The 112,582-nt window shown below is 61.8% G+C and carries 108 protein-coding genes, 2 tRNA genes, 1 other RNA gene, 1 pseudogene and 1 riboswitch (2 of these 113 only partly in view); of the genes and pseudogenes, 74 read left to right on the forward strand and 38 right to left on the reverse strand.

All coding sequences use genetic code 11. The features are described from left to right. The 7 genes from HF682_RS08375 to HF682_RS08405 form a co-directional block, all read left to right on the forward strand. Window positions 1–102, forward strand: the final stretch of a protein-coding gene (locus tag HF682_RS08375; protein ID WP_168876721.1) for a phosphoribosyltransferase. Its footprint begins 408 nt before the window's first position; only the last 102 of its 510 coding nucleotides appear in the window; its start codon lies beyond the left edge, outside the window; it ends in the stop codon at window positions 100–102. A gap of 12 nt (window positions 103–114) precedes the next feature. Then, complete coding sequence (rlmH, locus tag HF682_RS08380) at window positions 115–585, forward strand: 23S rRNA (pseudouridine(1915)-N(3))-methyltransferase RlmH (protein ID WP_168876722.1); 471 nt, start codon at window positions 115–117, stop codon at window positions 583–585. 49 nt (window positions 586–634) lie between these two features. Further along, window positions 635–1,240, forward strand: a complete 606-nt coding sequence (locus HF682_RS08385; protein ID WP_168876723.1) for a Maf family protein — start codon at window positions 635–637, stop codon at window positions 1,238–1,240. Window positions 1,241–1,252: 12 nt separating this feature from the next. Next, window positions 1,253–2,707: a ribonuclease G gene (gene rng, locus HF682_RS08390; RefSeq protein ID WP_168876724.1), complete on the forward strand. Its 1,455-nt coding sequence runs from the start codon at window positions 1,253–1,255 to the stop codon at window positions 2,705–2,707. Next, on the forward strand, window positions 2,704–3,078 hold the full coding sequence (locus HF682_RS08395) for a diacylglycerol kinase (protein WP_168876725.1): 375 nt from the start codon (window positions 2,704–2,706) through the stop codon (window positions 3,076–3,078). The genes rng and HF682_RS08395 overlap by 4 nt, the downstream gene beginning before the upstream one ends. Window positions 3,079–3,179: 101 nt before the next feature. Continuing rightward, complete coding sequence (locus HF682_RS08400) at window positions 3,180–3,644, forward strand: outer membrane lipoprotein (protein ID WP_168876726.1); 465 nt, start codon at window positions 3,180–3,182, stop codon at window positions 3,642–3,644. A 142-nt stretch (window positions 3,645–3,786) separates the two neighbouring features. Further along, window positions 3,787–4,077, forward strand: coding sequence for a YciI family protein (locus HF682_RS08405; protein WP_168876727.1), 291 nt, complete (start codon window positions 3,787–3,789; stop codon window positions 4,075–4,077). A gap of 67 nt (window positions 4,078–4,144) precedes the next feature. On the opposite strand, the gene HF682_RS08410 is transcribed toward HF682_RS08405, so the two are convergent. The 3 genes from HF682_RS08410 to arsC all read right to left on the reverse strand — a co-directional run bounded on the left by HF682_RS08410 (window position 4,145) and on the right by arsC (window position 5,553). Next, entirely contained in the window at window positions 4,145–4,372 is a 228-nt protein-coding gene (locus HF682_RS08410; protein ID WP_168876728.1) for a hypothetical protein, read from the reverse strand. Window positions 4,373–4,474: 102 nt separating this feature from the next. Further along, entirely contained in the window at window positions 4,475–5,179 is a 705-nt protein-coding gene (locus HF682_RS08415) for a 16S rRNA pseudouridine(516) synthase (protein ID WP_168876729.1), read from the reverse strand. Beyond that, on the reverse strand, window positions 5,176–5,553 hold the full coding sequence (gene arsC / locus HF682_RS08420; protein ID WP_168876730.1) for an arsenate reductase (glutaredoxin): 378 nt from the start codon (window positions 5,551–5,553) through the stop codon (window positions 5,176–5,178). The genes HF682_RS08415 and arsC overlap by 4 nt, the downstream gene beginning before the upstream one ends. Window positions 5,554–5,627: 74 nt before the next feature. On the opposite strand from arsC, the gene HF682_RS08425 reads away from it, so the two are divergent. Beyond that, entirely contained in the window at window positions 5,628–5,828 is a 201-nt protein-coding gene (locus tag HF682_RS08425) for a SlyX family protein (protein ID WP_168876731.1), read from the forward strand. Between the two features lie 6 nt (window positions 5,829–5,834). Here the strand turns inward: HF682_RS08425 and HF682_RS08430 are convergent, their stop codons facing one another. The 4 genes from HF682_RS08430 to tfpB form a co-directional block, all read right to left on the reverse strand. Beyond that, window positions 5,835–7,130, reverse strand: coding sequence for an ABC transporter substrate-binding protein (locus HF682_RS08430; RefSeq protein WP_168876732.1), 1,296 nt, complete (start codon window positions 7,128–7,130; stop codon window positions 5,835–5,837). 51 nt (window positions 7,131–7,181) lie between these two features. Next, the gene (locus HF682_RS08435; protein ID WP_168876733.1) at window positions 7,182–8,009 is read right to left on the reverse strand and encodes a carbohydrate ABC transporter permease; all 828 of its coding nucleotides are present in this window, start codon (window positions 8,007–8,009) and stop codon (window positions 7,182–7,184) included. A gap of 3 nt (window positions 8,010–8,012) precedes the next feature. Beyond that, the gene (locus HF682_RS08440) at window positions 8,013–8,930 is read right to left on the reverse strand and encodes a carbohydrate ABC transporter permease (protein WP_205881944.1); all 918 of its coding nucleotides are present in this window, start codon (window positions 8,928–8,930) and stop codon (window positions 8,013–8,015) included. Between the two features lie 183 nt (window positions 8,931–9,113). Beyond that, on the reverse strand, window positions 9,114–10,916 hold the full coding sequence (tfpB, locus tag HF682_RS08445; RefSeq protein ID WP_168876734.1) for a type IV pilus assembly ATPase TfpB: 1,803 nt from the start codon (window positions 10,914–10,916) through the stop codon (window positions 9,114–9,116). A 210-nt stretch (window positions 10,917–11,126) separates the two neighbouring features. Here tfpB and HF682_RS08450 point away from each other — a divergent pair, with 210 nt between their 5' ends. The 9 genes from HF682_RS08450 (at window position 11,127) to HF682_RS08490 (ending at window position 20,076) form a co-directional block, all read left to right on the forward strand. Continuing rightward, window positions 11,127–11,564 carry a hemerythrin domain-containing protein gene (locus tag HF682_RS08450; protein WP_168876735.1) on the forward strand — a complete coding sequence of 146 codons (438 nt, stop codon included), beginning with the start codon at window positions 11,127–11,129 and terminating at the stop codon, window positions 11,562–11,564. Then, the gene (locus HF682_RS08455) at window positions 11,551–11,766 is read left to right on the forward strand and encodes a DUF2249 domain-containing protein (protein WP_168876736.1); all 216 of its coding nucleotides are present in this window, start codon (window positions 11,551–11,553) and stop codon (window positions 11,764–11,766) included. The genes HF682_RS08450 and HF682_RS08455 overlap by 14 nt, the downstream gene beginning before the upstream one ends. After that, the gene (locus HF682_RS08460; protein WP_168876737.1) at window positions 11,763–13,031 is read left to right on the forward strand and encodes a hypothetical protein; all 1,269 of its coding nucleotides are present in this window, start codon (window positions 11,763–11,765) and stop codon (window positions 13,029–13,031) included. The genes HF682_RS08455 and HF682_RS08460 overlap by 4 nt, the downstream gene beginning before the upstream one ends. Before the next feature lie 129 nt (window positions 13,032–13,160). Beyond that, complete coding sequence (locus tag HF682_RS08465; protein WP_168876738.1) at window positions 13,161–13,586, forward strand: c-type cytochrome; 426 nt, start codon at window positions 13,161–13,163, stop codon at window positions 13,584–13,586. Between the two features lie 46 nt (window positions 13,587–13,632). After that, window positions 13,633–15,072 (forward strand): cbb3-type cytochrome c oxidase subunit I, encoded by a 1,440-nt coding sequence (locus HF682_RS08470; protein WP_168876739.1) that lies wholly within the window; start codon window positions 13,633–13,635, stop codon window positions 15,070–15,072. 145 nt (window positions 15,073–15,217) lie between these two features. Then, entirely contained in the window at window positions 15,218–16,021 is an 804-nt protein-coding gene (locus tag HF682_RS08475) for a CbbQ/NirQ/NorQ/GpvN family protein (protein ID WP_168876740.1), read from the forward strand. A 1-nt stretch (window position 16,022) separates the two neighbouring features. Beyond that, window positions 16,023–17,852, forward strand: coding sequence for a nitric oxide reductase activation protein NorD (locus tag HF682_RS08480; protein ID WP_168876741.1), 1,830 nt, complete (start codon window positions 16,023–16,025; stop codon window positions 17,850–17,852). A 142-nt stretch (window positions 17,853–17,994) separates the two neighbouring features. Then, window positions 17,995–19,725 (forward strand): nitrite reductase, encoded by a 1,731-nt coding sequence (locus tag HF682_RS08485; protein ID WP_168876742.1) that lies wholly within the window; start codon window positions 17,995–17,997, stop codon window positions 19,723–19,725. A gap of 48 nt (window positions 19,726–19,773) precedes the next feature. Continuing rightward, on the forward strand, window positions 19,774–20,076 hold the full coding sequence (locus tag HF682_RS08490; protein ID WP_168876743.1) for a c-type cytochrome: 303 nt from the start codon (window positions 19,774–19,776) through the stop codon (window positions 20,074–20,076). A gap of 83 nt (window positions 20,077–20,159) precedes the next feature. Here HF682_RS08490 and HF682_RS17960 read toward each other — a convergent pair whose 3' ends face one another. Continuing rightward, window positions 20,160–20,291 (reverse strand): hypothetical protein, encoded by a 132-nt coding sequence (locus tag HF682_RS17960; protein ID WP_277346158.1) that lies wholly within the window; start codon window positions 20,289–20,291, stop codon window positions 20,160–20,162. Between HF682_RS17960 and HF682_RS08495 the strand changes: the two genes are divergently transcribed. The 7 genes from HF682_RS08495 (at window position 20,290) to HF682_RS08525 (ending at window position 27,376) form a co-directional block, all read left to right on the forward strand. Further along, on the forward strand, window positions 20,290–20,601 hold the full coding sequence (locus HF682_RS08495; RefSeq protein ID WP_168876744.1) for a c-type cytochrome: 312 nt from the start codon (window positions 20,290–20,292) through the stop codon (window positions 20,599–20,601). The two genes, HF682_RS17960 and HF682_RS08495, sit on opposite strands and share 2 nt — an antisense overlap. Beyond that, on the forward strand, window positions 20,598–21,782 hold the full coding sequence (locus tag HF682_RS08500; RefSeq protein WP_277346159.1) for a cytochrome D1 domain-containing protein: 1,185 nt from the start codon (window positions 20,598–20,600) through the stop codon (window positions 21,780–21,782). Before HF682_RS08495 ends, HF682_RS08500 begins: the two co-directional genes overlap by 4 nt. Next, the gene (gene ahbB, locus HF682_RS08505) at window positions 21,782–22,753 is read left to right on the forward strand and encodes a siroheme decarboxylase subunit beta (protein ID WP_168876745.1); all 972 of its coding nucleotides are present in this window, start codon (window positions 21,782–21,784) and stop codon (window positions 22,751–22,753) included. The genes HF682_RS08500 and ahbB (HF682_RS08505) overlap by 1 nt, the downstream gene beginning before the upstream one ends. Then, window positions 22,750–23,745 (forward strand): siroheme decarboxylase subunit beta, encoded by a 996-nt coding sequence (ahbB, locus tag HF682_RS08510; RefSeq protein ID WP_168876746.1) that lies wholly within the window; start codon window positions 22,750–22,752, stop codon window positions 23,743–23,745. Before ahbB (HF682_RS08505) ends, ahbB (HF682_RS08510) begins: the two co-directional genes overlap by 4 nt. A gap of 112 nt (window positions 23,746–23,857) precedes the next feature. Then, a complete protein-coding gene (nirJ, locus tag HF682_RS08515; protein ID WP_168876747.1) occupies window positions 23,858–25,072 on the forward strand; it encodes a heme d1 biosynthesis radical SAM protein NirJ in 1,215 nt (404 codons plus the stop codon). Further along, the gene (locus tag HF682_RS08520) at window positions 25,069–26,610 is read left to right on the forward strand and encodes a nitrite reductase (RefSeq protein ID WP_205881945.1); all 1,542 of its coding nucleotides are present in this window, start codon (window positions 25,069–25,071) and stop codon (window positions 26,608–26,610) included. Before nirJ ends, HF682_RS08520 begins: the two co-directional genes overlap by 4 nt. 85 nt (window positions 26,611–26,695) lie before the next feature. Then, entirely contained in the window at window positions 26,696–27,376 is a 681-nt protein-coding gene (locus HF682_RS08525) for a Crp/Fnr family transcriptional regulator (RefSeq protein WP_168876748.1), read from the forward strand. Here the strand turns inward: HF682_RS08525 and msrB are convergent. After that, the gene (msrB, locus tag HF682_RS08530; protein WP_168876749.1) at window positions 27,364–27,771 is read right to left on the reverse strand and encodes a peptide-methionine (R)-S-oxide reductase MsrB; all 408 of its coding nucleotides are present in this window, start codon (window positions 27,769–27,771) and stop codon (window positions 27,364–27,366) included. The two genes, HF682_RS08525 and msrB, sit on opposite strands and share 13 nt — an antisense overlap. Window positions 27,772–27,915: 144 nt before the next feature. Between msrB and HF682_RS08535 the strand changes: the two genes are divergently transcribed. Then, entirely contained in the window at window positions 27,916–28,245 is a 330-nt protein-coding gene (locus HF682_RS08535; protein ID WP_168876750.1) for a hypothetical protein, read from the forward strand. A 10-nt stretch (window positions 28,246–28,255) separates the two neighbouring features. On the opposite strand, the gene HF682_RS08540 is transcribed toward HF682_RS08535, so the two are convergent. Next, entirely contained in the window at window positions 28,256–29,602 is a 1,347-nt protein-coding gene (locus HF682_RS08540; RefSeq protein WP_168876980.1) for a deoxyguanosinetriphosphate triphosphohydrolase, read from the reverse strand. 81 nt (window positions 29,603–29,683) lie between these two features. Continuing rightward, complete coding sequence (locus HF682_RS08545; protein WP_168876751.1) at window positions 29,684–30,337, reverse strand: histidine phosphatase family protein; 654 nt, start codon at window positions 30,335–30,337, stop codon at window positions 29,684–29,686. Window positions 30,338–30,457: 120 nt separating this feature from the next. On the opposite strand from HF682_RS08545, the gene HF682_RS08550 reads away from it, so the two are divergent. Continuing rightward, entirely contained in the window at window positions 30,458–31,669 is a 1,212-nt protein-coding gene (locus HF682_RS08550) for an MFS transporter (RefSeq protein ID WP_168876752.1), read from the forward strand. A gap of 3 nt (window positions 31,670–31,672) precedes the next feature. Then, window positions 31,673–32,302, forward strand: a complete 630-nt coding sequence (locus tag HF682_RS08555; RefSeq protein WP_168876753.1) for a helix-turn-helix transcriptional regulator — start codon at window positions 31,673–31,675, stop codon at window positions 32,300–32,302. Between the two features lie 15 nt (window positions 32,303–32,317). Here the strand turns inward: HF682_RS08555 and HF682_RS08560 are convergent, their stop codons facing one another. After that, window positions 32,318–33,436 carry a type III PLP-dependent enzyme gene (locus HF682_RS08560; RefSeq protein WP_168876754.1) on the reverse strand — a complete coding sequence of 373 codons (1,119 nt, stop codon included), beginning with the start codon at window positions 33,434–33,436 and terminating at the stop codon, window positions 32,318–32,320. A 10-nt stretch (window positions 33,437–33,446) separates the two neighbouring features. After that, on the reverse strand, window positions 33,447–34,736 hold the full coding sequence (locus HF682_RS08565) for an NAD(P)/FAD-dependent oxidoreductase (protein WP_168876755.1): 1,290 nt from the start codon (window positions 34,734–34,736) through the stop codon (window positions 33,447–33,449). A 452-nt stretch (window positions 34,737–35,188) separates the two neighbouring features. Here HF682_RS08565 and HF682_RS08570 point away from each other — a divergent pair, with 452 nt between their 5' ends. Both HF682_RS08570 and HF682_RS08575 read left to right on the forward strand, forming a co-directional pair. After that, window positions 35,189–35,680, forward strand: coding sequence for an SRPBCC family protein (locus HF682_RS08570; protein WP_168876756.1), 492 nt, complete (start codon window positions 35,189–35,191; stop codon window positions 35,678–35,680). A 75-nt stretch (window positions 35,681–35,755) separates the two neighbouring features. Next, entirely contained in the window at window positions 35,756–36,982 is a 1,227-nt protein-coding gene (locus HF682_RS08575; protein ID WP_168876757.1) for a winged helix-turn-helix domain-containing protein, read from the forward strand. On the opposite strand, the gene HF682_RS08580 is transcribed toward HF682_RS08575, so the two are convergent. The 3 genes from HF682_RS08580 to HF682_RS08590 are packed head-to-tail and all read right to left on the reverse strand — an operon-like array spanning window position 36,979 to window position 38,549. Then, on the reverse strand, window positions 36,979–37,320 hold the full coding sequence (locus HF682_RS08580) for an FKBP-type peptidyl-prolyl cis-trans isomerase (RefSeq protein ID WP_168876758.1): 342 nt from the start codon (window positions 37,318–37,320) through the stop codon (window positions 36,979–36,981). The genes HF682_RS08575 and HF682_RS08580 overlap by 4 nt on opposite strands. Next, on the reverse strand, window positions 37,313–37,726 hold the full coding sequence (locus tag HF682_RS08585) for a GFA family protein (RefSeq protein ID WP_205881946.1): 414 nt from the start codon (window positions 37,724–37,726) through the stop codon (window positions 37,313–37,315). Before HF682_RS08585 ends, HF682_RS08580 begins: the two co-directional genes overlap by 8 nt. Window positions 37,727–37,778: 52 nt before the next feature. Further along, complete coding sequence (locus HF682_RS08590; RefSeq protein WP_168876760.1) at window positions 37,779–38,549, reverse strand: enoyl-CoA hydratase; 771 nt, start codon at window positions 38,547–38,549, stop codon at window positions 37,779–37,781. A gap of 157 nt (window positions 38,550–38,706) precedes the next feature. On the opposite strand from HF682_RS08590, the gene HF682_RS08595 reads away from it, so the two are divergent. The 13 genes from HF682_RS08595 (at window position 38,707) to HF682_RS08655 (ending at window position 57,954) form a co-directional block, all read left to right on the forward strand. Beyond that, window positions 38,707–39,249: a hydrolase gene (locus HF682_RS08595; RefSeq protein WP_168876761.1), complete on the forward strand. Its 543-nt coding sequence runs from the start codon at window positions 38,707–38,709 to the stop codon at window positions 39,247–39,249. A gap of 174 nt (window positions 39,250–39,423) precedes the next feature. After that, window positions 39,424–40,095, forward strand: coding sequence for a TetR/AcrR family transcriptional regulator (locus HF682_RS08600; protein ID WP_168876762.1), 672 nt, complete (start codon window positions 39,424–39,426; stop codon window positions 40,093–40,095). Next, window positions 40,088–41,182 carry an efflux RND transporter periplasmic adaptor subunit gene (locus HF682_RS08605; RefSeq protein WP_168876763.1) on the forward strand — a complete coding sequence of 365 codons (1,095 nt, stop codon included), beginning with the start codon at window positions 40,088–40,090 and terminating at the stop codon, window positions 41,180–41,182. The genes HF682_RS08600 and HF682_RS08605 overlap by 8 nt, the downstream gene beginning before the upstream one ends. A 3-nt stretch (window positions 41,183–41,185) precedes the next feature. After that, the gene (locus HF682_RS08610) at window positions 41,186–44,245 is read left to right on the forward strand and encodes an efflux RND transporter permease subunit (RefSeq protein ID WP_168876764.1); all 3,060 of its coding nucleotides are present in this window, start codon (window positions 41,186–41,188) and stop codon (window positions 44,243–44,245) included. Between the two features lie 45 nt (window positions 44,246–44,290). Beyond that, a complete protein-coding gene (locus tag HF682_RS08615) occupies window positions 44,291–45,598 on the forward strand; it encodes a TolC family outer membrane protein (protein ID WP_168876765.1) in 1,308 nt (435 codons plus the stop codon). A 195-nt stretch (window positions 45,599–45,793) separates the two neighbouring features. Next, window positions 45,794–48,373, forward strand: coding sequence for a CHASE2 domain-containing serine/threonine-protein kinase (locus HF682_RS08620; RefSeq protein WP_168876766.1), 2,580 nt, complete (start codon window positions 45,794–45,796; stop codon window positions 48,371–48,373). Beyond that, on the forward strand, window positions 48,366–49,196 hold the full coding sequence (locus HF682_RS08625; protein WP_240947088.1) for a Stp1/IreP family PP2C-type Ser/Thr phosphatase: 831 nt from the start codon (window positions 48,366–48,368) through the stop codon (window positions 49,194–49,196). The genes HF682_RS08620 and HF682_RS08625 overlap by 8 nt, the downstream gene beginning before the upstream one ends. 51 nt (window positions 49,197–49,247) lie before the next feature. Continuing rightward, window positions 49,248–49,919 (forward strand): FHA domain-containing protein, encoded by a 672-nt coding sequence (locus HF682_RS08630; RefSeq protein ID WP_168876767.1) that lies wholly within the window; start codon window positions 49,248–49,250, stop codon window positions 49,917–49,919. An 8-nt stretch (window positions 49,920–49,927) separates the two neighbouring features. Further along, complete coding sequence (locus HF682_RS08635; RefSeq protein WP_168876768.1) at window positions 49,928–52,159, forward strand: CHASE2 domain-containing protein; 2,232 nt, start codon at window positions 49,928–49,930, stop codon at window positions 52,157–52,159. Next, window positions 52,156–52,926, forward strand: coding sequence for an MBL fold metallo-hydrolase (locus HF682_RS08640; protein ID WP_168876769.1), 771 nt, complete (start codon window positions 52,156–52,158; stop codon window positions 52,924–52,926). The genes HF682_RS08635 and HF682_RS08640 overlap by 4 nt, the downstream gene beginning before the upstream one ends. Before the next feature lie 12 nt (window positions 52,927–52,938). Next, entirely contained in the window at window positions 52,939–53,976 is a 1,038-nt protein-coding gene (locus HF682_RS08645) for a cyclic nucleotide-binding domain-containing protein (protein ID WP_168876770.1), read from the forward strand. After that, complete coding sequence (locus tag HF682_RS08650) at window positions 53,973–56,339, forward strand: GspE/PulE family protein (RefSeq protein ID WP_168876771.1); 2,367 nt, start codon at window positions 53,973–53,975, stop codon at window positions 56,337–56,339. Before HF682_RS08645 ends, HF682_RS08650 begins: the two co-directional genes overlap by 4 nt. 25 nt (window positions 56,340–56,364) lie before the next feature. Continuing rightward, complete coding sequence (locus HF682_RS08655; RefSeq protein ID WP_168876772.1) at window positions 56,365–57,954, forward strand: HD domain-containing phosphohydrolase; 1,590 nt, start codon at window positions 56,365–56,367, stop codon at window positions 57,952–57,954. 20 nt (window positions 57,955–57,974) lie between these two features. Here the strand turns inward: HF682_RS08655 and pth are convergent, their stop codons facing one another. From pth to HF682_RS08690, 7 genes are all read right to left on the reverse strand, one after another. Beyond that, window positions 57,975–58,550, reverse strand: a complete 576-nt coding sequence (pth, locus tag HF682_RS08660; protein ID WP_168876773.1) for an aminoacyl-tRNA hydrolase — start codon at window positions 58,548–58,550, stop codon at window positions 57,975–57,977. A gap of 81 nt (window positions 58,551–58,631) precedes the next feature. Beyond that, a complete protein-coding gene (locus HF682_RS08665; protein ID WP_168876774.1) occupies window positions 58,632–59,219 on the reverse strand; it encodes a 50S ribosomal protein L25/general stress protein Ctc in 588 nt (195 codons plus the stop codon). 97 nt (window positions 59,220–59,316) lie between these two features. Next, window positions 59,317–60,267: a ribose-phosphate pyrophosphokinase gene (locus HF682_RS08670; protein WP_168876775.1), complete on the reverse strand. Its 951-nt coding sequence runs from the start codon at window positions 60,265–60,267 to the stop codon at window positions 59,317–59,319. A 96-nt stretch (window positions 60,268–60,363) separates the two neighbouring features. After that, window positions 60,364–60,440: transfer RNA gene (locus tag HF682_RS08675), tRNA-Gln, on the reverse strand. 20 nt (window positions 60,441–60,460) lie between these two features. Then, window positions 60,461–61,345, reverse strand: coding sequence for a 4-(cytidine 5'-diphospho)-2-C-methyl-D-erythritol kinase (gene ispE / locus HF682_RS08680; protein WP_168876776.1), 885 nt, complete (start codon window positions 61,343–61,345; stop codon window positions 60,461–60,463). After that, a complete protein-coding gene (gene lolB / locus HF682_RS08685; protein ID WP_168876777.1) occupies window positions 61,309–61,896 on the reverse strand; it encodes a lipoprotein insertase outer membrane protein LolB in 588 nt (195 codons plus the stop codon). Before lolB ends, ispE begins: the two co-directional genes overlap by 37 nt. A 4-nt stretch (window positions 61,897–61,900) precedes the next feature. Further along, a complete protein-coding gene (locus HF682_RS08690; RefSeq protein WP_168876778.1) occupies window positions 61,901–63,568 on the reverse strand; it encodes a tetratricopeptide repeat protein in 1,668 nt (555 codons plus the stop codon). A 183-nt stretch (window positions 63,569–63,751) separates the two neighbouring features. On the opposite strand from HF682_RS08690, the gene mutM reads away from it, so the two are divergent. From mutM to HF682_RS08710, 4 genes are all read left to right on the forward strand, one after another. Next, entirely contained in the window at window positions 63,752–64,609 is an 858-nt protein-coding gene (gene mutM, locus HF682_RS08695) for a bifunctional DNA-formamidopyrimidine glycosylase/DNA-(apurinic or apyrimidinic site) lyase (RefSeq protein WP_168876779.1), read from the forward strand. 76 nt (window positions 64,610–64,685) lie between these two features. Then, window positions 64,686–66,644 (forward strand): dynamin family protein, encoded by a 1,959-nt coding sequence (locus HF682_RS08700; RefSeq protein ID WP_168876780.1) that lies wholly within the window; start codon window positions 64,686–64,688, stop codon window positions 66,642–66,644. A 199-nt stretch (window positions 66,645–66,843) separates the two neighbouring features. Further along, window positions 66,844–67,608: a GNAT family N-acetyltransferase gene (locus tag HF682_RS08705; protein ID WP_168876781.1), complete on the forward strand. Its 765-nt coding sequence runs from the start codon at window positions 66,844–66,846 to the stop codon at window positions 67,606–67,608. A gap of 16 nt (window positions 67,609–67,624) precedes the next feature. Next, on the forward strand, window positions 67,625–68,464 hold the full coding sequence (locus HF682_RS08710) for a lysophospholipid acyltransferase family protein (RefSeq protein WP_168876782.1): 840 nt from the start codon (window positions 67,625–67,627) through the stop codon (window positions 68,462–68,464). Window positions 68,465–68,489: 25 nt separating this feature from the next. On the opposite strand, the gene HF682_RS08715 is transcribed toward HF682_RS08710, so the two are convergent. Continuing rightward, window positions 68,490–69,323 (reverse strand): symmetrical bis(5'-nucleosyl)-tetraphosphatase, encoded by an 834-nt coding sequence (locus HF682_RS08715; protein ID WP_168876783.1) that lies wholly within the window; start codon window positions 69,321–69,323, stop codon window positions 68,490–68,492. 91 nt (window positions 69,324–69,414) lie between these two features. Between HF682_RS08715 and HF682_RS08720 the strand changes: the two genes are divergently transcribed. Further along, on the forward strand, window positions 69,415–71,421 hold the full coding sequence (locus HF682_RS08720) for a UvrD-helicase domain-containing protein (RefSeq protein WP_168876784.1): 2,007 nt from the start codon (window positions 69,415–69,417) through the stop codon (window positions 71,419–71,421). A 56-nt stretch (window positions 71,422–71,477) separates the two neighbouring features. On the opposite strand, the gene HF682_RS08725 is transcribed toward HF682_RS08720, so the two are convergent. Beyond that, complete coding sequence (locus HF682_RS08725; RefSeq protein WP_240947090.1) at window positions 71,478–72,269, reverse strand: c-type cytochrome; 792 nt, start codon at window positions 72,267–72,269, stop codon at window positions 71,478–71,480. Window positions 72,270–72,413: 144 nt separating this feature from the next. Between HF682_RS08725 and HF682_RS08730 the strand changes: the two genes are divergently transcribed. The 3 genes from HF682_RS08730 (at window position 72,414) to HF682_RS08740 (ending at window position 75,045) form a co-directional block, all read left to right on the forward strand. Continuing rightward, window positions 72,414–72,490, forward strand: a tRNA-Arg gene (locus tag HF682_RS08730). Window positions 72,491–72,647: 157 nt separating this feature from the next. Beyond that, window positions 72,648–74,267 (forward strand): methyl-accepting chemotaxis protein, encoded by a 1,620-nt coding sequence (locus HF682_RS08735; RefSeq protein ID WP_168876786.1) that lies wholly within the window; start codon window positions 72,648–72,650, stop codon window positions 74,265–74,267. Between the two features lies 1 nt (window position 74,268). Then, window positions 74,269–75,045 (forward strand): substrate-binding periplasmic protein, encoded by a 777-nt coding sequence (locus HF682_RS08740; protein WP_168876787.1) that lies wholly within the window; start codon window positions 74,269–74,271, stop codon window positions 75,043–75,045. 209 nt (window positions 75,046–75,254) lie between these two features. Here the strand turns inward: HF682_RS08740 and HF682_RS08745 are convergent, their stop codons facing one another. The 3 genes from HF682_RS08745 to wrbA form a co-directional block, all read right to left on the reverse strand. Beyond that, window positions 75,255–76,319, reverse strand: a complete 1,065-nt coding sequence (locus HF682_RS08745; protein ID WP_168876788.1) for a serine hydrolase domain-containing protein — start codon at window positions 76,317–76,319, stop codon at window positions 75,255–75,257. Window positions 76,320–76,428: 109 nt separating this feature from the next. Next, complete coding sequence (locus tag HF682_RS08750) at window positions 76,429–76,782, reverse strand: DUF2069 domain-containing protein (protein WP_168876789.1); 354 nt, start codon at window positions 76,780–76,782, stop codon at window positions 76,429–76,431. Window position 76,783: 1 nt separating this feature from the next. Beyond that, window positions 76,784–77,377: an NAD(P)H:quinone oxidoreductase gene (gene wrbA / locus HF682_RS08755; protein ID WP_168876790.1), complete on the reverse strand. Its 594-nt coding sequence runs from the start codon at window positions 77,375–77,377 to the stop codon at window positions 76,784–76,786. A gap of 67 nt (window positions 77,378–77,444) precedes the next feature. Here wrbA and HF682_RS08760 point away from each other — a divergent pair, with 67 nt between their 5' ends. Further along, window positions 77,445–78,722 carry a YihY family inner membrane protein gene (locus tag HF682_RS08760; RefSeq protein ID WP_168876791.1) on the forward strand — a complete coding sequence of 426 codons (1,278 nt, stop codon included), beginning with the start codon at window positions 77,445–77,447 and terminating at the stop codon, window positions 78,720–78,722. An 87-nt stretch (window positions 78,723–78,809) separates the two neighbouring features. Here HF682_RS08760 and HF682_RS08765 read toward each other — a convergent pair whose 3' ends face one another. From HF682_RS08765 to HF682_RS08785, 5 genes are all read right to left on the reverse strand, one after another. Continuing rightward, entirely contained in the window at window positions 78,810–81,620 is a 2,811-nt protein-coding gene (locus HF682_RS08765) for a valine--tRNA ligase (protein WP_168876792.1), read from the reverse strand. Window positions 81,621–81,709: 89 nt separating this feature from the next. After that, window positions 81,710–82,855, reverse strand: coding sequence for a hypothetical protein (locus HF682_RS08770; RefSeq protein WP_168876793.1), 1,146 nt, complete (start codon window positions 82,853–82,855; stop codon window positions 81,710–81,712). Next, a complete protein-coding gene (locus tag HF682_RS08775) occupies window positions 82,852–83,289 on the reverse strand; it encodes a DNA polymerase III subunit chi (protein WP_168876794.1) in 438 nt (145 codons plus the stop codon). The genes HF682_RS08770 and HF682_RS08775 overlap by 4 nt, the downstream gene beginning before the upstream one ends. Then, window positions 83,286–83,549: a hypothetical protein gene (locus HF682_RS08780; protein WP_168876795.1), complete on the reverse strand. Its 264-nt coding sequence runs from the start codon at window positions 83,547–83,549 to the stop codon at window positions 83,286–83,288. The genes HF682_RS08775 and HF682_RS08780 overlap by 4 nt, the downstream gene beginning before the upstream one ends. After that, window positions 83,550–85,046, reverse strand: a complete 1,497-nt coding sequence (locus tag HF682_RS08785; protein ID WP_168876796.1) for a leucyl aminopeptidase — start codon at window positions 85,044–85,046, stop codon at window positions 83,550–83,552. A gap of 184 nt (window positions 85,047–85,230) precedes the next feature. Between HF682_RS08785 and lptF the strand changes: the two genes are divergently transcribed. Both lptF and lptG read left to right on the forward strand, forming a co-directional pair. Next, window positions 85,231–86,325 (forward strand): LPS export ABC transporter permease LptF, encoded by a 1,095-nt coding sequence (lptF, locus tag HF682_RS08790; protein ID WP_168876797.1) that lies wholly within the window; start codon window positions 85,231–85,233, stop codon window positions 86,323–86,325. After that, window positions 86,322–87,413: an LPS export ABC transporter permease LptG gene (lptG, locus tag HF682_RS08795; protein ID WP_168876798.1), complete on the forward strand. Its 1,092-nt coding sequence runs from the start codon at window positions 86,322–86,324 to the stop codon at window positions 87,411–87,413. The genes lptF and lptG overlap by 4 nt, the downstream gene beginning before the upstream one ends. 22 nt (window positions 87,414–87,435) lie before the next feature. On the opposite strand, the gene HF682_RS08800 is transcribed toward lptG, so the two are convergent. Next, entirely contained in the window at window positions 87,436–87,888 is a 453-nt protein-coding gene (locus HF682_RS08800) for an RDD family protein (RefSeq protein WP_168876799.1), read from the reverse strand. A 406-nt stretch (window positions 87,889–88,294) separates the two neighbouring features. Between HF682_RS08800 and HF682_RS08805 the strand changes: the two genes are divergently transcribed. From HF682_RS08805 to HF682_RS08840, 8 genes and pseudogenes are all read left to right on the forward strand, one after another. Continuing rightward, window positions 88,295–90,049 carry an acetolactate synthase 3 catalytic subunit gene (locus HF682_RS08805; RefSeq protein ID WP_168876800.1) on the forward strand — a complete coding sequence of 585 codons (1,755 nt, stop codon included), beginning with the start codon at window positions 88,295–88,297 and terminating at the stop codon, window positions 90,047–90,049. A 15-nt stretch (window positions 90,050–90,064) separates the two neighbouring features. Beyond that, window positions 90,065–90,556: an acetolactate synthase small subunit gene (gene ilvN / locus HF682_RS08810; protein WP_168876801.1), complete on the forward strand. Its 492-nt coding sequence runs from the start codon at window positions 90,065–90,067 to the stop codon at window positions 90,554–90,556. Window positions 90,557–90,642: 86 nt separating this feature from the next. Further along, complete coding sequence (ilvC, locus tag HF682_RS08815) at window positions 90,643–91,659, forward strand: ketol-acid reductoisomerase (protein WP_168876802.1); 1,017 nt, start codon at window positions 90,643–90,645, stop codon at window positions 91,657–91,659. Window positions 91,660–91,773: 114 nt separating this feature from the next. Further along, window positions 91,774–92,412: pseudogene (locus HF682_RS08820) on the forward strand (phosphatidylserine decarboxylase); the annotation flags it as partial. Between the two features lie 30 nt (window positions 92,413–92,442). After that, complete coding sequence (gene pssA / locus HF682_RS08825) at window positions 92,443–93,213, forward strand: CDP-diacylglycerol--serine O-phosphatidyltransferase (RefSeq protein ID WP_168876804.1); 771 nt, start codon at window positions 92,443–92,445, stop codon at window positions 93,211–93,213. After that, on the forward strand, window positions 93,200–94,333 hold the full coding sequence (locus HF682_RS08830; RefSeq protein WP_168876805.1) for a cation diffusion facilitator family transporter: 1,134 nt from the start codon (window positions 93,200–93,202) through the stop codon (window positions 94,331–94,333). Before pssA ends, HF682_RS08830 begins: the two co-directional genes overlap by 14 nt. 12 nt (window positions 94,334–94,345) lie before the next feature. Then, on the forward strand, window positions 94,346–94,960 hold the full coding sequence (locus tag HF682_RS08835; protein ID WP_168876806.1) for a LysE family translocator: 615 nt from the start codon (window positions 94,346–94,348) through the stop codon (window positions 94,958–94,960). Window positions 94,961–95,060: 100 nt separating this feature from the next. Next, a complete protein-coding gene (locus HF682_RS08840) occupies window positions 95,061–95,837 on the forward strand; it encodes a substrate-binding periplasmic protein (RefSeq protein WP_168876807.1) in 777 nt (258 codons plus the stop codon). Here HF682_RS08840 and HF682_RS08845 read toward each other — a convergent pair. Genes HF682_RS08845 through HF682_RS08855 form a run of 3 tightly spaced genes read right to left on the reverse strand, consistent with a single transcriptional unit; the run spans window position 95,834 to window position 99,132 of the window. Continuing rightward, complete coding sequence (locus HF682_RS08845) at window positions 95,834–96,700, reverse strand: cobalamin-binding protein (protein WP_168876808.1); 867 nt, start codon at window positions 96,698–96,700, stop codon at window positions 95,834–95,836. The genes HF682_RS08840 and HF682_RS08845 overlap by 4 nt on opposite strands. After that, window positions 96,697–97,215 carry a bifunctional adenosylcobinamide kinase/adenosylcobinamide-phosphate guanylyltransferase gene (gene cobU / locus HF682_RS08850; protein ID WP_168876809.1) on the reverse strand — a complete coding sequence of 173 codons (519 nt, stop codon included), beginning with the start codon at window positions 97,213–97,215 and terminating at the stop codon, window positions 96,697–96,699. The genes HF682_RS08845 and cobU overlap by 4 nt, the downstream gene beginning before the upstream one ends. A 3-nt stretch (window positions 97,216–97,218) precedes the next feature. Beyond that, window positions 97,219–99,132 carry a TonB-dependent receptor gene (locus tag HF682_RS08855; protein WP_168876810.1) on the reverse strand — a complete coding sequence of 638 codons (1,914 nt, stop codon included), beginning with the start codon at window positions 99,130–99,132 and terminating at the stop codon, window positions 97,219–97,221. A 117-nt stretch (window positions 99,133–99,249) separates the two neighbouring features. Next, a riboswitch (cobalamin riboswitch) is annotated at window positions 99,250–99,476 on the reverse strand. Between the two features lie 51 nt (window positions 99,477–99,527). Between HF682_RS08855 and cobT the strand changes: the two genes are divergently transcribed. From cobT to HF682_RS08905, 10 genes are all read left to right on the forward strand, one after another. Next, window positions 99,528–100,568 carry a nicotinate-nucleotide--dimethylbenzimidazole phosphoribosyltransferase gene (gene cobT / locus HF682_RS08860; protein WP_168876811.1) on the forward strand — a complete coding sequence of 347 codons (1,041 nt, stop codon included), beginning with the start codon at window positions 99,528–99,530 and terminating at the stop codon, window positions 100,566–100,568. Beyond that, window positions 100,565–101,167, forward strand: coding sequence for a histidine phosphatase family protein (locus HF682_RS08865; protein WP_168876812.1), 603 nt, complete (start codon window positions 100,565–100,567; stop codon window positions 101,165–101,167). The genes cobT and HF682_RS08865 overlap by 4 nt, the downstream gene beginning before the upstream one ends. Continuing rightward, window positions 101,164–101,916 (forward strand): adenosylcobinamide-GDP ribazoletransferase, encoded by a 753-nt coding sequence (gene cobS, locus HF682_RS08870; RefSeq protein WP_205881949.1) that lies wholly within the window; start codon window positions 101,164–101,166, stop codon window positions 101,914–101,916. Before HF682_RS08865 ends, cobS begins: the two co-directional genes overlap by 4 nt. 105 nt (window positions 101,917–102,021) lie before the next feature. Then, window positions 102,022–102,831 (forward strand): BPSS1780 family membrane protein, encoded by an 810-nt coding sequence (locus HF682_RS08875; protein ID WP_168876813.1) that lies wholly within the window; start codon window positions 102,022–102,024, stop codon window positions 102,829–102,831. 219 nt (window positions 102,832–103,050) lie between these two features. Continuing rightward, a complete protein-coding gene (locus tag HF682_RS08880) occupies window positions 103,051–103,752 on the forward strand; it encodes an RDD family protein (RefSeq protein ID WP_205881950.1) in 702 nt (233 codons plus the stop codon). Continuing rightward, window positions 103,749–104,732, forward strand: coding sequence for a stage II sporulation protein M (locus HF682_RS08885; RefSeq protein WP_168876814.1), 984 nt, complete (start codon window positions 103,749–103,751; stop codon window positions 104,730–104,732). The genes HF682_RS08880 and HF682_RS08885 overlap by 4 nt, the downstream gene beginning before the upstream one ends. Further along, on the forward strand, window positions 104,722–106,209 hold the full coding sequence (locus HF682_RS17995) for a DUF4129 domain-containing protein (RefSeq protein WP_168876815.1): 1,488 nt from the start codon (window positions 104,722–104,724) through the stop codon (window positions 106,207–106,209). The genes HF682_RS08885 and HF682_RS17995 overlap by 11 nt, the downstream gene beginning before the upstream one ends. A gap of 5 nt (window positions 106,210–106,214) precedes the next feature. Beyond that, window positions 106,215–107,390: a DUF4350 domain-containing protein gene (locus HF682_RS08895; RefSeq protein WP_168876816.1), complete on the forward strand. Its 1,176-nt coding sequence runs from the start codon at window positions 106,215–106,217 to the stop codon at window positions 107,388–107,390. Between the two features lie 21 nt (window positions 107,391–107,411). Further along, window positions 107,412–108,404, forward strand: a complete 993-nt coding sequence (locus tag HF682_RS08900; RefSeq protein WP_168876817.1) for an AAA family ATPase — start codon at window positions 107,412–107,414, stop codon at window positions 108,402–108,404. A 31-nt stretch (window positions 108,405–108,435) separates the two neighbouring features. Further along, window positions 108,436–109,749, forward strand: a complete 1,314-nt coding sequence (locus HF682_RS08905) for a DUF58 domain-containing protein (protein WP_168876818.1) — start codon at window positions 108,436–108,438, stop codon at window positions 109,747–109,749. Window positions 109,750–109,752: 3 nt separating this feature from the next. Here HF682_RS08905 and HF682_RS08910 read toward each other — a convergent pair whose 3' ends face one another. Beyond that, window positions 109,753–110,349, reverse strand: coding sequence for a TMEM175 family protein (locus tag HF682_RS08910; RefSeq protein ID WP_168876819.1), 597 nt, complete (start codon window positions 110,347–110,349; stop codon window positions 109,753–109,755). A gap of 93 nt (window positions 110,350–110,442) precedes the next feature. On the opposite strand from HF682_RS08910, the gene rnpB reads away from it, so the two are divergent. The 3 genes from rnpB to HF682_RS08925 all read left to right on the forward strand — a co-directional run. Continuing rightward, window positions 110,443–110,823: RNase P RNA component class A (gene rnpB, locus HF682_RS08915), an RNA gene on the forward strand. A gap of 82 nt (window positions 110,824–110,905) precedes the next feature. Continuing rightward, window positions 110,906–111,832, forward strand: coding sequence for a phosphogluconate dehydrogenase (NAD(+)-dependent, decarboxylating) (gnd, locus tag HF682_RS08920; protein ID WP_168876820.1), 927 nt, complete (start codon window positions 110,906–110,908; stop codon window positions 111,830–111,832). 83 nt (window positions 111,833–111,915) lie between these two features. Then, window positions 111,916–112,582 carry the 5' portion of a Gfo/Idh/MocA family protein gene (locus HF682_RS08925; protein ID WP_168876821.1) on the forward strand. It continues 392 nt past the right edge of the window, so 667 of the gene's 1,059 nt are visible here — the first part of the coding sequence; it begins with the start codon at window positions 111,916–111,918; the stop codon falls past the right edge of the window.

A 112,582-nucleotide genomic window follows, 5' to 3' on the forward strand; every position in this document is an offset into this window, starting at 1 on the left:
TACACCGCCCGCTACCTGGCCGACAATCCGTGGATCCATCAGCCGATGGAGAAATACGACGACATGAAGCCGGCCGATCTGGCCCGCCCGGTGCGGCTGTAAGCCTGCTCTGCCATGAAGCTGTGGCTGATCATTGTCGGGCAGAAACAGCCCGACTGGATCGAGGCGGGCTACGCCGAGTACGCCCGCCGCATGCCGCGCGAGCTGACCATTCAGCTGGTCGAGCTCAAACCGGAAAAACGCGGCGGTGGTAAAACTGCCGAGCAGATCATGGCCGCCGAGAAGGGGCGCATTCTGGACGCCTTGCCGCGTGACTGCCACCTGATCGCGCTGGACGAACGGGGTGCGCGCTGGAGCACCATGGAGCTCAGCCAGCAACTCAGGCAGTGGCAGCAGGATGGCCGCGATGTGGCGCTGGTGATCGGTGGCGCGGACGGGCTGGACCCGGAAATCAAGCAGCGTGCACGTCAGCTGCTGTCACTGTCACCAATGACCTTGCCGCATGGTCTGGCCCGCGTGCTGCTGGCCGAACAGCTCTACCGCGCCCACACCATCCTGCAAAACCACCCTTATCACCGCGAATAGGCATTCTACCGGTACAATGCGGATTGCATCCCAACCACAGCGCAACCGCATGCAGACCCTGCCCATCTTTCTGGCTTCAAACAGTCCGCGTCGCCGCGAACTGCTGACACAAATTGGTGTCAGCTTTGATGTGGTGATCCCCGATATCGACGAAACCCCGTTCCCGTCCGAACACGCTGCCGACTATGTCTGCCGCATGGCCAAGGAAAAGGCCAGTGCGGCCTGGCAACGGTTGCCGGACATTGAAAAGCAAGGCCGTCTGCTGCTCGCTGCCGACACCTGTGTGGTACTCGATGATCAGGTACTGGGCAAACCGCAGGATGGGGCCGATGCCGCCCAGATGTTGTCCCGCTATTCAGGCCGCTGCCACGAGGTGATGACCGCCGTCGCCGTGACTGATGGCCGCACGCTGCGGGTGGACAATGTGGTCACCACCGTGCAGTTCCGTCCGCTCAGTCACGCCGAGATCGCCGCCTATGTCGAAACCGGGGAGCCGATGGACAAGGCTGGGGCCTATGGCATCCAGGGACTGGCGGCCTTGTTTGTAACCCATCTGGAAGGCAGCTATACCGGCGTAATGGGCCTGCCCCTGTATGAAACCGGGCAGCTGTTAAGCCAGTTTGGCTATGATGTACTGCCGCGAACCTTGGACTGAGCCGGATACCCCATGAATCAGGACATCCTCATCAATGTCACCCCGCAGGAAACCCGTGTGGCGGTGATGGAAGACGGTGTGGTGCAGGAGCTGCACATCGAACGTGAAGCGCAGCGCGGGCTGGTCGGCAACATTTACCTCGGCCAGGTGCGGCGGGTACTGCCTGGCATGCAGTCTGCCTTCATTGAGATCGGGCTGGAACGCGCCGCCTTCCTGCACATTGCCGATCTGTTCGAGCAGCGCCACCACCCGAACCCGGACCTGCGCATCGAGAAGCTGCTGCACGAGGGGCAGACCGTGGTGGTGCAGGTGATCAAGGACCCGATCGGCACCAAAGGTGCGCGCCTCTCCACCCAGATTTCGCTGGCGGGCCGTTTTCTGGTGCTGCTGCCACAGGAACACCATATAGGCATCTCGCAGCGCATTGGTAACGACAGCGAGCGCGAGGCACTGAAAGAGCGCCTCACCCGCCTGCTGCCAGCGGATAACCAGCACGGTTACATCCTGCGCACCAGTGCGGAAACCGCTCAAGACGACGAACTGCGTGCCGATATCGACTATCTGCAAAAAATCTGGCGCAGCATTCAAGATGCCGCCAAGCGGGAACCGGCACAGAGTCTGCTGTTTCAGGACCTGTCCATGCCCTTGCGCGTGCTGCGCGATTTCGTCAACCCGGAAACCAAGCGCATTCTGGTCGACTCGCGCGAGACCTTCCAGAAGATGCAGCATTTTGCTGAGCAGTATGTCGCCGGGGTGCTGGAGCGAGTGGTGTACTACACCGGTGAGCGGCCGCTGTTTGAAACCCATGCGGTGGAAGGCGAGATCGAAAAGGCGCTGTCGCGACGGGTTAACCTCAAATTTGGTGGTTACCTGATCATCGACCAGACCGAGGCGATGACCACCATCGACGTCAATACCGGCGGCTTTGTTGGTACCCGCAACTTTGACGACACCATCTTCAAGACCAATCTGGAAGCCACCCAAGCCATTGCCCGCCAGCTGCGCCTGCGCAACCTCGGCGGCATGATCCTGATCGACTTCATCGACATGGACAACCCGGAGCACCGGCAGACGGTACTGCAGGAGCTCAGCAAGGCGATGGCACGCGACCGCACCCGGGTGACGGTGAACGGCTTCACCAATCTCGGGCTGGTGGAGCTGACCCGCAAGCGCACCCGCGAGAGCCTGGCGCACATCCTGTGTGAACCCTGCCCGACCTGTCAGGGGCGGGGCGAGATCAAGACGGCACAGACCATGTGCTACGAGATCCTGCGCGAGATCCTGCGCGAGGCACGCCAGTTCAATGCGCGAGAATACCGCATCCTTGCCTCGCAAGGCGTGATCGACCTGTTTCTGGATGAGGAATCACAAAGCCTTGCCCAGCTGGCCGATTTCATCGGCAAGCCGATCCGCCTGCAGGTCGAGAGTCAATACAATCAGGAACAATACGACGTGGTGCTGGCATGAAACCCGGAAAAACCGGACTGACCCGACTGATACATGCTTTTGGTTACTCTATCGACGGCTTCAAGGCGGGTTGGCGGCGCGAGTCGGCCATCCGTCAGGAGATGGTGGCGATTGTGCTGCTGCTGCCCCTCGGCCTGTGGCTGCCAGTCAGCATCCCGCTGAAGCTGGGCCTGCTGGCCACCACCCTCTCGGTACTGGTCATCGAGCTGCTCAACTCCGCCATTGAGGCGGTGGTTGACCTCGCTTCGCCCGAGCGGCACGACCTTGCCAAGCTGGCCAAAGACCTTGGCAGTGCCGCCGTACTGGTGGCGCTGGTGATCTGCCTTGCCTGCTGGAGCTACGCGCTGTGGCTTGTGTTTGGCCATCGCTAAGCCTATAGTGGGACCATGATCGTGGTCACAATGCCACGGCCTGCCGGGCACTTTCTGCCCGCTGAGCGGTCCCAGCCTTTGACCCTCATCCGGAGTTCGCCATGAACCTTCCCGCCCCCCGTTTGCTCCTGGCACTGCTGCTCAGCAGTGGCCTGCTGTTTGGCTGTGCCTCCAGCAAGTCCGGCAATGTCTACAGTGCAGGCAGTGCGCGTACCGCACAGACTGTGGAATTCGGCGTGGTGCAGAATGTGCGCCAGGTGATCATTGAGGGCAGCAATAGCGGCGTGGGTGCCGCTGGGGGCGCCGTGATTGGCGGCATCGCCGGTAGCCATGTTGGCAAGGGCAGCGGCCAGACCGTGGGTGCCGTGGTCGGTGGCATTCTGGGTGGCCTGGCCGGTAGCGCAGCGGAGCGGGCTGCGACCAAGCGGGATGGCCTCGAGATCACGGTAAAACTCGACAGCGGCCGCATGATTGCCATTGTGCAGGAAGCCGATCAGGCCTTCCGGATTGGCGACAAGGTGCAAGTCCTCAGCGGAGGCGGCGAAGCCCGCGTGACACCGCGCTGAGCGGCAACGACAGGCTGCTTTTCTGGTAGCACACACCCGGCATTCTGTCCGTCACAATGCCTTTTTCTTTCCATGCCACCATTAATATTGCTTGCTATATTATATAACGCTATATTAGCGTTTTTATTGTAATGAGCTTCCCATGTACTTCATCTCTCTGCATTACATTGCGACGCTGGAACAGGTGGATGCCTTGATTCCTGCGCATGTGGAATGGCTGAACGCGGCTTATGCCGAGGGCTGCTTTCTGGCGTCCGGGCGCAAAGTGCCACGCACGGGTGGGGCGATTCTGGCGGTGAACATGCCCCGTGAGCGGCTGGATGCCCTACTGGCCACCGACCCGTTTTACACCGGTGGGGTCGCTGAGTATCAGGTAACCGAATTCAGTCCCGGCATGGCCCACCCGGACTTGCAACACTGGATCGGTCAGTAAGGCGCATGGTACATATCAATGACAACGGGCCCCGCAGGGCCCGTGTTCGTCAGCCAGGTCATGCCGCTCAGGCGGCGACCTGATAGGCCGATTTGATACTGGCCAGCCGTCGCTGGGCGGCCAGCAGGTGATGGGTGGTCATAGTGGCTTCGTGCCCGCAGTCGCAGCGTAGCACGGTATCCGGCGCCGTACTTTTCAGATGTCTTCGCATTTCATGCCCGCAGGCCGTGCATGCCACCACCAGCGTGGCATTCAGGTGTTTGTCGAGGTCAAGATCAAAGGACAACGGCTTCATTGTGGCTACCTCACGGTTACGAAGACAACCCGTCTTTGCCAACGGGAATTTTCATTTTAGACAGCGTAGCTGCCCGTGAGGGGTGCCGTTCGTCGGCGTGTTTCAGGGTGTTTGTGTGGCCATCAAGACTTCTTCTGCGCTGAGATAGCGCCAGGCCCCCAAGGGTAGCTCACCCAGAGCCAGACACCCAATCTGCGCCCGGTGCAGTCCTTCCACCCGATTGCCCGCCGCAGCCACCATGCGTTTCACTTGATGGTATTTGCCCTGCTCGATGGTCAGCGACAGGCTCCGCTCCGACACCCGCTGCGTATCATGCGCGGCCAATGGTACGGTCTCGCCATGCAGCAGCACACCACTCTGCAAGCTATGCAGCTGTTCATCATTGAGCAGGTGTTTGAGCTGGGCCAGATAGCGTTTGGGGACATGGCGCCGCGGATGCATCAGCGCATGCAGCCACGGTCCATCGTCGGACAGCAATAACAAGCCTGTGGTGTCCTGATCCAGCCGCCCGGCAGGCTGCACCCCGCGCAGGCGCAGGGGCTCCGGCAACAGGGCGAACACGCTGGCGTGATGCTGTGGCTGCTGCGAACACTCGTAACCTGCCGGCTTGTGCAACATCAGGTACACCTGCGCCCGGTACCGCCATTCAGTCTCATCAACATGGAAGCAAGTGTCTTGCCAGTCCTGCTCGTAACGCCAGTCCAGACAGGGTTCACCACCCAGTGCCACCCGCCCCGCTTCGATCAGCGCCCGGCACTGCTTGCGGCTGCCAAAACCCTGGCTATGCAGCATGCGCTCCAGATTCACGCGGCAGACGCTCCGAACAGCGCATCCAGCCACGGCGCCAGCCGCTCGCTGGGTCGCGCCACCAGCGCCTGCTCACCGCACACCACAATGGGACGTTCAATCAGCCGAGGATGGGCCACCATGGCCGCCAGCAAATGCGCCCGACTCAGCGAAGCCTCCGCCAGACCCAGTTCCTTGAACTCGGCTTCCTGCTGCCGCATCAACTGGCGCGGATCATCCATGCCCAGCCGCTGCAACAGGCGATCCAGTTCCTCGACTGACGGCGGCTGTTGCAAGTAGGAGACCAGCTCCACCTCAATACCGCGAGCCTGCAGGGTGGCGAGCCCTTGTCGTGATTTGGAGCAAGCCGGATTATGATAATACTGCACCCGCACGGTGCCCTCCCGGTGACAATCGTCATGCAAAGGCGCTATTGTAGCGCCCCGGCACCCACTTCAGGAAAGCACACATGGAAGAGCGCATTACCAATCTGGAAATCAAATTCAGCCTGCAGGATGACCTGCTGGACAGCCTGAACCAGCTGGTAGCCAAGCAGCAACAGCAGATCGACCGCCTGCAGTATGAACTGGTACAAATGGCACAGCAGCTGCGGGCGCTGGAGCACAGTCGCCCGCTGAATGCGGCGGATGACATCCCGCCGCATTACTGAGCAGCCTCAGGAGCCGATCTTCAGCCCGGTAGACTGGGCAATCTGCTTGGCGGCTTCATCCAGCGCCTGCTGGGCATCCGGGTATTTGCCTTGCAGGAAATCGTTCTGCACCTTGACCACCACTTGTGAAGCGGCCGACATGAACGGTGTGCTGCGCACACTGACAATGTGTTGCTGGGTTGCCAGTATGGTCGGCCAGATCTTTTGCCCGCCCCAGTAGGGCTGCGCGGCTTCCACATCCGGACTGTGCAGCGCAGGCAGGTAAGACGGCACCAGTCCATTCTTCAGGAAGATGCCCTGGCTGTCCTTGGTGGCCAGTGCAAACTTGACGAAGGCCCAGGCTGCGTCCTGCGATTTGCTGGTACCCGAAATCGCCAGCGCCGAGCCGCCATTATTGGCGGCACGCAGCCCGCCCTTGTTGAACGCCGGCATCAGATAGACGCCCCATTTGCCGCTCTGCTCCGGCATGGTGTCGCGGATGGAGCCTTCATACCAGGCACCGTCCACCGCCGAGGCAGCCTTGTTGGCCTTGAGCGCCTGCAGGCGTCCATCCCAGTCGCCGGTGCCAATGATGCCGGACGAGACCAGATCCTTCAGCTTGGACATCGCCTTCACGCAGGTAGGCTGGTTGATGGTAATGCGGATGTCGTTGCCACTCTGGGTAAAGTAGGAGCAGCGGTTCTGATTGGCCAGCATTGAGAACCAGCTGTCACCGGTCAGGTGGTTGGACATCGCCATCTTCACCTGCCCGTTGGTGGCTTTGGACAGCTTGAGGCCTGCTGCCTTGAAATCATCCCAGGTTTCAATCTTGCTGGCGTCTATACCCGCCTGCTGGTAAAGGTCGCGCCGGTAGAACACCGCCACCGGGCCGGAATCCCATGGCAGCGCATAGGTGTGCCCTCCCGCCTGCAGCTCAGCCCATTTGAAGGCCGGGAAATCCTTGTTCAGCTGCTGCACACCGAAACGCTCCAGCGTGGCAAAGCACTGCGGGAACTGTTTCCAGTATTTCTCGGCGGCGCTGTTCTCCAGCATCACCACATCGGCCAGCCCCTGCCCTTTGGCTGCACAGGCGGCCAGCGCCTGTTCATAAACCTGATCGGTCGACAGCTCCTTGACCACCACCTTGACGCCGGGATACTGCTTGTTGAACGCTGGCGTCACCTTGCGCAGGGCATCGGCGGCAATATCCCAAGCCCAGACGGTAATCTCGCCACTGGGGGCAGCGTGCAGCGTTGGCGCCGCAATCAAAAGCGTATAGAGAACAGCTTTGGCAATACGGGACGGCTGACGGACAAACGGCATTTCATGTCTCCCACTCTGTTGGTCTGGTGTCTCGGGGGCAGTTGCACCCTGTTATTTGACGGCGCCCGCCGTCATGCCTGCCACAATCTGCCGCTGCAAGAACAGGAACAGCAGCACAAATGGCAGCGTCATTACCAGCACACCGGCCATCACGCCCCCCCAGTGCACCCGGAATCCATTCACCAGTCGCCCGATAGCGACCGGTGCAGTCATCATGTTGTCGTCACTCAATACCAGCATCGGCCACAGGTAGTCGGTCCAGGCCGACAGAAACAGCAAAATGCCCAAGGCCGCCAGCCCCGGTTTGACCATCGGCAGCGCCACCCGCCAGAACGCCTGCCACTCACCCGCGCCATCCATCCGGGCAGCATCCAACACCTCCTGCGGCAGGCTGAGGAAAATCTGCCGCATGAAGAACACCCCGAGCGCATTGGCCATATAGGGCAGCAGCACGCCGAAGCGGTTGTTGGCCAGCCCCAGGTCGCGGGCAATCAGCAGATACTGCGGAATCAGCACCGCACTGAGCGGGATGGTGAGGGTGAACATCACCAGCGAAAAGGTCAGCTTCTGTCCGGTAAAGCGGAAGCGGGCAAAGGCATAGCCCGCCATGGCAGATACCAGCAGTCCGACCACGGTGTAAGTACTGGACAGCAGCGCACTGTTCGCCAGCGCGGTGAAGAACGGCGCACGCTCCTGCAGTACCGCCAGATTGGCCAACAGTTCCTTGCCCGGCAGCCACGGCAAGGGGGTTTGATACAGGGCGGCATCATCATGGCTGGCAAACACCAGCATCAGCCACAGTGGCAATAACCACAGCAGAGACAGCAGCAACATGCCGCCGTTGAACAGCAGTGCGGTGAAGGGGCGCAGTTTCTGCATGGCTTAGTCCTCCCGCCCGACCAGCTTGAACTGGATCAGCGCACCCAGCACCGCCAGCAGTACGATCAGCCAGGCCACCATGGCGGAATAGCCAAAATCGAACATGCGGAAGCCTTGCCGGTACATGTAGAGCGACAAGGTCAAGGTAGCATCTCCGGGGCCACCGGAGGTGATCAGCGCAGGCTCGGCATACAACTGCAGCGTGCCAATCAGCGACAGCACCATGCAGAACAACAGCACATTCTTCAACCGTGGCAGGGTGATGAACCAGAACTGCTGCCAGCGCGATGCCCCATCCAGTCGCGCGGCCTCGTACAGGTCCGCCGGAATCTGCTGCACCCCGGCCAGCAACAGGATGGCGTTGTAGCCGGTCCAGCGCCAGGTTAGCGCGATGGCGATCACTGCCGTAGCGCCGTGGGGTGAGTTCAGCCATTCCACTGGCCCGACGCCCAGGCTGGTCAACCACTGGTTGACCGCACCGAACTGGTCATTGAACAGCAAACGAAACAGCGCCGCGTAAGCCACTTCACCCACCACCACCGGCACAAACAGGGCAAAGCGATGCAGGGCGCGCCAGCGCAGGTTGGGTGAAGCCAGCGCCACCGCCAGTGCGGTGGCCAGCAGCAGCATGAATGGCACTTGCAGCAGGATGATCAGCAGGGTGTTGCGCAATGCGGTCCACAGCATCGGGTCGGACCACAGGCGGCTCAGGTTGCTGAGCGGTGCCCACAGCGCGGGTTGCTGCCGGGTGTCGTGCAGCATCAGCCAGAGGGCATCAGTAATCGGGTACAGCCAGAACAGCCCAAACAGCAGCAGGTAGGGGGCCAGAAAGCCCCAGGCCACACCATTCTGCGCCCAACGGATGCGGGCCCGTACCGGGTGGCCGACGCCCGGCGCGGTCAAGCTCATACTGTCAGTCATGTCATCCCCCGAGACAGGACCTGACCCTGAACAGGGCCTGAGGTCGCGGCTGGCTTGGTACCAGCTCTGTGTGTCGAGGGTCATTCTGTTGCACCGGTCAAGCCCGGCACAACCGATCAATTCTCATGGAATGAATAAAGAGAGCTAATGCATTAGCCGTGTAAACGTCCTGCAGATGCGACATCAGCCCCGCTCGCTGGGCACCACTTTCATGACTTCTTCTACGGTGGTGAGCCCGGCGGCCACTTTCTGCGCCCCGGCCAGACGCAGGGTGCGCATGCCCTCCTGCACCGCCTCGGCGCGCAAGGCATCCAGCTCCACCCCGGTGGCAATCTTGTGGCGCAAGCCGGTGCTGATGCTCATCATCTCATACAGACCGATGCGGCCCCGAAAGCCGGTCATCCGGCATTCCAGACAACCCTTGGCCCGGTAGGCCCCAGTGGGCAGGGGGCCACGGCGCGGGGCCAGCAGCTCGTTCCACAACGCCTCATCCGGTGCGCCCGGCTCCTTGCAGTGCGGGCACAGGGTACGCACCAGCCGCTGCGCCATCACCCCGACCACGGTCGAGCTGATCAGATACGGCGGTACCCCCAGCTCACGCAGGCGGATGATGGCCGAAGGGGCATCATTGGTATGCAGGGTGGATAGCACCAGATGCCCGGTCAGCGCCGCTTGTACCGCCATGTCCGCCGTGTCGCGGTCGCGGATTTCGCCCACCATGATGATGTCCGGGTCCTGCCGCAGCAGCGCCCGCACACTGGCGGCAAAGTCGAGGTCGATCTGCGGCTGCACCTGCATCTGGTTGAATGCGGGCTCGACCATTTCAATCGGGTCTTCCACCGTGCAGACATTCACCTCATCGTTCGCCAGTTGCTTGAGGGTGGTGTACAAGGTGGTGGTCTTGCCGGAGCCGGTCGGCCCGGTAACCAGCACGATGCCGTGCGGCTGGTTCACATAGCCCTGCCAGCGCTGGCTGTCGTCCCGACTGAAACCCAGCTCGGCGAAGTTGCGAATCAGCACCTGCGGGTCGAAGATGCGCATCACCAGCTTCTCACCAAAGGCGGTAGGCAAGGTGGACAGGCGCAGCTCGATTTCACGGCCATCCGGCGACTTGGTCTTGATGCGGCCATCCTGTGGTCGCCGCTTCTCGGCCAGATCCATCCGCCCCAGCACCTTGATGCGGGCGACAATGGCATTCATCACCGTGGCGGGCACCTGATACACCGGGTGCAGCACGCCGTCGATCCGAAAGCGCACGTTGCCACTCTCGCGGCGCGGCTCGACATGAATGTCCGACGCACGCTGCTCATAGGCATACTGGAACAGCCAGTCGACCAGTGCCACCACATGGTGGTCGTTGGCATCGACATCACCGCGTCGCCCCAGTTGCACCAGCTGCTCAAAATTGGCCAGCTGCGGCTGCTGCCCACCCTGTGCCACGGTCTGCTTGACGAAGCGGGACAGATTATTGAATTCCGGCAAGTAACGGGCAATGTCTTGCGGATTGGCCAGCACCCGCTTGATCTTCAAGCCGAGAATCTGCGTCAGCTCCTCCTCCCAGGCACGGGCAAAGGGCTCGGCAGTCGCCACCGTCACGCTGTTACGATCCACCGCCACCGGCAAGATGCCATGGCGGCTGGCATAGGCCTGGGTCAACACCCCACCCACACTGGCCACGTCGATTTTCAGCGGATCAATCACCAGATAGGGCAAACCCACCCGCCCGGCCAGCCAGTGTCCCAGCCAGTCCATGTCCACCAGCGCGTGCGGTGGCTTGGCGCTGTGCCAGTTCTGCGCTGCAATCAGGGTAAACGGGTGTACATCACCATGCACCGAGGTTCGCGCCGGAATCAGGAAGTCCGCAATCTCCGCCTCCCTCAGCACGCCTTCCAGCAACAGGCAATTCAACACCTCCCGTGTCGACAGGCGCGGGTCTGCCTTGCTGCGGATCGGGGAGAAGGTAGAAGCAGGCGCTGCAACCGTCATGATGGCCTTTGATGGAGGATATCCGGAGACGGGCCCATTATAGCCCGGTCAACTCTGGCCGTATCTGCCTTTCAGGTCAGATGGGTCAAGCCGCCTGCACCAGCGGCCCCCACGCGCAGCAAGCATGCAGGATCAAACATTTCTTGATGCGCATCATTCAGAACCGTCCGGACAAGGGGGACACTGGACCCCTGTTCCGGAAGGATGCGCATGATGTCGCTCACCACTACCCTCACCCTTGAACACCGCCAGTGTGACGAGTTGTACACCACCCTGGAAAACACCTTGCGCAACAGTGACTGGCTGCAGGCCGAGCGCCTGTTTGCCCGCTTCAGCGGCAGCCTGCTGCAGCATTTTGTCGATGAAGAGCAACTACTGTTCCCTGCCTTTGAGGCGGTCACCGGCAATCGCAGCGGGCCGACCCAGGTCATGCGCTTTGAGCACCAGCAGATACGGGATGAACTGGATGCGCTGCAGCATGGCATACAGCAGCGCGACCGCTCGGCGGCCATTGGTCATGCCGACACCCTGCTGATCCTGATCCAGCAACATAATGTGAAAGAAGAAAACATTCTCTACCCGATGTGCGAGCAGCGCATTCCGGATATCGCGCAACGCTGGCAGGAGCGGCATCATGTCGCCGCGTGACCTGCGCGGCATGGTGCCACCCGAACCGATGGAAATCATCCTGGATGCGGTAGACACGGCAGCGGCGGGCAGCCAGCTGCAATACCTGTTACCGCATTTTCCGCAACCGCTGCTGCCCTACCTGCAGCAGCGCGGGGTGTTTTACGACAGCGAGATGTTGCCGGACTATAGCGGCGTGGTGCTGACCCTGACCTTGCCGTGACCGCAGTGCTGCCCCAGCTGGATCAGGCTCCGCCACTGACGCTACCGCTACGCTTCTTCGTCGCCGGGCTGCTCTGGCTGCTGCCCGCCTTGCTGGCGCTGGGCTGGAGCGAGGGGGCCTACCCCTCACTCTCACTGCTGATTCCGCTGCACCTGTTTACGCTGGGCGTGCTCGGTAACATCATGCTCGGTGCGCTGCTGCAGTTGCTGGCGGTGCTCTCCGGCTGGCGCTGCAGTCAGCCCGGCTGGTGGACGATCGGCCTGTGGGGCGGCTGGCAACTGGGCACCCTCAGCCTGATCACGGCATTTCTGCAGGAATTTTCCCCATTCTGGTTACAGCTGACCAGTGTGCTGTTCACTGTGGTAGCCCTGCATTTGGCCACCTTGCTGTGGCAGGTGTGGCGTTTGCCGACACGGGATGGCAGCAGCCGCAGTCTGCGCATGGCGCTGCTGTGCCTGCTGCTGACCCTGTTGCTGGGCGGCGCCATGCTGCAGGTGCTGACCGGTCAGCTGCCGCTGCCACTGGCCCGCCTGCTGGTGTGGCACCGCCTGTTGGCGCAAGGCTGGGTGCTGCTGCTGATCATGGCCGTGGCACAAAGCGTGGCGCCCTTGTTTCTGATGACGCCCCCTTACCCGCCCGTCTGGCAGCGGCATGCCTGGTGGGGCTGGCCCACTTGCCTGTTACTGGCCGCGCTGTGCATGGCCCGCTGGCCCGATCAGGGCGGCAGCTTGTGGGCCTGGCTCCCGGCGCTGTGCTTTTGCGGGCTGACCTGGCGTCGGCTGCAACAGACCCGACGCCATAGCGAATGGCTGCTGCCCTACTGGCGGCTGGCGCTGGCATGGCTATCCGTACTGTTGTTGCTGTGGCCGCTGTTCAGCTGGCAAACGCTGCCCGGTTGGCTGGGGCGCTTGCTGGGCTGGGGCTGGCTGTGCGGGCTGGCACTCACATTGGTCCTGGGCATGCTGCACCGTATCGTACCTTTCCTGTTGTGGCTGGACCTGAAGAACCTGGCCCCGCCGCGTTACAAACTGCCCAGCCTGCAGGATTTCATCAGTGAGCAGCATGCCCGGCGCAACTTGCAATTATGGCTGGGTGTCCAGGCCTGCGCCTTGTGCTGGATTGCCTACCCGCTGTGGGGGCGTTGGCTGCTGGCGACCAGCCTGTTGCTGCTGTGGGGTACCCTGCTGCAGCTGGGGTGCCAGGCCTGGCAACGCCACCACCGGCTGCGTCGCCAGTTACCCGCACACGGCGATGCACACGCTTGACCACGCTCCGACCCAAGGCGGATGCGCCCGGGATTGATTGATACGCATCAATGCCTCGGCTAGCCCGCAAAACGTACAGTCCTCCCTGACCAGCCGGCATTCCGGCCAAATCTAGAAAGGGAGGTCGCAATGAGCGCCAGCTTTACCAAATCGGCCGCGCGCAACATGTTCTATGGTGGGGGGGTGTTTTTCTTCCTGTTGTTTGTCGGTCTGACCGTGGATACCGTCCGGACATCCCCCAAACGGGACAACAGTGCCAACCTGACCGAGCAAGTGGTGCGCGGCAAGCGACTGTGGGAAGTCAATAACTGCATTGGCTGTCACACCCTGCTGGGTGAAGGCGCTTACTTTGCACCGGAGCTGGGTAATGTCTATACCCGTCGTGGCCCCGAGTTCATCAAGGCCTGGATCAAGGCACAACCCACCGGCGCACCGGGTCGTCGTCAGATGCCGAACTTCCATCTGACCGACAGCGAGCTGGACGATCTGGTGGCCTTCCTCAAATACACGGGTGAGATTGATACCAGCAAGTGGCCCCCCAACAAGGAAGGCTGATCCGAATGCCCTCCTCTGACTTTTCCAGCATTGCAAGGAGCTTTGCATGACCACCTCCGCGACGGCCACCCTGCCGCCCGCAAGCGCAGGGAACAAAGCACCCGCGAGCGCCCAGCTGAAATACGCTTCGCAAGCGGTTGCCAAACCTTACTTTATTGCCGCCATTGGCCTGTTTGTCGGGCAGATCATCTTTGGTCTGCTGATGGGCCTGCAGTACGTGATCGGGGACTTCCTGTTCCCGGCCATTCCCTTCAACGTGGCACGGATGGTGCATACCAATCTGCTGATCGTCTGGCTGCTGTTCGGCTTCATGGGGGCAGGCTACTACCTGATCCCGGAAGAGTCCGAGCGGGAGCTGCACAGCCCGAAACTGGCCATCCTCACCTTCTGGGTATTCCTGGTGGCCGGGGCGCTGACCATTGTCGGCTATCTCTCGGTTCCCTATGCCACGCTGGCCAAGATGACCGGTAACGACATCCTGCCAACCATGGGCCGGGAATTCCTGGAGCAACCCACGCTGACCAAAATCGGCATCGTACTGGTGGCCTTGTCCTTCCTGTTCAACCTGAGCATGACGGTACTCAAGGGCCGCAAGACCAGCATCACCCTGGTGATGATGCTCGGCCTGTGGGGGCTGGCGGTATTCTTCCTGTTCTCCTTCTACAATCCGCACAACCTGGTACTGGACAAGTACTTCTGGTGGTGGGTGGTTCACCTGTGGGTGGAAGGCGTGTGGGAACTGATCATGGGTGCCATGCTGGCCTTCGTGCTGATTAAGGTCACCGGCATTGACCGCGAAGTGGTGGAGAAGTGGCTGTATGTGATCATCGCCATGACCCTGATCTCCGGCATTATCGGCACCGGCCACCATTACTTCTGGATCGGTACACCGACCTACTGGCAGCCGCTGGGTTCCATCTTCTCCGCGATTGAACCCATCCCCTTCTTCATGATGACGCTGTTTGCCTTCAACGCGGTGAACAAGCGCCGTCGTGAGCACCCGAACAAGGCCGCCGTGCTGTGGGCGCTGGGTACCGGGGTGATGTCCTTCCTTGGCGCCGGGGTGTGGGGTTTCCTGCATACGCTGGCCCCGATCAACTACCTGACCCACGGTACGCAGATCACCGCCAGCCACGGTCACATGGCCTTCTATGGTGCTTACGCCATGGTGGTGATGACCATGATCTCCTACAGCATGCCGCTGATGCGGGGTCGTGAAGCCAACAGCAATGCCTCGCAAGTAGTGGAAATGTGGTCGTTCTGGCTGATGACAGTGGCGATGGTGTTCATCACCCTGTTCCTCACTGCGGCGGGCATCCTGCAGGTGTGGATGCAACGCATGGGCGACCAGCCGCTGCCCTTCATGGCTGCCCAAGAGAAGATCGCCTTCTTCTACTGGCTGCGTGAAGGGGCCGGGGTGGTCTTCATGATTGGTCTGGTGGTCTATATCGCCAGCTTCTTCATCAAGGGTCGCGAAGACGCCTGAGCCTCACCCGGACTGAAGGCGCCCTGCGGGGCGCCTTTTTTATGACCCGCCACAGCTTCAACCCGGTCTGCCTTCCCTTGTTATCCATCAAGGCAGCCTGATCATCCTCGGCGCATGCTGGCAGCAACCTGCTTTGGAGCCCGAGATGAACGCCCCTGCCCTGCCCAGCACCCACATCCCTTTCTATCAACCGGTGGCCGACGAATGTGCCGTATTCGAGCAGGCCTGGCGCCAGCAGCTGCCCATCCTGATCAAGGGACCGACCGGTTGTGGCAAGACCCGCTTTGTCAGCCATATGGCTGCCGTGCTGGGGCTGCCGCTGTTTACCGTATCCTGCCATGATGATCTGAGCGCGGCGGATCTGGTGGGCCGCCATCTGATTGCCGATGGTGACACCCGCTGGTGCGACGGCCCCTTGACCCGTGCGGTACGCAGTGGGGGCATCTGCTATCTGGACGAGGTGGTGGAAGCGCGCAAGGACACCACGGTGGTACTGCACCCCTTGACCGATGACCGCCGCATCCTGCCGATTGAGCGCACCGGTGAAGAATTACAGGCGCCACCGGGCTTCATGCTGGTGGTGTCGTACAACCCCGGCTACCAGCATGTGCTGAAGACCCTGAAACCGTCGACCCGGCAACGCTTTGTCGCGCTCAGCTTTGATTTTCCGGCACCGGCCGTCGAGCTGGCCGTCATCCAGCAGGAAAGCGGGCTGGATGCCCCCCGTGCCCAGCAGCTGGTCACGCTGGCCGGTCAATTGCGTCGACTGGGAGGCTACGACCTCGACGAAGCAGTCAGCACCCGCTTGCTGGTCTACTGCGGCAAGTTGATGATGAGCGGCATGTCCCCGCTGACCGCCTGCCGGGTGGCCCTGGTCGAGCCGCTGAGTGACGACCCGGACACCCTGGCCGCCTTGCAGCAGGTGGTGCTCACCCAGTTCGGAGCCTGAAATGGAAGACTGGGTAGGTGGCTTATGGGACAAGCTGATCCGGCGCAGTGCCTACCGGGGCTACCCGCAGGCCGCCGTCAGCCTGTCCAGTCTGGAACGAACCGCGCCGCTGTTCTTTCATGCCATGGGCGGCGACCCCGGCTTGACGCTGCGTACAGCCGTGGGTACCGCGCATGGCGCACGACGCCGCTGGCTGGAACGGGTAGCGGGCATTGGCCAGCAGGTGGAGCTGGCCTGGCGCGATGGCCAGTCGCTCTACTTGCCGGAGCAGATCGACCTGTACCCTGACCCGCAACTCAACCGCGACCTGTATTTCTGGCTGATGGCGCTGGCCGCACAGGCCGACACCGCATCCGGCCTGGGCTGGCTGGAGCGCAATCGGCAGGCCACGCTGCATTGCCTGCAGCAGATGCCAGGGCTGGCAGCCCTCTACCGGCGGCTGGTCGAAGCCCTGCTGCCGCTGCGGGACACCCCGGCGGACGCCACGGCCCGCGCACAGGAAATGGTGATCCAGGCCACCTTGCTCAACCCGGAACAGGCCTTGCCGCTACCCGCCAGCACTCGCCCACCGCAACCCGTGCTGTTGTGGCTACACCCCTCGCCCCCCGTTCAACACGCAGCGGCCAAACGGCCGGGTGATGCCCCCGCCGAGGGGGAGGGCGAATCCCGTGACAGCAAGAAACGGCGGCGCTACCGGGCGCGCCGCGACACCCCGGATGAGCGCAAGAACGGCATGCTGCTGGTGTTTCGTGCCGAGAGCCTGTTCACCTGGGACGAGTACGTGCGGGTGAACCGCAATACCGATGATGATGACGAGGATAATGCCGCTGCAGCGGAGGACATGGACACCCTCACCGTCAGCCACGATACCCAGCGCCGCGCCAGCCGCCTGAAATTTGACCTTGACCTGCCCGCGGCCGCTTACGATGACACCCCGCTGGGCGAGGGTATCCTGCAACCAGAATGGGACTATCGCCGCCAACAGTTGATCCCGGCGCATTGCCGGGTGCAGCCGATGCTGCCGCGCGACGCGCTACCCGCCACGCTGCCGGAGCGCCTGCATGCTGAGGCCCGCCGCCTGCGGCGGCAATTCCAGGCGCTGGCACCCGAGCGCAGTCGCCGCTATGGGGAAAACAGCGGCCCGGACATTGACATCGACCGCCTGATCCGCTTTCTGGCCGAGAAGCGCAGCGGCCACGCCATCAGCGAGCCACCGCTCTATCAAGCCTGGCCACCGGGCGAGCGCAGCATGGCCTGCCTGCTGCTGGCCGACCTGTCCCTCTCGACCGAGAGCTGGCTGGGTGAAGCCGGGCAAGTGATTCAGGTGATCCGCGACAGCCTGCTGCTGTTTGCCGAAGCCCTGGCAGCGACAGGTGATCCTTTCGGGCTGTACGGTTTTTCCTCCTTGCGGCGCGAGGAAGTGCGCTTCCTGATGCTGAAGGACTTTGGTGAACGACATAGTGACCTGATTCGGGGCCGCATCCAGGCCATCCGCCCCGGTTACTACACCCGTATTGGCGCGGCCTTGCGCCAGTCCACCCAGATCCTGCTGCAGCAACCGGTGCGACAACGGCTGCTGCTGCTGCTATCTGACGGCAAACCAAATGACCTCGATCACTACGAAGGTCGCTACGGGGTGGAGGACACCCGCCAGGCGGTGCTGGAAGCACGTCGGGCCGGGCTGATTCCCTTCTGCGTCACTGTCGACCATGAAGCCGGGGAATATCTGCCCCATCTGTTTGGACGCCACGGCTACGTGGTGGTGCAGGATGCCCGCCGCCTGCCGCAGGTGCTGACCCGCTTGTACGCTACCCTCTCTCGCCCAGGTTAAGCCCGGAATCACCCACCCTTTGCGCAAACGCAAAGGGCGCAAGGCCGCAGCCCCGATCGGGTTGATTCGCATCAAGGAGCCCAAGCCAAGCCGAGGAGGATCATGAGCGCATGATTTCCTTGATAGTGAGTTGGTGATAACCATGAAAACAATGAGCATGCGTACCCTCTCCCACGCCGTGGCGCTGGCCACGCTGTCACTGGCCGCACCGTTTGCGCTGGCCGATGGCCCGACCAAGCAGGTCACCCAGCCTGAGGTCAGCTACCAGGCCGGTGGCTCGCCGCTGGCGAAGGAGGAGATGCACCAGAACATCAACCCCAAAGCACCGCCGATGACCAAGGCGGAGTTTGATCGCGCCAAGCAGATCTACTTTGAACGTTGTGCCGGCTGTCATGGCGTGCTGCGCAAAGGCGCAACCGGCAAGCCACTGACCCCGGACATTACGCTGGGCAAAGGTACCGACTACCTGAAGGTCTTCATCGCCTACGGCAGCCCGGGCGGCATGCCGAACTGGCAGACCTCCGGCGAAATGAGCGAGCAGGATGTCGACCTGATGGCCCGTTACATCCAGCAAGAGCCGCCAACCCCGCCGGAATACTCGCTGGCGGACATCGAGAAGTCGCGCAAGGTGCTGATCCCGGTGGAGCAGCGCCCGAAGCAGAAGATGAACAAGTACAACCTCGACAATGTGTTCTCGGTCACCCTGCGTGATTCGGGCGAGGTGGCGCTGATCGACGGGGACACCAAGCAGATCATCAACATCGTCAAGACCGGCTACGCCGTGCACATCTCACGGCTGTCCAGTTCGGGGCGTTATCTGTACGTGATCGGGCGGGACGCCAAGATCAACCTGATCGACCTGTGGATGGACAAACCGGACACCGTGGCCGAAATCAAGGTTGGTCTGGAAGCCCGCTCGGTGGAAACCTCCAAGTTCAAGGGCTGGGAAGACAAGGTAGCGGTTGCCGGTACCTACTGGCCGCCACAGTACGTAATCATGGATGGCGACACCCTGAAGCCGCGCAAGGTGGTGTCCACCCGTGGCATGACGGTGGACAACGAGTACCACCCGGAGCCGCGTGTGGCCTCCATCGTGGCCAGCCACTTCAAACCGGAGTTTGTGATCAATGCCAAGGAAACCGGCAAGATCATGATGGTGGATTACTCCGACCTGACCAACCTGAAGACCACCACCATTGACTCGGCCAAGTTCCTGCACGATGGCGGCTTTGACAGCACCGGTCGTTACTTCCTGGTGGCGGCCAACGCTTCCAACAAGATTGCGGTGGTGGATACCAAGGAAGACAAACTGGCGGCGCTGGTGGATGTCGGCAAGATCCCGCACCCGGGCCGTGGCGCCAACTTTGTGCACCCGAAATTCGGCCCGGTATGGAGTACCTCGCATCTGGGTACGGAAGACGTCACCCTGATCGGTACCGACCCGGTAAAACATCCGCAGTATGCCTGGAAGGTGGTCGGCGTGTTCAAGGGGCAAGGTGGCGGCTCGCTGTTCATCAAGACCCATCCGAAGTCGAAGAACCTGTGGGTGGATACCCCGCTGAACCCGGATGCCAAGGTCAGCCAGAGTGTGGCGGTATACGACATCAATAATCTGGACAAGGGCCCGGAGATCGTCGACATCGCTGGCTGCGCCAAGTTGAGTGATGACGGTGCCAAGCGCGTGGTACAGCCGGAGTTCAACAAGAACGGCGACGAGGTCTGGTTCTCGGTGTGGAGCGCCAAAAACAAGGAATCGGCCATCGTGGTGGTGGATGACAAGACCCGAAAATGCAAAACCGTGATCAAGGACAAACGTTTGATTACGCCAACGGGTAAATTCAACGTCCACAATACCCAGCACGACGTGTATTGATTTTTTGACAACCGACGCGGGCCTCGCGGCCCGCACAAGGAGAACATCATGAAACCTTTGCTGACTTCCCTGTTACTGGCTGCGGCCATGCTGGCAGGCCAGGCCCACGCTTCGGCTGAACTGGCGCAGAAAAACAACTGCCTCGCCTGTCACAGCGTGGACAAAAAAGTCGTCGGCCCGGCTTTCAAGGACATTGCCGCCAAGTACAAAGGCCAGAACGTGCAGGCCAAGCTGGAAGAGAAAGTAAAAAAGGGCGGCTCCGGCAGCTTTGGCCCGGTACCGATGCCACCGAACCCGCAAGTATCGGATGCCGATCTGAAAACGCTGGTAAAGTGGATCCTGAGCCAATGATGCCGCTCTGAGAACCTGTTCAACGTCATGCGCGCGAGGGCGCGGCATGGTGAGAACAGTTGAGGAGCGGCGTTGACTCGGTGTCAATGCGCATCCAAAGCTGTTTTCAACGCTGCACCGATGCCGCGCAGCAGACTATTGAACAGGTTCTGACCTGGCAGCCGGTCAGGCGAATACCTGCTGACCGGCTGCCATTTTTTGCGGATACCGTCCATGCGAAACCTGATCCTCTTGCTTGCCAGCCTGCCCCTGATCGCCACCGCTGCAACACCGACGCCGGAGCGGCAAGCCGCCTTGCTGCACCTGCTGAAGCAAGACTGTGGCTCCTGTCACGGCATGACCCTGCAAGGCGGGCTGGGCAGCCCCTTGACCTCGCAGGCGCTGGAGGACCGCCCACCGGAGTCGCTGGTGCAAACCATCCTGCAAGGACGCCCCGGTACCGCCATGCCACCGTGGAACACCTTCATCAGTGAAGATGAAGCACGCTGGCTGGTAGAAATGCTGCAACAAGGAAAAATCCCATGATGACACGCTGGACCCGCCCGCTGACGACTCTGCTGCTCACCCTGACGCTCGCCGCATGCGGCAGCGTTCCTGCCCTGCGCGGCAGTGGCGATCTGGGCGTGGTGATCGAGCGTGCCAGTGGCAGCGTACAGGTGGTGGACAACAGCCACCGGCAGGCGCTGTACCGTATCCGGGGGCTGGGCGACCTGTCACATGCCTCACTGGTCTACAGCCGGGATGCCCGTTACGTCTATGTGTTTGGCCGGGACGGCGGCCTCAGCAAGGTGGATATCCTGCAAGGCCAGCTGGTCGCTCGGGTGATGCAGGCCGGTAACAGCATCGGTGGCGCCATTTCCAGTGACGGCCGCATCATCGCGGCGCAGAATTACACCCCTGGCGGCGTCAAACTGTTTGACGCCGAAACCCTCGACCTGCTGGCCGACATTCCCGCCGTGGATGCCCACGGTCAAGTCTCGAAAGTGGTCGGGCTGGCCGATCTGCCGGGCAACCGCTTTGCGTTCAGCCTGTTTGAGGCCGGTGAAATCTGGGTGGTGGACGCCAGCCAGCCGCGCCAGCCAACGATTCGCAAGTACCCGGCCATCGGCAAGAATCCCTACGATGGCCTGGCCAGCAGCGATGGCCGCTATTACATCGCCGGTCTGTTCGGGGAGGACGGGCTGGCCTTGCTGGACACCTGGCAACCCGACGCCGGTGTGCGCCGCATCCTGCCCGGCTACCGCAAGGATGACCCGGCGCTGCCGGTCTACAAGATGCCGCACCTGCGCGGCTGGTCACTGGCCGGGGATTACGCCTTCCTGCCCGCCATAGGCCAGCACAGTGTACTGATGGCCGACAGCCGCAGCTGGCAAGAAGTGGCACAGATCCCGGTTTACGGCCAGCCGGTCTTCGTGATGGCCGACCCCAGCGGCCGCCGGGTGTGGGTCAATTTTGCCTTCCCGCACAATGACACCGTGCAGGTGATCGACGTGCCCAGTCGCAAGGTGATCCAGACCCTCAAGCCCGGCAAGGCCATCCTGCATATGGAATTTACTGGCCGGGGCGATCAGGTCTGGCTATCCAGCCGCGACGACAACAAGCTGGTGGTGATCGACCCGCACACCTTTGCCACGCTGACGGAGCTACCCGCAGACAGCCCCTCCGGCATTTTCTTCAGCTGGCGCGCGCACCGCTCGGGGATGTGATGAACGCCCCGGCACTGCTCCCGCTGCTGGACCGCTATCAACGCGGCTTTCCACTGCAGCCCCGTCCTTTCGCAGCGCTGGCGCAAGACGCAGGGCTGGATGAGGCCGCCTTGCTGCAGCAGCTGGCCCAGCACCAGCAGGCCGGGCTGCTCAGCCGGGTGGGGGCGGTGTTTGCGCCCAATACGGTCGGATGCAGCACGCTGGCGGCGCTGGCGCTTCCCCCAGCGCAACGTGATACTGTCGCGCAGTGGATCAGCCAGCTGCCCGAGGTCAACCACAACTATGCCCGCGAGCACCGCTACAATCTGTGGTTCGTACTGACCGCCCGCGACCGGGCGGCGCTGGACCGCACCCTGCGGGCCATCACGCAGCATTGCGGACAAGCCCCGCTGGACCTGCCGCTGGAGCGTGAATACCACATTGACCTTGGCTTTGCGCTGGGAGCACATGGTCCGGCCCGCCGCCGCACCGTCACGCCAGCCTCACCGCAGCTCGACGCGGCAGACCACCGCCTGCTGACGGCCTTGCAAGACGGCCTGCCACTGGAAACCCAACCCTTTCTGAGCCTGGCCCAGCGCTGTGGCTGGGAGGAATCCGCCCTGCTGCAGCGCCTGCAAGCATGGCAGGACAGCGGCGTGATCCGGCGCTTCGGCTTTATCCTGCGCCACCATGAGCTGGGCTACCGCGCCAATGCCATGTGTGTGTGGCAGGTGCCGGATGCACAGCGGGATAGCATCGGGCAGCAGCTGGCCGACGATGCTGCTGTCAACCTGTGTTATGGCCGCCCCGCCCGTTTGCCGCACTGGCCCTACAACCTGTTTTGCATGCTGCACGCGGCAGACCCAGCAGCCGCCCATGCGACGGCCCTCGCGCTGTCACAACGGCACGGCCTGGAAGCTGTGCCGCAAGCGGTGCTGGTTTCCACCCGCCGCTATACTCAGCGCGGCGCCCGTTACGGACACACCTCATGAATGCCCCGCTGCAGCACGCTGTATCCCTGACCGACTTGCAGCAACGCATCATCAACCAGCTGCAAGGCGAGTTTCCGCTGCATCCGCGCCCCTATGCCGAGGCTGCGCAGCGGGTAGGCTGTGATGAGGCCACCTTGCTGCAACAGCTGCGGCAATTGCTGCGCGACGGCGTGCTGACCCGCTTTGGCCCCCTGTTTCAGGTGGAGCGCATGGGGGGCGCTTTCGTCCTGGCGGCGTTGAAAGTGCCGGAAGCGGATTACGCCCGCGTCAGCGCCCTGGTGAATGCCCTGCCTGCGGTGGCTCACAATTACCGGCGCGAGCATGCCCTCAATATGTGGTTTGTACTCGCTACCGCCCAGCCACAGGGAATTGCCACCGCCATTGCGCAGATCGAGCAGGATACCGGCCTGGCCGTGCATGCCTTTCCCAAGCTACGCGAATACTATGTCGGCATGCAGTTTGCCGTAGGCGGTCAGGCACCGGTTGGCCAGCGACCCGGCAACACCCCGCTGCGCGATGTGATACTGGACGCGCAGGACCATCAACTGGTCAAACGCAGCCAGGGCGGGCTGGCGCTGCAACCCCACCCCTATGCCGAGCTGGCGGCCGCACTGGGCTGCAGCGAAGATGCCGTGCTGCAACGCTTGCAGCGCATGCTGGAGAGTGGCGTGGTACGTCGTATCGGTGCCGTACCCAACCACTACGCCATCGGCTACCGCGCCAATGGCATGGTGGTGTTCGATGTGGCGGACGTGCAGGTGGACACGCTGGGCGAGCAGGTGGGGCAACAGGCCTTTGTCAGCCACTGCTACCGCCGCCCGCGTCACCTACCAGACTGGCCTTACAACCTGTTCGCCATGTGCCACGGTGCCGATCACGCTGCGGTCGAGCAGCAGGCCAGGCAGCTGCGCAGCCTGCTGGGCGCGGCCTGCACGCAACACGCGGTACTGTTTTCCAGCCGTATCCTGAAGAAGAGCGGCTTGCGCCTGTAGGACCACACGGACTGTTTTGCCCGGCAGACGCACTCGGCTTGATACCTGTCAATGAGCGGAACGCCACTTCGCAGGACCATGTCGGCATGGACATTCTTGCTGGGCGATTCCCATGCTGCGCCTGACCCCGTATCTGCAATCCCTGCTACACCCGTCACCGCTGCCCCCTGCGCGCAAACCGGCCGGGCCGGTGGTGATCTGGAACCTGATCCGCCGCTGCAACCTGACCTGTCAGCACTGCTACTCCATCTCGGCCGACAAGGACTTTGCCGGTGAGTTGAGTACCGATGAGGTGTTTGCCGTGATGGACGACCTGCGCGCCTTTGGCGTGCCGGTGCTGATCCTGTCCGGCGGCGAGCCACTGCTGCGGCCCGATATATTACAGATTGGCAAGCGTGCCAAGGACCTGGGCTTTTATGTCGGGCTGTCCAGCAATGGCACCCTGATCACGCCGGACCGGGTGGCCGGCATTGCCGATGTCGGCTTTGATTATGTCGGCATCAGTCTGGACGGTATCGGTGCCACCCACGACCGCTTCCGGCGTCTGCAAGGCGGTTTTGACCTCGCCTTGCAGGGTATCCGCCTGTGTCGCGATGCGGGCATGAAGGTGGGCGTGCGTTACACCATGACCGAGGACAACGCCGACGACCTGCCCGCCCTGCTGCAGCTGGTCGACGATGAAGGCATCGACAAGTTTTATTTCTCGCACCTCAACTATGCCGGGCGCGGCAACAAGCACCGTGATACCGACGCGCGTCACCAGCGCACCCGCTGGGCGATGGACCTGCTGATTGCCGAATGCCTGCGCTATCTGCAGGCGGGCCGCCCCAAGGATTTCGTCACCGGCAACAACGATGCCGATGGCGTCTACCTGCTGCACTGGGCCGAACAGCATTATCCACAACACGCCACGCAGCTCCGTCAGCGCTTGCAGCAATGGGGGGGCAATGCCAGCGGGGTGAATGTGGCCAATATCGACAATCTGGGCAACGTACACCCGGACACCATGTGGTGGAAGGTGACACTGGGCAATGTGCGCGAGCGACCGTTCTCGGCCATCTGGCCGGACACCGGCCACCCGCTGATGGCCGGGCTCAAGCAGCAGCCCCGCCCGGTACAGGGACGCTGCGGTGCCTGTCAGCATCTGGCGATTTGCAACGGCAACACCCGCGTGCGCGCCTGGGAGCTGACCGGTGACTACTGGGCGGCCGACCCGGCCTGTTATCTGAGTGATCAGGAAGTCGGCGTGGCGGATGGGGCGTTCCCGCTGGCCCCGCTGACCCGCTGGCAGCGTATCCCGCTGGTCAGCATGGAGACCCAGCCATGATGCTGCCCAAACTGTCTGCCGCTATCCTGTTGTTGCTCAGCCTGCAGAGCTTGGCCGCCGACCCCGCCACCCTGTATCAGCAGCATTGCCTGACTTGTCATGGTAACCAGCGCATGGGCAGCATGGCCCCCGCCCTGTTGCCACAGAGCCTGGAACGCCTGAAACCGGGCGAGATTCTCAGTGTGATCCGCCAAGGTCGCCCCGCCACCCAGATGCAGGGCTTTGCCGACCGGCTGAGTGCGGAAGACATCCAGTTGCTGGCCAACTGGCTGCGTCAGGCCCCCAGTGAAGTACCACAGTGGCGCGAGCAGGACATGAACGCCTCGCGCGTGCAGTACCTCGACCCGGCCACGCTGCCCACCCGCCCGGGCTACCGCGCCGACCCGCACAACCTGTTTGTGGTGGTGGAAGCGGGGGATCACCATGTGAGCGTACTCGATGGTGATCGTTTTGAGCCGATCGCCCGCTTCCAGAGCCGCTTTGCGCTGCATGGCGGCCCCAAGTTCTCGCCGGATGGCCGTTTTGTCTACTTTGCCAGCCGTGATGGCTGGGTCAGCCAGTACGATCTCTACACCCTGCAGATGGTGGCCGAGATTCGTGTTGGCCTGAATACCCGCAATCTGGCGGTGTCATCGGATGGTCGCTGGGTGCTGGCGGGCAATACCTTGCCGGAAACCCTGGTGCTGCTCGACACCAATGGCCTCAAGCCGGTCAAGACCATCCCGGTCAAGGACCGTAGTGGCAAATTGTCCCGCGTGTCGGCCGTCTACGATGCCGCACCGCGTCGCAGCTTTGTGGTGGCGCTCAAGGACGCCAGCGAGCTGTGGGAGATTTCCTACCGCGAAGATGCCGAGCCGATCTACCCCGGCTATGTGCACGACTACAAGATGGGTGAAGGTCTGGCCATTCCCGGCTACCTCAACCCGCGCGTCACGCCACTGGACATGGTGCTGGATGACTTTTTCTTTGACACCCGCTACCAGCACGTGATGGCGGCCTCGCGCGATGGCAGTGCGCAGGTGATCAATCTGGACAGCCGCAGCAAGGTGGCCACCCTGCCGCTGGATGGCATGCCGCACCTGGGCTCCGGCATCACCTTCGAGCAGGATGGCCACCACCTGATGGCGAGTCCTAACCTGAACAGCGGTCGCGTCACGGTCATCGACATGGACCGCTGGCAAGTGGTCAAGCAGATCACGACCCCCGGCCCCGGTTTTTTCCTGCGCAGCCATGAGCAAACACCCTACGCCTGGGTGGATGCCATGATGTCGCCGCGCAAGGACACCCTGTTCATCATCGACAAGCGCACCCTGCAAGTGGTGCGTGAGCTGACGTTGCGCCCCGGCAAGACCAATGCCCACGTTGAATTCACCCGGGATGGCCGTTATGCACTGGTCAGCATCATGGAAAGCCCGGGTGAGCTGATCGTAGTCGATGCGCGCACCTTGCAAGAGGTCAAGTCGCTGCCAATGATGAAGCCGATCGGAAAATACAACGTCTACAACAAGGTGAACCGCTCGGAGGGCACCAGCCATTGACGAGGAGAACTAGTTCTTGTGATGGATGGTTTCTACTGGTCAAACCCCTTATCCTTCGTCAACCTGACCGAAGGAAGGCCTACCCATGCTGTCGATCAATATCCGCGAATTTCTGAAGCATCAGCCGCTGTTCCAGCAGTTATCGGATGAACAGCGCGAGCTGCTGGTGCCGGGCACCCGCGAGGTGCGTGGTGAAAAAGGCCAGGTCATCTTTCAGAAAGGCGATCCCTGCGATGGCATGTATCTGGTGGTGTACGGCAAGGTCAAACTGTCCTTGATTGCGCCCAGCGGTAGCGAAAAGGTGATGGAAATCTTCCATCCCGGCCAGAGCTTTGCCGAAGCGGTGATGTTCCTGCAGCGCCCCTACCCCTTGCTCGGCCAGTTTGTGGAGGATGGCATGCTGCTGCATGTGAGTTCTGAAGTCATCCACCAGGCCGTTCGCAATGACCCCGGCTTTGCCTTGCACATGCTGGCCGGGCTCTCCCTGCGTTTGCACGCACTGGTACGCGATGTCGAGCGTTACTCGGTGGAAAATGCCACGCAGCGGGTGGTGAACTACCTGCTGCAGGTGTGCAAGCCGCATCAGCAGGGGGCCAATGTTCACCTGCCGGTCAATAAAAACCTGATTGCCTCGCGGCTCAACCTGACGCCAGAGACTTTTTCCCGCGTGCTGCACCAGCTGAGCGAGGAAGGGCTGATCGAGGTCAATGGCCGCGACATCCTCATCCGGCAATTGCCGGAACTGGAGCAATATCAGCCCGGTTGATCTTTGCCTGCAAAGGTCAAGGCCACCGAGTTGATGCAGTAGCGCTCGCCAGTGGGCTCCGGCCCATCGGGGAAGACATGGCCCAGGTGGGCATCACAACGGCTACAACGCACCTCCACCCGGATCATGCCGTGGCTGGCATCGCGCAGACGGGTGATGCTGCCGGGCACCGCCTCCTCCCAGAAGCTGGGCCAGCCACAGCCGGCATCAAACTTGGTATCGGCGTGAAACAGTAGCGCACCACAGCAGACACAGTGGTAATCTCCCGCGGCATCGTGCCGGTAAAACACGCCGCTATACGGGCGCTCGGTACCGGCTTGCCGGGTGACCCGGTATTGCTCGGCGGTCAGTTGTTCGCGCCATTCGGCGTCAGACTTGATCAGCTTGTCCGTCATGTCAGCACTCCGGTTCAGGTCAGGGCATGTTGTTTGGTCGGCGCCCAGCCACGATTCTGTCAGTTGTACTTCAGTACACTGGCGCCTCACGTCCGGCTGGCGCAAGATGAATCATACTGCAGTGTATCGCCCAGGGAGGGAACGATGCCGTATATCAAACGTGACAACCATGGCCAGATCGTCGCCCTGCTGAAAGAGGCCTCCGACGCAGCCGACAGCTTTCTGCCTGCCGATCATCCGGAAGTGATCGCCTTTCTGGGCGAAGGTGAAGGTACCGGTGGCAGCTTCGATGTGCTGGACCGTGAACTGGTGCGGGTACTGGAAGATCTGGTGGATACCCTGATCCAGAAAAACATCCTGCGCATTACCGACTTGCCACCGGAAGCCCAGCACAAACTGCTCAGCCGCAAGCGGCTGCGCTCCCAGCTCAATCCCTCGCTGGGCTTTCTGGGCCGGGCCGACGATCTGATCTGAGGGTACGCCGCTACAGAATGCCCACCCCGGAAATCTCGCGCGCCAGATTGGCCGCCGCGTTATCCGTCATATTGCCCACAAAGTCGAGCACGCTCATATAGCAGGCGTACAGTCCATCCCGCACCGGCAGCGGGCGCTCCAGCAGGGAGAGCTGGATGCGCTCACGGGTGGAGAGTGCTGCTTCGCCCTGGGTCACCAGCGTATGCACCCCCGGGATCAACACCGCCAGGATGGTGGCCATGCAGGGGTAGGCCGCCACCTCGGTCACCACTTTGCTGCGGTGACGGTAGACTTTGCGGCTGGCCAGCTCCTTGGCGCCTTGCAAGGCATCGCCGATATCTTGCGGGCAGACGGCCAGCAAGTCCTTGCCAGTGAACTGGCCCGCCATCAGGTCGTGATAATGTGCCATGAAGCGATCCGCCAGTGCCGCCACACATTTGCCCACCACCGTACCGCGCACCAGCGCACATTTCTGCCGTGGGTCCTGGCTGGTCAGCGCACGCTCATCCAGCCCCGCCAGCGGCAGCAGCAAATGCTCAAACTCCTGCACATCCAGAATACCGATCTCGACCGCATCTTCCAGGTCAAGAATGGCATAGCACACGTCGTCCGCCGCCTCCATCAGGTAGGACAACGGATGGCGCGCCCAGCGATTGGCGCTGACTTCCGGCAAGCCCAAAGCCGCCGCCACGGCACGAAAATACGGCAGCTCGGACTGGTACAGGTTGAACTTGCCCGGTTTGGGCGACACATCCACCGCCCACGGGTATTTCATCAGGCTGCCCAGCGCCGCTGCCGTCAGCCGCATGCCGCCTTCGCCCGCATACATCTCCAGATTGGAGACCATGCGAAAACCATGGGCATTGCCTTCGTAGGTTTGGACATCCTGCGCTTCTGCCGTGCTCAGCCCGGTCAGCAGATGCTGCCGCGCCGGGTCACGAAACCAGACACGCAAGGCATCCTCGCCAGTGTGGCCAAATGGCGGGTTGCCGATGTCGTGGGCGAGGCAGGCCACCTGTACGATGGCACCGATGTCAAACGGGGTATAGCCCGCCGGCAGCTCGCCATGCTCGGCCAGGGCAGCGCCAACCCGGTTGCCCAGCGAACGGCCCACCGAGGACACCTCCACACTGTGTGTCAGCCGGTTGTGGGTGTGGTCATGGCTGGCCAGCGGGTGCACCTGGGTCTTGCGGCCCAGACGGCGAAAGGCGCTGGAGAACACCACCCGGTCATGGTCGATGTGAAAGTCGGTACGCAACCCGATGGCGCTGTCGGCAGCGGCCCCGGCCACGGTAGTCTGCACCTGCCCATCCACCACCTTGAAGCGGGTGGTCGACAACAACTGGTTCCAGTTCATGCGGGAAGAAGAGCGCACGGCAGGGCCTTCGGGGTGGAAAGCCGCATGATAAAGCAGGCAGCGAGGCTTGTCGCCCCGCGTTCAGGTCAGCTCGTCGAGGGCCGCTGCCAGATGATCCTGCACCGCCCAATGCTCTACCTGCCAGCGCCCCTGATGCCAGCTCACCCAGTTGAACGCAGCATTGGGGATCTCCACCTGCCGCAGCGCTGAGAGCGGGTATGCGTGGGCATGTCGCCACAGCATGTCCAGCACACCGCCGTGGGTCACCACCACCAGAGTTTGCCCACGGTGCTGCATGGCCATGGCGTCGAACGCCTGTGTCACCCGGTCGTAAAAACGCTGGATGGACTCCCCTTGCGGAATCTCCCATTGCGGGTCTCGCGCCCGGTAGCGGGCATATAGCTCCGGCTGCTGCTCTGCCATCTCGGCGTAGGTATGCCCCTGGAAGATCCCAAAGTGCTGCTCGCGCAGTGCTGGGCTGAGCCTCTGCGCGCACGCCAGCCGGGCCAGCAAGGGCGCCGCCGTTTGCCGGGCACGCTGCAGGTCGCTGCAATACAGTGCATCCACCGCAACCGCCGGAAAGCCACGCGCCAGCGCCTCAGCCTGTTCCAAACCGGTGGCATTCAGCGGGATGTCGGTCTGTCCTTGCAGGCGGCGCGCCAGGTTCCAGTCGGTTTCACCATGGCGAATCAGGCACAGACGGGTGGCGTCCGCGGGAAGTGTCGATAAGTTCATGCTTACGATCATAGCGGCAAGCCCAGTCGCTGGGGAAGCCTCACGTCATTTGTAAACAAATAAGTTTACAAATAAAGACTGGGGGCGCTAAACTGTTCTGTCTTCGCCGGAGCCTTAACCATGTCCAATCGCCACCCCATGCTTGCCTTATTGATCCTGTGCGCCATTGCACTGATCAGTACGGTCGGCGCTTCCTTGCCCTACCCGATCCTGGCGCCGCTGTTTGTGGATACCGCACCAGACCGTTTCAATCATTTCCTCGGTCTGCCGCCCAAGTTGTTGCTGGGCATCACTCTGGCGCTGAACCCGCTCGGCTGCCTGCTCGGCAGTATGGTACTGGGGCCGCTGGCCGACCGTTTTGGTCAGCGAAAGGTGCTGGCCTGGAGCCTGGGTCTGGCCGTGCTGCTGCACGCACTCACCGCGCTGGCCCTGCAGGCCCGCTTGTTGCCGCTGTTCATGCTGGGGCGCTTTGCAGTGGGTCTGGTGGAAGGCAATACGGCAATTGCCCGCGCCATCTCGGTGAGCATTCCCGGGCTGGACCGTAATCGTGGTTTGTCTCTGATCAACTCGGCGCTGTACGCGGGCTGGCTGGTAGGCCCCATGCTGGGCGGGGCCACCGTGGGCTGGGGCTACAGTGTGCCGTTCTGGATCGCCAGCGCCGCCGTGCTATGCTGCCTGATCGGCTGTTGGCTGGCACTGCCCGGCGACACCCCCTCCCATGCCAACGACCACACGCTGTGGCAGACCATTCGCCACCGCAATGTGCTGTCCTTGCTGCGGGACCCGGCCATCCGCCAGCTGGCGTTGCTGCAGATGGGTGTCGCCATCGGCATCTCGGGTTTCTATGAGTTTTACCCACTGTGGCTGGTGGAGTATCACCGTTTTGACAGCCAGCAGATCTCCTGGGTTACTGCCGTGCTGTGCATTGTGATGACCGGCATCAGCAGCATTCCCCTGTACAAAGGCACAGAAGGTGCCTTGCCACAAGCCGGGCGCTATGCCCTGCTGCTGGCCGCAGCGATCGCCCTGCAGGCACTGTGGACATCGTGGGCAGGGATTGTCGTGATCGTATTGGTAGGCCTGCCCATCTCGCTCTACAACACCCGGATGCCCATTTACTGGTCAGAGCGTTTTGCCAGTCAGGGGCAAGGCAGCGTGATGGGCTTGCTGGCCAGCATTTTCTTCCTGTCGAACATGCTGATCGCCGTGATCGGCGGGGGGCTGACGCTGCTGGACACCCGCCTGGTGCTGCTGCTGGGTGCAGGATGCTGCGCATGGGGTGCCTGGGGCATCTTGCGTCTTGCCCGGCGAACCCATTTGCAGGAGGCCTGAGCCATGAGCAGTGCGGAACAGATACTCTATCTGCTGAAAACCCGAGGCGCACAAACGGCACAGACACTGGCCGATGCGCTGGACCTGACCCCCATGGGCGCGCGCAAGCACCTGCTGGCGCTGGAAGCCAAAGGATTGCTGCAGTCCGAAGAGCGCGCTGAAGGCGTAGGTCGCCCAGGCCGCTACTGGATGCTGACCGACGCCGGGCACGCCCGCTTCCCCGACCGGCACAGCGACCTTACCCTGCAGCTGATTGATCAGGTGCGCAGCCTGTTCGGCGAGGCCGGGCTGGACCAGCTGATTGCCGCCCGCGAGCAGCAAGCCCGGCAGCACTATCAAGCGGCACTGGCCAGCCAGGCCGACCTGGCCAGCAAGGTCACCACGCTGGCGCGCCTGCGCAGTGAAGAGGGCTATATGGCGGAAGCACAGCGCGACGAGGACGGCCACTGGCTGCTGCTGGAAAACCATTGCCCGATCTGTGCTGCAGCACGTCAGTGCCAAGGTTTTTGCCGCGCGGAGCTGACCCTGTTCCAGCACAGCCTGGGACCGGCTTTCAAGGTCGAACGCAGCGAACACCTGCTGGCGGGCGCCCGCCGTTGCACTTATCGCATTCAGTGGCTGAAACCCACCTGAGCCCAGACGCGCCCATCAGCCGATCAGGCGTACCGGCAGCAGCGGAAAACCATTGAAACGGCTGGCGCAGGCATTGCTGTAGGCGCCCGCGGTATGTACCCACAGACGGTCCCCTTCCTGCAGCGTCACAGGCAATGGCTGAGCCTCAGCGCAGATGTCCATCGAGTCACAGGTGGGGCCCGCCATGGTCCATGCTGCGCGCGGCCCTTCCCGTGAGGCGTCGATGGCGTAGCTAAAGCCGGTGATCGACTCCAGCAGGCCATTGAACACCCCGACATCCAGATACACCCAACGCTGCCCGCCGCGCCGGGTGGTGCCGATCACCTGACACAGCAATCCCCCGGCTTCCGCCACCAGATAGCGTCCAGGTTCAGCCATGATGCGTACCGAGGCAGGCATGCCCTGCAAGGCGTCATGAATCGCCTGCCCCAAGGTCTCGATGCTGGGGACCACACTGTCGTATTCTGCCGGGAAACCGCCACCGAGGTTAAGCAGCCGCGGCGTCAGGCCTCGCTCCAGCATACGCTGGAACCACTGCTTGGCGGCAGCAATACCGGACAGCCAGTTCTCCACTCGGCAACATTGTGACCCGGCATGAAAAGTAATGCCCGCCAGATCGGCGCCACAGGCCAGCGCCGCCTGCAACACCGCCTCGGCCTCCACCTCACCTGCGCCAAACTTGCCGGACAGCGCCACTTGCGAGCCCTGATTGTCGGTATGCAACCGCAAATAGAACGAGGCTTGCGGGTAGAGGGCATGCACCTTGTGCAATTCCTCGACACAGTCCACCACATACCATTGCACCCCGGCGACCACCGCCTGGGCGATGGCCTCGCGGGACTTGACCGGGTTGCTGTAATACAGCTCGGCGGCAGGCACCCCCAGCTCCAGCATCAATTTCAATTCATCCGGCGAAGCAATCTCAAAACCGGCTCCCGCCTCATGCAGGCACTGCAGCACCTGCGGGTCTGGATTGCATTTCACCGCAAAGTGCGGGTACACCGCAGGCAGGGCGCGACGAAAGCGCAGCACCCGGTCGCGCAATACCGCGCGATCCATCCACAGTTGTGGACCGGTATAGGGTGCGGCCAGCAACTGGGCGCGCAAGTCCGCGTTGAATAAGGGGCGGCTCATGCTGTATTCCTCACAGATAATCACGAAGGCGATACCAGGCCATGCCCGCAGCCTGCAGCGGCACCCGCAGCCAGTCGCCGCCGGGGAAAGCCGGGTTGGGCAGCGCGCGGAACAGGTTCAGTAGTTGCTCATCACCCAGGATGGCCGATGCCAGCACCCTGCCTGCCACGCGGGTCGGAATCAAGCCGTGACCGGAGAAGCCTTGTGCCCAGTACAGATCCTGCTCCCCCCCAAAATCCGGGGTGCGGTGCACGGTAATGTCGATATGCCCGCCCCAGCAGTGGCTGATCGCCACATCACGCAGTTGCGGGAATACCCGCAGCATGTCCGCCCGCATCCGCTCTGCCAGATTGGCCGGGGTGCGCCCGGAATAGGTACACTTGCCGCCAAACAACAGGCGTCGATCCGCGGACAGCCGGAAGTAATCGAGTACAAACTGGTTATCGGACACCGCATGGTTTTGCGGCAGGATCTCGCGCGCCAGTACTTCCGGCAACGGCTCGGTGGCGATCATATAGGTGCCGACCGGTAATACCCGCGCTGACAGGTGCGGGGCCAGCCGGTCCAGATAGGCATTGCAGGCCAGCACCAGCTTGCGACAGCGCAGTGTGGCCTGCTCAGTACGTACCCGGTAGCCATCACCTTCGCGTTGGTAGTCCAGCACCCGGCTTTGCTCATGCAGGGTCACCCCAGCCGCCTCACAGACGTCAGCCAGCCCCAGCGCATACTTCAAGGGATGCAGATGACCGCCTTCGCTGTCGAGCAGCCCGGCCACATAGCGCGGCGAGCCCACATACTCCGGTAGCTCGGCTTGCGGGATGAACTGCAGGTGCGGGTAATCCCAGTGGCGGGCGGCCTCTTCCTGCCAGTCGGTCAGGATCTTGATCCGGCGGGGCATGACTGCGGTCCAGACATGGCCGCTGGCCAGCTCACAGTCGATCTGGTGACGCTGGATACGCTGGCGGATATCTGCTGCGGCCGCTCTCACCAGTTGCCAGATGGTTTTGGCCCGCTGCGTACCGAGCGCGGCCTCAAACGGCGGCATGTCACAGGAAAAACCAAGGATGAGCTGGCCCCCATTGCGCCCGGAGGCCGCCCATGCCACCCGGCTGGCCTCCAGCACCCGTACGGACAATCCGGCCTCGGCCAGCTCGAGGGCGGTATACAAACCGGTGAAACCCGCGCCGACCACACAGACATCCACATCCGCGTCGTCCTGCAAGGGCGGCCGCGATCGCTGCCGATCCAGGCTAGACGCGGCGTACCAGCTGTCCGGATACTGCGCTGAGGACTCAAACATCAGGCCGACCTCCACTGAAGCGGCAGATGCCGCACGTGCAGGGTAACGCAGACAACAAAAAAGCCGCAACGGCATCCCGTGCGGCTTTTTACCGGCATGCGCCGATTTATCGCTTGAAGATAAACAGAGCCCAGCCCATGATTTGCTCCTTTGTTTCTGGCATCACGTCCTTGTGGGACGATTAGCTGTACGCGGGCGGTTGCAACCCTTGCCTTGCTTGACGACAACCACCGGCCACGGACGATACAGCCCAACTTGCCCGTTCCGGCCCATCCCCTCCCTTGAGGGCATGCTTTGATTACCGAGTAAGGTAACGCCTTAATATTACACGATTATTGCATCGCAGCAAAGCACTTTATAGACTAACCACTTTTGTCTGCCGACCGTCAGCATGGCCAAACCCGCACCGGATCAGGCAAACTGACAAGAGACTCGCCCACAGGACACCCTGCATGCATTTTGAGCATCTGATCGAAATCAATGACCGCGACAACTCCCTCTCGGTCCAGCTGACACACGCCCAGTTATGGGCCGGTCTGGTCCGCCGCGCAACCGACCCGCAGCATTTCATGCCACAGCTGGATGCGGCCCACATCCTGTCACGCAGCGAGCAGGGCCTGCGCCGCGAACTGCACTTTGGCAGCCTGGTGGTGCGTGATGAAGTCCGCTTTGAGTCCCGGCAAGCCGTGCATTACCTGACCGAGGCCAGCGAACAGCACGGCGGAGGCAGCCTCACCATGCGCATCGAGAGCCCGGATGGGGAGAGCCTGTTCGTCCGCTTCACCTACGACACCCCGCTACCGGACGACAGCGGCGATTCTGGCGAGGCGGTCAAAGTGGCCAGCTATGTCAAAGCCGCCTACCGTGAGGCGGATATCGACACCATCCGGCTGATCCGCGAGCTGGTGGAGGACCAGAAGCTGGAATCCGGTGATCTGCACTGAACATGCGCCACATGAATATAGAACAATTGTTCTATATGTGCTAGATTAAAGGCCCCCCATTCCTTGGCCCCTCCCATGACCGCCCTTAGCCTGCCTGCCGCCCGTGCCCTGCACCTCGCCGCCCAGGGCCTGCTGGCTGCGCCACGCCGCAAGGCACGCCCGGCCGATGTGCTGGCCACCATACGTCGCATGGCCTTGCTGCAGATCGACACCATCAGTGTGGTGGCACGCAGCCCCTATCTGGTGCTGTGGAGCCGCCTGGGCGACTATCAACAGCAATGGCTGGATGACGCCCTGGCTGAGGGGCAGCTGTTTGAATACTGGGCACATGAAGCCTGCTTCCTGCCAATCGAAGACTATGGCCTGCTGCGGCACCGCATGGTCGACCCTGAGCAACTGGGCTGGAAGTCAGCCACCCAATGGCGACGTGAGCACCCGGGGGTAGTTGAGCGGGTGCTGCAGCATATCCAGCATCAGGGGGCCATGCGCTCCGCCGACTTCGAGCAGCCAGAGGGGCATCAGGCTGGCTGGTGGAACTGGAAGCCGGAAAAGCGGGCGCTGGAAGTGCTGTTCGCCAGCGGTGAGCTGATGGTAGCGCGTCGGCAAGGTTTCCAGCGGGTGTATGACCTGCGCGAGCGGGTGCTGCCCGGCTGGCAGGATGCACAGCATCTGCAACCGGTACAGGACTGCAAGCGGCAACTGGTGTTGCAGGCGGTGAAGGCACTGGGCGTAGCCCACCCCGGCTGGGTAGCCGACTATTACCGTATGGGGCGGCTGGAAGCAGAACTGCAACCCTCCACGCTGGCCCGGCAAGGATTATTACTGCAGGCCACCCTCGCAGAGAGTGGTGACACCGTCTACATCCACCCGGACCATGCCGAGCTGCTGGATGCTGCGCTGGCAGGAACATTGCAGGCCCGGGGCACCCGCATCCTCTCACCGTTTGACCCGGTGGTATGGGACCGCAAACGTGCCAATGCCTTGTTCCAGTTCGATTATCGTCTGGAGTGCTACACCCCGGCGCCCAAGCGGCAATACGGCTACTTTGTGCTGCCCATCCTGCGCAACGGCGCGCTGATTGGCCGCATGGATGCCAAGGCACACCGTCAACAGGGGCGGATGGAGGTCAAAGCGCTGCATCTGGAGGCAGGTGTACGTGCCAGTCAGGGGCTGGCACGTGATCTGGTGCGTACCCTGCTCGAGTTTGCCCGCTGGCACGCCACACCGGAAGTGCAGCTGAGCGGCGCCCTGCCCGACCGGCTGGCCCCCTTGCTGCATGCCGAGCTGGCGAGCCAAGCCTAGTCGTCGCGGGTCAGCACTTCCAGCAGCTCGATTTCGAACAGCAGATTGGAATGCGGCTTGATCAAGGCGCCCACCTGCCGTTCGCCGTAGGCCAGGTGCGCCGGAACCGCCAGGCGGCGGGTGCCACCCACCCGCATGCCCATCAGGCCTTGGTCCCACCCTTTGATGACCCGCCCGGTGCCAATCACACACTGAAAGGGTTTGCCTCGCTGGAGGGAGGAATCAAACTCAGTGCCCTCTTCCAGCCAGCCCCGATAGTGGGTAGTGATCAGTGCGCCCTTGACCACCGCCTTGCCTTCGCCCAGCACCAGATCGGTGATCTCCAGTTCCTTACTCATGGGCACCGGTACTCCTGGCGTATTGTGGCCAGTGGTCGGTAATCTCAAACCACGGCGCTTTGGAATCGACAAAGATGTGCATATGCTGTGCCGGTTGCCACGCCGTCTCCAGCGCCCCCAGCGGGAAGGCCAGCCAGCCGCTGCTCGGCTCATGCCATAGCAACGGCGAGCCACAACGGGTACAAAAGCAGCGCTCTACAGTGGGAGAGGAGGTGTAGCGCCCGATGTGCGCATCACCACGGGTGAAGCGATGCTGGGCAGCGCGCACGGTGCCATATGTCGCGAACGCAGCACCATGCCCTTTACGGCACATGCTGCAATGGCAGTGGGACACCCGCTCGACCGGCCCTTGCACCTCAAACGCAACCGCGCCGCACAGGCAACGCCCTTCCAGTATCTCGCTCATGCTGGCTACCCCCGTGGACTCAAGCAGCGCCATTATAGGGGCAGACCGGCACTTAACTGAACCGGGAAAAATCCGGTGCACGCTTCTGCATGAAGGCCATCATCGCTTCCATCGCTTCCTCGCCGCGCAGCATATGGCTGAACTGCTCTGCCTCAGCACGCATGGTGTCCTCTACCAGCGCACGATGAGCGCGGCGCATCAGGCTTTTCGACGTATACAACGCCTGCGGCGGCAGCGCGGCCAGCTTGCGAGCTTGCGCCAAGGCAAGCGCCTCCACTTCATCATCCGCCACCACCTGATTGGCGATACCGTATTGCAAGGCTGTGGTGGACGACAAGGGCTCACCCAGCAACAGCATTTCACTGGCCTTGGCGTACCCCACGCGTTGCGTTAGCAAGAAGCTGGAGCCTGCCTCCGGGCACAAGCCCAGTTTGGTAAACGGGAATTGCAGGGTAGCACCCTGTGCCATGTAGACCAGCTCGCAGTGCAGCAACAGGGTACTGCCCACCCCCACCGCCAAGCCGGTGACGGCGGCAATCAGCGGCTTTTTGCTGTGGCTGATGGTGTGCAGGAAGCGCAGTACCGGGCTGTTTTCATCCTGCGGTGGATTTTGCAGGAAATCATTGATGTCGTTGCCACTGGTAAAGCAGCCCGGCGTGGCGGTAATCAGCACTGCACGCACCGCCGGGTTGGCATCGGCCGCGTCAATGCCATCGCACAGCGCCGTATACATGGCCTGCGTCAGTGCATTTTTCTTCTCTGGTCGGTTGATCCGCAGGATGGCCACACCATCCTGAATGTCACTGCTGATCGCATCGCTCATGCCCCTGCGCTCCCTGATCTGATTGGTGTGCCTAGCCTATACCGTGTTTTTTGTAAAATCAAGCAACTGCTTGCTTGACATAAGCGCAATTTTTGCAATGGCCTTTGCAGCACGCCCCAAGCCGCCTACAATCGACCCATCACTCCGGAGCCCCGCCATGCTGCTGCATCGTGACCAATCCCTGCTGTTGGTAGTCGATGTCCAGGAAAAGTTGCTGCCCGCCATAGATCAGGCCGATGCACTGCTGCAGCATTGTCACTGGCTGATGGGCGTCGCCCGCCATCTGGGGGTGCCCATCCTCTTTTCCGAGCAATACCCGAAGGGGCTGGGCCCAACCCACCCGCAATTGCGCGCACTGGCACCTGATGCCCCCGTGGTCGACAAGACCCATTTCTCCTGTGTGGCGGCCGCTTGCCTGCCTGCCGAGCTGCTGCAGCAACGGCGTCAGGTGGTGATCTGTGGCATGGAAAGCCATGTCTGCGTGCTGCAAACCGCCTGGGACCTGCACGCCAGCGGGCTGGATGTGTTTGTGGTGGCCGATGCCATCGGTAGCCGCAAGCCCCTGGATCATCAACTGGCCTTGCAGCGCCTGCAAGCCCTGGGGCTTTCCATCGTCAGCCGCGAGATGTGCCTGTTTGAATGGGCACATCAAGCCGCCACCCCCGAGTTCAAACAGCTCAGCCAACAGTTTCTCCGCTAAGCCAACACCTATCGATCCGCTGCAGGGTGGGTCACACCTTGATCACTGCAGCTGTGGTGCCAGCACGCACCGCCTCATGCCCATTTTTTGACTAAATAACTGTTCAGTAACTTATTGACAGAAGCCATGGACCGCCTTACCATGCACACTAAATAACTGTTCAGTAATTTACTCATGCAATCGACGCCCGAGAACCATCAACCCGGATGCCGCTGGCTGCGCCGTAAGGAAGCACGCCCAGGCGAGATCATGGATGCCGCGCTGGCGGTGTTTATCGAGAAGGGTTACGCCGGTACCAAAATGGAAGACATCGCCCGACAGGCTGGTGTCACCAAGGGCACGCCCTACTTGTACTTCCAGAACAAGGAAGAGCTGTTTCGCGAGATCATCAAGTCCGCCATCCAGCCACGGCTGGATGAAGTGCAATCCTATATCGACGCTTCTGCAGACCATTCACTGCAGCAGCAGCTGCAGAACATTGCCGACCACTGGCGGCAAACCGTGCTGGAAACCCCGCGCTCCGGCATCCTGAAGCTGATGATGGCCGAAGCGGGCAATTTCCCGGATGTGGCCGCCTACTACGACACTCATGTCATTCAGCGCTTCCACCAGCAGCTGATCCACCTGCTGGAAACCGGCATGGCACGCGGCGAGATCCGTCGGCTGGACCCGGTTTACGCTGCCCATATCATCATTGCGCCCATGCTCTACAGCGTGATGCACAAGCACTGCTTCGCCCAGCAAAACCAGCAGACCCGGCTGGACAGCCAGTTGCTGTTCCAGCAGGCGCTTGACATCCTCTTCAACGGCCTGCGCACCACCGACATTCAGACTCACCATGGATAACACCCACATGCCATCCCGCCTGCCCCACTACTTGCCCATACTGGCCCTGCCCTTGCTGCTGGCAGCTTGCAACAAGCCTGCGGAAGCGCCGTACGAAGACATCCGCCAGGTCAAGCTGATGACCGTGAGCACCACGGCCGCTGCCGACCCGCAACAACTGGCCGGCGAAGTACGCCCGCGCCATGAGGTGCGGCTCTCCTTCCGGGTGGCTGGCAAGGTCACGGCACGGCTGGTCAATGTCGGGGATACCGTCAGGAATGGTCAGGTACTGGCCCGTCTGGACGCGACCGACTACCAGCTGGGTAGCGCCGCGGCCCGTGCCCAGCAGGATGCCGCCAGTGTCGAACGTCAACAGAACGACCGTGACCTCGCCCGCTTCCGCCAGCTGCGTGATCAGGGTTTTATCAGCCAGGCTGAATTTGAGCGTCGCAAAGCCACACTCGACAGCAGCAATGCCCGCCTGAAACAGACGGAAGCCCAGGCACAAAGCTCTGGCAATCAGGCCCGTTACACCGAGCTGCGTGCCGAACAGGATGGCGTGATCAGCCAGCTGGACCTGGAAGCCGGCCAGGTGGTCGCGGCCGGTCAGGTGATCGGCAAACTGTCTGCCGGGCAAGAGCTGGAGCTGGTGGTGGCGGTGCCCGAATCCCAGCGGCAACAGCTGGCCAGCAGCAATGGGCTGACGGTCAGCCTGTGGGCTAACCCGGGCAAACCCTACCAGGCTCGCCTGCGCGAACTGTCGCCGGAAGCAGATGCCGTCACCCGAACCTTCAGCGCCCGTGTCACCATCGTCGATGCTGACAGTCAGGTCCACGCCGGCATGAGCGGCCAGCTGCGACTGCCGCAAGCTACCGCCACCGGTGTAGCCCTGCCGATCAGTGCCCTCTACAGCCAGGGGAACCGCAGCGGGGTGTGGGTGTACGACAGCAAGTCCGGCAAGGTCCATTTGCAAGCGGTGCGACATGGCGCCTTGCAGGGTAATCTGGTCCGTATCGAGCAAGGCATTCAACCCGGCCAGCAAGTGGTGGCCGCCGGTGCCAACCTGCTGCGGGAAGGACAGAAAGTCCGCCCGGTCGAGGGGCTGTAAACCATGAAATCCCTCAACCTCTCGGCGCTCGCGCTCAAGCACCGTACCCTGGTGCTGTACTTCATGCTGGTGTTCATGCTGGCCGGCTTCATCACCTATGGCAAGCTGGGCCAGAAGGAAGACCCGGAGTTCACCTTCCGGCTGATGCTGGTCAAGACCCTGTGGCCGGGTGCCACCGCACAGGAAATGCAGGACCAGGTCCTCGACAAGGTCGAGAAAAAACTGCAGGAAACGCCGTACCTGAAGTACATCCGTTCCTACGCCAAGCCGGGCGAGGCGGTCACCTTCATTGAAGTGCGTGGTGACACCCCGCCCAAGGAAATCCCGGATATCTGGTACAAGGTGCGCCGCAATATCGGTGACATCCGCCAGAACCTTCCCCAAGGCGTGCTCGGTCCCTTCTTCAACGACGAATTCGGCGACACCTATGGCTCCATCTACGCACTGACCGGCAACGGCTACAGCATGGCAGAGCTGCGCAAGTTGTCCGACCGTGCCCGTCAGTCGCTATTGCGGGTGGAGAACGTCAAGAAGGTCGAACTGCTGGGGGTTCAGGCAGAAAAGGTATACGTCAACTTCTCGACCACCAAGCTGGCTGCAATGGGGGTCGATCCCCTCACCATCATTGGCACCCTCAGCCAGCAAAACGGGCTGGAGCCCTCCGGCTTTGTGGAGGCAGGCGGCAACCGGCTCTACATTCGCACGTCGGGCGAGTTCAATTCGGTACAGAGCATTGCCAATACCCCGGTACGGGCAGCAGGCCGTACGTTCAAGCTGTCTGATGTGGCCGCCGTTTACGCCGGTTATCAGAACCCGCAGAGTTTTGCCTTCCACCACCAAGGCAAGCCCGGTATTGCGCTGGCCATCTCCATGGCCAAGGGCGGTGACGTCATCAAGCTGGGCCAGGACCTGACCGCCACCATTGAGCAGCTGAAGCATGAACTGCCGCTGGGCGTGAATATCGAGCCGGTGTCTGACCAGCCCAAAGTGGTGAAGAACGCCGTCAACGAGTTCATGCATTCATTGCTGGAAGCGGTGGCCATTGTGCTGGCGGTCAGCTTTGTCTCGCTGGGCCTGCGCGTGGGGGTGGTGGTGGCGCTGTCCATCCCGCTGGTACTGGCGATGACCTTCATTGCCATGTACCTGTTCAATATCGACCTGCAGCGCATTTCGCTCGGTGCACTGATCATCGCGCTCGGCCTGCTGGTGGACGATGCCATTATCGCCGTGGAAATGATGGCGCTAAAACTGGAGCAAGGCTGGGACCGTGTACGTGCGGCCACCTTCGCCTATACCGCCACCGCCTTCCCGATGCTGACCGGCACCTTGATCACCGTCGCCGGTTTCCTGCCGGTGGGGCTGGCCAAGTCAGCAGCGGGGGAGTACACCTTCAGCATCTTTGCGGTGGTGGCCATTGCCCTGGTGCTGTCGTGGATCGTGGCGGTGACGTTTACCCCTTACCTTGGCTATAAACTGCTGCCCGAGCTGGCGCATCATGGCGAAGAAATCGACGTTTACCAGAAGCCGTTCTACCGTCGTTTCCGTGCGCTGGTAGACTGGTGCCTGCGCCATCGCAAGCTGGTGATTGCGTTGACCCTGCTGGCCTTCCTCGCTTCGGTTTTCAGCTTCAAGTTTGTGCAGAAGCAGTTCTTCCCCACTTCCAACCGGGTGGAAGTGCTGGTGGACCTGTGGTTGCCGCAGGGCAGCAGCTGGTCGAACACCCGTGCTGAAGCCGAGAAGCTGGAGCGCAAGCTGCAAGGCAACCCGCATCTGGACAGCGTGACCACCTATATCGGTCAGGGCAGCCCGCGCTTCTACCTGCCCCTGAACCAGGAGCAGGAAAACGCCAACTACGCCCAGCTGATGATCATGACCAAGAGTCTGGACGACCGGGAAGCGCTGCTCAAGCAGCTCAATACCTGGTTCAGTACCGACTTCCCGAATGTGCGCGGTCGTGCCGTACGGCTGGAAAACGGTCCGCCCGTCGGCTACCCGGTGCAGTTCCGGGTGATGGGCCCCGACCAGAAGCGGGTTCGTGAGCTGGCAGATCGGGTAACGACCATCATGCGGGCCAACCCGAACACCCGTAACGTCAACCAGGACACGCTGGAACAGGCACGCATCCTCAAGCTGGATGTGGATCAGGACAAGGCACGCGCACTGGGCGTCTCCACCCAGAGCCTGTCGCGCACCCTCAACCTGATGCTGGTGGGCGCACCGATGACCCAGTACCGCGATGGCGATCAGACCATCGACGTGGTGGCGCGGCTGGACCCGCAAAACACGCCCTCGCTGCAAACGCTGGGTGATCTGCCGGTCAGCACGGCCAGTGGCAAAACGGTACCGCTGTCGCAAATCGCCACCGTCCGGATGGCATTTGAAGACAATCTGTTGTGGCACCGCAACCGTACCCCGGTAATTACCGTGCGGGCGGATATTGCCGAAGGCTGGCAGGCACCGGACGTGTCCGATCAGATCGAGCCTGAGTTGCGCAAGCTGGAGAAAGCGCAACCACCGGGCTACCACATCGAACTGGGTGGCAGCAAGGAGGGCTCTAGCGAATCACAGGCATCTATTGCCGCGGTGATGCCACTGATGTTGTTTGTGGTCATGACCTTGCTGATGCTGCAGCTGCACAGCTTTGCGCGCACCTTCATGGTCCTGCTGACCGCCCCGCTGGGCCTGATTGGTGTGGCCATCGCCTTGCTGCTGTTCAACCAGCCCATGGGCTTTGTCGCCAACCTCGGCATCATTGCACTGGCCGGCATGATCATGCGCAACTCGGTGATCCTGATTGACCAGATCGAGCACGATATCCGCGAAGGGGCTCACGCCTGGCAAGCCATTGTCGAAGCCACCGTGCGGCGCTTCCGCCCGATCATGCTCACCGCCCTGGCCGCCATTCTCGCCATGATCCCGCTGTCCCGCAGTATCTTCTGGGGACCGATGGCCTTCGCCATCATGGGCGGGCTGCTGGTGGCCACGGTTCTGACCCTGCTGTTCCTGCCGGCACTGTACGCGGCCTGGTTCCGGGTCAAACCCCAACCCCAGCCGGAAGCCTGAAAATACATGCATACTTCTGATCACGCACCCAAACAAGGATGGACCATGAAACTGCGTCGCCACCTGCTGCTGCTGACCCTGCTGGGAGGGAGCGCCCACGCCACCGACCTGATGGAGCTGTATCGTCAGGCACTGCAGAGTGACCCCAGCTATGCCGCCGCCCTGGCCAGCCATGATGCCACCATTGAGCGCTACCCGCAGGCAAGGGCGCTGCTGCTGCCGCAAATCAACCTCAGCGCCAATACCACCTGGAATGAGGTCGATACCGAGCTGCGCAGCAATGGCCGGGACGTTCATAGCCATTACAACAGCAACGGCATTGTGATCCAGGCCAAGCAGGCCATCTACAACGGTCAATCGCTGGCACAGGTCGAGCAAGGCAAACTGCAGGTCGAGCTGGCGGAAGTGCAGCGCCGGGCAGCAGAACAGGACCTGATCCTGCGGGTGGCCCAGGCCTATTTTGATGTTCTGTCTGCCGAAGACCGGGTGCAGCTGACCGTGGCGCAGAAAGAAGCGACGACTCAGCAACTGGCGCTGGCCAAAAAGAGCTTTGAAGTGGGTACCGCCACCATCACCGATACCCATGAAGCCCAGGCCCGCTTTGACCAGATCGTAGCGGCGGAAATCGCCGCTCGTAACGACCTGAATGTCAAACAAGCGGCCTTGACGCAGCTGACCGGTAAACCTGTCAGCCATCTGGCCCGGCTCGACGGCAAACTGCCGGTATCCGCCCCGGCGCAAAGCAGCGAAGCATGGCAATCCAGAGCCGAGCAAGGCAGCCTGGATGTGGCAGCCAAGCAGCTGCTGAAAGAGGTGGCCAGCCGGGAAATCGACAGGGCCCGTGCGGCCCACTACCCTACGCTGGACCTGGTGGCCACCGCTGCGCACAACCGTACCGGCGGCGGCAGCTCTCCGACCAACACCACCAGCGGCAGCATCGCCTTGCAGCTGAACATCCCGCTGTACGCTGGCGGTGCGCTGAGCTCCAAATCGCGTGAGGCGGTGGCCAAAGAGGAACAGGCCCGGGATGAGCTGGAGGTGGCGCGTCGTAAAGCCGTGCAGGATGCCAACAGCGCCTATCTGGGCATCTCCAGCGGTGCGGCGCAGATTCGTGCACTGGAGCAGGCCCTGGTGTCTTCGGAAAGCGCACTGAAATCGACCCGTCTGGGGCAGGAAGTCGGCGTGCGAACCAACCTGGATGTGCTCAATGCCCAGCAGAACTGGTATTCCACCCAGCGTGACCTGTCTGCAGCCCGCTACAGCTACCTGCTGACAGCACTGCGCCTGAAAGCCACCAGCGGCCAACTGACCGAAAGCGACCTGCAAGAAGTCAACAGCCGACTCAAGCCCTGACCCTCCACCGCCGGGTGGCCCTGCAGCTGACCGGCGGCACCACTCTTCGGCGTTCGTCTGCCGTCCGGCATGACAAGACAATGCAAACGCCACCTTTGACCGCAAAATGACATAGAATGAAGCCAGACGGTTCAACGGCCCCCGGCGGGGCCGTGTTCCCCCTTGCATGTTAAAGGCTCAGGGAGATGGCGGTACATGTCCAAACGCACATTCTGGCAGCGGGATTGGGTGTTTGCCTTGCTGGTGGTCCTCTTGTTACTGCCACTACTGTTCTACACCTCCATGGTGGATGTCCTGGATGGCAAAGCTTACGACTACGGCATGGCACGGGTAGAGCGTACCCCCAGCAGCCAGATCGCCATCATTGCCATTGACGACAAAAGTATCCAGACCGTTGGCCGCTGGCCCTGGCCACGCGATATCGGCGCCAAGGTCATCGACAAACTGGGTGAGGCGCAAGCGCGTACCGTGGTCAACAGCGTCTACTATCTGGAGCCGCAGATCGACCCGGGTATGGCCTACTTTGACAAACTGAGTGCGCTGACCACCAAGGCCCTGCAGAACCAGAACCGGGCGGCAGCCAGCATGCCAGAGCAAGCTGCCAGTGACGCGCCCCCTGCGCCGCCCGCGCCTGCCGTGGCCGACCTCAAAGCCATTCAACAGGTACTGCGTGACGCCGAGAAAGCGCTGAATGTCGACAAGACCATGTCGGACTCACTGGCCAAAGCCAAAAATACGGTGCTGATTGCAGGCACCGAGCTGGCCTTGCCCGGAGAGTCACTGGGTAACCCGCCGCCGCAACCGGAATGGGCGCAGCGGCAAAGCATCGGCCAAGTGATTGATCGCGGCAAGGGTGCCGGGGTACTGCAACTGCGCAGCATGGTATGGCCTATCGACAGCTATGGCCGTTTTGCCAGCGGCATCGGCCACAGTACCTACCTGCCGGACCCGGATGGCCTGGTGCGTCGGGAGGCGTTGTATTTGAAGTATGGCGAAGCCATCTACCCCTCGCTATCGTTGATTGCAGCCACCCGCCAGCTCAACCTGTCCGCCGGACAAATCCAGGTAGAGCTGGGCAATAGCCTGCAATTGGGTAACCAGACCCTGCAGAGCGATACCGAAGGGGGATTCCGCCCGCTGTTCTACGCCAATACCAGCTTCCCGGTCGATTCCTTCATTGATGTCTACAACGGCATCATTCCGGCGGAAAAGTATCGTGGCAAAATCGTCCTGATCGGCCCGACCGCAGCGGGGCTGGGCGACTCCCTGTCCACCCCTTCCGGCACCATGCCGCCCGTCCTGGCACTGGCCCACTCGGTGTCCAGCCTGCTGCAAGGGGATGTGGTACGTGAACCGGAGTGGGCGCAATGGGCGCCCTTGGCCGGACTGCTGGTGATTGCCGTATTCCTGGTGGCCGTGCTGCCGCATCTGGGTGCAGCGGTGGGGGCGATCCTGACCCTGCTGCTGCTGGCGGGTCTGGTCGGTGGCGAACTCTATTTGATGCAGAGCCAGCTGCAGTGGGTCAAGCTGATGGCTCCAGCCTGCCTGCTGGTACCCGGTTACCTGCTGATCAGCACCCGCCGTTTCCTGTTCTCCGAGCGCGGCAAGGCACAGGCCGACGCCGAATCGGCAGAAAGCAACCGCATGCTGGGCCTCGCCTTCCAGGGGCAGGGCCAGCTGGATCTGGCCTTCGACAAATTCCGCAAGTGCCCGATCGACGACACCATGATGGACACCTTGTACACCCTGGCACTGGATTTTGAACGCAAGCGGCAATTCAACAAGTCGCTCGCCGTATTCCAGTACATGTCCGGCTACAACGCCAAGTACAAGGATTTGCCACAGCGGTTGGCCCGCGCACAGCAAATGTCGGAGACGGTGATCCTTGGCGGCTCCGGCAGCCATGGTGCCGCCGGGACACTGATCACCGCTGGTGCGGAAAAACCGATGCTGGGCCGCTACCAGGTGGAGAAGGAGCTGGGCAAGGGCGCCATGGGGGTGGTGTATTTCGGCCGGGACCCGAAGATTGGCCGCACAGTGGCGATCAAGACCATGGCCCTGTCGCAGGAGTTTGAAGCCGAGGAGCTGGATGAAGCCCGCGCCCGCTTCTTCCGCGAAGCCGAGACGGCCGGGCGACTGAACCACCCGAACATCGTCACCATTTATGACGCCGGTGAAGAGCACGACCTGGCCTATATCGCCATGGAGTTCCTCAAGGGCAAGGACCTGGCCGACCAGATCAAGCCGGATCACCTGCTGCCGATGCCCACCGTGATGCAGATCATCGCCAAGGTCGCGGACGCGCTGAACTATGCCCACAGCCAGAGTGTGGTACACCGCGACATCAAGCCCGCCAACATCATGTACGAGCCGGACCAGCACACGGTCAAGGTGACCGACTTTGGCATCGCCCGCATCACCGACTCCAGCCGTACCAAAACCGGCATGGTGCTGGGCACGCCCAGCTACATGTCACCGGAACAGCTCTCCGGCAAGAAGATCGACGGTCGGTCGGACCTGTTCTCGCTGGGGGTCACCCTGTACCAGATGCTGTGCGGGCACTTGCCCTTCCATGGCGACTCCATGGCCGAGCTGATGTTCCGCATTGCCAATGATCCGCCGCGCGACATTACCCAGTTCAACAATGCCTTGCCCCTGTGCGTGCTTACCATCCTGAACAAGGCCTTGCAGAAGGATGTCGAGCGTCGCTACCAGAGCGGCGCCGAACTCGCGGCCGCCCTGCAGCAATGCCTGGCGGAGTGCGGCCATGCGTAATACCGATCTGCGTGCTGCACTCGAGATGGTTGCCCTGTCAGACCCGGGCATGGTGCGTGAACACAATGAGGATGCTGTCGCCATCGACAACAGCATGGGCATGGCCATCCTCGCCGACGGCATGGGCGGCTACAACGCGGGAGAAGTGGCCAGCGGCATGGCCATTGCCTGCATCAGCACCGAGCTGAAACTGCGCATGCCCGGCGTCGAGCTACACAAGCGCGATCCGGAAAGTGGCCGCCCGCAGGCACACCGCCTGCTGCTGGATGCCATTGCCAATGCCAACCGGGAAATTTTCCAGACCGCACGGAATCAGCCGCAATGTGCCGGCATGGGCACCACCCTGGTGGTCACCCTGTTTTACGACAACCGTTTGAGCGTGGCGCATATTGGTGACTCCCGGCTCTACCGCCTGCGTGACGAGCGGCTGGAGGTTCTGACCCGCGACCACTCGCTGCTGCAGGAGCAGATTGACAGTGGCTTGCTGACCGAAGAGCAGGCGCGTCACGCGCACTACCGCAATCTGGTGACCCGTGCGCTGGGCATTGATGATGCCGTTGAGGCGGACATCAACGATTATGAGGTGGAGGAAGGCGATCTGTATCTGCTGTGCTCGGACGGGCTCAATGACATGCTGACCGACGACGAGATTTCCGAAGCCATGCAGATGCTGGGCAGCAACCTGCCGCTGGCCTCGCAACAGCTGGTACAAATGGCCAATGATGCCGGCGGCAAGGATAACGTCTCGGTCATTCTGGCCCAGGTCAAAGGCTCCTTCAAGACACGCCGCAGCCGCTTCAGCTGGCTGCTGCCCTGGCTGTGAACGCGCTGAGGGGCGCACTGGACATACGATAAAAGATAGAAGGACTTCACCATGCCCAAACTGATCATGAGCCTGGACGGTGCCGAGCTACGGGAATTCACGCTGAGCGGCAGCCGGATGACCATAGGCCGCAAGCCGCATAACGACATCCAGATCGAGAATCTGGCGGTCAGTGGTGAGCACGCGGCCTTGCACAGCATCCAGGGTGAGTACTATGTGGAAGACCTGAAAAGTACCAACGGTACCTTGGTCAACGGCAGCCCGATCGAGAAGCACTTTCTCAAGCACAACGATGAGATCGAGATCGGCAAATTCCGTCTGCGCTATGTCGCCGAAGGCGCGGCTGCGCCTGTCGACAGCGGCAGCTTTGATCGCACCATGGTGTTGCGGCCGGGCATCAAGCCTGCCGATCTGCCCCCGCCGCCGCCACCACAAGCGGCCCCGGCACCCGCACCGGCTTTGCCGAGCGGCCGGATCAGCGTCCTCAATGGCAGCAACGCCGGACGCGAGCTGGAGCTGAACAAGAACCTGGTCACGTTGGGCAAGCCCGGTGTACAGGTGGCCGTGATCAGCCGACGCCCGCAGGGGTTCTTCCTGACCCACGTCGAGGGCGCAAGCTTCCCGCAGGTGAACGGTGCTGCCATCGGCAGCCAGCCGCATCCGCTGCAGCCGGGTGACGTGATCGAACTGGCTGGCGTACAAATGCGCTTCCAGCAGCCCTGACGCCCACCATGCTGGAAGCGCTGAAACGCTACCGCTGGCCCTTGCTGCTCAGTATTCTGGTGCAGGTGGCGCTGCTGTTGCATGTGGTCGGCATCTGGCACAGCGAGCCCTTGACCCGGCTGGAGTATCAGCTCTACGACATGCGTCTCAACCTGACACGGCAGGACAAGGTCGATCCGCGCATCGTCATTCTCGACATTGACGAGAAGAGCCTGGCCGAGGTCGGGCGCTGGCCGTGGTCTCGCCATCGGCTGGCCGAGCTGATGGATGTGCTGTTCCAGCACTATCACATCAAACTGGCGGGCTTTGACGTGGTGTTTGCCGAGCCCGACCACAGCTCGGGTTTACCTGCGCTGCAACAGCTGGCGAAAGGTACGCTGGCCAACAATCCGGACTATCAGGCCGCCCTGCAGCAGCTGACCCCGACACTGGACTATGATGCCCGCTTTGCCCGCAGCCTGTCCGGTCGCCCTACCGTGCTGGGCTATTACCTGAGCGGCGACAGCGAACAGCAAAGTGGCCAGCTGCCGCCGCCGGTGATGGATGCCGGGCAACTGCCCCCCTCCAACCTGCAAGGCGCCCAGCAGGCCATCGGCTTTGGTGCCAATCTGCCCATCCTGCAGAAGGCGGCACGCAGTGCCGGGCATTTCAACCCGATACCGGACCTGGATGGCGTCACCCGCCGGGTGGCCATGTTGTCTGGCTTCAATGGGCACTATTACGAGCCGCTGTCTCTGGCCATGTATCGCAGCCTCAACGGTCAACCCCCGGTGCTGCTGGAAAAGCCCGCCGGGGTGGGTAGTGACAACTATGCGGCCATTGATTACCTGCGGGTGGGTGATGCCCGCATCCCGATTGATACCGAACTGGCAGCCCGTGTGCCCTATCGGGGACCCGCCGGCAGCTTTGCTTACCTGTCGATCAGCGATGTGCTGGCCAAGCGCGTACCGCTATCCGCGCTGCAAGGGCGCATCGTGCTGGTCGGCACCACCGCGCCGGGCCTGATGGACTTGCGCTCCACCCCGTTCAGCGCCGTCTACCCCGGTGTGGAAGTCCACGCCAACTTACTGGCAGGCATGCTCGACAATCGCTTCCCAGCTCATCCCACTTATCTGCTGGGTGCAGAAGTCTTGTTGTTGTTGATACTCGGCATTGTGCTGCTGTTGATCCTGATCCGGGCCAAGCCGCTGAAGGCAGCGCTGACCTGCCTGTTGGCGGTATTGCTGGTGCTGGGTGGCAATCTGTGGTTGTGGCGACAGGAATATGTGGACATGCCGCTGGCCGCCAGTCTGGCCCTGATCGCGGCCTTCTTCATCATCCACATGACCTACGGTTACTTCTTTGAATCCCGCAGCAAGCGCCAGCTGGCCGGTGTTTTCGGTCAGTATGTGCCGCCCGAGCTGGTGGAAAAGATGAGTGCCGATCCGGAAAAGTACACCATGGAAGGCGACAGCCGCGAGCTGACCGTGCTGTTCTCCGATGTGCAGGGCTTTACCAGCATTGCGGAACAGCTGGATCCGCAGCAGCTCACCAGCCTGATCAACGAATTCCTGACCGAGCTGTCTACCGTAATCCGCCAGCAGCACCTGGGCACCATCGACAAGTATATGGGTGACTGTATCATGGCTTTCTGGGGGGCCCCGGTGGCCGACCCGGACCATGCCCGCAGCGCCATCTTGTCAGCACTGGACATGCAGAAGGTGATGCGACAGCTGGCACCGCGCTTTGCTGAGCGCGGCCTGCCCGAATTGGTCATCGGCATCGGCATCAATTCCGGCCGCATGACGGTGGGCGACATGGGATCACAGTACCGCAAGGCGTATACCGTGATGGGGGATGCGGTCAACACGGCTGCCCGGCTGGAAAGCCTGACCCGCCTGTATGGAGTGGACATCATTGTCGGTGAACTGACCCGCAATGCAACCCGCAAGGAATTCCTCTACCGCGAGCTGGATCATGTGCGGGTCAAAGGCAAGGACGAGCCGGTTACCATTTACCAGCCGGTATGCCTGGCCAGCGAAGCCAGTGCGGAGCAAACCCGTGCGGTGCAGCTCTTCCAGCAGGCGCTGCGGCACTACCGTGAACAGAACTGGGACATGGCCGAGCTGCAATTGCTGAGCCTGCAGCAAGCAGAACCCAACAGTACCCTGTATGCCCTGTTTCTGCAGCGTATTGCACATTACCGCAAACAGCCCCCCGCACCCGACTGGGACGGGGTCAGCCAGATGGACAGCAAATGACGGAAATCCGTGTCCTCGGTTGCAGCGGCGGCATTGGTGGCCCGCTACGCACCACTTCCTTTCTGGTAGACCAGCATGTGCTGATCGACGCCGGGACCGGCGTGGCCGACCTCAGCCTGGCAGAGCTGGCCCTGGTAGACCGGGTCTTCCTCACCCACAGCCACCTTGACCATATCGCCATGCTGCCACTGATGCTGGATTCGGTCGGCGCCATGCGCAACCAGCCGCTGGAAGTGCTGGCGACATCCGAAACCATTGCCATCCTGCAGCAGCACATCTTTAACTGGCAGGTGTGGCCGGATTTCAGCCAGATACCCGACCCGCAACACCCATTCCTTCGCTTCACCCCGATCCAGCTGGGGCAGACCATCGCCTTAGGACGGCATGCCCGGTTGCAAGTCTTGCCCGCCGAGCATACGGTGCCGGCTGTCGCCTACGCCCTCCGCTGTAGCAAAGGCAGCTGGGTCTTCAGCGGTGACACGGTGGGTGGGGAGGCGTTCTGGCGCGCGGTCAATGCCTTGCCCGACCTCAGATACCTGATCATGGAAACCGCATTTTGTGTGCGCGAGGCGGAGTTGGCCCGCTTGTCGAAACACCTGAGTCCGGATACGCTGGCTGAACAACTGGCCTGCCTGCAACTTCCGGTCGAGCTCTACATCACCCATTTGAAGCCAGGCGAGCTGGAACTGACCATGCAGGAAATTCATGCGCTGGCAGCTCGCTGGCAGCCGCGCATGCTGCAGGCCGGCCATGTGTTCAGCCTGTAACGGACCCTTGCCATGAGTACGCCTACTACTGCCTTGCTGCAGCGCCTGCACCCGGTGGCCTCGCTGTCGCCGGAACGTCTGGAAGAGCTGCGCGGTTTCTGCTTTGTCGAACGCATCCCGCCCGGGCATGACCCCTTCCGCATGGATGATACCCGCCAGAAAACGGTCTGGCTGCTGGGTGGACGACTGTCGATCAGCTTCGGGGATGGTCATACCCAAGTGTTCAGCCCGGCTGAGGATGGTGCGATCCCGACCCTGCCGCTCAAGGCTCCCATTCTGCGCGCCACCGCCATTGACGAGGTTGCGCTGCTGCGTATCGACAGTGACTTGCTCGACATCCTGCTGACCTGGGACCAGCTCACCCAGGACGAAGCATTACAATCGGACCCGCACCACATGGTCAGCGCCGACAGCCTGCGTTTTGGCGCGCTGGCGGCCCTGAAGCCCGCGCAGTACCGCAGCCTGCTGGCACACCTGCAGCGGATTGAGTGTGCAGCGGGTACCGTGCTGATTCGGGAAGGCGATGCCGGGGATTATTACTACTTGCTGGAGCAGGGTGCCGCCACCATCACCCGCCAGGTGGGTGGCACCCAGCAGAAGCTGGCCGAAGTGGGGCCTGGTGCGGCCTTTGGCGAGGAGGCGCTGGTGTCGGATAACCCGCGCAACGCCACGGTCACCCTGACGCGTCACAGCATTCTGCACCGCTTGTCCAAGCAGGATTTCAGCACCTTGCTCAAACAGCCACTGCTGAATGAGGTGGATGCCACTACCGCGCAACAGGCCGCGCAACAAGGCGCCACCTGGCTGGACGTGCGCTTCCCCTCCGAGTATCAGCACAACCGGCTGGACGGCGCCTTCAATATACCGCTCAACGAGATTCGCAACGCGGTCGATGTGCTGTCCCGTGAACGCCGCTACCTGTGCTATTGCGATAGCGGCCGCCGTGCTGCGGCAGCAGCCTTCTTGCTGGCACAGAATGGCTATCAGGTCAGCGCGCTGCGCGGTGGTCTGCAAGCCTTGTCCGCCCTACCGGAACCCACCCAATCATGAATCCAAACAGCACCGAAGGTTTGACCCAGATGGTCGACGTGCGCGACCGCCTGACCTTCCATCGCAATCTGCAAAATGTCATCAACCGCATCCACGCCACGCAGAATATCGACGAGCTGATGCTGGAGCTGTCCGGTGAGATTTGCAGTCAGTTTGAGGCCGACCGGCTGACCATTTATGTGATCAGCGAAGACAAATCCTCCATCGTGTCCAAGGTCAAGACCGGGCTGAACTCCTTCCGCGACATCCGCTTGCCGATTACCGAGCAAAGCGTGGCGGGCTACTGTGCCCTGCACAAGCAAAGGCTCAACATTGCCGATGTCTACAACCAGGAAGAGCTGGCTCGCTACAGTGCCGAGCTGCGTTTCCTGGCCGAAGTGGACAAGCGCACCGGCTATCGAACCAAGCAAGTACTGGTCTGCCCGATTCTGGATGAGCGTGACAACAACCTGATTGGTGTGCTGCAACTGATCAATCAGCGCGATGACCAGCCCTTCTCGCTTCTGGTACTGGAAGGGGCCATCGAGCTGTGCAAGACACTGGCCATCGCCTTGCGGCAGCGCCAGTCTGGCGCACCGTTCATTCCACGCTCACGCTACGACCACTTGGTGGTCGATGGCATTTTGTCTGCGCCGGAGCTGGAGCTGGCAGGGCGTTCGGCCCGCCGCAAGAATACTGATCTGGAAACCGTGTTGCTGAGCGAGTTTCAGGTCAAGGTGGAGGCCTTGGGGCAAGCACTGTCCCGCTTCTATCAAGTGCCTTATGTCGGCTTCAAGGCAGACCGGCTCAAGCCCATTGAGCTGTTGCGCAACCTGAAGCAGGAGTTCATCGAAGAAAAGGGATGGCTGCCGCTGGAGGACACGAAGGAAGGCCTGCTGATCCTGACCATGGACCCGGAGCAGGTTAAAGCGGGCCGGCTGGCGCAAGAGCTGTTCAGCCAGTACAAGCTGCAGTATGCCGTCACCACCCACCTCGAATTCAACCAGACGGTACAGGCTTTTTACGGCAGTGGCAGCGGCTCGATCAGTGACATCCTGTCGGATATGGAAGACGAGCCGGTCCACGACAGCGGCCCGACCGCCGAGGAGCTGAGCGCCGCGCAGGACAACGAGCTGGTCAAGCTGGTGAACAAGATCATCATGGACGCCTACCAGCAAGGTGCCAGTGACATTCACATCGAGCCCTACCCCGGCAAGAACAAGACCGAAGTCCGCTTCCGCCGTGACGGCACCTTGGTACCGTATATTGAAGTCCCCTCCAGCTACCGTGATCCGCTGGTCACCCGCATCAAGATCATGTGCGACCTCGACATCTCCGAGAAGCGCAAGCCACAGGATGGCAAGATCAAGTTCAAGAAATATGGCCCATTGGATATCGAATTGCGGGTCGCCACCGTGCCGACAGCGGGTGGGCTGGAAGATGTGGTGATGCGGATTCTGGCCGCCGGGGAGCCGATTCCGCTCGACAAGCTGGGCCTCTCGCCCTACAACCGCAGCCAGCTGGAAAGCGTGGTCAGCAAGCCTTATGGCCTGTTCTTTGTCTGCGGCCCCACCGGCTCGGGCAAGACCACCACCCTGCACTCGGTACTGAAGTTTCTCAATACCTCGGAAACCAAAATCTGGACCGCAGAAGATCCGGTGGAAATCACGCAGAAGGGCCTGCGACAGGTGCAGATGAACCCCAAGGCCGGGCTGAACTTTGCCTCGGCGATGAAATCCTTCCTCCGCGCCGACCCGGACGTGATCATGGTGGGCGAAATGCGCGACCGCGACACCACCGCCATCGGCATTGAAGCGTCACTCACTGGTCATCTGGTGCTGTCCACCCTGCATACCAACAGCGCACCGGAATCCATCATCCGTCTGCTCGACATGGGCATGGACCCCTTCAATTTTGCCGATGCCCTGCTCGGTATTCTGGCGCAACGGCTGGCCAAGCGTCTATGCTCTAAGTGCAAGGAAGCCTACACCCCCGGCAAGGAAGAGATTTCCCGCCTGCTCAATGAGTACTGCGAGGAATTGAAAGCCACCGTGCAGTGGCAGCGTGATCCGAAGGCCGCCTTTGAGGGTATTTACCGGGATTGGGTCAAGCGCTTTGCCAATGCCAAGGGTGAGTTCACCCTGTATCGCGCCAAGGGCTGTGACCACTGCCTGGACAGCGGCTACAAGGGGCGGCTGGGCTTGCACGAGCTGCTGGTAGGCAGCGATGCCAGCAAGAAAGCCATTCAGGAACACGCCCGGGTGGCCGAATTGCTGGCCATTGCCCTGAATGAAGGCATGCGCACGCTGAAACAGGACGGTATCGAGAAAGTGCTACAAGGAGATACTGACATGCTGCAAGTACGGGCAGTCTGCATCAAATGAATCCGCATTCGTCTGGGGCGCAACGGTGACGTCCGTCCTCGACATCCTGGCCCGGCTGGACAAGCTGAACGCCATTGGCCGTGCCTTGTCCGCCGAAACGGATTTACCACGCCTGCTGGAGGCCATCCTGCTGGCCGCCAAAGATTTTGCCAACGCAGACGGCGGTACCCTGTACCGCATGGTGGATGGAGCGCTGCAGTTCGAAGCGCTGCGCAACGATAGCCTCGGCTTTGCCATGGGGGGAACTACCGGCACCGCCATCCCCTTCCCACCGATTCCCTTGCAGCTGGCCGATGGTCGCCCCAATCAGCATATGGTGGTCGCCCACGCAGCCCTGAGCGGGCAGACCGTCAACATTGCCGATGCCTACAGTGCCGAAGGCTTTGATTTCTCCGGTACCCGTGCCTTTGATGCCCGCACCGGTTACCGCTCGCAGTCCTTCCTCACCGTACCGATGAAAAGCCACGATGGCAGCATCATCGGTGTGCTGCAATTGATCAATGCGCAAGATGGAGCCGGCCAGATTCGCAGTTTTACGGCCGAGGACCAGCAGCTGGTGGAATCCCTGGCGTCACAAGCGGCTATTGCACTGAATAACCGGTTACTGATCCAGCAGCTGGAGCAACTGTTTGAAGCCTTGATCAACCTGATCAACGCCGCCATTGACGAAAAGTCACCCTACACTGGGGGACATTGTGAGCGGGTCCCCCTGTTGACCATGATGTTGGCCGACGCGGCCCACCAGGTCAAAAGTGGCCCGCTGGCCGACTTCCACATGAGCGAGCAGGATCGCTACGAGCTGAAGATTGCCGGGCTGTTGCACGACTGTGGCAAAATCACCACCCCAGTGCATGTGGTGGACAAAGCCACCAAGCTGGAGACCATATTCGACCGCATCACCCTGGTCGATACCCGCTTTGAGATTCTATTCCGTGATGCGGAGATCGCCCTTCTGAAAGGGGAGATGGACGAAGCCGCTTACACTGCGCGCATTCACCAGCTGGAAAACGACCGGGAGCTACTGCGTGCTACCAATATCGGCGGCGAATACATGGATGAGGCCCATCTGCATGCGGTCGAGACCATTGCAGCCATGCCGTGGCGTGACCATGATGGCAAGGAACAGACCTTCCTCAGCACGGACGAACTCACGAACCTGTCCGTACGCCGCGGCACGTTAAATGAGACTGAGCGCAACATCATCAACCACCACATCGTGATGACCATCCGACTGCTGGAAGCCCTGCCGTGGCCGGCGCATCTGGCGCGGGTACCAGAATATGCGGGCGGTCACCATGAGCGGATGGATGGGCGCGGCTACCCGCGCGGACTGACCCGTGAGCAGATGAGTGTTCAGGCTCGCATCATGGGCATTGCCGATATTTTTGAGGCGCTCACCGCGCGGGATCGTCCCTATAAACCCGGCAAGCCCTTGTCCGAGTCGCTGACCATTCTGGGCCGCATGGCACGGGACCAACATATCGACAATGATTTGTTCGATGTCTTTATGCGTGAGCGGGTGTACCTGCGCTACGCGGAGCAGTTTCTGGAGCCCAGCCAGCTGGACCATGTCGACCCGGCCAGCATACCCGGCTGGTCCGGCAGCCGCTGCTAGGCAGCGGCCCGCCCCGGACATCAGCGCGGCTTGGTGTGCAGCGCCAGCATCGCCGCTTCCATCTTGCCCGCCCTGAGCTCATCCAGCCGCTGCAGGCTCTGGTCGATGCTACGGTCAATCTCGATCTGTTCGTTCAGGGTAGGTGCTTTCAGTACAAAGTTCACCACCTCTGCCCGTTCGCCGGGGTGACCAATGCCCAAGCGCAAGCGCCAGAAATCGGGCGTACCCAGATGAGCGATGATGTCCCGTAAACCGTTATGTCCACCGTGGCCGCCCCCTCGCTTGAGTTTGACACCGCCGGGCGGCAGATCCAGCTCATCATGGATCACCAGGATCTCGGCAGGCTCGATCTTGTAGAAGCGTACCAGTGCCGCCACCGACTGACCGCTACGGTTCATGAAGGTTTGCGGCAGCAACAGCCAGCACTCCGGCTGGCCCGAGGCACGCCCGGCATAGCCATGGAACTTGCCTTCCAGCCGCAGATTGACCCCCCATTGCCGCGCGACCCGCTCCACCCACCAGAAACCGGCATTGTGCCGGGTGGCCTCATACTCAGCGCCGGGGTTACCCAGCCCCACCATCAAGCGGATTGTCATTTAGACCCTCTGCAAAAGAAAAACCCGCCCGTCAGCCATGCCGAGGGGCGGGTGAGGCGACGGGGATACCGTCAGCCGGTATTACTCGGCGCTACCGCCGCCGCGTACAGCGGCAATGGCGGCCACAGCCAGGTCTTCACCACGGCCCAGCGACACCAGCTCCACGCCCTTCGGCAGCTTCAGCTCGGACAGGTGCACTGCAGCGCCTGCGGCCAGCTTGGACAGGTCCACTTCGATGAATTCCGGCAGATCGCCCGGCAGGCAGGACACTTCCACTTCGGTCAGGATGTGGTTGACGATACCGCCGCCCAGCTTCACGCCCGGGGCAATTTCGCCATTAACGAAGTGCAGCGGCACCTTCATGTGCAGCTTCTGGTCAGCGGCCACACGCTGGAAGTCCACGTGCTGGATTTGTTGCTTGTATGCGTGCCATTGGGTTGCGCGCAGCAGCACTTTCTCTGCCTTGCCATCCACCACCAGATCCAGGATGGAGGAGTGGAATGCTTCGTTACGCATGGCGTGGAACAGGTTGTTGTGATCCAGCTCGATCACCAACGGGGCCACATTGCCACCATAAACGATACCCGGCACCTTGCCAGCGTGACGCAGGCGGCGGCTCGCACCCGAACCTTGCTTCGCACGGCTTTGTGCAATAACTTCGATTTTCATGATCAACCTTTCTGGTTAAAAACAAAAACCGCCACCCCTCCGCGACCAGACGGGTGACGGGTGGGGGCCTAGGCCCCCGCTATCCGTCCGCTAATGCTTATTCAGCAAACAGCGAACTGACGGAATCTTCGTTGCTGATCCGCTTGATGGTCTTGGCCATCAGCTTGGCAATCGACAAAGTGCGAATCTTGCCACAGGCCAGCGCTTGCGGGGACAGCGGGATGGTATTGGTCACCACCAGTTCATCCAGGGCGCTCTGCGCAATCCGCTCCACCGCCGGGCCGGACAGCACCGGATGGGTAGCGTATGCCAGCACCTTGTCCGCACCTTGCTGCTTCAGCGCTTCCGCTGCCTTGCACAGGGTGTTGGCGGTATCGACCATGTCATCCATGATCACGCAGGTACGGCCTTCCACATCACCGATGATGTTCATCACCTCGGCCACATTGGCCTTGGGGCGACGCTTGTCAATGATGGCCAGGTCCGAATTCAGCAGCTTGGCCATGGCACGGGCACGCAACACACCACCCACATCCGGCGACACCACCATCAGGTTCGGATAGTTCTTTTGCAGCAGGTCTTCCAGCAGCACCGGGGTGGCGTAGATATTGTCCACCGGGATGTCAAAGAAGCCCTGGATCTGATCGGCATGCAGGTCAACGGTCAGCACCCGGTCCACCCCTGCCGAAATCAGCATGTTGGCGACCACCTTGGCCGAAATCGGCACGCGCACCGAGCGCGGGCGGCGATCCTGCCGGGCGTAGCCAAAATATGGGATGGCAGCGGTAATGCGGCCGGCAGATGCGCGCTTGAGCGCGTCTACCATCAGCAGCACTTCCATCAGGTTGTCGTTGGTGGGCTCGCAGGTGGATTGCAGCACGAACACATCACGCCCGCGCACATTCTCCAGCAATTCAACGGTCACCTCACCGTCGGAAAACCGACCTACCGTGGCGTGCCCCATCGGGATATCGAGATGGTGAACGACTTCTTCCGCCAATGCCGGATTGGCATTGCCCGTAAACACCATGAGATTGTTGTAGGCCATCTTCATCGCTCCGCCGATCGCAGCTGTGGGGGCTACCCGGACAAACAAAAAGCGTGCACCTTCAGGGTGCACGCTTTCATTCTAGCTCTAAATTCGTGGCTGAGGAGGTAGGATTCGAACCTACGCATGCCGGAATCAAAATCCGGTGCCTTAACCAACTTGGCGACTCCCCAATTGCCTTACTTTGCACTACTCAGTTCAGCTTGCGTAGCGGGTGCACATTATAGCCACGCACTACCCAAGCTTGCAATCCTTGCGGCGTTTTTTTCCGGACTGCTTCAGCAGCTTCCTTGCTGCCAAACCGGGCAAACACACACGCTCCCGAGCCGGTCATCATGGCTTCTGCGTACTGCTGCAGAAAATCCAGCGCCGTCGCCACCTGCGGATACAGCCGACAGGCTACACGTTGCAGGTCATTACTCAGACCGCGCCGTGTGGCGTCATCTCGAAAGACCGGCATTTTGATGGGTTTGGTGTTACGTGTCAAGTCTGGGGCCGAAAATATTTCAGCGGTAGGCACCTGAACAGGTGGGCGCAGCAGCACATACCAGTCCTCGGGAACCTCAATCGCCTGCAGCACCTCTCCCACGCCCTCGGCAAAGGCACTGTGCCCGAACACAAACACCGGCACGTCCGCCCCCAGCTGCAAACCCAGCGCCTGCAACACCGGTCGGTCCAGCCCGCATTGCCACAGGTGGTTCAACGCCAGCAGCACGGTCGCTGCATCCGAGCTGCCGCCACCCAGTCCACCGCCCATCGGAATCTGTTTGTCCACGCGGAGGTCCGCGCCCAGCGGACACCCGGTGGCCTGTTGCAGCAGGCGGGCCGCCCGCACCACCAGATCGGCCTCGGGCGGCACCTCCGCCAGCTCACTCACCCGCCGGATCTGGCCGTCGGCCCTCACCCGGATTGATATGGTGTCGCACAGATCGATGAAGGTAAACGCCGTCTGCAGCAGGTGGTAGCCATCTGGTCGGCGACCTGTTACATGCAGGAACAAGTTGAGCTTGGCCGGTGCCGGGAAATCTTGCCAGTCGTTCATCATGGTGTCAGGGTCGTGCCATCCGGCAAGGTCCATTGATCGACCACCAGACGCAGTTCCAGTCCGTCTCGCTGCAGGCTCAGTTTGCGTGGCAGCGCCCCGGCGGTCGGGTGATCCGGAAAATAACTGCTGACCCGGATCAGCCAGTCCTGCTGTTGCAGCTGTTGCAACCGCCCCTGCTCGTCACGCTCTGGCTCGCCGGCCTGCATCGGGTCCAGTTTGCCCTGCACCCAGTAGCTCAAGCCTTGCAGCGGCAGGCGCCAGCCCAGCACTTTCTCGGTCAGACTTTCCGGATCGGACGCCACGTAGCGGCCCTCGGTGGTTTGCAGTTCAACCTGGCTGGCGGTGCGTGACAGGGAGGCCACAGTTTGCCCCAGCGGCCCCTCCAGTGTCATCCAGTCCCCGCCGCTGCCGTGTTGCCAGTTCAGCTGAGCCTGCTGGCTGTCGCCTTGCCAACGCACCCCCAGACGTCCTTGCAGGGTAAACTGTGCTTGCCCCAGGTCAGGTGGACCGCTGCTGTCCACGCTACTGCACCCCGCCAGCCCGATACCCAGCATCAGGCTTAACCCTGCCAGCCAACGCATCATCCGCTCACTTCACCTGCAAACGCTTCATCACATCCAGCAGTACCGCCTCGTCCGGATGCTTCTTCAAGGCATCCTGCAACAGCGCACGCGCCTCCGCTTGCTTGCCGGTCAGCCACAGCACTTCGCCCAAATGGGCGGCAACATCCGGCTCCTGCAGCTTGCTGTAGGCCGTGCGCAGGTAATCCGTCGCCTCGGCCAGCTGCCCCAGCTTGAATTTCACCCAGCCCATGCTGTCCAAGATGGCCGGATTGTCCGGCTCCTTCTCCAGCGCCTTGCTGATCAACGTCAGCGCCTCGGTATGGCGATCGGTGCGGTCAGCCAGCGTGTAGCCCAAGGCATTGAGGGCGGTAGAGTTTTCAGGCTGGGTTTTCAGAATGGCACGCAGGTCCCGCTCCAGCCAATCCAGGCGATTCATCTTCTCGGCGACCAAGGCCCGGTCGTACAGCAGATCGGTTTCACTCTCATCCGCTGATCCCTGCAAGGCTTCACTCAACACGTCATAGGCTTGCTGTTGTTGCCCCGCTAGGCTCAGTACACGGGCATCAATGCGCAAAAACTCACGACGCGCAGCAGGCTGCTGGGCGATGGCTTCGCTGACGCGGGAGCGCGCCTCGGCCAGTCGACCTTTACGCGCCAGCAGTTCAGCAGCCTGGCGTTGTGCGTTCAGGAACGCGCCGCCTTCCACCTCGTCCCAGGCCCGCAAGGCTGCATCGACATCGTCTCGTTCTGCTGCCAGTCGCCCCAGCAGCAGGTATGCCGTGTCTGTATCCCGATAACGCAGGCGAATCGCGTCTTGCAAGGCCCCTTCCGCCGCCTTGCCCTGCCCCATGCCGGCCAGCTGTCGACCCAGCTGGTAGGCCACCTCAGCACTTTCCGGGGCCTCCTTGCGCAGCGCCTGCAGCATCACAAGCGCCTCCTGCCCCCGCTTTAGATCGGCCAGAGAGAGGGCGAGCATGAGACGCGCCCGCATGGCTTTGGGATGGCTGCTGACGTAAGCCTGCAATTGCTTGCTGGCTTCCGCCAACCCATTACGGGCACGCAGCTGCGCACGCAACACTGCGGCATCTTCAAAGTTGTCGTTCAATCGCAGCGCCTGCTCCAGCGCATCCAGCGCCTCGTCCTTCCGATTGACCTGGGCCGCCGCGTTGGCACGCACCCACCAGGCACCCGCCTCGGTCTTGTAGGGTTCGGTCAGGTCACGGGTCAAGGGGTAAATCGCCGTCGGGCTGCCCGCTTCCGGCAATTGCTCTGCGTAATATCGCCACAAGGCTTCACGCCGGCTGCCTGCATCCGTCAACACCTGTTGCAGCGGAATACGGGAACGCTCCGGATCAGGGCTACGCAGGGCCAAGGCCACCAGCCATTCCGCCGCCTCGGGCGACTTGCTGTTGTTGTACCAGCGCGCGGTCAGCCGCAGGGCATCGCCGAAGCGATTGTTGGCAATGGCCAGCTGTGCGGCCCGCCGCCCCAGCACCGGGTCAGCACTTTCCTCGGTCAGCAGGTCAAACAGTTCGACCGCTGCGCCGCCCTGGCCACGCTGTTGCGCAATCTCCCCCAGCAAGAAGCGATAGAGGATTTGCGGGGTCAGGCCCTGCGGCTCCGCCGCCTCTTCTGCCGCCACCGGCTGCAAGCCGATCGTGGCCAGGGAAAGGCTCAGCAGCAAACGTTTCATGGCAATGGCCATTGTGTCTTCCGGGTTGGGTTGGGACCGGGATGTCTCCGGCCTGTACTGGCAGCTTGGGCAACATGGTGCTGCAATGGTTCAGCGCTTGCTGATGTGCCCAGTGATATCGCATATTAGGCGAGGAAGGGGCTGCTGCGCCAGCCCACCCTTTGCAAAACCTGGAATCCCTACATGCCTGAACTACCGGAAGTCGAAACCACCCGCCGCGGCATTGAGCCTTTGCTGACAGGGCGGCAATTCAGCAAGGTCATCATCCGCGAACATCGCCTGCGCTGGCCGGTACCTGACCATTTGCCCAGCCTGTTGCCAGGGCTGACCTTGCGTGGCATTCAGCGTCGCGCCAAATACCTGCTGTTTGACGCGGGGCAGGGCTGGCTACTCGGTCATTTGGGCATGTCAGGCTCATTTCGGGTGCTGACCGAACCGCAGCCGGTACGCAAGCACGATCATCTGGACCTGGAGCTGGACGGTGGGGCGGATGGCGGCGGCGTCACCCTGCGCTACCATGATCCACGGCGCTTTGGCTGCCTGCTGTGGATACCGGACGACTGGCAGCAGCACCCCTTGATCCGCGATCTGGGGCCGGAACCCTTATCCGAAGCGTTTCACGCGGACTATCTGCTGCAGGCGCTACACAAGCGCAGCAGCGCCATCAAGCTGGCGTTGATGGATAATCATGTGGTGGTTGGCGTCGGCAATATCTATGCTTCAGAAGCACTGTTCCTGGCGGGGATTCATCCACAAACCCCGGCGCAGGAGCTGAGCCTTGTCGCGCTGCAGCGGCTGGTGCAGGCCGTTCAGCAGGTACTGACCGCCGCACTGGCCTCTGGCGGCAGTACCTTGCGCGACTATGTGAACGCCCGTGGCGACACCGGCTACTTTCAGCTCACGCTGAATGTATATGATCGGGCCGGCGAACCGTGCCGGCAGTGCGGCACGCCCATCAGCAAGTTACTGCTGGGTCAGCGCAGCAGTTTTTTCTGCGCACAGTGTCAATCCATGCGTCAAACGGCGCACAATGGGGGATGACTGGTGTTTACAGCCGATGGTCGGCTATGCAAACATCAACAATTGTCAAAAAGCCTTACACGCGCGGAGAGTGACCGTGACCCAGGACGCCCTGATTGCCGATATTCACGCTTATAGTGAATGGCGAGAACAGATTGCCAAGTCCATTCTGCAATTTCAACGCTGGTTGATGGGCCAGGAGTTGCATGACGCCCAAATGGCCTTGCGGATTGACCAGCTGCTGGGCCGCTTGCGCGATGACAAGCTGAATATCGCCTTTGTGGCCGAGTTCTCGCGCGGGAAATCCGAGCTGATCAACGCCATCTTCTTTGCCGGCTATGGCCAGCGTATCCTGCCTTCATCTGCAGGTCGCACCACCATGTGCCCGACCGAGCTGATGTATGACCCGGCACGCCCGGTGGCCATTCAGCTGCTGCCCATCGAAACCCGTGGCACCAATACCAATACCGCAGAGTACAAGCGTTACCCGGACGAGTGGCGCACCATCCCGCTGGACCTGGCCTCGCCAGAGAGCATGATGTCGGCCTTCCAGCGCGTGGGCGAAACCAAGCGCGTTCCGCTGGATGTCGCCAAGCGCTTCGGCCTGTTCAACGAAGAGGACGAGGACAATCTGCTGACGGTACACGCTGACGGTACCACCGATATCCCGTGCTGGCGCCACGCCATCATCAATTTCCCGCATCCGCTGCTGGAGCAGGGGGTGGTGATTCTGGATACGCCGGGGCTGAATGCCATCGGTGCCGAACCGGAGCTGACGCTGTCCTTGCTGCCCTCCGCCCATGCGGTGGTGTTCATCCTAGGTGCAGATACCGGCGTCACCAAATCTGACCTCGACATCTGGAAGGAATACCTGTCCGGCGGGGCGCACCATACTGGTCGTATTGTGGTGTTGAACAAGATCGACGGCCTGTGGGATTCGCTGAAGAGCGACAGTGAAATCGAAGGCGAAATCAACAAGCAGATCAAGGATTCAGCTGCACTGCTGGGCTTGAAAACTCAGCAGGTGTTCCCGATTTCCGCCCAGAAAGGCCTGGTCGCCAAAATCAACGACGACGCCCCGTTGCTGGCCAAGAGCCGCCTGCAGGCGCTGGAACGTGCCATCGCTGATGGCCTGATCCCGTCCAAGCAGGACATCGTGCGTGACACCACCCAGGGCGAGATCGAGAGCATGGTGCTGGATGTGCGCCATATTCTGCATGCGCGCCGCTCCGGCATTGACGAGCAACTGGGTGAGCTGGGCGAACTCAAAGGCAAGAACCGCGAAACCATCCTGCAGATGCTGGACAAGATCGCGGCCGAGAAAGCCCGCTTCGAGAAAGGGCTGGCACAGTTCCAGGCCCTGCGCAGTGTCTTCTCGCAGCAGACCAATGTGCTGTTTGGACACCTGGGCAAGGACAGCCTGAAAAAGGAAATCCGCAAGGTGCGGGAAGCCATGCAAAGCAGCATGCTGTCGTCTGGCCTGGCCAATGCCATGAATCAGCTGTTCCGCTCCATCAACGAGCGGATCACCCGTGCCGGTGAGCAGGTCACCGAGATTCAGGCCATGATGGGCGGCATGTATCAGAAATTCAGCCAGGAACACGGCTTGGCCAAGGTGACCCCGCCACCGTTCTCGACCTTGAAGTACCACAAGGAAATCCATCGGCTGGAAAAGGTGTACCGTGCCCACTTCTCCGGGCTCGGCACCATGCTGACCACCCACAAAGCCACGCTGACGCAGAAGTTCTTCGAAACCATCGCCAACAACGTGGTGTATGTGTTTGATATCGCCAATCGTGATGTTGAAAACTGGCTCAAGGCGATCATGGCCCCGATGGAGACCCAGGTGCGCGAGCACCAGCTGCAGCTGCGCCGCCGGCTGGAGAACGTCAAGCGCATCCATCAGGCCACCGATACCCTGGAAGCCCGGATCGGCGAACTGAACGAGGTGGAGAGCAGCATCCAGCAGCAGCTGGCTGAGCTGGACCGCCAGTCACGCGAGATCTACCAAACCATCAGCCAGGATGCCAGTGAGCGCGTCGGTCGCGCTGCCTAACGTAGCACGTTGACAGGCCGCAGGTGCAAAGCGCACCTGCGGCCTGTCAATTTTACATTTCAGCTTGTCTTTGGCTTACCCGTCGCATACTCGTTCAGCGCCCGCGTGAATGAATCTTCACTCCTGTCACATGTCCATTCACACAATTGTCATATACAATCGCTAACTTGTAAGCCATACCGCCATCAGGAGACATGCCATGTTTGGAGCAGCAGATCCCCGTAGCGCTGCCACCGCAGGCAAGCAAGCGTTGCGGTTGTGCTTTGCCGACAGTGAAGATGATGTCCGCGAAGCGCAGCGCCTGCGCTTTGAAGTGTTCGTAGAAGAAATGGGTGCCCATGTGCCGAACGCCGCCAGCGGCCTCGACCAGGACCTGTTCGACCCCTATTGTGACCACCTGATGGTGCGCGCGGGTCCGGAAGACCGCGTCGTCGGTACCTACCGCATCCTGCGCCCGGAGGCCGCCAAGCAGATTGGCAGCTACTACTCGGAAACCGAATTCGACCTGACCCGGCTGCACCACATTCGTGGACAGCTGGTGGAACTGGGCCGCTCCTGCGTGCACGCCGATTTCCGCTCCGGCGGGGTCATCACCCTGCTGTGGGCCGGTCTGGCTGACTATATGGCGCGTCACCGTTACGAATACCTGATGGGCTGTGCCAGCATGAGCATGGCCGATGGTGGCCATATGGCCGCCAACATCTACGCCTCCTTGAGCGAGAACCACTTGGCCCCGGTGGAATGGCGCGTTACCCCACGCTGCCCGCTGCCGCTGGAAGCACTGCGTGAGCCGCTGCCGCTGGAGATTCCGCCGCTGCTCAAGGGCTATATGCGCGCCGGTGCCTACATCTGCGGCGATCCGGCCTGGGATCCGGATTTCAACACGGCAGACCTGCCGCTGCTGTTGCCGATGTCACGCCTGAACCCGCGCTACGCCCGCCATTTCATGGCCGCAGCCGCCTGAAGCGACTGAGGCGGGCATGCCGTTTGACAGCCACGACACTGGTCAAGCGGCAAGCCCGACCCGTATACTCTCGGGGATGAGTTTCCTGCACCCTGCGGCCCGGACCTTCTGGCCGGTCCGGATCTGGCGTTTATTCCGATTGCTGTGCCATCTGCTGAGCGGCATGCTGGAAATTCGTCGCCATTTCGCCAAAGCCAGCCCGCAAGAACGCCAGCAGCGCATCCAGCGCTGGTCGCGTGAGATGCTGCAAGTCATGGGCATCCGCCTGCGCATCAAGGGCACGCCACCGCTGTCGCCGCCCCCCAATACCCTGTGGGTCTGCAATCACATTTCCTGGCTGGACATTTTCATTATCAACGCGATGGTGCCCTGCCGCTTTGTGGCCAAGGCCGATGTCGAAGGCTGGCCGTTGGTGGGCTGGCTGTGCAAGCATGCCGGCACGCTGTTCATCAAACGGGGTGACCGCCGTGACATGATGCGGATGAATGAGGACATGACCCGCCTGTTGCAAGACGGCGAAACCTTGGGCTTCTTCCCGGAGGGGACCACCAGCGATGGCACATCCGTGCTGCCCTTTACCGCCTCACTGCTCAATGCCGTTACCCTGAGCGAGGGCGACCTGCGACCGGTGGCCTTGCGGTACCGCACCGAGGATGATCAGTCGAGCGCGGCGGCCACCTATATTGGCGAAACGTCTCTGCTGCAATCCATGTGGCAACTGGCCTCCGCCAAAGTGCTGGTGGCCGAGCTGACCTTGCTGCCCTCCATGAATGCCGCCCATGTGAACCGCCGCGAGCTGGCGAGCCAAGCCCATCAGCAGATTCGTGACGTGATCGAGCGGAACCCCGCCACCTGAGTGGAACCCCCGGGCAGGCAATGCTTCAATCCTGCGCCACCGGCCGGGCATCGGGAAAGTCGGCGCCGGACTGTTGAAACACCATGCGGTCTGGCAGCCGCAATGCGGTGAGCATGCCGCCCCACACGCAGCCGCTGTCCAGCGCCAGCACATCAGGCCGCAACATCAGGCCCAGTGCCGACCAATGCCCGCAGACGATGGTTTCTCCAGCACTGCGTCGCCCCGGCACCTCAAACCAGGGCTGCAGCCCGGCCGGTGCACCTTCACGCTCGCCTTTGTACTTGAAGTCGATGTCTCCCGCTGCGGTCACAAACCGCAGCCGGGTCATGCCATTGACGATCACCCGCAAGCGATCCATGCCTTGCAGGCTATCGTCCCAATGGCCAGGCTTATTGCCCCATAGTGCACCGAGAAACGACCGCCAGTCCGGGCCTTGCAATGCGACCTCCACTTCGGCGGACAGCTCTACCGCCTGCCGGGTGCTCCAGGCGGGCAGCAAACCGGCATGCACCACCAGCGCCTCCCCTTCGCGCCTTGCCAGCGGCTGATGGCGCAGCCAGTGCAGCAACTCCTCCCGGTCCGGCGCGGCCAGTACTGCGTCCAGCGTATCGTCGGCCTTGGCGCGGACAAAGCCTTCGGCCAGCGCCAGCAGGAAGAGATCGTGGTTGCCCAGCACCACCCGGGCCCGCTCACCCAGCCCTTTGATGAAGCGCAGGGTTTCCAGGGAGCCCAGCCCCCGGTTGACCAGATCGCCGACAAACACCAACTCGTCCTGCGCCGGATCGAATGCCAGCTGCTCCAGCAGTTTCCGCAGGGCCGCATAGCAGCCCTGTACATCGCCAATTGCATAACACGCCATGCTGTCTTTTACTCCATCTCCGACGCGCGGCAAGCATAGCAGGCCGAAGCCCATTACAATAGCGGCTCGCTGGTTTTTCGTCTGGTTCCCCATGCAGTTGTCCCACCTCAATCCGCCGCAACGTGAGGCCGTCAAATATCTGGATGGCCCGCTGCTGGTCCTTGCCGGTGCCGGTAGTGGCAAGACGCGGGTCATCACACAGAAGATCGCCTACCTGATCGAAGAATGCGGCATGCAGGGCCGCAATATCGCCGCCATCACCTTTACCAACAAGGCAGCGCGGGAAATGCAGGAGCGGGTGGCACAGCTGGTGTCCGGCAAGAGCGCACGCGGCCTGATCATCAGCACCTTCCACTCACTGGGCCTACAATTGCTCAGACAGGAATCGCGCCATATTGGTTATAAGCCCAATTTCTCCATTCTGGACGCAGCCGATGCGGGCAAGATCATCTCGGATGCACTCGGCACCACCGACAAGCAACTGATCCGCAGCACACAAAGCCTGATCTCCAACTGGAAGAACGCGCTCACCGACCCGGACCATGCCATCCTGCAGGCGACCGACGATGCCGGGGTACACGCCGCCAAGGTGTACCGTGCCTACCAGGACACCTTGCAAGCCTATCAGGCGCTGGATTTTGATGACCTGATCCGCCTGCCGGTCGAACTGTTCCGCCAGCGTCCGGACATCGAATCACAATGGCAGGATCGCCTGCGCTACCTGCTGGTCGACGAGTACCAGGATACCAATGCCTGCCAGTACACCCTGCTCAAGCAGCTCACCGGCAGCCGCGGCCAGTTCACCGCGGTGGGCGACGATGACCAGGCCATCTACGCCTGGCGCGGGGCCGACATCGAGAACCTGAAAAACCTGCAGCGCGACTTCCCCAAGCTGCACGTGATCAAGCTGGAGCAGAACTACCGCTCCTCGGTGCGCATCCTCAAAGCCGCCAATACCCTGATCGCCAACAACCCCAAGCTGTTCGAGAAAACCTTGTGGAGTGAGCATGGTCTGGGCGAGCAAATCCAGATTGTGTCGACCAAGGACGAAGAGCACGAGGCGGAGACCGTCGCCACCCGGCTGCAGGCACACAAATTCGAGGCCCGCACCCGCTTTGCCGACTATGCCATCCTGTACCGCGGCAACCATCAGGCGCGCATTCTGGAGCAGGCGCTGCGCAACCACCGCATCCCTTACGTGATGAGTGGCGGACAGAGCTTCTTTGACCGCGCCGAAATCAAGGACATCCTCAGCTACCTGCGGCTATTGGCCAATCCCGACGATGATCCGGCCTTCATTCGCGCCGCCACCACCCCCAAGCGCGGCATTGGCAACCAGACGCTGGAAAAGCTGGGCAGCTATGCGGCAGAGCGCCACCTCAGCCTGTTTGCTGCCGTGTTTGAAACCGGCATGGAGCAGCAGCTGGCCAGCAAGCAGTACGATACGCTGCACCTGTTCGGCGACTTCATCAACCGCCTGCAATGGCGGGCCGAGCGTGAACCCGCCTCGGTGGTGTTGCAAGACCTGCTGACCGCCATTGACTACGAAACCTGGCTGTTTGATTCGGAAGAGCAGCGCGCTGCCGAGCAGAAGTGGAAAAACGTGCAGGACTTTGTCGGCTGGATCAACCGCAAGAGCGACGATCCGGAGCAGGACAAACCGCCGACGCTGGTTGAGCTGACCCAGAAGATCGCACTCATCACCATGCTCGAAGGCCGCGAGGATGAAGAGCCGGATGCGGTGAAACTCTCTACTCTGCATGCCAGTAAGGGGCTGGAATACCCGCATGTGTTTCTGGTGGGGGTGGAAGAAGACATCCTGCCGCACCGTGAAAGCGTGGACACCGGCAAGATCGAAGAAGAACGCCGCTTGATGTATGTGGGCATCACCCGCGCCCAGCGCAGCCTGACCCTGACCTATGCCCTCAAGCGCAAGCGTGCCGGGGAATGGCAGGTGATCCAGCCCTCCCGTTTCATCAACGAAATGGGCAGTGACGACCTGTGGTTTGCCGGTCGTCCCGTCACCGACAAGGCCGCCGCCAAGGCACGCGGCACCGAGCGGTTGGCAGGGCTGATGGCGATGTTGAAGAAGGAATGACCCAACAAAAAACGCAGCTCACGGCTGCGCTTTTTGTTGTACTACTCAGCAACCACTTACTGTGCTTGCGACAGCATGTAATCCACAGCGGCCTTGACTTCTTCGTCCTTCAGGCCAGCATTGCCGCCCTTGGCCGGCATGGCATTGAAGCCTGCCAGTGCGTGCTGGTACAGCGTATCCTTGCCTTGCTTGGCGCGCGGTGCCCAGGCAGCCTTGTCACCCAGCTTGGGGGCATTGGGCATGGCGCCACTGTGGCACGCGGTACAGGTGGTCGAGAAAATGGCCTTGCCGTCGACTGCGGCGGCAGCCGGGGCTGCAGCAGGCGCGGTTGACGCTGCAGCGGTCGGAGCAGAGGCTGCGGCACCGGAGGCTGGAGCTTCCGCACCCTTGACGCCCGGCTCGGTAAACTTGCCACCCGCAGCATTGCCCATATAGGCCACGGCACGGCGGATTTCATCGTCGGTCAGGTCGGCTGCGCCACCCTTGGCCGGCATACCCTTGAAGCCCTTGATGGCATGATCGGACAGAACATCAAAGCCTTGCGCAATGCGCGGCGCCCAAGCAGCAGCATCACCAAACTTGGGCGAGCCCGCCAGGCCATCCTTGTGACAGGAGAAGCAAATGCTCTCCGTTACCTGCTTGCCCGTGTGCATGCCCGGCGCCACGATTTCACCGGCGTTGACCTCACCTGCGGGCCGCACGCGTGCGGCAACCGCTTCCTTGGTCATGGTGGCCGGGTCAGGCTGGCTTTCGTTGATACTGGTACTCAACTTGGCAATCAGAATGCCCGCAATGATCGGCACGGCGAAACCTGCCGCCACCAGACCCACCAGTTGCTTCGGACTCATTGAATTATTATCTGCACTCATGCTTGCCCAACCCTGTTCAAACATAAAAATTAGCGGCGATTATACGGCATTTGCCCCTGTCCGCGACAAAAAACGTGGACGGATGATCAGAAAATCGCTATTCTAGCGCCCTCTGCTGTCCATGCACCCGTAGCTCAGTTGGATAGAGTGTCAGTTTCCGAAGCTGAAGGTCACAGGTTCGATTCCTGTCGGGTGCGCCACCACATTCCAGTAATATTGCTACGCCAGTATAGCCCGATCCCCTTAGCTTGCCAGTGATACGGCTTGGGGAGTGCTTGCATATGACTACGGTTCTGCTTTAATCCGAATGTCACCCCTTCGCCGCACACCGCCTCACCTTACATCAAGGAGCGGACCATGAAACTCTCTCACCGCCTGTTACTATTGACCCTGTTTAGCCTGCTGGGCTTGCTGCTGCTGGGGGCAGTTTCGCTCTATCTAAGCCGCCAGGGCCTGCTTGCAGAAAAACATGCTCAGATTGAGCAACTGCTGCAGATTGCAGAGAGCGTAGTCAGCCAGCAGGCGCAACTGGCAGCAGAAGGAAAGATACCTGAAGCCGAGGCCAAAAAGCAGGCTCTGCTGGCCCTGGCCAGTGCCCATGCCAAAGACGGTTACTACTTTGTGCGGGACAGTGGCAACTTCATGCTGTACCACCCGGACACCAAGCGCATCGGCAAGTATGATGACGGCGGCAAACGGCCCGATGGCAAAACCTCTGTAGAGGTTTATGCCGAAGCGCTGGCCACCGAGCACTATGCCAAGGTGGTGGTCACCGCCAGCCGCAAGGGCAGCAAAGAAGAGTATCCCAAACTCAATGGCGTGGTCCGGGTCCAACCCTGGGGATGGGTCATCGGTACCGGGTTTTTCATTGATGACATTGACGCCACTTTTTGGCGTCAGGCCAGCCTGCTGCTGGGATTGATCCTCTTCGGCATGCTGGCAGTCGGCGGGCTGGCCTGGCGGCTCTCCCGCAGCATCCTTCACTCGCTCGGCGGTGATCCCGCCCACGCTGCGCACGTGGTCAAAGCCATCGCCGAAGGGGACTTGACCCAGCACATTGCCGCAGACGTCCCTGCTGACAGCCTACTGGGGAGCATGCGCAGCATGCTGCAAAACCTGCTCACCATGGTCAGCGACATTCGCGCCAGCAGCCTCGAGATTGAGCACAACGGCAACACCCTCCAGCAGCACATGGTGCAACTGAAGCAGCGCTCCCAACAAGCCAGTGCGGCAACCACATCCGCCGCCACAGCCATCGAGGAACTTTCCGCCAGTATTGACCATGTCTCGAGCAATGCCCGCGCCACGGAGTCCGATGCGCATACGACGTCGGAAGAAGCGGCCAGTGGCAGCAAACTGACCGAGGAAGCCCGCCACAGCATTACACAGATTGCCAGCCAGATCACCTCCGTCAACCAGCACATGCAGTCCCTGACAGAGCGCACCCGCAATATCAGCGGCATCGCTGGCACGATCCGCGAAATCGCCAACCAGACCAACCTGCTGGCCCTCAATGCCGCGATTGAAGCGGCACGCGCCGGTGAAACCGGCCGTGGCTTTGCCGTCGTGGCCGATGAAGTGCGCAAGCTGGCAGAGCGCACCGCCGTGGCCACCGATGAAATCGCCACCATCGTGCAGGCCGTCGTGCAGGATACCAGCACGGTCTCCGAGCAAGTGCAGGCGATTGGCCCCACCGTGTCCGATGGCGTCACCCGCATCCACGATGCCTCCCAGTCGCTGCAAGCCATCAACGCTCGAGCACATGCCTCTCTGGATCGCTTCCGTGCCGTTGCCCAAGCCATGGACGAGCAAAGCAAAGCCGGGGGGCACCTGGCGGGTAATGTGGAAGAAGTGGTCAGTGTCGTGGAAAGTGCCCAAGCCTCCGCCGAGCACGCCATGCTGCAGGCCCAAGCCATACATCAGTGCGCCGTCAAATTGCAGTCCAGCGTCAACCGCTTCCGGACCCGCGAACACTGACATGGCCGTATCACGCCGCCTGATGGCAGCAGGTCTGGCATTGGCTTTCAGCACCTGCGCCGGGGCCAGTGCACTGCGCACCGCGGCCCAGGAAGAATCCTTCCCCAAGTTCCAGCAGCAGGGCGAGCGATGGATCGGCTATTGCGTAGACCTGTTCCGCGCACTGGAACGGGTCACACCGGGCCTGACAATTGTAGGTGACCAGCAACCCTTGCCGCTCAAGCGCATCATCCTCGAAGTCGCCTCCGGGCAACTTGACCCGGCTTGTGGTCTGCTGGATACCGCCGAACGGCGGGCCATGCTGCGCTATGCCCAGCCTGCACTATATGAAGTCCGTTACTATCTGGCCGTCCGCAAAGACGATCGGGTGTCGGTCCGTCAATGGAAGGACGTCCTGGCGCTGGGCCAAGACAATATCATCCTGGTCAACTATGGCAGTGGCGCGGTAGATCGCCTGAAACAAATCCCCGGCTTGCAGCTTGATACACTGGCGGGCAGCACGGAAAACAATCTGCTCAAGCTGTTGGCCAAGTGGGGCCGCTTCTTTTACTACCGGGAACCTGGGCTGTCCCAAGCGCTGAAAGCCACGAAACTGGACAAGCGCATCCGTGTTTTGCCGAACACCATGGACATCACGACGTTCCATCTGGTGCTCAACCCCAATCTGCCACCGGAGCAAATTCGGCAGCTGGAGGAGGGACTGACCCGACTCAAACAGGATGGCACCCTGAACAAGCTGGACCTGCAGTGGAACCAGCTCACCCAGACAAGACACTGACCCAGCGCAGCAAAACGGCAAGACAACGGGCTGGCGCACATTCCCTCCAGTGGAGTATGCAAGCCATAGCCATTCTCTTGCCCTTCCCCCGGAAGCGTATCGGTTCAAGGCCGCCTCTGCGACACGGCTACCTCCTACTGTGACATCGTCAGTCAGCCAGATTTGCAGGTATTGAATACGATCAGCAGAAAAACCATTCCGCGACGGACTCAGTACTGAAGAAGGCTGCGCGCCAGCAAGGCGGCGGTGGCCTCAGCGGAACCCTCACCCCCCAGCACAACCGCAATCCAAACTTGTTGCTCCGGTATCCAGGCTACCAGGGCTTGGGCGCCGGGGGTGCCACCACTATGCCCGAGCCAGGTCTGCACCCGTCCTGCGTCCAGCGGTACCTCATAGCGCATGACACCGCGGCCATAGAACAGACGGGGCTCAAACATGGGGTGCATGCGCTCAAACAGGCGTGACGCTGGGAAGTGCTTCCAGAAGCGTTGCTGCAGAATGGCTTGCCACAGCTTGAGCATATCATCCGGGCTGCCGACCAGCGCCCCGGCCCCTTGCGGCCAGCCTGGCTGGATGACCGGGCCGGACGCCGACAGCAAGGATGCCACATCCGGTGGCAATTCGTCTGGCTGCAACACCTGCAAGCTGCTTGGCCCCAAAACCTTTTGTAGCTCAGCGTTGGCATAGTGGGCATAGGATTCACCACTCATGTGCTCCAGCAAAGCACTCAACTGCTGGTAGCCGGTATTGGAGTAGTACCAGCCGGAGCCCGGGCAAAATTGCCGACCTCGCTGCAATGCACGCTGCAACACCAGCTCAGGACGTACTGCGCCGGGATGCTGGCGGAATTCCGGGTCTTCGTTATAGCTGGTCAGGCCGGACACATGTCGCAGCAAATGATCCACCGTAACCTCCGGCAACGGGAACGCCGGCATCAACTGCTGCACCGGTGTCTCCAGCCCCCTATCACGGGCCTCCAGCTGTCGGATGACCAGCGCAGCGGTCAGTATTTTGCCCACACTCGCCCAGTAGTAACGCGGGTAGGGAGATTCGCCATTTCCTGTGCGATTGCTCGACCAGTGCGCCGCCCCCTGCCTGACACTCACGCTGATGGCGCGAGCATGGGTACGCGACAATGCGGTATCCATCGCCCGCTCCAGCCGTGCAACCGTCTGCGCTGGGAAAGTCGATTCCGCTGCTGCGACCGGTGGCACCACGGGCAAGGTGTAACTGATCGCGGGCTGCTCATCACCCCCCTTGCCAGGGCAGTCCAAGACTGCTGCCTGAGCCCAGCCCCACCCTATCACCATCAGGCACACCCAACGCATATCCTCTCCCGGCAGCGTGAAGCACGCAGACTACAACGCCAAGCTGAAGACCCGCTTAAACCCCTTGGGGAGTACCGGCTGCGCGCGTACGCCGCACAAACAGGATGGCCGAGACATACAGCCCGCAAGACAGCACCACTTCCAGCAGGGCCAGCTGTTGTGACAGACCACGGTCACCCCAGCCGCGCATCACCCCTTCGATGAAGTACAGCAGGACAAACATGGTCATCCATTTGTAGGTATACATCCGTCCGCGCAGGATGCCGAACAGCGGCACCAGCAGCGGCAATACCTTCAGCACCAGCCAGGAACCACCGGGGCGCAGCGGGGCCAGCCACAGCTCCCAGGCCAGGCACAGGGCGATCAAGCCCAGCAGGCAGACATTGCATGTCCAGTACGCAGCTCGCATGTCACGCCCCCAGCTTCAAGGCGGTTTCCGCCAGACGGCGACCCAAGGCTTGTGCCAGCTGCTGTTCGTGGACTGAGAGCGCCGTCTGGTTACCCAGCCCGGTGACATGGCTGGCACCATAGGGGGTGCCGCCATCGCGGGTGGCGCTGAGCGCCGCCTCAGTAAAGGGCAAGCCCAGCAGCAGCATGCCATGATGCAGCAGCGGCAACATCATCGACAGCAAGGTCGATTCCTGCCCGCCATGCTGGGTGGTGCTGCTGGTAAATACCGCCGCCGGCTTGCCCACCAGCGCGCCGTTTTGCCACAGTGCACTGCTGCTGTCGAGGAAGTACTTGACCGGTGCAGCCATATTGCCAAAGCGGGTAGGGCTCCCCAGCGCCAAACCATCGCAGTGCCGCAAATCGTCCAGCGTCACATAGGGTGCGCCTTGTTCCGGCACGGCAGGTTCCACCGCCTCACACACCGTCGATACCCGTGGCACGGTGCGCAGTTTGGCCCGCGCACCCGGCACGCTGTCCACGCCGCGTGCAATCTGTTGCGCCAAAGCCCGTACTGAGCCATGCACGCTGTAATACAGCACCAGAATTTCCGCCACCGTGGTACCCCTGATCGTCACAATGGGGGTTATTATAGCGGACCCTCCCGTGTTACCGGATGCCGTCATGCCTTTGCGCGACCTGATTCCAGCCCGAGTCATCAGCCTGCTCAGCTTCACCCGCTTTCTCGGTCAGCGGGTGGTGGAAGGTCGCTGCCTGCAGGTGGCGGGCAGCCTCAGCTTTACCACCTTGCTGGCACTGGTCCCCTTTGTCACCATCGCCCTGGCCTTGCTGGCCCCGTTTGAGGTATTTGAGCGGGTCAGCACCCAGTTCAAGACCTTCCTGCTGACCAATCTGGTGCCGGATACCGCCGGGCGCATCATTACCGTTTACATGCGGCAGTTTACCGACAATGCCGAGCGCTTGACGGTAATGGGCATCATCGTGCTGGCGATCACCGCCATCATGCTGATCTCGACCATCGACCGGGCCTTTACCGCCATCTGGCAAACCGCGCATCGCCGCCCCTTCTGGCAGCGGTTGATGCTGTACTGGACCATCCTGACGCTGGCGCCGATCCTGATTGGCCTGTCGCTGTCCCTGGTCGACCAGCTGTTTGCCTTGCTGCCGGACTTCAAGCGCTCGCTGAACTGGCTGGAGAATCTGCTCAAGCTGGGGCTACGCACCACGCTGGGCGTGATGACCTTTGCCCTGCTGTTCCACTTTGCTCCCAACCGGCAAGTGCCGTGGCGACACGCCGTGCTCGGCGGCCTGTTCACCGGCATTTCGTTTGAGCTGCTGCGTTCCGGCTTTGCCATCTACGTCAAGAAACTGGCGGGTTACAAGCTGGTGTATGGCGCCTTCGCCGCCTTGCCGATTTTCCTGGTCTGGCTCTATCTGCTGTGGAGTCTGGTGCTGGTGGGTGCCACCCTGACCGCCAGCCTGAGCTACTGGCGTGCCGGTGCCTGGCGCACCCGCCGTGGTATTGGCCGTGAATTCCAGGAGGCGTTGCGCATTTTGCAGCTGCTGCATCAGGCACATGGCAAGGGCGTACCACAAACCACGGAGCAGATTCGACATCACCTCGGCAACGGCATGGGTGACGTATCGCAGCTGATGATCCGCCTGGAGCGCAAAGGTTGGGTGTTGCGCTTGGCAAACCACCGCTGGGTACTGGGGCAGGAGCTGGACCAGATCAGCTTGCTTCAGCTCTACCGCGCCTTGATCTGGGATACCGGCCAGGCCGGGCGTCTGGCCCAAAAGGATGACGCCGTGAATCTGGCGCTGCGCCCCCTGTTGCAACACCTCGACCAGCAGCTGGAGCTTAGCGTGGCTGATTTGTTGCAGCAGGGAGGAGAAGCGCTGGACAAGCTGCCTGCACCGGAAACCGCTGCAACCCCCTGAACCGGCATACGCGGCCTTAGGCTGCGCCAAGGCGGACCCAGCATCAGCTGATGATCCCGCCCTGCCGCCTCTGACTAAAACAGGTTCTTAGCCGAGCTTGACCAATTGAGCCTGCAATTGCGTCAGCGTATGGTTGAATGCCGCCAGGCGCTCCTGCTCCTGCGCCACAACCGCCGCCGGAGCGCGCTCCACAAAGGAGGCATTGCCCAGCTTGGCATTGGCCTTGGCCACTTCACCTTGCAAGCGGTCAATCTCCTTGCCCAGCCGTGCCTTCTCTGCCTCACGGTCGATCTCGACCTTCAGCATCAGCCGTGCGCCGCCGGCCACCTGCACCGGCGCATCCGCTTCCGGCAAGGCGTCGACCCGCTGCACCTCAGACAGCTTGGCCAACAACGCCAGATAAGGACCAAACGCATCCAGTTGGCTGCTGCCTTCCAGATACAGCGGCACTTTGACTGCCGGGCTCAGCCCCATGTCGGCACGCAGGGTACGGCAGGCATTCACCTGCGCCATCAGCGCGTCCATCTGCGCCATACTGGGAGCGTCCACTTTGCCCAGGTCAGCGATGGGCCACGGTGCCAGCATCAGTGAGGCTGCGTGTGCTTCACCGCGTAGTGGCACCACCTTCTGCCACAGTTCTTCCGTAATGAAGGGCATGATCGGGTGCAGCAGGCGCAGTGTCACTTCCAGCACCCGCAGCAGGGTGCGGCGAGTGGCGCGTTGTGTTGCTTCGCCGCCTTGCAACTGCACCTTGGCCAGTTCCAGATACCAGTCGCAGTACTCGTTCCAGACAAAGTCGTACAGCGCCTGAGCTGCCAGATCGAAGCGATAAGTCTCAAACGCCTCGGTCACCGCCTGCTCCACCTGCTGCAGGCGACCGATGATCCAGTGGTCGACAAAGCTGTATTGCAGCGGCAGGCTGCTGTCCGCACCGCAATCCTTACCTTCGGTGTTCATCAGCACAAAGCGGGTGGCGTTCCACAGCTTGTTGCAGAAATTGCGGTAGCCTTCGGCACGTTTGAAGTCAAAATTGATATTGCGACCCAGTGTGGCATAGCTGGCCATGGTAAAGCGCAGCGCATCCGCACCGTAAGCCGGGATGCCCTCCGGGAAATCCTTGCGGGTTTTAGCGGCCACATCCGGCGCGGTTTCCGGGCGACGCAGGCCGGTGGTGCGCTTCTCCAGCAGCGGGTCCAGCGCGATACCCTGAATCAGGTCCACCGGGTCGATCACATTGCCTTCGGACTTCGACATCTTGCGGCCATCGCTGTCGCGCACCATGCCGTGGATGTAAACGTCGCGGAACGGTACCTTGCCGGTGAAGTGGGTGCTGAACATGATCATCCGTGCCACCCAGAAGAAGATGATCTCGTAGCCGGTCACCAGTACCGAGGACGGCAGGAACTGCTGCAGCTGCGGTGTCTCCTCCGGCCAGCCCAGTGTCGAGAATGGCAGCATGCCGGCACTGAACCAGGTATCCAGCACGTCCGGATCGCGGCGCAAGGCCTGGCCACCGGCTTGCTGGCGGGCTTCTTCCTCACTGCGGGCGACATAGATATTGCCCGCCTCGTCGAACCACGCCGGAATCTGGTGGCCCCACCACAGCTGGCGGGACAGGGTCCAGTCCTGGATATTGTTCATCCACTGGTTGTAGGTGTTCACCCAGTTTTCCGGAATGAAACGTACCTGCCCGCTTTCCACCGCATCGCGCGCCTTTTGCGCAATGCTCTTGCCGGTGAGGTCATCCTTGGCCACCGCATTCATTGCCATGAACCACTGGTCGGTCAGCATCGGCTCAATCACCGAGCCGGTACGGTCACCGCGTGGCACCATCAGCTTGTGCGGCTTGATTTCAACCAAAGCACCGCTGTCTTTCAGGTCGACCACGATGCGCTTGCGCGCCTCAGCACGGTCCAGCCCGGCGTAAGCCGCCGGCAAGGGGTCACGACGCAGCAGCTGCCCGTCAAAACTGTAGACTTCGGCCTCGGCCAGCATCACCGCGTGCAGGTCCATCACGCTGACCAGCTCGGTCTGATGCCGCTTGCCCAGTTGATAATCGTTGAAATCGTGAGCCGGGGTGATCTTCACGCAACCGGTACCGAAGCTGGCATCAGCATAATCATCGGCCAGCACCGGAATCTGCCGCCCCACCAGCGGCAGGGTCAGCATCTTGCCGATCAGGTGCCGGTAGCGCTCGTCTTCCGGGTTCACCGCCACCGCCACGTCGCCCAACATGGTTTCCGGACGGGTGGTGGCCACCACCAGAGCCTCCTCGCTGCCGGTCACCGGATAGCGGATCAGCCACATATGGCCGTCCTCTTCCTCGCTGACCACTTCAAGGTCAGACACGGCGGTGAGCAGCTTCGGGTCCCAGTTCACCAGACGTTTGCCACGGTAGATCAAACCTTGCTCGTACAGGCGGACAAAGGCCTCGGTCACCAGACGGGAGCGGGTCTCGTCCATGGTGAAGTATTCCTGCGACCAGTCCACCGAGCAGCCGACGCGGCGCATCTGTTCGGTAATGGTGCCGCCGGACTGCGCCTTCCATTCCCACACCTTGTCGATGAAGGCATCACGGCCCAGGTCATGGCGGGACACGCCTTGCACGCCCAGCTGGCGTTCCACCACAATCTGGGTGGCAATGCCTGCGTGGTCGGTACCCGGCACCCACAGGGTATTATCGCCCTTCATGCGGTGGTAGCGGGTCAGGCCATCCATGATGGTCTGGTTGAACGCGTGGCCCATATGCAGGGTACCGGTGACGTTCGGCGGCGGCAGCTGAATGCAGAATGACGGAGTGTCGGCCTGCATGCCCGGACGGAAATAATCCTGCTGCGCCCAGTGGGCGTACCAACGGCGTTCGATGTCGCCCGGTTCAAAGCTTTTGGCGAGTTCCATAGGAATTGGCGTTCAATATCAATGACGAATGCGCCATTATACCTGAAGCCCATGCCCGGTAGCGCCAGCCGCACGCGGCCAGCGCAGGCTTACGATCCGGAGGCCGAATCGTGTGGTGTGGATTGGGCAGCCAGCCGCTGTTCTACCTTGTGCTGCAGTTCGTCACGCCAATCCACCAGCAGCTGCTCGGACACCTTGTCGGTGACGGTTTTCATCAAGCCGCCGATCTGCAAGCCCAGCTGCGCCCGGACCAGGGCTGCAATGCGTGGCGCCAGCCCGGCCATCACCTCGTCCACCAGCTCGGCCACCCACTGCTCACGCTCATGCGCGGGGGGCAGCGGTGTATCCGCCTCGTCATGCTCGATCATCAACTCCGTCAGCACCGGGATGTCGACAATCGGTGCTGGCGCAGGCTCGGGAGGCTCTGCCATGATCGGCTCGCTGCCCCTTGCCAAGTCCTCGGCAACCACAACGGGCGCTGTTGCCTCTGCCAGCACATCCTCCAGCTCCAGCTCCCACACCGGCTCAACCTCAGGCGCAGCCTCCAGAGCCAACACGGGCTCCACCGGCGACTCATCCACGCTATCAGTGGCGGGCAGTGCTTCCGGAGGCACCTCTTCGACGCGCGCCAACCCCGGGGGCGGGGCACTTTCAACCGGCAACAGGTCGGGGGCCGCTGCCACAGGGGCAGGCGGGGCCATCACCGGTGTAACCACCGGGGCAGATACCCATTCCTCAGGGATATCCAGCTCCAGCGGTTGCAAATGCAGCTCGGCATCTTCCCACTGCAGCTCCAGCACCGTGGTCGCCTCAAGATCCACCCGGGAGGGCAATACCGGTGGCGTCACCACGGGCGCCACGCTGACCGGCGCCATCGGCTCGGCCTGAGCTACGCTGGTCGTCTTTGGCGCCTCGGCACTGAGCACCGGCACATCCAGATCCAGCATCACCTCCAGTTCTGGCGGGCGCTCTGGCAACAGCAGGCGCTGCCGGTCACTGACCGGCGGTGTATCCGGGTCCAGCAGCGAGGGGAAATCACGCGATTTCGGGCGAATCACCGGCTTGGGGAGCGGGCGGGTCTCCGCCGGTGGCGCAACCGGTTCCACCGGCTCCGTCAGCACCGGAAAAGGCGCGCGCGTGGGCCGGTGCCGGCTGAGCAGGGCATCCATCTTGTCCAGCACTGGCGGGCGGCTGGGCTCACCGTTGGGCAAGTCGGGATCAGGTGGTTCTATCATGCATCACTCCCCAGCACATGATGCTGCAAGGGGTAGCCATGCTCCCGGTAGTAACGGAAGCGGGTACGGCAGCGTAGCTGGTCGGCCTCATCTTCACCGACCATTTCTACCAGCCGGGCAAAACGGGCAAAAGGCAGCGGGGTGTCCTGGCTGAAATTTACCAATACGTCATAATGCGGCAAATCCCCATCCGGCGACAAGCCCGCATAGGCCAGCAACAGTGGAGAATCTGCCGCCGCAAGTTCGTCCACGCGACTGTGCGCCACAAAACTGGTCGGTTGACGCGTCCACAGCTGGTGGCTGCAGTGTTGCAACGCCACCACGTCGTCGAACCAGAACAGCACCCGCCATTGTCGGGTGTGGGCTTTCTGGCACAAGCGCAAGGCAAACCCCAGCTTGTCCGCCACTGGGGAATAAAAATCCACCTGCGTCATGCCAGCGCCTGCAAGTCCTGCCACATTTCCCGCAGCATGGTCGAGCGTGCCCGCTCGCCATCGTGCAGCATGATGTAATCGACCTGACCATCCTGTTCACGACGTTGCAGGCAGAATACGCTATGGCGGCGGCGGAAATGCAAAGTGACCATCTGGTCGCGCCGCTCGGTACGAACCAGATGGAACAGGCGCTGTTCAGCGATGGCGGCGTACAACGCCGCCAGCCGCTCCTGCACCTGTGAAGGGGTAGGTGTACTCATTCAGCCTTTCTTGCTCTTGGTCTGGGCACGCTGGCGCAGGAAGTTCACCAGCAGCGGCACCGGGCGACCGGTTGCGCCCTTGGCCGGGCCACTCTTCCAGGCGGTACCGGCAATATCCAGGTGCGCCCATTTGTACGCCTTGGTATAGCGGTTGAGGAACATGGCTGCCGTCACACTGCCACCGGCACGGCTGCCCACGTTGGCCATATCGGCAAAATTGCTCTTCAGCGCGTCGTCGTATTCCGCCTGCACCGGCATGCGCCAGGCCCAGTCGCGGGTGGCACTGGCGGATGCCAGCAACTCATTGGCCAGATCATCGTCATTGGCAAACAGGCCGGTATTGATGTGGCCCAGCGCAATCACGCAGGCACCGGTCAGAGTGGCGATGTCGATCACCGCGGCCGGATCAAACCGCTCCACATACGTCAGTGCGTCGCACAGAATCAGGCGGCCTTCGGCATCCGTATTCAGGATTTCGATGGTCTGGCCAGACATGGAGGTGACGATGTCACTCGGCTTGCTGGCATTGCCGGCCGGCATGTTTTCCGCCGCCACCACCACCCCGATCACATTGATCGGCAGCTGGGCTTCGCTCACCGCTTTCATCACACCCAGCACGGTGCCGGCACCGCACATGTCGTACTTCATCTCGTCCATGCCTTCGCCTGGCTTCAGGGAAATACCGCCAGAGTCAAAGGTGATGCCCTTGCCCACCAGCACAACCGGCTTGTCTTTCTTGCCGCCACCGCTGTACTTCAGCACCACCAGACGCGGCGGCACCACGCTGCCCTTGGCAACGGACAACAGCGAGCCCATGCCCAGCTTTTCCATGTCAGCGGTTTCCAGCACTTCAACCGACAGGCTGTACTGCTGCGCCAGCTCTTGTGCCACACCCGCCAGGTAGGACGGGGTGCACACATTCGGCGGCATATTGCCCAGATCCTTGGTCAGGTTGACCCCGGCCGACACAGCCTGACCCAGACGCAGCCCTTGTTCCGCGGCAGCTACGTCCTTCTTGCCGACAAAGAAATGCAGGGCGTGCAGGTTCTGGCGGTTTTCCGCCGGCTTGCTCTTGAACTGGTCAAAGCGATAGCGTGCGCTGGCCAGCAACAGCATGGCTTGCTGCAGGGCCATGCCTGCGTCCGCCGCTTCTTCGCTGAGGAACACCGCCGCGTCACGACTGCCGGATTCCAGCAGCGCAGCGAAGGCCGCACTCAGCCCGTCCAGCAGGTCCTTGTCGGACACTTGCTTGCTGTCCTTGCCCAGCCCGACCAGCAGCACGCGGGTAGCGGCCACATTGGCCAGGCCCCGCAGCAGCAGGCTGCTACCGGCCTTGCCGCTGATATCGCCATCAGCCAGCGCTGCCTTCAGCGCACCGCCACTGGCCGTGTCCACCGCCTTGGCAGCCGCACTCAGCTTGCCGTCTTCAAACACCCCCACCACCACGCAACCCACGGCCTGTTTATCCGCTGCACCGGTTTTTATGCTAAATTCCATTGCCTTTGTCCTCGATTGGTCAGAGTTACGGGAGGTCCTGCAGATCAGTGCGGGTGTATCATGCCACCCGCCGGGTCCGGCCCTGCCCTTTATTATGCGTGCCGTTGTTGCCCAGGGCACGTCGTGCCATCCGGCAAGATGCCGCTGATTATCCACAGAGACCCCTGCCGAAGTCAAAACAACCATGCTTTATCGCCGCGCGCTCTACCGCGAACTGACGCAGAACGCCCTCGGCGTGATGACGGCCTTGCTCGCCATCGTGCTGACCGTGCAGTTCGTGCGTCTGCTCGGTCTGGCGGCCGTGGGCAAACTGGCCTCGGATGCCGTGTTCATCACCATGGCCTTCCAGCTGGTGCAGACGCTGCCGGTCTTCCTGACCATTACCCTGTTCGTCGCCATCCTGATGAGCTTTCTGCGCGGGTGGCGTGATCAGGAAATGCCGGTGTGGGCGGCGGCGGGTATGTCGCCGCTCGACTGGCTGCGTCCGGTGCTGACCTTTTCCCTGCCGGTGGTGATCGTTATCGGCTTGCTGACCTTGCTGGTATCTCCACGGGCCTTGCAGCTATCCGAAACCTACGAGGCGCAGCTGGAAAGCCGCGACGATCGCAGCCAGATTGCTGCGGGCACGTTCCGCGAGAGCGGTGGCGGCAAAGCCGTGTTTTTTGTAGAGAACTACTCGCTGCTGGGGGACAAGGCCTCCAGAATCTTTATCCGTACCCGTGATGGTCAGGCACATGGCGTGACCGTCTCCGCGCTGGGCTTTCAGCACCAGGCCAGCAACGGCGACCGGTTTCTCACCTTGAGCAAGGGGCAGCGTTTCGAAACCCTGGCTGACAATGCGGGCGCCCAGTTGCTGAAGTTCGACAGCTACTCAGTTCGCATGCGCACCAAGGAAGCCGCACGACCGGAGCACACCTTGCGTGGCATGACCACCCGCGCGCTGCTGCAGGAATCCTCCCGCCAGCATCAGGCCGAGCTGCAGTGGCGCCTGAGTGTCCCGCTGTCCGCGCTGGTACTGGCCCTGCTGGCCGTACCCCTGGCCAGTTACAACCCACGTAGTGGTCGTGGCTGGAATGTATTGATCGCCTTGTTGATCTATCTGCTGTACGTCAATGTGCTGTCGGTGGCGTTGACCTTGGTGGTGCAGGGCAAGTGGGCACTGTGGCCTGGCCTGTGGGGCATTCACCTGGTTGCGCTACTGGTCTGGGTCTGGCTGATCATCAAGCAATATGGCGGCGTGAGCGCCCTGCAGGCCCGGCTCCGCAAGGAGGCCGCATGAGGCTGCTGCATCGTTATTTCCGGCGCAACATCAGCCGCGCCACCCTGACCGCCTGCCTGGCTTTGCTGGGCTTGTTTGCGGTTATCGACCTGTTGCTGGAACTGAGCAATGGCGGCAGCAACCCCAATCAGCTGAGAGAAGCCTTGCAGTACGCGGCATTGCGCATCCCGGCCAACCTCTACCAGCTCCTGCCCATTTGCGTGATGCTGGGCGGGTTGTTTTCGCTGGCGCAACTGGTCAACGACTCGGAATACCCGGTGATTCGTACTGCCGGGGTATCGCTGGCCCGGGTCGCTCTGAGCTTGTTGCGTATCGGTTTCCTGTTTGCGCTGCTCACCCTGCTCGTCAGCGAGGTCTTGATGCCGCTGGCCGATCGTGAGGCACGCAGCCTGCGCCTGAAAATTGCCTCCACTGCGACGGTGAATAACCTGCAGAGCGGTTACTGGATGCGTGACCATGAGCGTTTCGTTAATTTTGACGAGGTCGACGCCAACCAGACCGTCAAACAGCTCAGCCTGTATGAACTCGATGCGCAGCAGAACATCAAGAGCATCAGTACCGCCCGCGAAGCCCGCTATGTCGAAGGCAAAGGCTGGGTGCTGCAGGATGTCACCCGGGTTCAGACCCAGCCCGGGCAGGTAGTCACCGAGCATCTGCCGCAGATGATCTGGTCCACCAGGCTGACGCCACAACTGGTGACCATGCTGGCGGTCACCCCCGAGAAAATGTCAGCCTGGCAGCTGTACCAATACACCAGGCATTTGCTGGAAAACCGGCAGGATGCCGCCCGCTATGAGCTGGCATTCTGGGCACGACTGGGCTATCCGCTCAGCTGCCTGTCCTTGCTGCTGCTGGCCTTGCCCTTCGCCCAGTTCCAGAAGCGCAGCGGCGGCGCCGGGCTGCGTCTGCTGTCTGGCCTGCTGCTTGGCCTGCTGTTCTACGTCCTGAGCCGGCTGGTCAGCCACATGGCGCTGATCTACGACTGGCCACCGATCGGTGCCGCGCTGACACCTTCGCTGGTCATCCTGCTGCTCGCCAGCTTCATCCTGTGGTGGCAGGAATACGGCCGCGTCCGCTTCCGCAGCTGATTACGCCTGTCGCGCCCTCGCCTCAGACTTTGGGCAGCTCCACCAGCTCGGTCCCGCTCAAACGGTCGTGCAAGGGGCTGCCGTCGCGGTCAAACAGCATCCACACATAGGTCACGCCAAAAAAGGCGGTACCGATCAGCGCCAGACCAAAGCGCAGCAGCGCTTGGGGCCAGCTTGGCAAGCGCCCCTGCGCCGCCCGCACCTGCAGGCGCCAGGTTTTCAGGGCCAGGGTCTGGCCGGTGCGGGTCCAGCAATAGCCAAAGTACCAGGCCGACACCAGCACCATGCAGGCAAACAGCCCATAGCGCCACACGGGGGACGCGCCCTTGGCGGTCAGCTCGCGCGGCGCACCCATCTGCTCCACCACCAGCAAGTAGAGCGCCCCAACCAGCAGCAAAATCCCGACCAGCAATATCGACTCATAGATGAAGGCGATCACACGGCGGAACAGGGTGGGCGATTCAGCAGGCAGCATCAGTTCTGGCTTTCCGGGCAGCCTGCCGACATGCAGGCAGGCTCTCCCTGAGGTTTCGTTGGAAATTCAAGGTTTAAGCCGGACAGTTTACCTGATCAGAATGACTTGACCAAAGCAGAAGCCTCGGTTATGTTGCCAGTTCGCATTGCGTACGCGAGTCTTCGCGTCCCCCCGGCGGGTCACCGCCTGGGAGAGGGACGCACCCTGGCGATACCGCTGCTTCGGAAGCCTCACCCCCGCTACACCCCGCGAACTTCGCGGACCCGCTACCCCTGGGTCCCGACCGACGCCCCGAAGCCACCGTCAGACAACTTTTCGGCAACCCCGAAACCGCGCGACCGGCGGCGAACGGTCACTGCGTAAACGCAATTTCAGCGAACGTGTTCATCTTCTCAGGTGCAAAATCATGGAACTGACAGGCGCAGAAATCATTACGCGTTGTCTGCAGGACGAAGGGGTAGAGTATGTCTTCGGCTACCCCGGAGGCGCCGTCCTGGAGATTTACGATGCCATTTTCCGGCAGGATAAATTCCGCCACGTGCTGGTAAGGCACGAGCAGGCTGCAGTACACGCAGCCGATGCTTACTCCCGCTCATCGAACAAGATCGGTGTTGCGCTGGTCACCTCTGGCCCCGGTGCCACCAATGCCATTACCGGCATTGCCACCGCTTACATGGATTCGATCCCGATGGTGGTGCTGTCCGGCCAAGTACCGACCCCGGCCATCGGTCTGGATGCCTTCCAGGAAGTCGACATGGTGGGGATTACCCGCCCGTGCGTGAAGCACAACTTCCTGGTCAAGGACATCAGCCAGCTGGCCGAAACCATCAAGAAAGCGTTTTACATTGCCAGCACTGGCCGGCCCGGCCCGGTGGTGGTGGATATCCCCAAGGATGTCACCCAACGCAAGCATGCTTACCACTACCCGGCAAGCGTCAACATGCGCTCCTACAACCCGATCATCAAGGGGCATCCGGGGCAGATCAAGAAGGCGGTGCAACTGCTGCTGGACGCCAAGCGCCCGCTGATTTACGTGGGCGGCGGTGCGGTACAGGGCAATGCCTCGGATGAAGTGGTGGCCCTGGCCCGCATGCTGGGGGTGCCGGTCACCAATACGCTGATGGGCCTCGGCGCCTACCCGGGTAACGACCCGCAGTGTGTGGGCATGCTCGGCATGCACGGCACCTACGAAGCCAACATGACCATGCAGAACTGCGATGTGCTGCTGGCCGTGGGCGCGCGTTTTGATGACCGCGTGATTTCGGTGCCGCAGAATTTCCTGTCCAGCCCGAAAAAGATCATCCACGTCGACATCGACCCCTCGTCGATCGCCAAGCGGGTGAAGGTGGACATCCCCATCGTCGGCAACGTCAAGGACGTGCTGGGCGAGATGCTGTCCATCCTGCGCCAGAGCGACGCACAAGCCCCGGAAATCAGTGCCTGGTGGAAACAGATCGAAGCCTGGCGTGCGCCGAACTCGCTGGCGTTCGAGAACAGCACCGAGATCATCAAGCCGCAGTATGTGGTGCAAACCCTGTGGGAGCTGACCGGCGGTGAGGCGTTTGTCACCTCCGACGTGGGCCAGCACCAGATGTGGGCGGCACAGTACTACAAATTCCCGAAGCCCAAGCGCTGGATCAATTCCGGCGGTCTCGGCACCATGGGTTTTGGCCTGCCAGCCGCCATGGGCGTGAAGCTGGCGCATCCGGATGCGGATGTCTGCTGCATTACCGGTGAAGCCTCCATCCAGATGAACATCCAGGAGCTCTCCACCTGCAAGCAGTACCACCTGCCGGTGAAGATCATCAGCCTGAACAACCGCTATCTGGGCATGGTGCGCCAGTGGCAGGAGTTCTTCTATGGCAACCGTTACTCGGAATCCTATATGGATGCCCTGCCGGATTTCGTGAAGCTGGCCGAAGCCTACGGGCATGTGGGCCTGCGCATCGAAAAACCAGCGGATGTTGAAGGGGCCTTGCGCGAAGCGCTGTCCCTGAAAGACCGCACGGTGTTCCTCGACTTCCTCACGGATCAGTCGGAAAACGTGTTCCCGATGGTGCAGAACGGCAAGGGCCTGTCACAGATGGACCTGCCGCCGCACATGCGCAATCTGCAAGTCGTGCCGCCGCAAGTGCAGCGCGATTATGGCAACCTTTGCTGATCGGGGGCAGACACCATGCGACACATCCTGTCCATCTTGCTGGAAAACGAAGCCGGCGCGCTGTCGCGCGTTGCCGGGCTGTTCTCGGCCCGTGCTTACAATATTGAATCCCTGACGGTGGCCCCGACCGAGGACAACACCCTGTCCCGCATGACCATCGTGACCTCTGGCTCGGATGACATCATCGAGCAGATCACCAAGCAGCTCAACAAGCTGATTGATGTGGTCAAGGTCATCGACCTGAACGAGGCCGATCATATCGAACGTGAACTGATGCTGATCAAGGTCCGCGCCACCGGCAAGGACCGCGAGGAAATGAAGCGGATGGCGGATATTTTCCGTGGTCGCATCATCGACGTCACCGAGAAAACCTATACGCTGGAGCTGACCGGCACCGGGCAAAAACTGGATTCCTTCATCAAGGCCATCGACGAGAGCCTGATCCTGGAAACCGTACGCACCGGCGCCTCTGGCATTGGCCGTGGCGAGCGGGTACTCAAGGTCTGAGTCACGCACCCCACATGGACACCCGGCGGGGTATGCCCCGCCCGCACAATGAAACATTGGTACGACCCATTTAAAGGAATGCAAGCATGAAGGTTTATTACGACAAAGACGCCGACCTCTCCCTGATCAAGGGCAAGAACGTCACCATCATCGGCTACGGCTCACAAGGCCACGCCCACGCCCAAAACCTGACCGATTCCGGCGTGAACGTGACCGTGGGCCTGCGCCCGGGTGGCGCATCGTGGAAGAAGGTGGAAGCCGCTGGCATCAAGGTGGCTGCGGTGGCCGACGCGGTGAAAAGCGCCGACGTGGTGATGATCCTGCTGCCGGACGAAAACATTGCCGAGGTCTACAAGAACGATGTGGAGCCGAACATCAAGCAAGGTGCAGCACTGGCCTTTGCCCACGGCTTCAACATTCACTACAACCAGGTGGTGCCGCGCACCGATCTGGACGTGATCATGGTGGCCCCGAAAGGCCCGGGCCACACCGTACGCTCCGAGTACAAGCGCGGTGGTGGCGTACCGTCGCTGATCGCCGTGTATCAGGACCGCTCCGGCAAGGCGCGTGACATTGCCCTCTCCTATGCTGCAGCCAATGGCGGCACCAAGGGTGGCGTGATCGAAACCACCTTCCGTGAAGAAACCGAAACCGATCTGTTCGGCGAACAGGCCGTGCTGTGCGGTGGCGCGGTGGAACTGGTGAAAGCCGGTTTCGAGACGCTGGTGGAAGCTGGTTATGCGCCGGAAATGGCGTACTTCGAGTGCCTGCACGAGCTGAAGCTGATCGTCGACCTGATGTACGAAGGCGGCATCGCCAACATGAACTACTCCATCTCCAACAACGCCGAGTACGGTGAGTACGTCACCGGCCCGAAGGTGGTGACCGAAGCCACCAAGGACGCCATGCGTCAGGCGCTGAAGGATATCCAGACCGGCGAATACGCCAAGTCCTTCATTCTGGAAAACAAGGCCGGTGGCCCGACCCTGACCTCGCGTCGTCGCCTGAACGCCGAGCACCCGATCGAAGTGGTCGGTGCCAAGCTGCGCGACATGATGCCTTGGATCAAGGCCAACAAGCTGGTGGACCAAAGCAAGAACTGAGGCCCGGCCTCATTGCAGCACGCGGCGGGCCTGGCCCGCCGTTTTTATTTTGCTGCCCCCAAGCGGGCACTTTCCCTGTAGTATCATCACCCTTTAGCCCATTTCGAACCGGACATGAACAACACCTACCCTCACCCCATCCTGGCCCGCGAAGGCTGGCCCTTCATTGCCCTGGCACTGGTGATTTCCGTGCTGCTGTCGTGGTTCCTGCCGTGGTTCTCCTTCATTGGCTGGGTACTCTTCGTGTTTGTGGTGCAGTTTTTCCGCGACCCGGCCCGCCCGGTGCCGCAACAGGCCAATGCCGTGATCAGTCCGGCTGATGGCCGCATCGTGGTGGTGGAAGAAACGGACGACCCGTACCTGAACCGCCGCGCACTGAAGATCAGCGTGTTCATGAATGTGTTCAACGTGCACAGCAACAAGAGCCCGCTGGACGCCGAAATCATTGATCGCTGGTATAACCCCGGCGCTTTCGTCAACGCCGCGCTGGACAAGGCTTCGACCGAAAACGAGCGCAACGCGCTGCACCTGCGTACCGCCAATGGGCAGGACATTACCTGCGTGCAGGTGGCCGGTCTGGTGGCGCGCCGTATCCTCTGCTATGTCGAGAAGGGGGCCAAGCTGCACCGTGGCCAGCGCTATGGCTTCATCCGCTTTGGTTCGCGGGTGGACCTGTACCTGCCGCTGAGCGCCAAGCCCAAGGTTGCCGTGGGTGACAAGGTCACTGGCGTGGCTACCATTCTGGCCGAACTGGCCGACTGACCCAGCACACGAGGCCCGCGCATGTCCGAGCACAGCAAAACCCCGCTCAACGTTCGCATCCGCAAGCAGGGCATCTACCTGCTGCCCAATTCGTTCACCACCGCCGCGCTGTTCGGTGGGTTCTATGCCATCGTGCACGCCATGAACGGCAAGTTCGACTACGCGGCAGTGGCCATCTTCATCTCGATGGTGCTGGACAGCCTGGATGGCCGGGTGGCGCGCATGACGCACACCCAGAGCGACTTTGGTGCCGAGTACGACTCCCTGTCGGACATGGTGTCCTTCGGTGTGGCACCCGCGCTGGTGATGTACCAGTGGGCGCTGCAGCCCTTGGGCAAGCTGGGCTGGATGGTGGCCTTCATTTACGCGGTGTGCGCTGCCTTGCGGCTGGCCCGTTTCAATACCCAGATTGGCGTGGCCGACAAACGCTGGTTCACCGGCCTGCCCAGCCCGGCGGCGGCGGCGCTGGTGGCGGGTTCAGTCTGGGTGGCCATCGACAATGGCTACTCCCCCACCGCGCACCCGACCATGCGCTGGCTGGCACTGGGGGTCACCCTGTTTGCCGGGCTGACCATGGTCAGCAATGTTCGCTTCTGGAGCTTCAAGGAAGTGAACATGCGCAAGAGTGTGCCTTTCTTTGTGCTGCTGTTGCTGGTGTTGCTGATCCTGCTGGTGGCCTATAACGCGCCGGTCGCCCTGTTCAGCCTGTTCGTGCTTTACGGCCTTTCCGGCTATCTGCTGATCGCGTGGCGCTGGTGTAAACCTCGTTCCAACCGCCATGAGCGTGGCTGAGCATCTCGACCCGGCCTTTCAGGCCGAACGCCAGCGTGCCGCCTCTCGCAGCACCTGGGTCAGTGTCTGGATCAACCTCGGTCTGACCGTGGTACAGGTGGTGGTGGGCCTGCTGGCGCGCTCACAGGCGCTGGTGGCAGACGGCCTGCACTCCCTCTCTGATCTGGTGGCCGATTTTGTGGTGCTGCTGGCCAATCGCCACAGCCATCAGGCGCCGGACCATGATCATCATTATGGTCACGCCCGCTATGAAACCGTGGCCTCGTTGTGGCTGGGCCTGCTGTTGCTGCTGGTCGGTCTTGGCATGCTGTGGCGTGCGGGAGAACGGCTGACCAGTGGTAGCCCGCTGCCTGCGGTGCATATTGCTGCCTTATGGACGGCGCTGGCCACCCTGCTGGCTAAAGAGCTGCTGTTTCGCTACCTGCTGCGGGTTGCCGAGCGGGTGCGCTCTTCCATGCTGGTGGCCAATGCCTGGCATGCGCGCTCGGATGCGGCCTCGTCGCTGGTGGTCGCTGCCGGTATTGGTGGCAACCTGCTCGGTTATCATGCACTGGACAGCCTGGCCGCGGCGCTGGTGGGCTTCATGGTGGCGCACATGGGCTGGAAATTCAGCTGGCAGGCGATACGCGAGCTGACCGACGCGGCCCCGGAAGAAACGGTAGTGGCGGATATCCGCGCTACACTCGCCAGCACCAGCGGGGTATGTGACGTGCACGAGCTACGGGTACGCAAGATGGGCGACCTGGTGCTGGTGGATGCCCACCTGCTGGTGTCGCCGGTGATCAGTGTTTCCGAGGGCCACCGCATTGCCGAGCAGGCCCGCCAGCGGGTGCTGGAGCAGCATCTGGCGCTGGATGCACTGATCCATATTGACCCCGAAGAAGACCAGATTGCCCGCAACAGCACCGCGCCATCGCGCGAGCAGCTGCTCCCGGCACTGGCCTCCTTGTTTGATCCTCCCTTGCAGTCCGAGCAGGTGGTGCTGCACTACCTGCAAGGCTCGGTCGATGTGCTGTTGCATCTACAGCCGCAGCAAACCCTGCTGGACCCGACCGCGCTGGCTGCACAACAACATACCCTGCAGCTGCGCAGCCTGCAACTGCTGCGCCACCACCCCTGATCTGGAGCCATCATGCCGCATCTGGAAGCGTTTCTGAGTGCCGCCATCCTGCTGACCCTGCTGCCGGGACCAGACAATCTGTATGTGATTACCCGTGGCATCAGCCAGGGCCGCAAGGCAGCGCTGGCCGCCGCCGCCGGCTTTGCCAGCGGCTGCCTGTGGCATACCCTGCTGGCGACCCTCGGCATCGCCGCCCTGATCACCCAAAGCCCCACAGCGTTTAATCTGGTCCGTTATGCCGGTGCCGCCTATCTGGTGTATCTAGGCATCCGCACCCTGCTCGACCGCTCTGGCTTCGCCCTGCAGCAGGATGGTCAGCAGCCCGATCTGTGGCAGGTGTACCGTCAGAGCGTGCTGGCCAATATGCTGAATCCGAAGGTCACACTGTTTTTCCTGTCTTTCCTGCCACAGTTCGTCAACCACGCCGAGGGCCATGTCCCGCAGCAAATGCTGGTGATGGGTGTGCTGTTCATGCTGCAAACCATGGTCATCTTTGGTCTGTTCGGCTGGTTTGCCGGGCACATCGGCCAGTGGTTGCAACGCAGCCCGGCCATTGCCCGCCGCATTCACCTGCTGGCTGGCAGCATTTTCTGCGCACTTGGGCTGCGGGTGGCGCTGGTCAAATAACCGTTGGTCGGACTAATCCGGTGCTGCCAGGAAGGCAAGGTAGCACCGCCTATAATGAAGCATCCTCCCTCTCTGCATGCTGCCCGCCAAGGGGGTTATCATGCGACGTTTACTGCTGCTTCTTGTTCTGTTCAGCCTGCTACGGGTTGAGGCCGCGACACAGCCCCTCAGCCTCACCCTGAACGATTATCCTCCGTATATGGGCACCCACATCCCCTATCAGGGGATCTTGTCACGCTTGGTGAAGGAAGCCTTTTCCCTGGAAGGCGTAGACATCACGCTGGTCGAGGTCCCTAACAACCGCAGTATTGCTGGCCCGATGGCTGGCCTGTATGACGGTACCTTTGGCTGGGCCTATACCCCGGAACGCGCCGAGAAGCTGTTGTACTCCGATGCCCTGCTGACCTTTCACATGGTGTTCTTCCAGCGCAAGGAGCGCGTGATCAATTGGCAAACCATGGAAGACTTGATCCCGTACAACATCGGGATCACCAAGGGAAATTTTGTCTCCAATGATTTCAGCCGCTTGCAGCAAGAGGGCAAGCTGCAGGTCGATGAAGGCCCTGACGACCCTTCTGGCATGCGCAAGCTGCTGTTGCAACGCATTGACTTGTTCCCGATGGAAAAGGAAGCAGGTCAGTATCTACTGGCCAGCCTGTTCCAACCCGGCCAGCAACGGCAGATCGTCGCCAACAGCCATACCATCTGGGAGGTCCCGGTACACCTGTTGATTTACCGCGGCCATCCGCAGGCGGCGGAGCTGATCAGCCGTTTCAACCGGGGATTGGCGAAACTGAAACAGTCTGGCCAGTATGAGCGCCTGATCCTGGACACCCGTGCAGCCATCCTGAAAGCCGCAAGCCTGTCGGCACCTTAATGATCAGACTGTTGGCGCGTGCGCTCAATGCCTTCGCACAGCTGACGAATGCCCCACAGCAGGCGGGGAGTGGGCCGACTGAGCCAGTCCGCGCGCAGATAGAGGTATTGCTTGCGCGCAACGGCGGGCAGGGCGGACCAGCGCGCCCAGTCCTGCAGGCTGCCATCCGGTTGACCATCTGGAGTGGACGTCACCAGCACCTGCGGCCGGGCCAGCAGCACATCCTCCACCCCGATCGTGGGGGTGAGTCCCGGCAGGTGGGCAAACGGGTTCACCCCGCCACAGCGGGCAATGGCATCACCAATGAACTGCTGCGCACTCACCGTCATCAAAGGGTGGGACCAGACCTGATAAAACACCGTCACCGGGGTGCGCCGGGCGTAGCGCTGCTGCAAGGCAGACCAGTCCTGTGCCACCTGCCTGGCCTTCTGTGCACCCGTCTGATCATGCCCGGTCAGCCGCCCCAAGCGACGCAGCGCATCTGGCATGGCATCCACGCGCTGGATCTCGCTGTAATACACGGGCAGGCCCAAGCGCTGTAACTGGCTGACATCACTTGCACGATTACCACTCTGCCAGGCCACCACCAGATCGGGCTTCAAGGCCTGAATGCGTTCGATGTCCAGTGCATCAATTCCGCCAATCTGCACCTTGCTGCGGGCTGCTGCCGGATAGTCGGACCAGGCCGACACCCCAACCACCTGCGCCCCTGCCCCCACTTCAAACAGCAACTCAGTGGCATGCGGGGCCAGGCTGATGATGCGCTGAGGTACATGTGGCAATGTGACTGTCCGCCCGGCATCGTCCTGCACGCTCAAAGCCATCACCGGGGAGACCCACAAACCCAGCAGCCAAGCCTTCATGATCCCCCTTTCAGGCACAGCGGCAGGCCAGCCACCACCAGTTCCACCCGCTCACACACCACGGCCAGCCGCTGATGCAGCCGCCCCACCTCATCGGCAAAACGCCGTGCCAAGGGCGACTCCGGCACGATGCTCCAGCCGACCTCATTGCTGACCAGCACAATCTCGCCTGGCAACTGCGGCAATACCGCCAGCACCGCGTCAGTCTCCTGCTGCAAGGTCGCCTCGTCTGTCTGCAGCAGCAGGTGGGTCTGCCACAGGGTGAGGCAATCCACCAGCAGGCAGCGCTGCGGCTGAGCCAGCCGCCGCAGCGCATCGGCCAGCCGCTCCGGCTCTTCACACACCTGCCAGTGCGCCGGGCGCGACTGCCGATGATGTGCAATCCGCACCGCCATTTCCTCGTCGCAGGCGGTAGCGGTGGCGATCAGCACCACCTCCGCCGCCTGGGCCGCCAGCTGCTGGGCGCGCACGCTTTTGCCGCTGCGGCGGCCACCGAGGATCAGGGTACGGGACATGGTTTATTGCACTTGATATTCCAGGGTCAAGAATACGCTGCGGGTCGGGCTAGGGTAAATGCCGTACGCACCGCCATACTCCACATACTTGCGGTTCTGCAGGTTGTTCACCGCCAGCTGCCACGACCAGTCGCGGTAACGCTGACCCAGCTTGAGGTCCAGCAAGCGATAGGAGGGCAGACGGCGGCTGGCCGTATTCTTCTGGTCATCATCCGCAATCCGTTCGCTTACATAGCGACCCGACAAGGACACATCGGTCACCGCATTGATCTGCCAGTGCACCCCCAGGTTAAAGATGCGCTTGGGAACCACTGGAATGCGCTTGCCCGCCAGATCCGTGCCGCCATAGATACCGCTGCGGAAAGTCGCTTGCTGCCACACCGCATTACCGGTCAGCTTGACCTCAGGCGTCACCGCCCAATCGCCACTGAGCTCCAGCCCTTGATGGCGGGTGGGTTGCAGATTCATGTTGGCGCCTGTCCCACTAGGGGATTTACTGACCAATGGGTTATAGTGTATTTCATCGGTCAGATCATGGCGAAACACGTTTACCCGCCACTCCCCCGCCGAAAACTGGCCTTTCAAACCCAATTCGAGATCTCGTGAGCGTTGAGCCTTCAAACCCTCACTTGTCACCGCACCAAAGTCATCGGCATTGGGTACCCGAAAGCTTCGACCGCCACGAACGTAGCCATCCACACTGGCCCACAGAGGGTGGGACACGCCCAGATCGTATGCATTAAGAGACTCTCTGCTCTCCGTTACCTTGCCACTGTTCGTTACTTGGCTTAGTACTGATTGATGCCGGGCCCCCGCTACCAACTGTGCACCATTCGAAAACGTGAGCTGCTCATTAATGAAGACCGCACGGTATCGTTGAGCGGCGGGACTAGAGCTATGGTTGCGTGACATGCCAAAGTCAGCCCCCACCGTGAGTTGCTGTTTGACGTCGTCACCCCACTTCCAAGTTACACGGGGGGAAAGAGTGGTGGAACGCAAAGTAGCTTGACTTGTACTTGACCCATAGTCAGCCTCATAGTGCCTACTACGCTGCGCCAGATCCAGGTCAAATCGGTGCTGACCAAACTCATGTTGGTAGCCCAATTGCAACTGCCGGTCGTGTTGCCAACTCGTGGACACATAACTGCCACGTTGTCGGGGATCTTTTTCATAATCGGACCAGCTAATTGAACCCGGCAGTTGTAACTGTTGCTGCCCACCTGCCGCAAACAGCTGCACGCTGTCGTGATCGCCGCGCCAGCGGAAATCAGCCGAGACTCCATGTCGGTCTTCTGCGTTGAAATCACGATAGTGGCGGCTGTGCATCTTGTTGGCGCCCAGCGTCAATGCCCACTGGTCGCTGCCCAGATTCACGCGTGCGACACCCTCACGGGTGCCGTAGCTGCCCCCCATGAGCGACAGTGTGGCGCGTGGCTGGGTTTTCATGGGGTTGCGGGTTATGATGTTAATCACCCCTGCGGTTGCTCCACCACCATACAGCACCGAGCCTGCACCGCTTTGTACTTCAATGCGCTCAATGTCCTCCAGCGCCAAGTAGCTCAGGCGTGGTGCAGACTGGTCATTGTCTTTCTGCAGAACGCCATTGACCAATACCTGCACATTGCTGATCCCGGCCACGCCGAAGCCGTGCCGATCGATACTGCGATCATCAGTACCACTCATGCTGAAAATGGACAGGCCAATCTCGGCAGCCAGCAGCTCCGGAATGGTGCGCGCCGAGCTCTGCTGAATATCCTCCGCCGTAATGACGGTAGTCAGGGCAGCCAGACCTTTACGCGGGGTGGGGATGCGGGATGCGGTCACCACCACATCTTCAGTGGTGGGGGTCGTATCTGCCATGGCCGGCAGGACCGCCAAGGCGGCCAGTACACTCAGGTAAACGGGATTGCGATGCATGATCTTCCTTTGCCACGTCTGTGCGTGGTGCATGATGGCCATGCGGCGGGCAAAAGGGGATCACCGCGCGAGGCGCGGGGCTACCCCGCGCCCACCGCGCGTGCAGTACAGTGCTTGCCTGCGGGCAAGTTGCGGGCCGGTCTCCGGGCTTGCGCACCGTACCGCCTTCCCGCCCGGTGAGGGGCAGTGGCTGACCATCCTGGGGATGGGGTACGGGCCGTCACGCACGCGTGACGCAAGGCTTACCGTTGCGGGGGCAGCACCGGAATAGCATGTGAGACATGCGCACCGGTTTCCCTGTTTCACCCCGGGCTGGCCGGGGCACCTGCAAGCGTGTCATTATATCGCAGCAAAATTTCTCATGATATGAAACATTTCAATAAGATTATTTCATAATGCAATCCACCGCCCCGCTCATGCCGCCCGATGCGCTCACCCATGCCGCTGCGCTGGCTCGTCAGCAACAACTGACCAAGCCGCCCGGTTCACTGGGGCGGCTGGAAGCACTGGCTTGCTGGCTGGCCGCGTGCCAGCAGCGCGCACAGCCCGAACCCTTGCGCCCCGCCATCAGCATCTTTGCCGCCGACCATGGCATCGCGGCGGAAGGGGTATCGGCCTACCCGGCCAGTGTCACTGCCGCCATGGTGCACAACTTTGCACAGGGTGGTGCCGCCATCAATGTGCTGGCCCGGCAACATCAGGCCCGGCTGGAAGTGGTCGATGTCGGGGTCAATGCAGACTTGCAGGGGCTGGTCGGCATCGTGCAGGACAAAGTCGCGCCGGGTAGCGCCAATCTGCTGCACCAGCCCGCGCTGACACGCGACCAACGCGATGCTGCTTGGGCGACCGGCGAGCGGGCTGCCGAGCGGCACATCGCACAAGGTGCCAATCTGCTGATCGCGGGTGAGATGGGTATCGCCAACACCACGGCGGCAGCGTGCTTGATCTGCGCCCTGAGCGGGCTCGCACCCGAGCAGGTGGTCGGGCGTGGCACCGGGCTCGATGACGCCGGGTTGCTGCACAAGCAAACGGTGGTTACCCGCGCCTTGCAGCGCGCCCAGACACATCGCCCCGCCACTGCGCTCGACTGGCTGGCACAACTGGGCGGGCTGGAGATTGCCGCCATCGCCGGTTTTCTGGCCTGCGCCGCACGGCAGGGTGTGCCGGTGGTGCTGGATGGCTTCATCGTCAGCGCCGCCGCGCTGGTGTGCGAGGCGCAACAAGCAGGCAGTCGCCACTGGTGGCTGGCCAGCCACCAGTCACAGGAAACCGGCCATGCGATGGTCTTGCAGCAGCTGGGGCTGACCCCCTTGCTGGACTGGCAATTGCGGCTGGGCGAAGGCAGCGGTGCGGCACTGGTTCTGCCGCTATTGCAGGCGGCCATTGCGCTACACAACCAGATGGCGACCTTTGCCGAAGCCGGTATCCCGACATGAATGCCGCGTGCCGACTGGTGGTGTTGCGGCATGGGGCCAGCACTGCCGGCCACTCCCTGCTGCTGGGACACAGCGACTACCCGTTGAGCCCCTCCGGGCTGGCCGCCACGCAGCACAGCCTCACACAGATCTGCCAGGCCGGGCCCGTGGATGCGGTAATCAGCTCGCCGCTGCAACGCTGCGCCCACTTCGTGCCGCATGCCACTGCACTGCTGCAGTGCCCCAGCCGGATTGACCCCGCCTGGGCCGAAATGCACTTTGGCGACTGGGACGGGCAGCCACTCGACGTGTTGCAGCACCAGCCCGACTGGCAGCGCTGGCGGGCTGACCCAGAGCGCTTCACTCCGCCCGGTGCCGAGCCCTACCCGGTATTCCGACAACGCATCCAGGCCGCCACCGCACCGCTTTACCAACCCGGCCAGCGCCTGCTGCTGCTCAGTCATGCGGGGGCGGCGCGCGCGCTATTGGCCGATTTGCTGCACCTCAGCTGGGCGCAAGCCGGGCAGCTGGCGCTTTCCGCAGCAGGCTGGCTGGAGTTCAGCCTGCTGCCCGATCAACCGGCTTACCTGCTTCATCTGCAACAAGGCATGACCCCATGAAACAGCATGGCATTCGGCTGATCCTCGCCATCCAATTCCTCACCCGCCTGCCCACCCCGCAGATCCGCGCCTTTTCACCCGCCCTGCTGACCGCGGCCGCCATCTGGTTTCCGCTGGTGGGCTTGCTGATCGGCGGCTTGCTGTGGCTGACAGGTAGTCTGGCAAGTGCAGTGGACCCGTGGCTGGCGGCCCTGTTCGTCACCAGCTTGTGGATAGCCGTGACCGGCGGCCTGCATCTGGACGGGCTGGCCGACCTGGCCGACGCCCTCGGCGCCGCCCATCGTGATCCGGAGCGACTGCTGGCGGTGATGAAAGACCCCCACCTGGGCAGCTTTGGTGTACTGGCCTTATTGCAACAGGTACTGGCCAAGCTGATCCTCTGCCGCCTGCTGCTGACCAGCCCGTGGCTGCCTGCGCTGATTCTGATTCCTGCCTGGGCGCGCTGGGGCGTGTTGTACTGGAGTCATCGTCTGCCGCCACTGGCTCCCGGCATGGCGGAGGCTTTCCGCTGGCATTTGCGCCCGCTGCACTACTGGGTCTGGCTGCTGCCCTTGGCCGCGCTCAGCGCCTGGCTGGCACCCGCCTTGCTGCTGGCACCTGCGCTGGTCTGGCTCTGGGCGCGCTATCTGCTACGTCGGGTGGGCGGGGTCAGTGGTGATTGCCTGGGGGCAGGCATCGAGCGGGTCGAAAGTGGCCTACTACTGGCGGCTGTGGTGTGGCCATTGTTGCAACAGCGGATACCGTTCTGACAACGGAAGAAACATGCCGTTGGCAAATGGCGGCTCTGCGAGTAATCTTGCAGCCACTGTTGTCTGACCCACCCCTGCGTCCAACCCCGCACAAGGAGCAGCATCATGGAAAATCCCTATCAGGCGCCACAGTCGGCCGTTCGCGACATTCCCACCACCCAGAATGGCGCACTGATCGCCGCAGGCCGCAAGGTCCCTGCAGGCAATGCCATCAGCTGGCTTACCGGCGGCTGGAACCTGTTCAAGGACAACCCCGGCATCTGGATCGTCAATACCCTGATCTTCGGGGTGCTCGTCATTGTGCTGGCCTTCATCCCGATTCTGGGCGCACTGGCCATGCCGATGCTGGCAACCCTGCTGTTGGGCGGCATCATGGCAGGTGCGGCTGCACAGGACCAGGGTGAACCTTTGACCGTCAACCACCTGTTCTCGGCCTTTCAGACCCACGCCAGCCAGCTGGTGATCGTAGGCCTGATCGGCCTGGCTGCAGGCGTCGTCATGTCCGTCATCAGCGGCATCCTGACAATGGTGGTGGTCGGCGGCAGTTTTTTTGCAGCAGGTGGCATGAGCGCCATGACTCCGGGCAGCAACGCCGGGGCCATGGCCCTGCTGGCAGGCATGGGCTTTGGCATGATCATTGTCATGCTGGTGATGGTCGCCCTGTCTTTTGTGGTGTATTCACTGGTGTTCTTCGCCCCGGCGCTGGTGGTATTGCATGACCTGCCCCCCATGGAAGCCATCAAGGCCAGCTTCAGCGGCTACTGGAAGAACTGGCTGGGCATCCTGCTGTTTGGCTTGCTCGGCGCTGTACTGGGTGTTATCGGTGCCATCCCCTTCGGACTCGGCCTGCTGGTGGTCTACCCGCTGCTGCTGGCCTCGGTCTACGCTGCCTACAAAGACATCTATCTGGCCTGAATGCAACGTCACCCAGCACCCCGGCCTGCCCGCTTTGTCATTGGCAAAGCCCGGCAGGCCGCGCTATGCTCCCAGCCCTTGTTGAAAACATGCACAGCATAACAACCATCACCGTCGATTCTCATCGGCCAGATATTGTTGCTGCCACCCTGTTGTGTGCCATTCGTGCGTCACACCAGGGTATTTACAACCCCTCAGCCAGCCAAGCCTGACAATACCTTGACCACTTCACCACCTCTGCTCGACACGCTTGCCGTTGTGCCCACCCCGGAAGGGGTGGACTTGGCCATCCGTACGGCAGGCCCCTTGCCACGTGGTTTGGCATGGTGCATTGATGTCATCATCCGGTGGATATTCATCATCATCCTGGCGCAAATGCTGGCCGTGCTGGAAGAGGCTGGCATCGGGGTGCTGCTGATCCTGGTGTTTGTCATCGAGTTTCTGTATCCGGTGCTGTTTGAGGTGTTGAGCAAAGGCTCCACGCCCGGCAAGAAACTGCTCGGCATCATGGTGGTGCACGATGATGGCACCCCGGTCGGCTGGAAGGCCTCCATGACCCGCAACCTGCTGCGTCTGGTCGACTGGCTCCCATCCATGTACCTGTTTGGCCTGATCAGCTGTCTGTTTAGCCAGGAGTTCAAGCGTATTGGTGATCTGGCTGCCGGTACGGTGGTGGTGTATCGCGACCTGAAGACCCGCCTGCCCGTGATGGAGGACACCCAGCCGGAAGCCCCGCCGTGGTCGCTGGCACCGCATGAGCAACGCGCCATCATCGACTTTGCCGTACGGCAAGGCCAACTGACGCCCGAGCGGGCCACCGAGCTGGCACAGCAAACCGGGCCGCTGGTGGGGCAACACCGCGAGGATGCGCGGCAGCAGCTGTTACGCTACGCCCAATACCTGCTGGGACGGCAGCCATGAAACAGGCGGATTTTGAGCGCTACCATCGTAACCGCTGGCTGGCGTTTGCTTTGTGGCTGGACTTCCAACGCCCCAAAAAGGGACAAGATGGCCAGCGGCAGGCCCCTTTCCCCTTGACCGAACTGCCAGACCGTTATCGCGAGCTGTGCCAGCATCTGGCCCTGGCGCGCGACCGTCATTACACCAGCCAGCTGGTGGATGAACTACACCGTCTGGTACAAGGCGGCCATATGCAGCTGTATGGCAGCCGTAGCGGACAAGGTTTCAATTTCTTCCGCTTCATGGCGCAGGATTTTCCGCGTCTGGTACGGCAAGAGTGGCCGTTTACCGTCACCGGCCTGCTGCTGTTTTTTGTGCCCTTGTTTGGTCTGATCATTGCCATGCAATGGTATCCGGGGCTGGCAGATTACCTGATTCCGCAGATGACCCAGGCGCAGATGGAGCATATGTATCGGCCCGGCAATGAAGTGACCGGCTTCACACGAGAAGCGCCGGATGACATCCTGATGTGGGGCTACTACATCTACCACAACATCTCGATCGACTTTCAGTGTTTTGCTGGCGGCATCCTGTTCGGCCTGGGTGCGCTTTTTTATACCGTCTATAACGGCGTCATCATCGGCGCCATTGCCGGCTACTTGACCCACAAGGGCTATATTGTGACCTTCTGGAGCTTTGTGGCCGGGCACAGCAGCTTTGAACTGATCGGCGCGGCACTGGCCGGGGCTGCCGGGCTGGAGCTGGGCTATGCGCTGGTTGCACCAGGCCCTTACAGCCGCCTGCACGCCCTCAAGCGACGCGCGCAAATAGCGGTACGCCTGCTGGGTGGCGCAGCCACCCTCACTTTCATTGCCGCCTTCATCGAGGGTTTCTGGTCGCCACAGACCTTTATCCCACCGATGGTCAAATACGTATTTGGTGGCAGCATGTGGCTCTTGCTCAGCCTCTGGTTATTGCTGGGAGGCCGCCGTGCAGCTTGAGCGCTTCCGTCTGGCCTTGCGACCGCGTGGTGGCTGGGAAACCGTGGACCTTGGCATGAGCATGGTACGGCAGTGGTGGAAACCGCTGTACGGTGTCTGGCTGCTGGGCTGGCTGCCCTTCAGCCTGCTGGTCTATGCCATGGCCTGGTCGCTGGAATGGGAGCCGATCTGGGCTTTTCTGCTGCTGTGGTGGCTTAAGCCCATGCTGTCTCGCCCCTTGCTGGCGGTACTGTCCGGGGCGGTGTTTGACCAGCCGCCCACGCTCGGGCACGTGCTGCGCCGCTGGCCCTGGCTGCTCTGGCATTCCGGTTTGCTGGGCGCACTGCTGTTCCGTCGCCTTAGCAGCGCACGCACCGTGTTCCTGCCGGTGTGGCAACTGGAGGGTCAACGTGGCCGTGCTGCGCGTCAGCGCAGCAATCTGCTGGGGCGCACCACCCGTGCCCATGCCTCCTCCATGGCGCTGGCCTTGAATCATATGGCGCTGTTCATGGCATTGGGCCTGTTCATGCTGGTGGCCCTGTTTGTCCCTTCCGCCGAAGCCTGGCGCATGCCATGGGACCCGCTGAAAGACATGCTGGAAGGGATGTCTGCCACCGTAGGGGCCTGGCTGTTCCCCCTGCTGATGAGCCTGCTCGACAGCTTGCTGGAGCCCTATTTTGTCGCTGGCGGCTTCAGCCTCTATCTGCAGCGTCGTACGGTGCTGGAGGGCTGGGATCTTGAGATTGCGTTCCGCCGCATCGGACAGCGGCTGCAGCAGTGGCTCAAGCATGCCGGGCCGACCTTGTTACTGCTGCTGGTGTGCAGCCTCGCAATGCCGCAGTTCAGCCATGCCGCGGCAGAACCCCAGGAGGAACTCGTCAAGGTACTGGACCAGGCCGACATCAAAGGCAAGCATGAAGCCATCCAGTCCTGGCAGTTTGTACCTGACCGGAATAACGAGGAAAAAGAAGAGCACATAGAGCCTCAGCGCGACCCACAATACCAGAACAATCTCAACTTTGGCGCAGAGGGCTTCCGCACCCTGGTGTGGGTCATCTTCGGTGTGGCACTGGCCTTCCTGCTCTACTACGCCGTCCGTCACTGGCGACCGGGCAACACGCAAAAAATGCAGGGGCAGGCCCCGGAGGTCTTGTTTGGGCTGGATGTTCGTCCGGAAAGCTTGCCGGATGACTTGCCCAGCGCTGCTCGCAAGCTGATTGAACAAGGACAGATTCAGGCGGCGCTCAGCCTGCTGTACCGGGGTGCCTTGGTGCACTGGCTGCGGGTCGGGCTGGAAATCGAGCCCGGCGACACCGAGGGCGACTGCATTCGCCGCGTACGCCAGCTGGGCAGCAGTGACAGCAATCAGTACTTTGCCGGTCTGGTCGCCCATTGGCAGCAGTTGACCTATGCCCACCGCCTCACCCCGGCGGCAGAGGCCATGCAGCTGTGCGAGCAGTGGGCGCTACATTTCAGCATCCGGCGCAGCGAGGTCTAAGCCCCATGAAATACCTTGCTGCAGCAATAATCGGACTGTTGATACTGGTGGGCGGAATCTATTTCTACCAGCACCTGGAAGAGCACACCGAGTGGATCTACCACCCTCCGGCAGAGGATACGGTCCGCAAGGACTATCTGGCCGCCGATCGGGTATTGACCCGGCTGGAGCGCCCTCCCGTGTGGATCAGCACCTTGCCGGAGCTGCGTCAGCTGCCGCGCCACAGTGTCTTGATGCTGCTGGATCAGAACGATCCGGATACCCGGCAGGTGGAGGCCTTGCAGCACTGGGTGCGGCAAGGCGGTCATCTGATCATCGGCTATGAGGATTTGCGAGGGGAAACCACCCTGCTGAGCGCCTTTGGGCTCAGCCTCACTGACATTACCCACGAAGAAAACAATGCACCGCAAGACGCCGGCAAAGACCAGATGATTCACAATCCCGGTGAGCGCCTGCTGGGGCCCGCGCCTTTGGGCGAGCTGTCCTGGGAGCCACAAGCTGGCCAAGCCCTGTCGCCCGAGACGCCAGGCACCCATTGGGGCAATGAGGATGACCTCCTGCTGGTTGACATGCCGGTGGGTCAAGGCCACCTGACCGCGCTGCCCACAACCCGATTGTTCAAGTACAACGCGCAATACAGCGCTCAGAATGAAGGGTACAACTTCTGGGGCAGTTTGGACCGGCAGCAGCACGCCACCCTGCTCTATCAGCTGACCCGCCTGCACTACCCGGAGGGGACACTGGCACTGCTGCCGGACCTGCGCGATCCGTCGCTATGGGGCTGGCTGGTGCGCAATGCCCATCGCGTGTTGTGGGTGTTTCTGGCCTGGCTGCTGATCTGGCTGTGGCGCATCATCCCGCGGGTCGGTACCCTGCTGCCGGAAGCGCCGCGTGCACGCCGCAGCCTGCTGGAGCACTTGTCCGCCAGTGGTCGCTACCTGTGGCAGCGGCGTGGTCATGCCATTCTGCTGGACGCCATTCGCCATCGCATCCAGCAACGCCTGCGTCGCCGCCATCCACACCTGGCTGTCCTGCACGGTCAAAGCCAGCTGGTGGCCATTGCCGAGCAAACCGGCCTGCCGCTGAGCCAGCTACAAACCGCCCTGATCGGCCTGCCGTCGCAGCGCCACGAGCTGCTGCAAGCCTTGCAAACCCTGCAGCGCCTCTACCGGCGCCTCTGAACCTAGAAACGGGAAACCGCCATGCCCAGCCTTGACACCTCATCCTTGCCCCAGGACAAACTGGAACAAGCCATCACCATCGTCAACAGCATGCGCCAGGAAATGGCGCGCGCGGTGGTCGGGCAAGGTGCCATCATTGACGAAGTGCTGATCACCCTGCTGGCCGGGGGTCACCTGTTGCTGGAAGGGGTGCCGGGGCTGGGCAAGACCTTGCTGGTCAAATCGCTGGCACGCACCTTTGCCGGCGACTTCCGCCGCATCCAGTTCACGCCGGACCTGATGCCGGCCGACGTGACCGGCCACACCCTGTATGACCCCTCCAACGGGCAATTCACCACCCGCAAGGGGCCGGTCTTTACCAACCTGCTGCTGGCAGACGAAATCAACCGCGCCCCCGCCAAGACTCAGGCCGCCCTGCTGGAAGTGATGCAGGAGCAACAAGTGACTATCGAAGGAGAAGGCCACACCCTGCCGCCGCCTTTCATGGTGCTCGCCACACAGAACCCCTTGGAGCAGGAAGGCACCTACCCGCTGCCGGAAGCCCAGCTGGACCGTTTCCTGCTGAAAACCCTGATCGACTATCCGTCCGAGCAGGAAGAGCAGGCCATGATCCGGCAAGTGACGCTGGGCTCAGTGGGTGACCAGCTGACCGTCAGCCAGGTCAATGCCGTGGTGAAACCGGCCACCGTACAAGCCCTGCAGCAATTGACCGCAAACCTGACGGTGGACGACCGCGTGCTGGACTACGCGGTGCGCATCGTACGCGCCACCCGCAATCAGCCTGGCGTTGCCAGTGGCGCCGGGCCGCGTGGCGGCATCTCGCTGGTGCGCGCCGCGCGCGCGGCAGCCCTGCTGCAAGGCCGCGGTTTCGTTCTGCCGGACGACATCAAGCTGGTGGCCCTGCCCGCCTTGCGCCACCGCATTGCGCTGGCCCCGGAGCTGGAAATCGAAGGGCAAACTACCGACAGCGTGCTGCGTGCCATGCTGAGCCAGATCGAGGCACCGCGCCTGTGATGACCTCATCCTTGCTTGGGGAGCCACCCCGGTGCTGATCCCATCACGCACGCTGGTCTGGGGCATGGTCGGCCTGCTGGCTGCGGCCATCACCGTATCCGCCTGGTCCATACTGCAACCCTTCTGGTGGCCGTTCTGCGGCCTGCTGGCCGCCATCACGCTGTTCGACCTGCTGTGGCTGATGTGGGAAGGCAAGGCGGTCGAGGTACAGCGGCTGGTGCCCGGTTCCCTGCCGGTCGGTCTGCTGCATGCTGTGAAACTGCATGTCAGCCACCGCTTGCGTCGCATGGGTCGTGTGCAGTTGTTCGACCAGCACCCGCCCTCCTTCCTGCCTCAAAACCTGCCGCTGGACCTGCGTATTCCGCCAGGACGCTTTGCCGAAGTGTCCTATCAGGTGCAACCACTGGAGCGGGGTGAGCATCCATTTGGCCGCTGTGCGGTTCGCCTGACTTCACCGCTGCGTCTGTGGCAACGGCAGTTTCTGGCAGGCACGGCAGAGACGGTCAAGGTCTACCCGAATTTTGCCGCCATTGTGCGCTACGCCCTGCTCGCCACCGACAACCGTCTGAGCCAGATTGGGGTACTGCAACGCCGCCGCCGCGGTGAGGGGATGGATTTCCGTCAGTTGCGCGAATATCGCGAAGGCGACACCCAGCGTCAGGTGGACTGGAAAGCCACCAGCCGCATGAACAAGTTGATTTCGCGCGAGTATCAGGACGAACGGGACCAGCAAGTGGTGTTCATGCTGGACTGTGGCCGCCGCATGCTGGCACGGGATGGCGAGCTGTCCCACTTCGACCACACCCTGAACGCGATGCTGCTGCTGGCCTATGTGGCTTTGCGTCAGGGCGATGCGGTCGGACTGACGACCTTTGCCACGGATCAGCCACGCTACTTTGCCCCGCGCAAATCCGATGCCACCGTCAACACCCTGCTCAACAGCGTGTTTGACCTGCAGCCCAGCCTGCGCTCACCGGATTACTACCAGGCTGCGGTCGACCTGATCACCCGTTTGCGCAAACGCTCACTGGTGGTCATCCTCAGCAATCTGCGTGATGAGGACGACAGCACGCTGGCACCCGCCTTGGCCTTGCTGCGCAAGCGCCATCTGGTGCTGTTTGTCAGCCTGCGCGAACAGAGTCTGGAGCAAACCCTGCAACAACCGATCACCACGCTGGAAGAAGGGCTGACCTATGCGGCCACCGGCCTGTTCCTCAACCAGCGCGAGGCCATGATGCGCAAGCTCGGCAGTGGCGGTGTACTGACGCTGGACACCGAACCGCAGCATCTGGCCATCGAGCTGGTCAACCAGTATCTGGAGCTGAAGAAGAGCGCGCGGCTCTAGACCTTACTGCTCACCGGCTTCGCAATCTTCCTTGAGCACCCGCTCAATCCGTCGCTCCGGCACCAGCCACATCAGCGCCACCGCAACATACAGCAGTTGCGACAGCCAGTGGGCGACAAACGACAGGATGATCGCCAACAGGTAGGCCCCCAGCGACAGCCAGCCCTTGCGGTCACGCTGCATGGCGCGCGCCAGCACTGACCCTTCGCCTTGGGTACGGATCAGGCAGCGGGCCAGCAGGTTATAGGCCCCGCCTGAGGCCAGCAGCACCACGCCATAAAGGGTAGTCGGCACCGGCGCAAAGTGGTTCTCCCCCATCCAGCCGGTGACAAAGGGTAGCAAGGACAGCCAGAACAGCAGGTGCAGATTGGCCCAAAGCACCGGTCCATTCACCCGCTTGACCGCATGCAGCAGGTGATGGTGGTTGTTCCAGTAGATGCCGATATAGACAAAGCTCAGCACATAGCTGAAAAACACCGGCAACACTGGCTGCAGCATCGCCCAGTCTGCGCCGTGCGGCACCTTCATCTCCAGCACCATGATGGTCAGGATGATGGCCAGTACCCCATCACTGAATGCTTCCAGCCGGTTCTTGTTCATACCGCCTCCCTGCGTGACGATCAGCCGCAGCAAAAACCGCGGCTGTCAGATTATTGTAAGATTGATGTTGCAGGCATGATAGAATGCTGCCCGGAAGTTTGCCAGACAGTCGCCGCCGTTGCATGCAGCGGGGGAGGAAAGTCCGGGCTCCACAGGGCAGGATGCCGGCTAACGGCCGGGCGTCGCGAGGCGACGGAAAGTGCAACAGAGAGCTGAACCGCCGATGGCCCCTCCGGGGGATCAGGTAAGGGTGAAAAGGTGCGGTAAGAGCGCACCGCAGCCGTGGCAACACGGTCTGGCAGGGTAAACCCCATCCGGAGCAAGACCAAATAGGCAGGCGTTGAAGGTGCCCCCTGAGCCTGCGGGTAGGTTGCTTGAGTCCGCCAGTAATGGCGGGCCTAGAGGAATGACTGTCAGTCGTGCCCTGGCAACAGGGCAAGGCAACAGAACCCGGCTTATCGGCAGACTTCCACACCCGATTCCAGGTGGCAGCCCCGGCTGCCGGTGATCCACCGGGTAGCCACAGGCTGCCCCTTGTGTTTGATAGATACCCCCCATGTCTCCTACCCCCTCTGCCGTCGCCCTGATCGGGCTGGGCAAAATGGGCGCCAACATGGCACGCCGTCTGGCGCGCGGTGGCGTCACCGTTCATGGCTATGATACGGCTGCCGAGACCCGGCAGGCGTTAAGCGCCGAGTATGCACAGATCACGGCCCATGACAGCCTGGTCTCCGCCATTTCGGCATTGCCGCAGCCGCGTCTGGTATGGCTGATGCTGCCAGCCGGCGAGATTTCCGAGCAAACCCTCAACACCATCCTGCCGCTGCTCTCCGCCGGGGACGTGGTGATTGATGGTGCCAATGCCTATTACAAGGACAGCCAGGCCCGTGCTGCACGCCTGCGCGCGCTGGGCATCGGCTTCGTCGATGCCGGGGTATCTGGCGGCGTCTGGGGTGGCGACAATGGCTACACCATCATGCTGGGCGGCCATGAAGCCGACATCGCCCGCGTGCGCCCGCTGGTGGAAGTGCTGGCCCCGGCAGCAGACCGCGGCTGGCTGCATTGTGGCCCGAACGGTGCTGGCCACTACGTGAAGATGGTGCATAACGGTATCGAGTACGGCATGATGCAGGCCTTTGCCGAAGGCTTCGCCCTGATGGAAGCCAAGCAGGACCTGAACCTCGATCTGGCAGCCGTAAGCGAAGTCTGGCGGCACGGCAGCGTGATCCGCTCCTGGCTGCTGGACCTGACCGCCGACACCTTGCAGCAGGACACCACGCTGAGCGACATCCAGCCCAAGGTGCCGGATTCCGGTGAAGGCCGCTGGACGGTACTGGAAGCGGTCGAGCTGGGTGTGCCCGCGCCGGTGATCAGCAATGCACTGTTCATGCGCTTTGCCAGCCAGGGCAAACACGATTACGCCAGCAAACTGCTGGCGATGATGCGCAAGGCGTTTGGCGGCCACGCCGTCGGCAAGGCCTGATTCCGGCCAGCGGGTTTGGTACCTGCCCCCCGCTGGTGGTAGCATCACGTCCTTGTCTTCTTTTGCTGCGGGTCTCCCTGCCCATGAACGTTTTCGACACCATCACTGACCGCAAGATCCGCTTTGCCTTGGTCGGCTGCGGCCGCATTGCTGCTAATCATTTCGGCGCGCTGGAAACCCACGCGGACCGGGCTGAGCTGACCGATGTCTGTGATGTCGACCCACAGGCGCTGGCTGCCGCCGTTGCCCGTACCGGTGCGCGTGGCCACAGCACGCTGGATGCCCTGTTGCGGGAAACCCAGGCGGACATCATCATCCTCACCACCCCGTCTGGCCTGCACCCGATGCAAAGTATGGCCTGCTCACAAGCTGGCTTCCATGTGATGACCGAAAAGCCGATGGCCACCCGCTGGGAAGACGGTCAGGCCATGGTCAAGGCGGCCGATCAGGCCGGCAAACGCCTGTTTGTGGTCAAGCAGAACCGCCGCAACGCGACGCTGCAACTGCTGAAGCAGGCAGTGAGCGAAAAGCGCTTTGGCCGTATTTACATGGTCAACGTCAACGTGTTCTGGACCCGCCCGCAGTCTTACTATGATTCGCATGCCTGGCGCGGCACCTGGGAGTTTGACGGCGGTGCGTTCATGAACCAGGCCAGTCACTATGTCGACCTGCTGGACTGGCTGGTCGGCCCGGTGGAGAGCGTGCAAGCCTATACAGCCACCCTGGCCCGCAACATCGAGGTGGAAGACA

The sequence above is a fragment of the Leeia aquatica genome (assembly GCF_012641365.1).
In the GTDB taxonomy this organism is placed as follows: domain Bacteria; phylum Pseudomonadota; class Gammaproteobacteria; order Burkholderiales; family Leeiaceae; genus Leeia; species Leeia aquatica.

Excerpts from the sequence above, each read along its gene's own strand:
- rlmH (WP_168876722.1), top strand. The coding sequence starts at position 115 with ATGAAGCTGTGGCTGATCATTGTCGGGCAGAAACAGCCCGACTGGATC.
- HF682_RS08385 (WP_168876723.1), top strand. The coding sequence starts at position 635 with ATGCAGACCCTGCCCATCTTTCTGGCTTCAAACAGTCCGCGTCGCCGC.
- rng (WP_168876724.1), top strand. The coding sequence starts at position 1,253 with ATGAATCAGGACATCCTCATCAATGTCACCCCGCAGGAAACCCGTGTG.
- HF682_RS08395 (WP_168876725.1), top strand. The coding sequence starts at position 2,704 with ATGAAACCCGGAAAAACCGGACTGACCCGACTGATACATGCTTTTGGT.
- HF682_RS08400 (WP_168876726.1), top strand. The coding sequence starts at position 3,180 with ATGAACCTTCCCGCCCCCCGTTTGCTCCTGGCACTGCTGCTCAGCAGT.
- HF682_RS08405 (WP_168876727.1), top strand. The coding sequence starts at position 3,787 with ATGTACTTCATCTCTCTGCATTACATTGCGACGCTGGAACAGGTGGAT.
- HF682_RS08410 (WP_168876728.1), bottom strand. The coding sequence starts at position 4,372 with ATGAAGCCGTTGTCCTTTGATCTTGACCTCGACAAACACCTGAATGCC.
- HF682_RS08425 (WP_168876731.1), top strand. The coding sequence starts at position 5,628 with ATGGAAGAGCGCATTACCAATCTGGAAATCAAATTCAGCCTGCAGGAT.
- HF682_RS08430 (WP_168876732.1), bottom strand. The coding sequence starts at position 7,130 with ATGCCGTTTGTCCGTCAGCCGTCCCGTATTGCCAAAGCTGTTCTCTAT.
- HF682_RS08435 (WP_168876733.1), bottom strand. The coding sequence starts at position 8,009 with ATGCAGAAACTGCGCCCCTTCACCGCACTGCTGTTCAACGGCGGCATG.
- HF682_RS08440 (WP_205881944.1), bottom strand. The coding sequence starts at position 8,930 with ATGACTGACAGTATGAGCTTGACCGCGCCGGGCGTCGGCCACCCGGTA.
- tfpB (WP_168876734.1), bottom strand. The coding sequence starts at position 10,916 with ATGACGGTTGCAGCGCCTGCTTCTACCTTCTCCCCGATCCGCAGCAAG.
- HF682_RS08450 (WP_168876735.1), top strand. The coding sequence starts at position 11,127 with ATGATGTCGCTCACCACTACCCTCACCCTTGAACACCGCCAGTGTGAC.
- HF682_RS08455 (WP_168876736.1), top strand. The coding sequence starts at position 11,551 with ATGTCGCCGCGTGACCTGCGCGGCATGGTGCCACCCGAACCGATGGAA.
- HF682_RS08465 (WP_168876738.1), top strand. The coding sequence starts at position 13,161 with ATGAGCGCCAGCTTTACCAAATCGGCCGCGCGCAACATGTTCTATGGT.
- HF682_RS08470 (WP_168876739.1), top strand. The coding sequence starts at position 13,633 with ATGACCACCTCCGCGACGGCCACCCTGCCGCCCGCAAGCGCAGGGAAC.
- HF682_RS08475 (WP_168876740.1), top strand. The coding sequence starts at position 15,218 with ATGAACGCCCCTGCCCTGCCCAGCACCCACATCCCTTTCTATCAACCG.
- HF682_RS08480 (WP_168876741.1), top strand. The coding sequence starts at position 16,023 with ATGGAAGACTGGGTAGGTGGCTTATGGGACAAGCTGATCCGGCGCAGT.
- HF682_RS08485 (WP_168876742.1), top strand. The coding sequence starts at position 17,995 with ATGAAAACAATGAGCATGCGTACCCTCTCCCACGCCGTGGCGCTGGCC.
- HF682_RS08490 (WP_168876743.1), top strand. The coding sequence starts at position 19,774 with ATGAAACCTTTGCTGACTTCCCTGTTACTGGCTGCGGCCATGCTGGCA.
- HF682_RS08495 (WP_168876744.1), top strand. The coding sequence starts at position 20,290 with ATGCGAAACCTGATCCTCTTGCTTGCCAGCCTGCCCCTGATCGCCACC.
- HF682_RS17960 (WP_277346158.1), bottom strand. The coding sequence starts at position 20,291 with ATGGACGGTATCCGCAAAAAATGGCAGCCGGTCAGCAGGTATTCGCCT.
- HF682_RS08500 (WP_277346159.1), top strand. The coding sequence starts at position 20,598 with ATGATGACACGCTGGACCCGCCCGCTGACGACTCTGCTGCTCACCCTG.
- ahbB (WP_168876745.1), top strand. The coding sequence starts at position 21,782 with ATGAACGCCCCGGCACTGCTCCCGCTGCTGGACCGCTATCAACGCGGC.
- ahbB (WP_168876746.1), top strand. The coding sequence starts at position 22,750 with ATGAATGCCCCGCTGCAGCACGCTGTATCCCTGACCGACTTGCAGCAA.
- nirJ (WP_168876747.1), top strand. The coding sequence starts at position 23,858 with ATGCTGCGCCTGACCCCGTATCTGCAATCCCTGCTACACCCGTCACCG.
- HF682_RS08520 (WP_205881945.1), top strand. The coding sequence starts at position 25,069 with ATGATGCTGCCCAAACTGTCTGCCGCTATCCTGTTGTTGCTCAGCCTG.
- HF682_RS08525 (WP_168876748.1), top strand. The coding sequence starts at position 26,696 with ATGCTGTCGATCAATATCCGCGAATTTCTGAAGCATCAGCCGCTGTTC.
- msrB (WP_168876749.1), bottom strand. The coding sequence starts at position 27,771 with ATGACGGACAAGCTGATCAAGTCTGACGCCGAATGGCGCGAACAACTG.
- HF682_RS08535 (WP_168876750.1), top strand. The coding sequence starts at position 27,916 with ATGCCGTATATCAAACGTGACAACCATGGCCAGATCGTCGCCCTGCTG.
- HF682_RS08540 (WP_168876980.1), bottom strand. The coding sequence starts at position 29,602 with ATGAACTGGAACCAGTTGTTGTCGACCACCCGCTTCAAGGTGGTGGAT.
- HF682_RS08545 (WP_168876751.1), bottom strand. The coding sequence starts at position 30,337 with ATGAACTTATCGACACTTCCCGCGGACGCCACCCGTCTGTGCCTGATT.
- HF682_RS08550 (WP_168876752.1), top strand. The coding sequence starts at position 30,458 with ATGTCCAATCGCCACCCCATGCTTGCCTTATTGATCCTGTGCGCCATT.
- HF682_RS08555 (WP_168876753.1), top strand. The coding sequence starts at position 31,673 with ATGAGCAGTGCGGAACAGATACTCTATCTGCTGAAAACCCGAGGCGCA.
- HF682_RS08560 (WP_168876754.1), bottom strand. The coding sequence starts at position 33,436 with ATGAGCCGCCCCTTATTCAACGCGGACTTGCGCGCCCAGTTGCTGGCC.
- HF682_RS08565 (WP_168876755.1), bottom strand. The coding sequence starts at position 34,736 with ATGTTTGAGTCCTCAGCGCAGTATCCGGACAGCTGGTACGCCGCGTCT.
- HF682_RS08570 (WP_168876756.1), top strand. The coding sequence starts at position 35,189 with ATGCATTTTGAGCATCTGATCGAAATCAATGACCGCGACAACTCCCTC.
- HF682_RS08575 (WP_168876757.1), top strand. The coding sequence starts at position 35,756 with ATGACCGCCCTTAGCCTGCCTGCCGCCCGTGCCCTGCACCTCGCCGCC.
- HF682_RS08580 (WP_168876758.1), bottom strand. The coding sequence starts at position 37,320 with ATGAGTAAGGAACTGGAGATCACCGATCTGGTGCTGGGCGAAGGCAAG.
- HF682_RS08585 (WP_205881946.1), bottom strand. The coding sequence starts at position 37,726 with ATGAGCGAGATACTGGAAGGGCGTTGCCTGTGCGGCGCGGTTGCGTTT.
- HF682_RS08590 (WP_168876760.1), bottom strand. The coding sequence starts at position 38,549 with ATGAGCGATGCGATCAGCAGTGACATTCAGGATGGTGTGGCCATCCTG.
- HF682_RS08595 (WP_168876761.1), top strand. The coding sequence starts at position 38,707 with ATGCTGCTGCATCGTGACCAATCCCTGCTGTTGGTAGTCGATGTCCAG.
- HF682_RS08600 (WP_168876762.1), top strand. The coding sequence starts at position 39,424 with ATGCAATCGACGCCCGAGAACCATCAACCCGGATGCCGCTGGCTGCGC.
- HF682_RS08605 (WP_168876763.1), top strand. The coding sequence starts at position 40,088 with ATGGATAACACCCACATGCCATCCCGCCTGCCCCACTACTTGCCCATA.
- HF682_RS08610 (WP_168876764.1), top strand. The coding sequence starts at position 41,186 with ATGAAATCCCTCAACCTCTCGGCGCTCGCGCTCAAGCACCGTACCCTG.
- HF682_RS08615 (WP_168876765.1), top strand. The coding sequence starts at position 44,291 with ATGAAACTGCGTCGCCACCTGCTGCTGCTGACCCTGCTGGGAGGGAGC.
- HF682_RS08620 (WP_168876766.1), top strand. The coding sequence starts at position 45,794 with ATGTCCAAACGCACATTCTGGCAGCGGGATTGGGTGTTTGCCTTGCTG.
- HF682_RS08625 (WP_240947088.1), top strand. The coding sequence starts at position 48,366 with ATGCGTAATACCGATCTGCGTGCTGCACTCGAGATGGTTGCCCTGTCA.
- HF682_RS08630 (WP_168876767.1), top strand. The coding sequence starts at position 49,248 with ATGCCCAAACTGATCATGAGCCTGGACGGTGCCGAGCTACGGGAATTC.
- HF682_RS08635 (WP_168876768.1), top strand. The coding sequence starts at position 49,928 with ATGCTGGAAGCGCTGAAACGCTACCGCTGGCCCTTGCTGCTCAGTATT.
- HF682_RS08640 (WP_168876769.1), top strand. The coding sequence starts at position 52,156 with ATGACGGAAATCCGTGTCCTCGGTTGCAGCGGCGGCATTGGTGGCCCG.
- HF682_RS08645 (WP_168876770.1), top strand. The coding sequence starts at position 52,939 with ATGAGTACGCCTACTACTGCCTTGCTGCAGCGCCTGCACCCGGTGGCC.
- HF682_RS08650 (WP_168876771.1), top strand. The coding sequence starts at position 53,973 with ATGAATCCAAACAGCACCGAAGGTTTGACCCAGATGGTCGACGTGCGC.
- pth (WP_168876773.1), bottom strand. The coding sequence starts at position 58,550 with ATGACAATCCGCTTGATGGTGGGGCTGGGTAACCCCGGCGCTGAGTAT.
- HF682_RS08665 (WP_168876774.1), bottom strand. The coding sequence starts at position 59,219 with ATGAAAATCGAAGTTATTGCACAAAGCCGTGCGAAGCAAGGTTCGGGT.
- HF682_RS08670 (WP_168876775.1), bottom strand. The coding sequence starts at position 60,267 with ATGGCCTACAACAATCTCATGGTGTTTACGGGCAATGCCAATCCGGCA.
- ispE (WP_168876776.1), bottom strand. The coding sequence starts at position 61,345 with ATGGACCTTGCCGGATGGCACGACCCTGACACCATGATGAACGACTGG.
- lolB (WP_168876777.1), bottom strand. The coding sequence starts at position 61,896 with ATGATGCGTTGGCTGGCAGGGTTAAGCCTGATGCTGGGTATCGGGCTG.
- HF682_RS08690 (WP_168876778.1), bottom strand. The coding sequence starts at position 63,568 with ATGAAACGTTTGCTGCTGAGCCTTTCCCTGGCCACGATCGGCTTGCAG.
- mutM (WP_168876779.1), top strand. The coding sequence starts at position 63,752 with ATGCCTGAACTACCGGAAGTCGAAACCACCCGCCGCGGCATTGAGCCT.
- HF682_RS08705 (WP_168876781.1), top strand. The coding sequence starts at position 66,844 with ATGTTTGGAGCAGCAGATCCCCGTAGCGCTGCCACCGCAGGCAAGCAA.
- HF682_RS08710 (WP_168876782.1), top strand. The coding sequence starts at position 67,625 with ATGCCGTTTGACAGCCACGACACTGGTCAAGCGGCAAGCCCGACCCGT.
- HF682_RS08715 (WP_168876783.1), bottom strand. The coding sequence starts at position 69,323 with ATGGCGTGTTATGCAATTGGCGATGTACAGGGCTGCTATGCGGCCCTG.
- HF682_RS08720 (WP_168876784.1), top strand. The coding sequence starts at position 69,415 with ATGCAGTTGTCCCACCTCAATCCGCCGCAACGTGAGGCCGTCAAATAT.
- HF682_RS08725 (WP_240947090.1), bottom strand. The coding sequence starts at position 72,269 with ATGAGTCCGAAGCAACTGGTGGGTCTGGTGGCGGCAGGTTTCGCCGTG.
- HF682_RS08735 (WP_168876786.1), top strand. The coding sequence starts at position 72,648 with ATGAAACTCTCTCACCGCCTGTTACTATTGACCCTGTTTAGCCTGCTG.
- HF682_RS08740 (WP_168876787.1), top strand. The coding sequence starts at position 74,269 with ATGGCCGTATCACGCCGCCTGATGGCAGCAGGTCTGGCATTGGCTTTC.
- HF682_RS08750 (WP_168876789.1), bottom strand. The coding sequence starts at position 76,782 with ATGCGAGCTGCGTACTGGACATGCAATGTCTGCCTGCTGGGCTTGATC.
- HF682_RS08760 (WP_168876791.1), top strand. The coding sequence starts at position 77,445 with ATGCCTTTGCGCGACCTGATTCCAGCCCGAGTCATCAGCCTGCTCAGC.
- HF682_RS08765 (WP_168876792.1), bottom strand. The coding sequence starts at position 81,620 with ATGGAACTCGCCAAAAGCTTTGAACCGGGCGACATCGAACGCCGTTGG.
- HF682_RS08770 (WP_168876793.1), bottom strand. The coding sequence starts at position 82,855 with ATGATAGAACCACCTGATCCCGACTTGCCCAACGGTGAGCCCAGCCGC.
- HF682_RS08775 (WP_168876794.1), bottom strand. The coding sequence starts at position 83,289 with ATGACGCAGGTGGATTTTTATTCCCCAGTGGCGGACAAGCTGGGGTTT.
- HF682_RS08780 (WP_168876795.1), bottom strand. The coding sequence starts at position 83,549 with ATGAGTACACCTACCCCTTCACAGGTGCAGGAGCGGCTGGCGGCGTTG.
- HF682_RS08785 (WP_168876796.1), bottom strand. The coding sequence starts at position 85,046 with ATGGAATTTAGCATAAAAACCGGTGCAGCGGATAAACAGGCCGTGGGT.
- lptF (WP_168876797.1), top strand. The coding sequence starts at position 85,231 with ATGCTTTATCGCCGCGCGCTCTACCGCGAACTGACGCAGAACGCCCTC.
- lptG (WP_168876798.1), top strand. The coding sequence starts at position 86,322 with ATGAGGCTGCTGCATCGTTATTTCCGGCGCAACATCAGCCGCGCCACC.
- HF682_RS08800 (WP_168876799.1), bottom strand. The coding sequence starts at position 87,888 with ATGCTGCCTGCTGAATCGCCCACCCTGTTCCGCCGTGTGATCGCCTTC.
- HF682_RS08805 (WP_168876800.1), top strand. The coding sequence starts at position 88,295 with ATGGAACTGACAGGCGCAGAAATCATTACGCGTTGTCTGCAGGACGAA.
- ilvN (WP_168876801.1), top strand. The coding sequence starts at position 90,065 with ATGCGACACATCCTGTCCATCTTGCTGGAAAACGAAGCCGGCGCGCTG.
- ilvC (WP_168876802.1), top strand. The coding sequence starts at position 90,643 with ATGAAGGTTTATTACGACAAAGACGCCGACCTCTCCCTGATCAAGGGC.
- pssA (WP_168876804.1), top strand. The coding sequence starts at position 92,443 with ATGTCCGAGCACAGCAAAACCCCGCTCAACGTTCGCATCCGCAAGCAG.
- HF682_RS08830 (WP_168876805.1), top strand. The coding sequence starts at position 93,200 with ATGAGCGTGGCTGAGCATCTCGACCCGGCCTTTCAGGCCGAACGCCAG.
- HF682_RS08835 (WP_168876806.1), top strand. The coding sequence starts at position 94,346 with ATGCCGCATCTGGAAGCGTTTCTGAGTGCCGCCATCCTGCTGACCCTG.
- HF682_RS08840 (WP_168876807.1), top strand. The coding sequence starts at position 95,061 with ATGCGACGTTTACTGCTGCTTCTTGTTCTGTTCAGCCTGCTACGGGTT.
- HF682_RS08845 (WP_168876808.1), bottom strand. The coding sequence starts at position 96,700 with ATGAAGGCTTGGCTGCTGGGTTTGTGGGTCTCCCCGGTGATGGCTTTG.
- cobU (WP_168876809.1), bottom strand. The coding sequence starts at position 97,215 with ATGTCCCGTACCCTGATCCTCGGTGGCCGCCGCAGCGGCAAAAGCGTG.
- HF682_RS08855 (WP_168876810.1), bottom strand. The coding sequence starts at position 99,132 with ATGCATCGCAATCCCGTTTACCTGAGTGTACTGGCCGCCTTGGCGGTC.
- cobT (WP_168876811.1), top strand. The coding sequence starts at position 99,528 with ATGCAATCCACCGCCCCGCTCATGCCGCCCGATGCGCTCACCCATGCC.
- HF682_RS08865 (WP_168876812.1), top strand. The coding sequence starts at position 100,565 with ATGAATGCCGCGTGCCGACTGGTGGTGTTGCGGCATGGGGCCAGCACT.
- cobS (WP_205881949.1), top strand. The coding sequence starts at position 101,164 with ATGAAACAGCATGGCATTCGGCTGATCCTCGCCATCCAATTCCTCACC.
- HF682_RS08875 (WP_168876813.1), top strand. The coding sequence starts at position 102,022 with ATGGAAAATCCCTATCAGGCGCCACAGTCGGCCGTTCGCGACATTCCC.
- HF682_RS08885 (WP_168876814.1), top strand. The coding sequence starts at position 103,749 with ATGAAACAGGCGGATTTTGAGCGCTACCATCGTAACCGCTGGCTGGCG.
- HF682_RS08895 (WP_168876816.1), top strand. The coding sequence starts at position 106,215 with ATGAAATACCTTGCTGCAGCAATAATCGGACTGTTGATACTGGTGGGC.
- HF682_RS08900 (WP_168876817.1), top strand. The coding sequence starts at position 107,412 with ATGCCCAGCCTTGACACCTCATCCTTGCCCCAGGACAAACTGGAACAA.
- HF682_RS08910 (WP_168876819.1), bottom strand. The coding sequence starts at position 110,349 with ATGAACAAGAACCGGCTGGAAGCATTCAGTGATGGGGTACTGGCCATC.
- gnd (WP_168876820.1), top strand. The coding sequence starts at position 110,906 with ATGTCTCCTACCCCCTCTGCCGTCGCCCTGATCGGGCTGGGCAAAATG.